General features: G+C 43.3%; 93 protein-coding genes. 50 read left to right on the forward strand and 43 right to left on the reverse strand.

What is annotated here, in order from left to right:
• Nucleotides 1–54: 54 nt before the first annotated feature.
• Nucleotides 55–2,304 carry an acyl-CoA dehydrogenase gene (locus tag ACFI6J_RS09140; protein ID WP_014950257.1) on the reverse strand — a complete coding sequence of 750 codons (2,250 nt, stop codon included), beginning with the start codon at nucleotides 2,302–2,304 and terminating at the stop codon, nucleotides 55–57.
• A 409-nt stretch (nucleotides 2,305–2,713) separates the two neighbouring features.
• Here ACFI6J_RS09140 and ACFI6J_RS09145 point away from each other — a divergent pair, with 409 nt between their 5' ends.
• The 4 genes from ACFI6J_RS09145 to ACFI6J_RS09160 all read left to right on the forward strand — a co-directional run bounded on the left by ACFI6J_RS09145 (nucleotide 2,714) and on the right by ACFI6J_RS09160 (nucleotide 5,523).
• Nucleotides 2,714–3,268 carry an outer membrane protein gene (locus ACFI6J_RS09145; RefSeq protein ID WP_014979895.1) on the forward strand — a complete coding sequence of 185 codons (555 nt, stop codon included), beginning with the start codon at nucleotides 2,714–2,716 and terminating at the stop codon, nucleotides 3,266–3,268.
• A 105-nt stretch (nucleotides 3,269–3,373) separates the two neighbouring features.
• On the forward strand, nucleotides 3,374–3,631 hold the full coding sequence (locus ACFI6J_RS09150) for a DUF3081 domain-containing protein (RefSeq protein WP_014950255.1): 258 nt from the start codon (nucleotides 3,374–3,376) through the stop codon (nucleotides 3,629–3,631).
• Nucleotides 3,632–3,816: 185 nt separating this feature from the next.
• Nucleotides 3,817–4,752 carry an LpxL/LpxP family Kdo(2)-lipid IV(A) lauroyl/palmitoleoyl acyltransferase gene (lpxL, locus tag ACFI6J_RS09155; protein ID WP_014950254.1) on the forward strand — a complete coding sequence of 312 codons (936 nt, stop codon included), beginning with the start codon at nucleotides 3,817–3,819 and terminating at the stop codon, nucleotides 4,750–4,752.
• 153 nt (nucleotides 4,753–4,905) lie between these two features.
• Nucleotides 4,906–5,523, forward strand: coding sequence for a TcpQ domain-containing protein (locus tag ACFI6J_RS09160; protein ID WP_462586047.1), 618 nt, complete (start codon nucleotides 4,906–4,908; stop codon nucleotides 5,521–5,523).
• Between the two features lie 10 nt (nucleotides 5,524–5,533).
• Here the strand turns inward: ACFI6J_RS09160 and glnE are convergent, their stop codons facing one another.
• The gene (gene glnE / locus ACFI6J_RS09165; protein WP_462586048.1) at nucleotides 5,534–8,467 is read right to left on the reverse strand and encodes a bifunctional [glutamate--ammonia ligase]-adenylyl-L-tyrosine phosphorylase/[glutamate--ammonia-ligase] adenylyltransferase; all 2,934 of its coding nucleotides are present in this window, start codon (nucleotides 8,465–8,467) and stop codon (nucleotides 5,534–5,536) included.
• A gap of 313 nt (nucleotides 8,468–8,780) precedes the next feature.
• On the opposite strand from glnE, the gene ACFI6J_RS09170 reads away from it, so the two are divergent.
• The gene (locus tag ACFI6J_RS09170) at nucleotides 8,781–9,686 is read left to right on the forward strand and encodes a DUF350 domain-containing protein (RefSeq protein WP_061486281.1); all 906 of its coding nucleotides are present in this window, start codon (nucleotides 8,781–8,783) and stop codon (nucleotides 9,684–9,686) included.
• 45 nt (nucleotides 9,687–9,731) lie between these two features.
• Here the strand turns inward: ACFI6J_RS09170 and ACFI6J_RS09175 are convergent, their stop codons facing one another.
• Entirely contained in the window at nucleotides 9,732–10,079 is a 348-nt protein-coding gene (locus ACFI6J_RS09175) for a GIY-YIG nuclease family protein (protein WP_061486279.1), read from the reverse strand.
• Between the two features lie 238 nt (nucleotides 10,080–10,317).
• On the opposite strand from ACFI6J_RS09175, the gene ACFI6J_RS09180 reads away from it, so the two are divergent.
• Complete coding sequence (locus ACFI6J_RS09180; protein ID WP_462586051.1) at nucleotides 10,318–11,382, forward strand: XrtA/PEP-CTERM system-associated ATPase; 1,065 nt, start codon at nucleotides 10,318–10,320, stop codon at nucleotides 11,380–11,382.
• A 138-nt stretch (nucleotides 11,383–11,520) separates the two neighbouring features.
• On the opposite strand, the gene ACFI6J_RS09185 is transcribed toward ACFI6J_RS09180, so the two are convergent.
• Genes ACFI6J_RS09185 through ACFI6J_RS09200 form a run of 4 tightly spaced genes read right to left on the reverse strand, consistent with a single transcriptional unit; the run spans nucleotide 11,521 to nucleotide 16,348 of the window.
• Entirely contained in the window at nucleotides 11,521–13,197 is a 1,677-nt protein-coding gene (locus tag ACFI6J_RS09185; protein ID WP_462586053.1) for a porin family protein, read from the reverse strand.
• Entirely contained in the window at nucleotides 13,166–14,116 is a 951-nt protein-coding gene (locus tag ACFI6J_RS09190; RefSeq protein ID WP_069944661.1) for an XrtA-associated tyrosine autokinase, read from the reverse strand. Before ACFI6J_RS09190 ends, ACFI6J_RS09185 begins: the two co-directional genes overlap by 32 nt.
• Nucleotides 14,116–15,684 (reverse strand): XrtA system polysaccharide chain length determinant, encoded by a 1,569-nt coding sequence (locus ACFI6J_RS09195; protein WP_283625559.1) that lies wholly within the window; start codon nucleotides 15,682–15,684, stop codon nucleotides 14,116–14,118. Before ACFI6J_RS09195 ends, ACFI6J_RS09190 begins: the two co-directional genes overlap by 1 nt.
• A 31-nt stretch (nucleotides 15,685–15,715) precedes the next feature.
• Nucleotides 15,716–16,348, reverse strand: coding sequence for an XrtA/PEP-CTERM system exopolysaccharide export protein (locus ACFI6J_RS09200; RefSeq protein ID WP_014977096.1), 633 nt, complete (start codon nucleotides 16,346–16,348; stop codon nucleotides 15,716–15,718).
• A gap of 149 nt (nucleotides 16,349–16,497) precedes the next feature.
• On the opposite strand from ACFI6J_RS09200, the gene ACFI6J_RS09205 reads away from it, so the two are divergent.
• The 8 genes from ACFI6J_RS09205 to ACFI6J_RS09240 all read left to right on the forward strand — a co-directional run bounded on the left by ACFI6J_RS09205 (nucleotide 16,498) and on the right by ACFI6J_RS09240 (nucleotide 26,600).
• On the forward strand, nucleotides 16,498–17,910 hold the full coding sequence (locus ACFI6J_RS09205) for a TIGR03013 family XrtA/PEP-CTERM system glycosyltransferase (RefSeq protein WP_462586054.1): 1,413 nt from the start codon (nucleotides 16,498–16,500) through the stop codon (nucleotides 17,908–17,910).
• Between the two features lie 2 nt (nucleotides 17,911–17,912).
• Nucleotides 17,913–18,752: an XrtA system polysaccharide deacetylase gene (locus ACFI6J_RS09210; protein WP_462586056.1), complete on the forward strand. Its 840-nt coding sequence runs from the start codon at nucleotides 17,913–17,915 to the stop codon at nucleotides 18,750–18,752.
• Between the two features lie 37 nt (nucleotides 18,753–18,789).
• The gene (gene xrtA / locus ACFI6J_RS09215; protein WP_348667577.1) at nucleotides 18,790–20,310 is read left to right on the forward strand and encodes an exosortase A; all 1,521 of its coding nucleotides are present in this window, start codon (nucleotides 18,790–18,792) and stop codon (nucleotides 20,308–20,310) included.
• A 136-nt stretch (nucleotides 20,311–20,446) separates the two neighbouring features.
• Nucleotides 20,447–21,712 (forward strand): putative O-glycosylation ligase, exosortase A system-associated, encoded by a 1,266-nt coding sequence (locus ACFI6J_RS09220; RefSeq protein WP_462586058.1) that lies wholly within the window; start codon nucleotides 20,447–20,449, stop codon nucleotides 21,710–21,712.
• Entirely contained in the window at nucleotides 21,713–22,774 is a 1,062-nt protein-coding gene (locus ACFI6J_RS09225) for an acyltransferase family protein (protein WP_348667581.1), read from the forward strand. It abuts the gene before it with no gap.
• A complete protein-coding gene (locus ACFI6J_RS09230) occupies nucleotides 22,775–23,965 on the forward strand; it encodes a glycosyltransferase family 4 protein (RefSeq protein WP_348667583.1) in 1,191 nt (396 codons plus the stop codon).
• A gap of 23 nt (nucleotides 23,966–23,988) precedes the next feature.
• Nucleotides 23,989–25,053 (forward strand): polysaccharide pyruvyl transferase family protein, encoded by a 1,065-nt coding sequence (locus ACFI6J_RS09235; RefSeq protein WP_416022386.1) that lies wholly within the window; start codon nucleotides 23,989–23,991, stop codon nucleotides 25,051–25,053.
• Between the two features lie 98 nt (nucleotides 25,054–25,151).
• Complete coding sequence (locus ACFI6J_RS09240) at nucleotides 25,152–26,600, forward strand: oligosaccharide flippase family protein (protein WP_348667585.1); 1,449 nt, start codon at nucleotides 25,152–25,154, stop codon at nucleotides 26,598–26,600.
• Nucleotides 26,601–26,706: 106 nt separating this feature from the next.
• Here ACFI6J_RS09240 and ACFI6J_RS09245 read toward each other — a convergent pair whose 3' ends face one another.
• The 12 genes from ACFI6J_RS09245 to ACFI6J_RS09300 all read right to left on the reverse strand — a co-directional run bounded on the left by ACFI6J_RS09245 (nucleotide 26,707) and on the right by ACFI6J_RS09300 (nucleotide 41,978).
• A complete protein-coding gene (locus ACFI6J_RS09245; protein WP_348667587.1) occupies nucleotides 26,707–27,630 on the reverse strand; it encodes a polysaccharide pyruvyl transferase family protein in 924 nt (307 codons plus the stop codon).
• Nucleotides 27,627–28,949 (reverse strand): glycosyltransferase, encoded by a 1,323-nt coding sequence (locus ACFI6J_RS09250; protein ID WP_416022383.1) that lies wholly within the window; start codon nucleotides 28,947–28,949, stop codon nucleotides 27,627–27,629. Before ACFI6J_RS09250 ends, ACFI6J_RS09245 begins: the two co-directional genes overlap by 4 nt.
• Nucleotides 28,950–28,951: 2 nt before the next feature.
• Nucleotides 28,952–29,851: a glycosyltransferase family 2 protein gene (locus tag ACFI6J_RS09255; protein ID WP_435786754.1), complete on the reverse strand. Its 900-nt coding sequence runs from the start codon at nucleotides 29,849–29,851 to the stop codon at nucleotides 28,952–28,954.
• On the reverse strand, nucleotides 29,838–31,160 hold the full coding sequence (locus ACFI6J_RS09260) for a hypothetical protein (protein WP_371342549.1): 1,323 nt from the start codon (nucleotides 31,158–31,160) through the stop codon (nucleotides 29,838–29,840). Before ACFI6J_RS09260 ends, ACFI6J_RS09255 begins: the two co-directional genes overlap by 14 nt.
• A 71-nt stretch (nucleotides 31,161–31,231) precedes the next feature.
• Nucleotides 31,232–32,341, reverse strand: coding sequence for a glycosyltransferase family 4 protein (locus ACFI6J_RS09265; protein WP_275444200.1), 1,110 nt, complete (start codon nucleotides 32,339–32,341; stop codon nucleotides 31,232–31,234).
• Nucleotides 32,338–33,402 (reverse strand): acyltransferase family protein, encoded by a 1,065-nt coding sequence (locus tag ACFI6J_RS09270; protein WP_239300763.1) that lies wholly within the window; start codon nucleotides 33,400–33,402, stop codon nucleotides 32,338–32,340. The genes ACFI6J_RS09265 and ACFI6J_RS09270 overlap by 4 nt, the downstream gene beginning before the upstream one ends.
• Nucleotides 33,392–35,272: an asparagine synthase (glutamine-hydrolyzing) gene (gene asnB, locus ACFI6J_RS09275; RefSeq protein ID WP_371342551.1), complete on the reverse strand. Its 1,881-nt coding sequence runs from the start codon at nucleotides 35,270–35,272 to the stop codon at nucleotides 33,392–33,394. The genes ACFI6J_RS09270 and asnB overlap by 11 nt, the downstream gene beginning before the upstream one ends.
• 12 nt (nucleotides 35,273–35,284) lie before the next feature.
• Nucleotides 35,285–36,358 carry a GNAT family N-acetyltransferase gene (locus ACFI6J_RS09280; RefSeq protein WP_283626615.1) on the reverse strand — a complete coding sequence of 358 codons (1,074 nt, stop codon included), beginning with the start codon at nucleotides 36,356–36,358 and terminating at the stop codon, nucleotides 35,285–35,287.
• The gene (locus ACFI6J_RS09285) at nucleotides 36,358–37,374 is read right to left on the reverse strand and encodes a polysaccharide deacetylase family protein (protein WP_283626614.1); all 1,017 of its coding nucleotides are present in this window, start codon (nucleotides 37,372–37,374) and stop codon (nucleotides 36,358–36,360) included. The genes ACFI6J_RS09280 and ACFI6J_RS09285 overlap by 1 nt, the downstream gene beginning before the upstream one ends.
• Nucleotides 37,367–38,476 carry a glycosyltransferase gene (locus tag ACFI6J_RS09290; RefSeq protein WP_020743977.1) on the reverse strand — a complete coding sequence of 370 codons (1,110 nt, stop codon included), beginning with the start codon at nucleotides 38,474–38,476 and terminating at the stop codon, nucleotides 37,367–37,369. The genes ACFI6J_RS09285 and ACFI6J_RS09290 overlap by 8 nt, the downstream gene beginning before the upstream one ends.
• A 2-nt stretch (nucleotides 38,477–38,478) precedes the next feature.
• A complete protein-coding gene (locus tag ACFI6J_RS09295; RefSeq protein ID WP_348667605.1) occupies nucleotides 38,479–39,444 on the reverse strand; it encodes a glycosyltransferase family 2 protein in 966 nt (321 codons plus the stop codon).
• Nucleotides 39,441–41,978 carry a hypothetical protein gene (locus ACFI6J_RS09300; RefSeq protein ID WP_348670501.1) on the reverse strand — a complete coding sequence of 846 codons (2,538 nt, stop codon included), beginning with the start codon at nucleotides 41,976–41,978 and terminating at the stop codon, nucleotides 39,441–39,443. The genes ACFI6J_RS09295 and ACFI6J_RS09300 overlap by 4 nt, the downstream gene beginning before the upstream one ends.
• A 188-nt stretch (nucleotides 41,979–42,166) precedes the next feature.
• Between ACFI6J_RS09300 and ACFI6J_RS09305 the strand changes: the two genes are divergently transcribed.
• On the forward strand, nucleotides 42,167–43,378 hold the full coding sequence (locus ACFI6J_RS09305; protein ID WP_348670502.1) for a TIGR03087 family PEP-CTERM/XrtA system glycosyltransferase: 1,212 nt from the start codon (nucleotides 42,167–42,169) through the stop codon (nucleotides 43,376–43,378).
• Entirely contained in the window at nucleotides 43,375–43,959 is a 585-nt protein-coding gene (locus tag ACFI6J_RS09310; protein ID WP_156078639.1) for an acyltransferase, read from the forward strand. Before ACFI6J_RS09305 ends, ACFI6J_RS09310 begins: the two co-directional genes overlap by 4 nt.
• Here ACFI6J_RS09310 and ACFI6J_RS09315 read toward each other — a convergent pair.
• The 6 genes from ACFI6J_RS09315 to ACFI6J_RS09340 all read right to left on the reverse strand — a co-directional run bounded on the left by ACFI6J_RS09315 (nucleotide 43,910) and on the right by ACFI6J_RS09340 (nucleotide 52,387).
• Nucleotides 43,910–45,022, reverse strand: coding sequence for a GNAT family N-acetyltransferase (locus tag ACFI6J_RS09315; protein ID WP_348670503.1), 1,113 nt, complete (start codon nucleotides 45,020–45,022; stop codon nucleotides 43,910–43,912). The two genes, ACFI6J_RS09310 and ACFI6J_RS09315, sit on opposite strands and share 50 nt — an antisense overlap.
• 3 nt (nucleotides 45,023–45,025) lie before the next feature.
• Nucleotides 45,026–47,713 carry a tetratricopeptide repeat protein gene (locus ACFI6J_RS09320; protein ID WP_348667611.1) on the reverse strand — a complete coding sequence of 896 codons (2,688 nt, stop codon included), beginning with the start codon at nucleotides 47,711–47,713 and terminating at the stop codon, nucleotides 45,026–45,028.
• A 129-nt stretch (nucleotides 47,714–47,842) separates the two neighbouring features.
• Nucleotides 47,843–48,805 (reverse strand): PEP-CTERM sorting domain-containing protein, encoded by a 963-nt coding sequence (locus ACFI6J_RS09325; protein ID WP_014979861.1) that lies wholly within the window; start codon nucleotides 48,803–48,805, stop codon nucleotides 47,843–47,845.
• Nucleotides 48,806–48,904: 99 nt separating this feature from the next.
• Nucleotides 48,905–50,626, reverse strand: coding sequence for an FAD-binding protein (locus ACFI6J_RS09330; RefSeq protein ID WP_014979860.1), 1,722 nt, complete (start codon nucleotides 50,624–50,626; stop codon nucleotides 48,905–48,907).
• 105 nt (nucleotides 50,627–50,731) lie between these two features.
• The gene (locus tag ACFI6J_RS09335; protein ID WP_069944637.1) at nucleotides 50,732–51,571 is read right to left on the reverse strand and encodes a PEP-CTERM/exosortase system-associated acyltransferase; all 840 of its coding nucleotides are present in this window, start codon (nucleotides 51,569–51,571) and stop codon (nucleotides 50,732–50,734) included.
• 63 nt (nucleotides 51,572–51,634) lie between these two features.
• Entirely contained in the window at nucleotides 51,635–52,387 is a 753-nt protein-coding gene (locus ACFI6J_RS09340; RefSeq protein ID WP_041449860.1) for a YdcF family protein, read from the reverse strand.
• 62 nt (nucleotides 52,388–52,449) lie between these two features.
• On the opposite strand from ACFI6J_RS09340, the gene ACFI6J_RS09345 reads away from it, so the two are divergent.
• On the forward strand, nucleotides 52,450–53,220 hold the full coding sequence (locus ACFI6J_RS09345) for a S1 family peptidase (protein WP_014979857.1): 771 nt from the start codon (nucleotides 52,450–52,452) through the stop codon (nucleotides 53,218–53,220).
• 241 nt (nucleotides 53,221–53,461) lie between these two features.
• The gene (locus ACFI6J_RS09350; RefSeq protein WP_014979856.1) at nucleotides 53,462–54,478 is read left to right on the forward strand and encodes an NAD-dependent epimerase; all 1,017 of its coding nucleotides are present in this window, start codon (nucleotides 53,462–53,464) and stop codon (nucleotides 54,476–54,478) included.
• A gap of 33 nt (nucleotides 54,479–54,511) precedes the next feature.
• Here ACFI6J_RS09350 and ACFI6J_RS09355 read toward each other — a convergent pair whose 3' ends face one another.
• The 4 genes from ACFI6J_RS09355 to ACFI6J_RS09370 form a co-directional block, all read right to left on the reverse strand.
• Nucleotides 54,512–55,396 carry a patatin-like phospholipase family protein gene (locus ACFI6J_RS09355; RefSeq protein ID WP_014979855.1) on the reverse strand — a complete coding sequence of 295 codons (885 nt, stop codon included), beginning with the start codon at nucleotides 55,394–55,396 and terminating at the stop codon, nucleotides 54,512–54,514.
• Between the two features lie 397 nt (nucleotides 55,397–55,793).
• Nucleotides 55,794–57,989, reverse strand: coding sequence for a malate synthase G (locus ACFI6J_RS09360; protein ID WP_462586064.1), 2,196 nt, complete (start codon nucleotides 57,987–57,989; stop codon nucleotides 55,794–55,796).
• A 98-nt stretch (nucleotides 57,990–58,087) separates the two neighbouring features.
• Nucleotides 58,088–59,032 carry a LysR family transcriptional regulator gene (locus ACFI6J_RS09365; protein ID WP_462586065.1) on the reverse strand — a complete coding sequence of 315 codons (945 nt, stop codon included), beginning with the start codon at nucleotides 59,030–59,032 and terminating at the stop codon, nucleotides 58,088–58,090.
• A gap of 282 nt (nucleotides 59,033–59,314) precedes the next feature.
• Nucleotides 59,315–60,910, reverse strand: coding sequence for an isocitrate lyase (locus tag ACFI6J_RS09370; RefSeq protein ID WP_110289249.1), 1,596 nt, complete (start codon nucleotides 60,908–60,910; stop codon nucleotides 59,315–59,317).
• A gap of 437 nt (nucleotides 60,911–61,347) precedes the next feature.
• On the opposite strand from ACFI6J_RS09370, the gene ACFI6J_RS09375 reads away from it, so the two are divergent.
• The 3 genes from ACFI6J_RS09375 to glsB all read left to right on the forward strand — a co-directional run bounded on the left by ACFI6J_RS09375 (nucleotide 61,348) and on the right by glsB (nucleotide 65,030).
• Complete coding sequence (locus ACFI6J_RS09375; RefSeq protein WP_239239245.1) at nucleotides 61,348–62,307, forward strand: chemotaxis protein CheV; 960 nt, start codon at nucleotides 61,348–61,350, stop codon at nucleotides 62,305–62,307.
• A gap of 233 nt (nucleotides 62,308–62,540) precedes the next feature.
• Nucleotides 62,541–64,019: an alkaline phosphatase gene (locus tag ACFI6J_RS09380; protein ID WP_462586066.1), complete on the forward strand. Its 1,479-nt coding sequence runs from the start codon at nucleotides 62,541–62,543 to the stop codon at nucleotides 64,017–64,019.
• A 102-nt stretch (nucleotides 64,020–64,121) separates the two neighbouring features.
• Nucleotides 64,122–65,030 (forward strand): glutaminase B, encoded by a 909-nt coding sequence (gene glsB, locus ACFI6J_RS09385; RefSeq protein WP_014979849.1) that lies wholly within the window; start codon nucleotides 64,122–64,124, stop codon nucleotides 65,028–65,030.
• A 40-nt stretch (nucleotides 65,031–65,070) separates the two neighbouring features.
• Here the strand turns inward: glsB and ACFI6J_RS09390 are convergent, their stop codons facing one another.
• From ACFI6J_RS09390 to ACFI6J_RS09445, 12 genes are all read right to left on the reverse strand, one after another.
• Nucleotides 65,071–66,561: a lipocalin-like domain-containing protein gene (locus ACFI6J_RS09390; protein ID WP_416022362.1), complete on the reverse strand. Its 1,491-nt coding sequence runs from the start codon at nucleotides 66,559–66,561 to the stop codon at nucleotides 65,071–65,073.
• Complete coding sequence (locus ACFI6J_RS09395; protein ID WP_462586067.1) at nucleotides 66,558–69,497, reverse strand: FtsX-like permease family protein; 2,940 nt, start codon at nucleotides 69,495–69,497, stop codon at nucleotides 66,558–66,560. The genes ACFI6J_RS09390 and ACFI6J_RS09395 overlap by 4 nt, the downstream gene beginning before the upstream one ends.
• 71 nt (nucleotides 69,498–69,568) lie before the next feature.
• The gene (locus ACFI6J_RS09400) at nucleotides 69,569–70,291 is read right to left on the reverse strand and encodes an ABC transporter ATP-binding protein (RefSeq protein WP_283617530.1); all 723 of its coding nucleotides are present in this window, start codon (nucleotides 70,289–70,291) and stop codon (nucleotides 69,569–69,571) included.
• A gap of 363 nt (nucleotides 70,292–70,654) precedes the next feature.
• Nucleotides 70,655–71,356, reverse strand: coding sequence for a VC0807 family protein (locus tag ACFI6J_RS09405; protein WP_014950200.1), 702 nt, complete (start codon nucleotides 71,354–71,356; stop codon nucleotides 70,655–70,657).
• A gap of 46 nt (nucleotides 71,357–71,402) precedes the next feature.
• Nucleotides 71,403–71,942, reverse strand: coding sequence for a rhomboid family intramembrane serine protease (locus tag ACFI6J_RS09410; protein WP_014950199.1), 540 nt, complete (start codon nucleotides 71,940–71,942; stop codon nucleotides 71,403–71,405).
• A 19-nt stretch (nucleotides 71,943–71,961) separates the two neighbouring features.
• Nucleotides 71,962–73,128 (reverse strand): glutathionylspermidine synthase family protein, encoded by a 1,167-nt coding sequence (locus tag ACFI6J_RS09415; RefSeq protein ID WP_252118801.1) that lies wholly within the window; start codon nucleotides 73,126–73,128, stop codon nucleotides 71,962–71,964.
• A 2-nt stretch (nucleotides 73,129–73,130) separates the two neighbouring features.
• Nucleotides 73,131–73,799: a DUF1190 family protein gene (locus ACFI6J_RS09420; RefSeq protein WP_014977050.1), complete on the reverse strand. Its 669-nt coding sequence runs from the start codon at nucleotides 73,797–73,799 to the stop codon at nucleotides 73,131–73,133.
• A 10-nt stretch (nucleotides 73,800–73,809) separates the two neighbouring features.
• On the reverse strand, nucleotides 73,810–74,226 hold the full coding sequence (locus ACFI6J_RS09425) for a DUF350 domain-containing protein (RefSeq protein WP_014950196.1): 417 nt from the start codon (nucleotides 74,224–74,226) through the stop codon (nucleotides 73,810–73,812).
• 16 nt (nucleotides 74,227–74,242) lie between these two features.
• Entirely contained in the window at nucleotides 74,243–74,887 is a 645-nt protein-coding gene (locus tag ACFI6J_RS09430; RefSeq protein WP_014979843.1) for a YjfK family protein, read from the reverse strand.
• An 11-nt stretch (nucleotides 74,888–74,898) separates the two neighbouring features.
• Nucleotides 74,899–75,954, reverse strand: a complete 1,056-nt coding sequence (locus tag ACFI6J_RS09435) for a potassium channel family protein (protein ID WP_170826512.1) — start codon at nucleotides 75,952–75,954, stop codon at nucleotides 74,899–74,901.
• A gap of 148 nt (nucleotides 75,955–76,102) precedes the next feature.
• Nucleotides 76,103–76,783, reverse strand: coding sequence for a PspA/IM30 family protein (locus ACFI6J_RS09440; RefSeq protein WP_014950193.1), 681 nt, complete (start codon nucleotides 76,781–76,783; stop codon nucleotides 76,103–76,105).
• 23 nt (nucleotides 76,784–76,806) lie between these two features.
• The gene (locus tag ACFI6J_RS09445; protein WP_014950192.1) at nucleotides 76,807–77,196 is read right to left on the reverse strand and encodes a DUF2170 family protein; all 390 of its coding nucleotides are present in this window, start codon (nucleotides 77,194–77,196) and stop codon (nucleotides 76,807–76,809) included.
• Between the two features lie 268 nt (nucleotides 77,197–77,464).
• Here ACFI6J_RS09445 and ACFI6J_RS09450 point away from each other — a divergent pair, with 268 nt between their 5' ends.
• The 6 genes from ACFI6J_RS09450 to secF all read left to right on the forward strand — a co-directional run bounded on the left by ACFI6J_RS09450 (nucleotide 77,465) and on the right by secF (nucleotide 83,718).
• Nucleotides 77,465–77,740, forward strand: a complete 276-nt coding sequence (locus tag ACFI6J_RS09450; RefSeq protein WP_014950191.1) for a DUF6471 domain-containing protein — start codon at nucleotides 77,465–77,467, stop codon at nucleotides 77,738–77,740.
• A 434-nt stretch (nucleotides 77,741–78,174) separates the two neighbouring features.
• A complete protein-coding gene (gene queA / locus ACFI6J_RS09455; protein ID WP_049588006.1) occupies nucleotides 78,175–79,221 on the forward strand; it encodes a tRNA preQ1(34) S-adenosylmethionine ribosyltransferase-isomerase QueA in 1,047 nt (348 codons plus the stop codon).
• A 173-nt stretch (nucleotides 79,222–79,394) separates the two neighbouring features.
• Nucleotides 79,395–80,507 (forward strand): tRNA guanosine(34) transglycosylase Tgt, encoded by a 1,113-nt coding sequence (gene tgt / locus ACFI6J_RS09460; RefSeq protein ID WP_458726497.1) that lies wholly within the window; start codon nucleotides 79,395–79,397, stop codon nucleotides 80,505–80,507.
• A gap of 24 nt (nucleotides 80,508–80,531) precedes the next feature.
• Complete coding sequence (yajC, locus tag ACFI6J_RS09465; RefSeq protein ID WP_014999069.1) at nucleotides 80,532–80,867, forward strand: preprotein translocase subunit YajC; 336 nt, start codon at nucleotides 80,532–80,534, stop codon at nucleotides 80,865–80,867.
• A gap of 55 nt (nucleotides 80,868–80,922) precedes the next feature.
• Nucleotides 80,923–82,767: a protein translocase subunit SecD gene (gene secD, locus ACFI6J_RS09470; RefSeq protein WP_014950187.1), complete on the forward strand. Its 1,845-nt coding sequence runs from the start codon at nucleotides 80,923–80,925 to the stop codon at nucleotides 82,765–82,767.
• A gap of 9 nt (nucleotides 82,768–82,776) precedes the next feature.
• Entirely contained in the window at nucleotides 82,777–83,718 is a 942-nt protein-coding gene (gene secF, locus ACFI6J_RS09475) for a protein translocase subunit SecF (protein WP_014977044.1), read from the forward strand.
• Nucleotides 83,719–83,792: 74 nt separating this feature from the next.
• Here secF and ACFI6J_RS09480 read toward each other — a convergent pair whose 3' ends face one another.
• Nucleotides 83,793–84,689, reverse strand: coding sequence for a LytR/AlgR family response regulator transcription factor (locus tag ACFI6J_RS09480; protein WP_338851876.1), 897 nt, complete (start codon nucleotides 84,687–84,689; stop codon nucleotides 83,793–83,795).
• A gap of 109 nt (nucleotides 84,690–84,798) precedes the next feature.
• Here ACFI6J_RS09480 and ACFI6J_RS09485 point away from each other — a divergent pair, with 109 nt between their 5' ends.
• On the forward strand, nucleotides 84,799–85,050 hold the full coding sequence (locus ACFI6J_RS09485) for a hypothetical protein (protein ID WP_348670531.1): 252 nt from the start codon (nucleotides 84,799–84,801) through the stop codon (nucleotides 85,048–85,050).
• 6 nt (nucleotides 85,051–85,056) lie between these two features.
• A complete protein-coding gene (locus tag ACFI6J_RS09490) occupies nucleotides 85,057–86,112 on the forward strand; it encodes an acyltransferase family protein (protein ID WP_348670530.1) in 1,056 nt (351 codons plus the stop codon).
• A gap of 189 nt (nucleotides 86,113–86,301) precedes the next feature.
• Here ACFI6J_RS09490 and suhB read toward each other — a convergent pair whose 3' ends face one another.
• A complete protein-coding gene (suhB, locus tag ACFI6J_RS09495) occupies nucleotides 86,302–87,078 on the reverse strand; it encodes an inositol-1-monophosphatase (RefSeq protein ID WP_014950183.1) in 777 nt (258 codons plus the stop codon).
• 255 nt (nucleotides 87,079–87,333) lie between these two features.
• Between suhB and trmJ the strand changes: the two genes are divergently transcribed.
• From trmJ to bamB, 21 genes are all read left to right on the forward strand, one after another.
• On the forward strand, nucleotides 87,334–88,098 hold the full coding sequence (gene trmJ / locus ACFI6J_RS09500) for a tRNA (cytosine(32)/uridine(32)-2'-O)-methyltransferase TrmJ (protein WP_348670529.1): 765 nt from the start codon (nucleotides 87,334–87,336) through the stop codon (nucleotides 88,096–88,098).
• Nucleotides 88,099–88,103: 5 nt separating this feature from the next.
• Nucleotides 88,104–88,928, forward strand: coding sequence for a serine O-acetyltransferase (gene cysE, locus ACFI6J_RS09505; protein WP_014950181.1), 825 nt, complete (start codon nucleotides 88,104–88,106; stop codon nucleotides 88,926–88,928).
• A gap of 168 nt (nucleotides 88,929–89,096) precedes the next feature.
• Nucleotides 89,097–90,551: a flavin-containing monooxygenase gene (locus ACFI6J_RS09510; RefSeq protein ID WP_348670528.1), complete on the forward strand. Its 1,455-nt coding sequence runs from the start codon at nucleotides 89,097–89,099 to the stop codon at nucleotides 90,549–90,551.
• Nucleotides 90,552–90,600: 49 nt separating this feature from the next.
• Nucleotides 90,601–91,512 (forward strand): alpha/beta fold hydrolase, encoded by a 912-nt coding sequence (locus ACFI6J_RS09515; RefSeq protein WP_069944619.1) that lies wholly within the window; start codon nucleotides 90,601–90,603, stop codon nucleotides 91,510–91,512.
• Between the two features lie 257 nt (nucleotides 91,513–91,769).
• Nucleotides 91,770–92,255, forward strand: a complete 486-nt coding sequence (iscR, locus tag ACFI6J_RS09520) for a Fe-S cluster assembly transcriptional regulator IscR (RefSeq protein ID WP_014950178.1) — start codon at nucleotides 91,770–91,772, stop codon at nucleotides 92,253–92,255.
• An 18-nt stretch (nucleotides 92,256–92,273) separates the two neighbouring features.
• The gene (locus ACFI6J_RS09525; protein ID WP_061486181.1) at nucleotides 92,274–93,440 is read left to right on the forward strand and encodes an IscS subfamily cysteine desulfurase; all 1,167 of its coding nucleotides are present in this window, start codon (nucleotides 92,274–92,276) and stop codon (nucleotides 93,438–93,440) included.
• A gap of 394 nt (nucleotides 93,441–93,834) precedes the next feature.
• Nucleotides 93,835–95,271 (forward strand): Fe-S cluster assembly protein SufB, encoded by a 1,437-nt coding sequence (sufB, locus tag ACFI6J_RS09530; RefSeq protein WP_014977038.1) that lies wholly within the window; start codon nucleotides 93,835–93,837, stop codon nucleotides 95,269–95,271.
• Between the two features lie 3 nt (nucleotides 95,272–95,274).
• Nucleotides 95,275–96,036 carry a Fe-S cluster assembly ATPase SufC gene (sufC, locus tag ACFI6J_RS09535; RefSeq protein WP_014977037.1) on the forward strand — a complete coding sequence of 254 codons (762 nt, stop codon included), beginning with the start codon at nucleotides 95,275–95,277 and terminating at the stop codon, nucleotides 96,034–96,036.
• Nucleotides 96,033–97,289 carry a Fe-S cluster assembly protein SufD gene (gene sufD, locus ACFI6J_RS09540; RefSeq protein ID WP_014977036.1) on the forward strand — a complete coding sequence of 419 codons (1,257 nt, stop codon included), beginning with the start codon at nucleotides 96,033–96,035 and terminating at the stop codon, nucleotides 97,287–97,289. Before sufC ends, sufD begins: the two co-directional genes overlap by 4 nt.
• Nucleotides 97,286–98,503, forward strand: a complete 1,218-nt coding sequence (locus tag ACFI6J_RS09545) for an aminotransferase class V-fold PLP-dependent enzyme (protein WP_416022345.1) — start codon at nucleotides 97,286–97,288, stop codon at nucleotides 98,501–98,503. The genes sufD and ACFI6J_RS09545 overlap by 4 nt, the downstream gene beginning before the upstream one ends.
• 9 nt (nucleotides 98,504–98,512) lie before the next feature.
• A complete protein-coding gene (locus ACFI6J_RS09550) occupies nucleotides 98,513–98,869 on the forward strand; it encodes a HesB/IscA family protein (RefSeq protein WP_014977034.1) in 357 nt (118 codons plus the stop codon).
• Between the two features lie 50 nt (nucleotides 98,870–98,919).
• Nucleotides 98,920–99,453 carry a putative Fe-S cluster assembly protein SufT gene (sufT, locus tag ACFI6J_RS09555; RefSeq protein WP_014977033.1) on the forward strand — a complete coding sequence of 178 codons (534 nt, stop codon included), beginning with the start codon at nucleotides 98,920–98,922 and terminating at the stop codon, nucleotides 99,451–99,453.
• 59 nt (nucleotides 99,454–99,512) lie between these two features.
• Entirely contained in the window at nucleotides 99,513–99,923 is a 411-nt protein-coding gene (locus ACFI6J_RS09560; protein WP_014950170.1) for a SufE family protein, read from the forward strand.
• A 271-nt stretch (nucleotides 99,924–100,194) separates the two neighbouring features.
• The gene (ndk, locus tag ACFI6J_RS09565) at nucleotides 100,195–100,626 is read left to right on the forward strand and encodes a nucleoside-diphosphate kinase (RefSeq protein ID WP_012519000.1); all 432 of its coding nucleotides are present in this window, start codon (nucleotides 100,195–100,197) and stop codon (nucleotides 100,624–100,626) included.
• Nucleotides 100,627–101,136: 510 nt separating this feature from the next.
• A complete protein-coding gene (rlmN, locus tag ACFI6J_RS09570) occupies nucleotides 101,137–102,255 on the forward strand; it encodes a dual-specificity RNA methyltransferase RlmN (RefSeq protein WP_014977032.1) in 1,119 nt (372 codons plus the stop codon).
• A gap of 24 nt (nucleotides 102,256–102,279) precedes the next feature.
• Nucleotides 102,280–103,470 (forward strand): type IV pilus biogenesis/stability protein PilW, encoded by a 1,191-nt coding sequence (gene pilW, locus ACFI6J_RS09575; protein ID WP_348667897.1) that lies wholly within the window; start codon nucleotides 102,280–102,282, stop codon nucleotides 103,468–103,470.
• A 6-nt stretch (nucleotides 103,471–103,476) separates the two neighbouring features.
• A complete protein-coding gene (locus ACFI6J_RS09580) occupies nucleotides 103,477–104,514 on the forward strand; it encodes a RodZ domain-containing protein (protein WP_278345745.1) in 1,038 nt (345 codons plus the stop codon).
• An 8-nt stretch (nucleotides 104,515–104,522) separates the two neighbouring features.
• Nucleotides 104,523–105,641 carry a flavodoxin-dependent (E)-4-hydroxy-3-methylbut-2-enyl-diphosphate synthase gene (ispG, locus tag ACFI6J_RS09585; RefSeq protein ID WP_014950167.1) on the forward strand — a complete coding sequence of 373 codons (1,119 nt, stop codon included), beginning with the start codon at nucleotides 104,523–104,525 and terminating at the stop codon, nucleotides 105,639–105,641.
• 82 nt (nucleotides 105,642–105,723) lie between these two features.
• The gene (hisS, locus tag ACFI6J_RS09590) at nucleotides 105,724–107,007 is read left to right on the forward strand and encodes a histidine--tRNA ligase (RefSeq protein WP_014979825.1); all 1,284 of its coding nucleotides are present in this window, start codon (nucleotides 105,724–105,726) and stop codon (nucleotides 107,005–107,007) included.
• Nucleotides 107,008–107,019: 12 nt separating this feature from the next.
• Entirely contained in the window at nucleotides 107,020–107,640 is a 621-nt protein-coding gene (locus ACFI6J_RS09595) for a YfgM family protein (protein ID WP_014950165.1), read from the forward strand.
• Between the two features lie 44 nt (nucleotides 107,641–107,684).
• A complete protein-coding gene (bamB, locus tag ACFI6J_RS09600) occupies nucleotides 107,685–108,944 on the forward strand; it encodes an outer membrane protein assembly factor BamB (protein WP_416022338.1) in 1,260 nt (419 codons plus the stop codon).
• The last annotated feature ends 48 nt before the right edge of the window (nucleotides 108,945–108,992 follow it).

The following is a 108,992-nucleotide window of genomic DNA, read 5'->3' on the forward strand; positions in this document are numbered from 1 at the left end:
AGCCCCATCTCAAGGATGGGGCTTCGTTAATCAAGTTACTGCAATTATGACAGTTTACGCAGCGTTTTGACCGCCATCGATTGCTTTAAGCGTTTGAGACGCTGGAACAAGTTCCATATCGAACGTGTATTCGTCTACACGAACTGCTAGCTTGCGCTTTTCGTTATAGTCGTGAAGCTTAGCGGCTTCATCAGCCGTTACTACGCCTTTTTCTTGAAGCTTGTTGAGTGCATGTTCAAAAGAAATGAACGGCACTACAGGCTCTTTGCGAAGTGCTTTTTGCACTTTGCCAAGAAGGTGCGCTACCGCGTGCTTCGCTTTGAACGCTTGCTCGTTGATGTCGTTGCCATCTCCAGGCGTAACGCGAACAAGGTGAGTAAGCTGCTCTTTCACGCTGTTATCTTGCATCGACGCGATAGAAAGCTCACGCACTAGGTCATCGCTGATACCCGCAACACTGTTGGTGTAGGTATTTGTAAGAAGACGCATTAGACCACGTGTCGCCGTGTTCGGGAAATTGTTGATAAAGTTAACAATTGCCTGATCCGCTTGTTGTAAAGACCACTGCATTGCGTATTCGAAATACGGTAGCGCAAGTTTTCTGTCTTCAATGCGCTGCTCGTAGAAACGAATTGCCGCCATTGCACCGTATAGGTAGCTCATTACGTCACCTAGACGTGCTGATAAAAGCTCAGCTTTCTTAAGGTCACCGCCTAGTACTGCAAGTGACAAGTCAGCAAGTGGAGCTAGCTTTGCAGAGATGCTGTTAACACGCTTCTCATACTTGCGAACTTCTGGTAATGCAGATTCGCTCTCGCGTAGGAAAGGAAGGTAGCCCTTACCTAGGCTGCGGAATGCATTTTTAACGCTGAAGCCAACCGTCTTACGAAGTACTTTGTTGAACTCTGCATCCGCTGAACTTTCGTTGCTGTGGATTAGGTCAACCATGTCTTTCAAGTACGGGTGGCAACGCATTGCACCTTGACCGAAGATCATTAGGTTTCGTGTAAGAATGTTTGCACCTTCTACCGTAATCGCGATAGGAAGCGCAGCATAGCCGCCCGCTAACGTATTCTGAGGTCCGCGTTGAATCGCTTTACCTGCCTGGATGTCCATAGCAGAGTTCATCACATCACGACCTAGTTCAGTCATGTGATACTTAGCAATAGCGGTGACTACTGATGGCTTCACGCCTAAGCCTAGACCTTCAGTTGTTAACACACGCATCGCCTCAAGTAAGAACGTCTTACCCGCGATGTCTGCCATTTTCTCTTGAATACCTTCAAAGCGACCAATTGGAAGACCAAACTGCTCACGTACGAATGAATACTCAACCGTGCCTTTAAATGCAGATTGTGCAGTCGCTACGCCCATTGCTGGAAGTGAAATACCACGACCTGCACCTAGACAGCTAACTAGCATCTGCCAACCACGACCAATGTTCTTTTGACCACCAATGATGAAGTCCATAGGAATGAACACATCTTGACCACGAGTAGTACCGTTGTAGAAGCGCACACCCATTGGGTCGTGACGGTTACCTAGTTCAACACCTGGGTGAGACTTAGGTAGAAGAGCACAAGTAATGCCAAGCTCTAGTTTGTCGCCAAGTAGTTGGTCTGGATCGAACACTTTAAACGCAAGACCTAGTACGGTAGCAATTGGTGCAAGTGTAATGTAGCGCTTGTCCCAGCTTACGCGTAAACCAAGCACTTCTTCACCGTTGAATTCGCCTTTAGTCACGATAGCCGCGTCAGGAATAGCACCTGCGTCAGAACCTGCTTCAGGGCTGGTAAGCGCGAAGCACGGAATATCGCGACCGTCTGCTAGACGAGGTAGCCAGTAATCTTGCTGCTCGGTTGTACCGTAGTGCATAAGAAGCTCGCCTGGACCTAATGAGTTAGGGACCATTACGGTTACTGCAATTGCACCGCTTTTCGCTGCGATAGTGGCAACGATAGTAGAGTTTGCATACGGGCTGAACTCAAGACCACCAAATTTCTTTGGAATGATCATCGAGAAGAAACGGTTCTTACCTAGGAAGTCTAAAACGTCCTGAGGAATGTGCTTGCCGTTGCCTAATTCAAAATCATCGATCATGTTCAGCAACTCGGTTACTGGACCGTCCATGAATGCTTGTTCTTCTGCGCTCAGTTTTGCCTGAGGGATATCGCGTAGCGCCTGCATGTCAGGCTTACCCTGATAAATAGAAGATTCAATCCACACGTCGCCTGCATCTAAGGCTTCTTGCTCTGTGATTGAAATTGGGGGTAATACTTTCTTTAAGCTAGTTCTGATACTCATAATAACTCATCCGCTCATCTGACCAGTTGTTTAGGTTAATACTACACCTAATTTAAAAAAGATCAAATTTTGTAAAAATTATCAAATAATCATGTGGTTATATAAACTGTCTGCGTATTTTTTATACGAAAGTGTGATGCAAGGGATTAACATTGCTGATATTTAATGGTCAAAAAACGCTCTGGTTGTTGTGTCACCTTGATGTAGAACCACTATACCTGCGGTAACACGCCGCGATTACGAACATTTTACCTCTCGCTGTGTGGGAAATTATCTATGCGGACTGGTATAAAACCGCTTGTTCGTGTAGCTATCAGTTAACTGTATTCATCTAAACTCTGTTTGTTCGTTTTAATCAGAGGCATTGTCTTTTATAGTGAGCGTTCTTTAACATGGAGAAGTAATTAAAATGCGCCGTCTTTCATCATTTTTCGCTAAGTTCCTTATTGGAAGTGCAGCTATAACAAGCTTGGGTTTTTCTGGACTAGCATCAGCCAACGGATATGCAGTGGCAAATATTGGCTTTGGCAACGTAGATACTGAAATAGATAATGAGTCTGATATTAGCTATTCAGCTGCTTTAGGCTATCAATTTCACCGTCAGTGGTATGTAGAAGGTGGCTATATCTCTTTTATTGATACAGATAACGACGAACAATCAATCTCATCTAAAGGCCCTTATTTGGCGTTACTAGGTAAAGCGAGTAGCCAGAAAGGTGAGCTGTATTATAAATTAGGCGTGGCAAGCGTTGACATTGAGCACGCGTCGATAGATAGCTCTACCTGTGGCCCAGAAGCCGCTGTGTGTGGATACGATGACACAATTATCGCAGGATTAGCTGGGTTAGGCTTCGATTACTACTTAGGCTTACAGTCGATGGTACGCGTGGAATACACCTACTTTGGTGGCAAAGATGATTTTTCTGCGCATATTGTAAATTTAGGTTTTCGCTACAACTTTTAGGTTGTAGTTATTAACTCGCATAGTCGTTTTAAATATAGGCCCTAGATAAATCCAAAAATCGTTTGATTGTGTAAAAATAGATAAATTCTCAACAATGGATTTACAATGAAAAACGAATTAGACAGCAAGTTCTTACTTCAGGTTTTCGACAAGATCCGCCAGCATGGCGCGAAAGAAGATGAACAGTATAAGCTTAATGGGATCACTGCGTTTACAGATCACGATGGCTATACGCTTTACATTGAAGACGTTAATGTGAAGCTGCAGTTCGGCTTTCACAATCAATACCATTTTGACTATGACTCAAAAGAACAATATGAATCGTTTGAGAAAAAGTTGAAGCAAATCGATAAAGAATATTAGTGACCTGATTTCAGTTTGTATTGATAACAAGCAATATGTTTCTTAAGCAGAGAAAGCAAGTATGGGCTCTCTCTGCTTAAGCGCTTCTATTTATCGCAAGGGCACTGTGGGCTGTCTGTCTCAATTAGCCCCACCAAAAACCTTCTGCTACAATGCCGCCCACTTCGGTTCAAAGGATACAGACATTGGCGGCGGCAATTAAAGCTCCTAAATTTAAACTAGCATTTTTAGGCCCTAAGTTTTGGCCTGTATGGTTAGGTGTTTTCGTTCTTTATACGATTACATGGTTGCCTTTACCCGTGATACGCGCTATCGGTGGCGGTACCGGTAAACTTATCGCATTAATTGTTCCTAAACGGGCAAAAGTCGCAAAGCGTAACTTGACGCTCTGGAACCCTACACTTTCCGCCAGTGAAGTAGAGGCGCTTTACAAAGAAAATGTGCGGCGTACAGGCATGGCGCTATTTGAAACTGCTATGGGATGGTGGTGGCCTAGCTGGCGCGTAAAACGAGCCATTGAGATTGAAGGCACTGAGCATGTTGAAGCGGCCCTTGCAAATGGCAAAGGTGTCTTTGGTATGGCACTTCACAATATGAATCTGGAATTTGCCTGTAGAGGTATTGGCTTCTTCCGTCCAAGCATCGCGTTTTATCGCAAACACAACAACCCTCTCGTTGATTACCTTCAGTATCATGGGCGAAACCGCTCGAACAAATACATGATTGATAAGCGCAACGCAAAAGCCTTACTTGCTGCACTTGACGATAAAGAACTTTGTTTGTATTTGCCCGACCAGGATTATGGCCCGAAACAAAGTATCTTTGTGCCATTTGGTGGGGTGAAAGATACCGCGACAACTACAGCAACGCTGATGTTTATTCGACGTAGTCACTCTGAGCCAATGATCATCACGTCGCAATACACCAAACGCGGTTACAAAATTAAAATCTATCCACCGCTTTCTCAGTTAGGCGATATGGAAGACGCTGAAGCACTAACATTACTGAATCAACATGTAGACGCTGCGGTTAAAGAACAGCCAGAAAGCTATTTGTGGATGCACAAGCGATTTAAAACCAGACCGGAAGGTAACCCTGAATCGCTGTATAAATCACTATAGCTGAGTATGAATAAACACCTAGCGATGAAAATTAGATAAATAGAATAATAGGCTTTCCGTTCGAAGGTAGACTAAAATAGAAGAATTATGCTTAAGTTCATACACATAGCATAAGCTGATTTTCGATTAAAAGTGGCTACACATTGGTAAGGTATGGGACAGACAAGTTATTCAAGTTCATCGTTTTGGGCAAAGCAAATTGGCATAGCAGCAGTGCTCGTGATCATTGCTGGCGTACTCATTTACATGCTTCAAACACAGGACCAAGAGCCTGTTCCGCAAGGGCAAGCGGAAGAAAAGTCTGTATCACGTGGGTTAAGTGAGTTCTATCGAGACTTCCGTATGTCTGCTACTGACCCAGCAGAAGATGAGCAGGGAGACTTTGTACTGGATATTGCGGGCGTTGACACTAATTTAGACAACAAGCTTGCACAAATGTCTAGCCAAACACGTCCGGTTGAAAAGAATTGGACCGGCGAACATAAATACCGCACGTTCCAGGAAGGGAACACACTGCGCGAAGCTATTTCGCAATACGCTCAAGCTGAAGGCATGCAGGTGATATGGAACCTGGAGCAAGACTTTGTTATTAAGCACCAGTTTCAATTGGACAACACGGTTGCAGGATCGCTTGCTAAAATTGCCAGTGCCATAGACAGTAGTTTTGAAGGGCAAGTAAAAGCATATTTATGTGCAGAGCAACGCTCGCTGGTGGTGACTGCTCAAGAAACAGAATTTCTCACCACCAACTGTCGTTTGGTTAGAGGTTAAGCTTCATCGCCTAGCCGCTACACGTGCCAAATAGTGCATTCCAGTGAATGGTTACTTGTTCTCGTATGGCATCTAGTTCTTCGCTCCGATCTGCGTACTTGGTATCAGCTAACGTTAAATGGTGGTATTGCTCTCGCAGCTTTAAATACGCCTTTTGCAGTTTGTGCGCAGTGGCGACATCAATAATGTTGCTCTTAGCTGCGGCGTCAAAAATGCGAAGATTGTCAGGATATTCTGTCATGGCAGCCTGTGACTTTGCATTAGCGAGTACAAGATATTGAGCCATGAACTCAATATCGGTAATACCACCTACACACTGCTTTAAGTCTACCTTGTCGTTGGCCTTTGAAAGCAAGTGCTCCCGCATTTTTAAACGCATTTTGCACACATCGTCAGCCAACGTTTTAGCGTTTCTAGATCGAGTTAGTATGGAATTTCTTACCTGCGTGAAGTCATTCAAAAGACGTGGGTCTCCGCAGATGGCTCTTGCACGAACCAGCGCTTGATGTTCCCAAGTCCATGCTTCTTCGGTCTGGTATTTCTCGAAACCATCGATATGGCAACATAACAATCCCGCATTGCCAGAAGGGCGTAGACGCAAGTCGGTTTCGTATAATTGTCCAAACAACGTCTTCGTATTGAGAAGATGCATGATGCGCTGCGCTAACTTAATGTAAAACTGTTGTGCTTCAATAGACTTCTTACCGTCTGTACTTATTCCGCGAGGGGCATTGTGCAAAAACACTAAATCTAAGTCTGAGCCGTAACCTAATTCATACCCGCCTAGTTTTCCATAGCCGATAACGGCAAATCCTTTGTCAGTTCCCTCTAGGTGTGCTGGAACGCCATAGCGCTGTTGCATTTGCATCCAGGCAGCATCTACTACGTTCTCCAATATCACTTCAGCTAGTACCGTAAGCTTATCGCTCACGTTGTTTATAGGTAGTGATTCACTGATGTCGCTGGCGGCTATGCGAAGCTGTTGGCAAAGTTTGAATTGCCTCCATCCATCCATAAGCATTTCAACATCGTCTTGTTCAATACGAAGCATGATTTCACGCAGTTCCAGCTGATATTCCTGCTTGCTGGTATGGATATCGGTATTTTGCTGACCGAGGTATAACGGCGTGAGTAGTTCGTCTAGTAGTAACGGGAAGCGCTTAATTTCTTGAGCAATCCAGTCGCTTCGTTCACATAGCCTTACTAACTGTTTTAGTACATCCGGATTTTCAAGTAGTAAGTCAAGGTAAGTGGTTCGGCCTGTAATCGCTTCTATAACACCGAGTAAACGGTCGAGTACCTGAGGGATGTAGTTTGGATGTTGGTTGATGAGCACATACAAAATTTCGGGAAGCAATTTATTTAACGTGTCTTCACCTTTTTGGCCTATGCGATAATTGCGTTGCTTATCCTTGAAGGCGACAAGAATAGAATATATGCCTTTAATATCGCTGGCAGACAGGTATTCGCCAAAGGTTTCAGTAAACTCATCCTCTTGCAATGCAAGACGCCACGCATCTTGGCAGGCAGTGAAAAGCTGGTCTTCTTCTGAGTGCGTGTCATGAGACTCTTCTACTAACTCGTTGAAATGGGCATGAATACGCGCCATTACAGTATCTAAATGCACTAAAAATTCACTGTAAGAATCAAAACCCATGACTTCAATAAGCGCAGCTTGTTGCCAAGGTAACTCAGGAAGAGTCTGGGTCTGGCGATCTTGTGCTTGTTGAAGCGTGTGTTCTACTTTTCTTAGGAATAGATAGTCACTTTTTAGCTGTTGCGTTACGTCGCGTTCGACTATATCGAGTTCAGTTAATGCATCTAACGTGCGAAGTAATGACTTACTTTGTAATGCTGGCTCTCGTCCTCCGTGAATCAGCTGAAAACTTTGGGCAAAAAACTCCACTTCACGAATGCCACCTGCGCCGAGTTTTATATTGTTACTCAGTCTGCGTCTGCGTATTTCTGTGGCGATCAGCTTTTTCATGTTACGAAGGGCATCTAATGTGGTGAAGTCTAAGTAACGACGGAAAGTAAATGGGTGTAAAATGCTCTTTAACCATTTCACATCTTGCGAATTATCATCGTTAATCACCCGCGCTTTTACCATGGCAAAGCGCTCCCAGTGTCGACCTTGGTCTTGATAATAATCTTCAAGTGCCGCGAAATGCATCACAAGGGGGCCAGAATCGCCGAAGGGGCGTAAACGCATGTCAACGCGGTAGACTTGACCGTCATTAGTCACTTTGTTCAATGCTTGGATTAGTTTTTGCGCGAGTTTGGTAAAAAACTGCTGATGCTCAACGCTTTTTCGACCACCTTGGGTTTCGCCTTTTTCCGGGTACGTAAAAATTAAATCGATATCAGAAGAAAAGTTGAGTTCCTTTCCTCCTAATTTCCCCATACCCAAGATATACATGTGCATGTCTTGGTTATGGCTTTGTGGTTTTCCATAGCGCGCTGCTAAATGTTGATAAAGCCAGTGGTACGCACCGTTAATAAGTACATCAGCTAATGCTGAAACCTGCATAAGTGATATTTCGATGGGTTGCTTGTTCAAAACGTCGAGGAAAGTAATCCGCGCCATCTCTTTATTTCTAAATTCCCTCAACACTTGCAGTAAGTCATCTTCGCTAGCAACGGTGTGCAATTCATTGTCTAGGTTTGCGAGATAGTCAGATGACATGGTATTGCCAAGAGATTGAAGCGTTTCACTTTTCTCAAGGGGTTGATAATGCTCAACGATGCGAGAAACAAATGAAGGATTTTGAATCAATGTCTCAGCCAAGAAAGAGGAGCGCGTGAAGGAGAGCATTAGTTTTTCACAATGAGCCTCAATTACGGCTCTGTCACTTTCGCTAATTGCTGGCGCTGTTAACAACTGCTGCCAAAATTTTTCGGCAAGTTTTACGTTTGTCATGCTATTTTCGTTGTCTGTTGGCATAATGCTCGCGTCTTATGAGATATCGCTCGTGTTTTACGGTTGAATACTCACAATTGCATTGCAAGTACTCAAAACAAGGTCTGCTAAGTGCGCTAACGTGCAGCTCTGCATTCAATGTGGTTAAGTGCCTGCTAACCCAGGGTGTGATCTACAGGTCATTTAGCCCTAACTAAAATAAATCTGAACAAGTTCGATGTCATCGTTGTACAAGTTTGTATTAGATGAACGCTATTCAATTAGCCATCACTGATTTTTCGAAACTACATCAAAAACTAATCAGAAGAACTTTGTGTGTTCAAGGAGCAAAGATAACGTGGAAGCCTTAGTAAAACTAGTACCTCTAACGCAAGAACTGCTGATATATCTCGCTATGGATGTCGCAATTGCGTTAGTACTGCTAATGATTATGAAGTGGCTGACAGGCGCATTTAGGAAATACTCGGTAACAGAAGAACTGGGTGTTAAAGATAATTTCGCATTTGGGATAAGCATTGCGGGAGGCATGCTGTCGTTGTGCATAGTATTGAGCTCGGTTGTTGGCCGTCATATTGGCGTGGGTTATAAAGAAGCGGCGATTGGAATGGTAACTTTCGGCATTGTGGGCATTATATTGGTGAAGTTCGGACGCTTCGCTCACGATAAGTTAGTACTTAATAAAGTTGATACGCATGCGATGATTGCCGAAAGGAGTGTGAGTGTGGCGCTGGTTGATGCGGCTAGTTTGGTGGCAAGCGCAATTGTTTTACGCAATATTATGGTGTGGGTTGATGGCAGCGACATGAACGCAATCATTGCTATTGTGACCGGCTTTACCGTGGTTCTGACCATGTTGCTTGTTATGACGCGTATTTTAGAGTTTAGATATGCTAGAGATAATCAAAACGACTCATTTCAAGGGGCGCTAGAGAAGGGGCAGTTAGCACTCGCTATCGAGCACACTGGTAATTTACTTGGAACTGCTATGATTGTGTCGGCAGCGAAGAATTTACTCATTTATAACCCATCAGGCTACGTGAGCAATATAACAGGTTGGCTGGTTGTTAGTGTTGGCCTAGCAATCGCACTTCATATTTTGGTACTAGCGAGCAAAAAAATTATTTTATTTGGCATGAATTTCCGGCAGGAAGTCGACCAACAGCATAACGTTGGTGTAGCTGCACTTGGGTTTACCCTTAGCATAGGAAACGCCATGATCATTAACGGTGTCTTAGGCGGGTAGGGGAATACTCTTTTCTGGATAACGAACCTAACTCAACCCAATGTCTTAATCTTCAAATTGGGTTTTCATACACATTAGCTCATTGAGTTGCCCTTTACGAATAATCCCGTTTTTTTGAGGGCGGCTCATTCTCTTTACCTCATATTCAAGCTTTGAGGCATGTGACTTGTCAGTCATTTCGAATATGGCTTTAAAGGTCAGTGGTGCCTTACCTTTTAAGGCCTTGGCGCCCCCTTTTAACTCTCCTCGGTGTTGCGCTATGCGGCGCTTGGGGTTAGTGGTAATTCCTGTGTAGAGTTGGCCAAGCTTATTTTCAACTAAGTAGAGATACCACGTAGCTTTTGTTCTTCCCTGGTGGGTATTGCCTTCGTTGGCTGGTATACTTTGTGCCAATGTAATTCAATGTATAGAAATTTCTCGTAGCTTTATATTAGCAGAATTAACTAGTGCTTGTTGACCTTTGCTGTACAACATAGATCAACCAGCCCTTAGGACTCGGCGTGAATATATTACTTCGATAATCGCGCGATGTTGGTTACCATATATACGAGAATAAGCGCGCTGTTTCGAATTCACGTGTTCGCACTCATGTTTTCGAACTCACATTTTTAATGGAAAAACGGTAAATTGCATGTACGAAAGTTATTATGGACTTAACTCGAAACCGTTTCAGTTAACCCCAGATCCAGAATTTTTCTTCGCAAGTAAATGGCACAAACGCGCCATGTCTTATCTACAGTATGGACTTTCTCAAGCTGAAGGGTTCATTGTTATTACCGGCGGAATTGGAACCGGGAAAACTACCGTAGCAAACAGCTTGCTTGAAGAAATTGAAGACGACATTGCGGCAGCTCAAATAGTTACGCCAAAGCTGTCGCCAGACGAACTGGTAAAAATGGTCGCGTCTAAATTTGATATCCCCACGGAAGGTCGCTCAAAAGCCGATATTTTAAAAGCGCTTGAAATTTTCTTATACGATCTAAACAAAGCGGGTCGCCGCGCCTTACTATTGGTTGATGAAGCGCAAAACCTTCCGTTAGAGACCATTGAAGAATTAAGAATGCTGAGTAACTTTCAGCTGAACGGCAAACCGTTGATTCAAAGCTTTTTGCTGGGGCAAGAAGAACTGCAGCCTATTTTACGCGCACCGAATATGGAGCAGTTTAGGCAACGTATTGTAGCGTCTTGCCATCTCGCTCCGCTTTCATTGGAAGAGTGCAAAGAATACATTGAGTACCGATTGCACCACGCGGGATGGAACGGCTCACAGTTATTCAGTGAAGAGGCGTTTGAACGAATTCACATGTTCTCTCGGGGCATTCCTCGAAAAATTAATACCCTTATGGACAGGGTAATGCTTTATGGCTTTTTAGAAGAACTAGAGAGCTTGGACGCGGACGCGGTAAACGAAGTAATTGAAGAAGTGAAAGCCGAAATGTTTGAGCCTGACAAAACGGGCGCAGAAGTGACGGAGCATATGGGCTTTGCTGACCACCCTGAAAGCCAAACTATCATGACACCTAAAGGCAATGTTATTCGCGACACCAAATACTACTTGGATATGTTAGCTGAATTAGTTGATGCTTTAGATGACGCCATTTCACAAAAAGTGAAAATGACGCAATACGTCGATAAGCTTATGAAAAAGAAGTTCAAAACGTATGTTCGACTTAAGAGTGATGATAAGAAAGAGTGATACTTTCTTTGTAGCCACCATCATTTGATAAACAAAAAAAGCGCCTTTTTACTAACGTAAAATCGGGCGCTTTTTTTTGAGTTTAGTTGACTAGTACTGCCTACAAACTACAACCGGTAGATTGAAAAATTCAGTGAATTAGTCATAGGTGTAGGTAATAGATGCGCTTAAGCGTCTGTCGGTATAGTTGTTACCAAACTGAGATATGCCTGTATTCAAATCTCCCTCTTGCTTGAGGTACCTTGCATCAATACTTGCTTTTAACCGGCGACCGAACTCTCTTTCTAAACCAATGGATGCATTCCAGTTGTCGCTTTCGCCTCTGAATACGTCTTCTGCACCCTGACCTGTGATATTGGCGTAGTTAATACTGCTAGTTATGTTGGTATAGCTACCAATTTTATAGGCTACGTTTGTACCGAAAGAGTAGGTGCGTCTTAGTCTATCTTCGTCTAAGTAATCATCTTCGGCATATCGCCAAGAAAAAGCGAGGGTAATTCTAGAAAAGTCATAACCTGCTTGAAAATTTGCACTTTTTCGCAGAATGATGTTGTCATCAAACTCTAGATTTTGTGAAGTAAGCTGCACCAATTGCTCTCCCGCGGAGGGTGTATAACTTAAGCTATTGGGCTGAAAACAGTCAGCAATGGATGTCGATGAAGCTGGGCAAACAAATACGCCTAAGTTCTCTGGATCAGCTAACAAGCGAGAAGTGTTTGTAACGTCTTCTGAATAGCTGAATGAGGTGCGTAAGTATTTGGAGTTGTATCCAATACTCGCTGATGCCGATTCACCATAAAAACGACGCCCGTAAGTAGCAGCAACCCGTGTACGAGTGCTCAGTGCCCATTGCATATCAACACCTACGAATGTTTCACCATCGTCTTCTTCTAGATCGGAATCGCTCTTATTGGCCGTTAATGATATATAGCGATTCTCAGCTTGACGGTAAGTTAATCCCACCCCATAAGAATTAAACTCTCTTACTAAACTGTTCGTGTCATCTCTGTCTGAAATTTGGTTAGCTTCGTGCCTTGCAGTTAAACGAATGGCCCAGTCGCCATAAATTCGAGTATCTATATAACCGTCACCAGTTCTCGATTCAAAGTCACCATTGTTTGCTTGACCTCGCTCAGTATTCTGATAAGTGCCCGTTACTGACCAAATGAAATACTCGGCTTCATCACCGTTTATTAACTTGCCGCTCAGTTGATAACTATCATTATCGAGAGCATTGCTGTTAGTTAAAGACCGTTCTGAAGCTGTATCTGAGTAGGAGGCTGTGCCTTGTCCTCTTACCCAGTCGCCTTGGTCAAGTGTCAGCGTTGATGAGAGTCTGTTGGAGCGTGTTTTTGCCAAGCTGTCAGAATTAGCAATAAAATCTGTTACCAGAAAATTTGAAGCATTAGTATTCTGATAGCTCAATGCCCCAGCGGCTTGAAAAGATAATAAATTTTCAAGAGGTTCCCACTGAGCAGAATAGCTGTACTCTGCGTAATCTTGGCGCTGGCTAGCATCGTCGTTATCGCGTTCCAGATGGGTGTATGTACCGGACCATAACCCTTGAAATGTTCTTGTTTGATAAGTAGCGTTTACTTTTGGTGCCACAGTCACTGTTGTAAGTGAACGGTTTCCATTTTCCTCAGTATCGACACTTTGGTAGATGGTTTCGGCTGTGGCAACAGCATTCACGTCAAGCTTTGCAAAAGCAGGTAGACTTGTTGCGACGGCTGCAGCAACAAGTGTCGGCTTTATTATTCTTCTTTTAGGCATTGTATCGCGCCTATTCGCTGCGCTCTGAGTAATAATACCCATAATATCCGCTTCCATCGGTGTCGTTATGTACAGACTTGTTCACTACAAATCCTATGGCCATCTCTGGGTTCAATCGCTCCACAGACATTTTAATATCGCCTATCTTCGCTTTGCCCTCTTCTACGACAACAACCGCTTGGCCAGCGAAATTAGCGAGAATAGCACTCTCGTTTATACCAATGAGAGGAGGCGTATCAAAAATAACTATTCGATCTGGGTATCTATTTGCAAATTCATTAACAGTGTCATGCATTTTCTGGCTTGCTAGCAGTTCGGTAGACAAATGGTGCGATTTTCCAGCAGGAATAATTTTCAGCTTATCGATGTTGGTTGGGTACAGCACATCTGAAATATCGTCAACGTCCCCGGTCAAGTATTCCATTAGCCCTTTACGACGCTCTAACCCTAAAGTGTTTAATACATTAGGCTTAAGTACGTCGGCGTCCACAAGAAGTACGGTTTTATCCTGCTCCGATGCGATACTCATCGCCAGGTTGGTTGCAGTGAATGTCTTCCCTTCAGAAGGGCGACTACTGGTAACCATAATAATGTTCGGGTTGTGAAGGGTTTTCGCTAGTGAACCAAAAGCATTTGCTAAAAGCTTACGCTTTATTTCTCGGTACTCTTCATTAATTTGTTTTCTCTCACCGTTAAGCGAAATATGTCCGTTCTTATCAAGTCGCACGAAATCAATAACAAACTCGTCAAGTGGAGTTTTTTTATTGATAAATTCCTTTTCTTCAGCAATTACGGTTTCAACAGGAAGCTCTGCGGGTGCAGGTTTGTCAATTGATACCTTCGACTCTTCAGGCGCGTTTGAATGACTAGCGTCTTCAATTTTTTCTGTAGACGAAGTCTTATGACTTGCTGCTTTCGCCTCTTTTTGTTTTTGAAGTGCCTTCTCAATTGTATTTTTCATTAAAGAAGCCCTCCAAACAAATCTATATTCATAATTTCAGCGGCGACCAAGGCGCCGTACATTGCCAAAATAGTACCACTGGAAAGCAGAAACACTAAAAGACGGTTTCTGTTTGTTTTATTTATTTGCTCAATGTTCAAGTGGGTTACAGTACCCCATATAGGATAATCTGACACATTGAGTAACTGCTTAGGCCTAATCAAAATAGGATTAAGTTGGCTTATAAGAAATGCGATGCCAATTCCTGTACCGAAACCCAAAATTAACACTGCAGTGTAAAAAATTAGCCTGTTGGGGCCTGAAGGGCGCTTGGGAAGAAGCGGGGGCTCTATAATTCTGAATTGAAGGTCTTCTGCTGACACATCAGCTCTTCGAGATAAGTCTGCTGATTCTTTTCGTGACAAAAGTTCTTCATATTTTCGTTTTGTAACATCGTAATCTCTATTCAATGCAGAGGATTCTGCTTCAATCTGAGGAATCAGGTCTACTTTACTTTCGAGTTCTGCAATTTTTCTTTGCAAATCACTATCTTTAACACGAAGGGATGCAATTTGGCTCTCTAGACGGCTGGCTTCGAGCTTAATCTCTCGGTTCAGTTCCGTTAAAGGTTGAGTATTATTACTTTCATCAGCGTTTAGGAAGGCATCTATCTCTTTTTGTCTAGACTTCTCAAGACTTTCTAATAAAGCTCGTGATTCAACGACGTCAGGGTGAAGATCTGTAAATCGAAGAGATAGTCTATCTAGTTCTTCCTCTAGCGCTTTTATTCTTTCGTCATATCGTGTCTGTAAAACTGAGTCATTCTGATTGGTAACACTAAAACTGTCAGCTCGTTTTACATTGCCGATTTGATTTTTAAGTGAATCAACTTGTTGCTGAGTTTGCCTTATCTGCAATCGAGTAGCTTCAAGTTCATTATTTAAAGTCTGTAGGTTTGAATAATATGTCCCCGCTAGCGGGAGAATATCATTATATTGTCTCTTAAAATTAGCCAGGCGCTGTTCCGATTCTGAGAGTCTCGATTCATACTCCGCAATTTGTTCATCTAAAAACCTACCAGCGGTGTCTGTATCCTTCCTGTTATTACCCAGTGCGCCTTCGACAAATAAGTCTAGCGTTTCTTGAACCACACGTTGAGCTGTGTTGGGAGATTGGTTGGAATACGTTATATTGTAAATATTATCTCTACCAGTTTTATTCAGCTGTATACTACTGGATAACCTGTTAACCAAGTCATCAAACTCATCTTCATTTTGCGTCGTTATATCAAGGTCACTTTCTCGAGCAATTTTCTCTACATTACTTCTACTGAGTAATGTTTTGGCCATCATTTGAATCTCTTGGTCAGGATTAGTCTGAATTGCTAATCCTTTCAGTAATGGCTGTAAAACCGAGCGAGTATCTACGAACACTTGGGCTTTTGAAGAGTAGACATCGGGAAGGCTGGCAACATATAAAAAGCCAATAGGGCAGATAAGCCATGAAAAAATAATCACGTAACGCTTTTTAATCCAAACTCCCTTGATGTAATCAAGAATTTGGATTAGCGTTTGTTGTAAGTCCTGCATTTTATTATGTGTTCCGTTTACTGCTTTACAACTAGAACCAAGCTTCTGGAATAATTACAATATCACCAGGTAGCATATCTACATTTTTTGAGATATCACCATCTCTAATCAAATCGTCAATGTTTATTTCGAACGTTTTTTGTTTTCCGGCGATTACTCGAACCAGTTTCGCGTTATTTCCGTCTGCAAATTCCGTTAAACCACCTACGGCTATCATTAAATCCAGTAACGTCATGTGCTCGGAGTAACTTACCGCACTTGGATTTGTGGCTTCACCAATCACGCGAACCTGTTCACTCAAAGGTCCAGTGAAGTTGTTCACACTTACCGTCACTCTCGGGTTGTTTATGTAGGTAGAAAGCTGTTCTTCTATTTCCCTTGCAAGCATTGTTGGCGTTCTACCAGCCACATCAATATCTTCCACTAGAGAAGTGGTCACCTTTCCGTCCGGTCGAACAATAAAATTGCCAGAAACCTCTGGGTTTCTCCAAACAAAAATAGTTAGGGAATCACCTGGGCCAATTAAATATTGGTAATCATTAACATTGGTAGTTAGTGAAGGTCGGGTAGTTGCTTCAGGCAGAGTGCCAGTGTTACTGCAACCATTAAGACCGATAAGTAAAAGTGGAGCACAGCACGTTATTAGTTTTTTAAAGCGGAACATAAGAGATCATCCTACACTCATTATGGTTAATTTATGGCTTTTGCCGTTTACCCTACGGTAAATGTCACTATAATGCCAATAACAATTGTAGTCTATTGGAATAAATCCCTTTATGATGGGAAAAACGCCGCAGTTTTAGGGGGCCAGGGGTGGCAGTAAACAAGCGCAATCAAAATAAACGCTCAAATATACTAGTAATAACAGAAGCGTTGCTCATTGCTTACATGGGCTATATTTCTCACTTTATCCTTACGCAAATTGGAATGTCGCCGAATGTGGCGGTGGAAAAACTGATAATCAACGTAGGAATGCTTACAGTTTCAATATTGTTGTGTTCGTTATCCGTTGGGTTGTATGAAGCGAAGTTAAGAGAAACTTTCCGGGGTATCATCCGTCGCATATTCGTAAGCGTGGGACTGAGTTATTTTTTAGTCGAAGTGCTAAGTCGAGCATTTTTTGATGACTTGGTTATGGATTCTTATTTCCTGCCGGCATCAGTTTGTTCAATTATTATAACCTTAGTTGTTTTCAGGTATTTCACAAACCGTCTTGGCTTGTTAGGCCTAGGGAAAGTGCGCATATTAGTCCTTGGGGCAGGGGAGAGAGCTTCAATTATTGAAAAGCGTATGCGCAGAGATGTGGATAGAATTGGGTTTGAGCTTGTAGGGTTCATCCCCATTCCAGGAGACAATCGCGAAGACGGAATTCGAAAAGAGAAGATTATTCATCTTAAGGTAGACGAGAGTTTTCAGCAGTTCATTACAGATAATGAAATAGAAGAAATAGTTATTGCTTGCGACCAACGTCGTGGAACGCTTCCTGTAGAAGTGCTTTTTGACTGCAGGCTGAGAGGGATTGAAGTTACCGAGCTTTTAGATTTCATGGAGCGAGAAACAGGGCAAATAGTGGTAAACCTGATGTACCCGAGTTGGGTCATTTATTCTAATGGATTCCAAAGCCAGAATTATTTGCGAGACGCGCTAGATTACACCCTCAACGCGTTCCTAGCGTTCATCATATTCCTCTTTGTTTGGCCAATTATGCTGATTACCGCGTTCATTATTTATTGCGATGATGGCAGACGTACAGGTGTGTCCGTTTTCTATAAGCAAGAGCGAGTGGGGTTAAACGGAAAGCTTTTCAAAATAATTAAATTCAGAAGTATGCGACCTGATGCCGAAAAAGATGGCGCTAAATGGGCAAGCAAGAATGATGATCGCGTTACTCGTATTGGCCACTTTATTAGAAAGTACCGCGTAGACGAATTACCACAGCTTTTGAATGTGTTTAGAGGTGAAATGGCATTTATCGGACCTCGCCCAGAAAGACCGCAATTTGTAGAGCAGCTTGTACGTGAAGTGCCCTATTACAATCAGCGTCATAACGTTAAACCAGGTTTAGCTGGCTGGGCACAGCTTAATTACCCTTATGGCGCCAGCGTTGAAGATTCAATGGAAAAGCTGAAGTTCGATCTTTATTACGTAAAACACCAAAGTTTGCTGTTAGATATTTTGATACTCATCCGTACGGTTGAAATTGTACTGTTTGGCAAAGGGCGATAATCATGAAGCTAGATAATCGACTTAATGCCATGACAGTAGATGTGGAAGACTACTTTCAAGTTTCTGCCTTTGAAGGCGTAGTAGACAAAAGCGACTGGGACTCTATAGGCTTGAGAGTGGGAGATAATACCCATCGCCTTCTAGATTTGTTTGCTGAAAATGACGTTAAATCGACATTTTTTACGTTAGGCTGGGTGGCGCAGCGCTGCCCAGATGTTATCAAACGGATAGTAAGTGAAGGTCACGAGCTAGCGAGTCATGGACTAGCGCATCAGCGCGCTACAACGATGACCGAGCAAGAGCTTTTCAATGATATTAAGCAAAGTAAAGATATTCTTGAAGATATAGGCGGTGTGGCGTTAAAAGGCTATAGAGCGCCGAGTTTTTCTATCAATGACTCGAACACGTGGGCGTACGATATTTTAAAGGAGCTCGGCTTTGTTTATTCTTCTAGTACTTATCCAATCAACCACGATCTCTATGGTGTACCAGATTGGCCTCGCTTTAAATACAAACGTGAGAATGGTCTGATAGAGATTCCAATACCAACAGTTCGCAAGAAAGGAACAAATATTGGGATTGGTGGTGGCGGTTATTTTCGTCTTTATCCTTATTGGTTATCTAAACGCCGTATCTCTGAGTTCATGCAATCTGAAAGTGCGCCATATAGTTTCTATTTTCATCCCTGGGAAATAGACGCGGATCAACCAAAATTTAGTTCTGCACCTTGGAAGTCTAAAGCTCGTCACTACATCAACTTGTCAAGAATGGAAGGCAAAGTAGAAAAGCTACTTAAAGACTTTAACTGGGTAACAATGCAGCAAGCTTACGAGATAAAATAAACGAACCGCGTTTTAAAAAAAGAGCAAGGATAAACTCATGAGTAACAGTGAAGCTCTCGATGCCAGCGTTGACGGAAGGGATATGTCTTTCAAAGTGAATAAAACGTTTTATTTTAGCTGCTTTGTACTACTGTCTTTGTGGGTTGTTTTTTGTTGGAAAGGCCTCTCCACTGTTATTCAAATTTGGTACGTGAATGAAATCTTCAACCATGGCTTTTTTATTGTACCTGGAGCTTTCTACCTTATTTATTTAAAGCGACGAGTACTTTTTACACAGCCAATAAAGCCAGCTCCATTAGCATTTATATTCATAATTCCTACACTTTTCCTTTATGTGATCGGTATTGTTGGCGATGTTCAACTTTTTTTACATGCAGCTACCTTTGCATTGTTACCTTTACTCATGTGGCTGATGCTTGGGACTCAGGCGGCGAGAACAATTCTATTCCCACTTATTTTTATGTTGTTTAGTGTTCCTGTAGGAGAGCAACTCGTACCTTATCTTCAAGAAATTGCTGCAGACGGAGCCGTAGCGCTACTGCGCTTAACAGGTGTTCCACTATTTCGAAGCGGTTTATATATAGAAATTCCTCAAGGGCGGTTCTTAGTAGCGGAAGCATGCTCTGGCGTAAGCTTTTTTATCGCAAGCTTTGTAATAGGTAGCTTATACGCTTACTTGAACTTGGTGACTAAAACACGAAGAGCTTTATTTGTAGCGACCTCTTTAATCTTTCCTATATTAGCGAATATCGTTCGAGTTTATGGCATTATTTTAATAGCTTACTGGACTGATATGGAGCATGCAGCAGGAGCTGACCATCTTATATACGGTTGGTTTTTCTTTGCTTTTGTAATCGTATGCCTCTTAGGCATAGGTGAACTTATGAGAGAGGAAAAAACACAATTAGAAGAAGGTCTACCTCCTATGAATGAGAAAGTGCGAGTTTCTCTATTCGTTGTTATTACATGTTGTGCACTAATAATTGTTTTCTTTGGCCTGTACAACCTTATACAAGTGCAAAACAAAGATAGTGAACATGTCATGGTCAATTTATCAGCATTGTCGGATGACTCTTGTAATCAGTTTGGTAAGTTTGCGGTATTAAACAATCCTACATTTGAGAAACAAGTAGCATTAAAGCATAGCAATTGTAATTCAAGTATCTTAGTTGCTTATTTCAATGAAGAGAATAGTGAGCTTGCGAGCTACTTGAATCGTGACTTCGATCCTTCAAAGTATTCGTTAGAAGAATCGTTTAGTCTTCCTTTAAAGCAATACAGTGTTTCTGTATCGAATGTTGTGAGCCCTTCTGGAGAAAAGCTGACAATCTACAAATGGTATGTAGTTGATTCGAGAGTTTATTCAACTCAGGAAAGATTAAAGCTTCAACAAATTATAAACAAATTGCTTTTCAGGCCACATAGGGGAGAAATTTGGTTGTTTGCAACGGCAAACTCAGACAGTTTTGCTGCGAAAAAACTCCCAAGCCTCATAGAGTACTCGGTTAAACGTAAACTTACAAAACAGCGGAATTCGGAGCTTGTATCATGGGAGTAGACAGCCTTTCAACACTGATTCATTTCTTTGTAATGATGATGATAATAGTTTTTTATATGAAGCTTGAAAAAAAAAGTAGTACTACAAAGACAAGTAAAAACGAAAATAAAGAAAAAAAATAATAAGAGACTAGTTGATGGTTACAGATATTTTCATGAGCTTAATTTTATTAGCTCTGATGTTTTATTCTTTTACTCGGCCGCATGTAGCCGCCTGTTTGGCAGTGTGGATAAACCTTGTTAAACCTCAGAACACTTCTTTTGCCTTCTTGGCCGGGCAGCCACTTTCTTTAATTACTACGGCATTATTCTTTTTAGTTTTAATTTTTAATTTCAATAAGCTGCGTGTTCCCAAAAGTAAATCATATCACTTTATTATGATAGGTTTTATGGTTTGGGTAACGGTAGCTTCATTTCTCGGTGAATATCAAAACGTCGTCTGGATTAAGTACGACTTTGTAATAAAAACACTTATTTTTGCTTACTTTATTCCTTTTACTTTAACTAAAAGAACTCATGTAGAGATGTTTCTTTGGATCTGTGTTGCTTCTTTTGGGTTATTCCTTTTCATGGCTGGGATAAAAACCTTATTAGGGGGGGGAGGTTACGGGGTTTCACTTATCGGAATCGGTGGGTTTATGTATTCAGAAGGCTCTACACTGGCAACGCTAGCAGTGTGCCTAATACCTTTGTTTGTTGCTTTAAAGTCATCCTCAAAAATTGCACAGTCATGGAGTGCTTTTCGCTGGCTAACTTTAGCTTATTCTGCTCTATCTTTACTCACGGTTGTTGGAACTCAAGCTAGAACGGGGCTAGTAGCGTTAGCTGCGTATATAGGATTACTTCTGAAAAAGCACAAGATAAACTTTAAAGTGTTTCTGGCTATATGTATGATTCCTTTGCTTATTTATGCAATTGCGCCCAAGTCTTGGTTTCATCGCATGTCGTCTATTGAAGACGCTACTACATCTGAAAAGTCAGCGATAGGTCGAATTGTAGTGTGGAGATGGACATTGGACTATGTTTCTGAAAGGCCTCTTTTTGGAGGAGGCTTTTACAGCTACAACGCGAATGCTGGTATTTTACACCACTATCAGCAAGGGGATGAAGTAGAAATAAAGCAGCAAGGGGGCAAAGCATTCCATAATATATTCTTTGAAGTGCTTGGCGAGACCGGTTACGGGGGTCTATTTCTATTTCTGTCAATTTTATTGCATACAATTTTGCTCAACAGAAGGACTATTAAGCGGTTGGGTGGAGAAGTTGGGGTCATTGGCGGTGCATTAAGCCATTCTTTAATTATTTATTGTGTCGGTGGTCTCTTCATTGGCGTAGCGTTTTATCCATGGATCTATTATCTATATGGAGTCTCTCTAGCTCTAAGTACAGTAGAAGAGTCGTAAATGAATTACCTAACTTCAATAAGAGGAATCGCTGCATTCTTTGTCGTTCTCTATCATATAAAGCATTGGTTGGTAGCTTACAATGTTCCGCAGTTTATTAGTATATTCTTTGAAAAGGGCTACTTAGCGGTAGATTTCTTTTTTCTACTGAGTGGTTTCATTATTTCTTTCAACTATATGAAACACTTTTTGGGTGATGACAGTTGGCAGGCTAAAAAAGTCTTTATAATTAAACGAATAGCTAGAATTTATCCGCTACACGTTTTTGTTCTTTTGATCTATCTTAGCATTCCTCTTGCATTATATTTAACAGGTAGGGCATTACCCGAAGGGGCATTTACCGCTGAAAGCTTCTTCATCAAACTGATGCTTTTAGATCTGTGGATTATAAGCACCGATTTTTGGTCAATGTGGAATACACCGTCATGGACAATCAGCGGAGAGTTTTTTGCTTATTTGGCTTTTGCATTTACTGCTGGTTTTATTGCAAAGTTCCGACGCTACGCAGTTATTGCCTTATTAGTTTCGCTAAGCATCACAGCTGTTGCCTACACGGTAATTGGAGCTCGCTCATTGGGCGACAATATAGGCGACCTAGGCCTCCTTCGTTGCGTTTCTGGTTTCTTCAACGGAATGTGCCTTTATATCATCTATAACAGATTGAAAGATAAAGAGATGTCTTTTGGAAACTGGCTTTTTTGTATCTCCTTCTTGTTTTTCTATGGATTAATTCTTACTACTACCGCCAATCATTTTTACGCGCCTGGGTTATTCTTTTGTATGCTTTTAGGACTTCTTTTGTCTAAAGGGCCAATTCACAGGCTGCTTGAGCTTAAACCTTTTATATGGCTTGGTGACATATCTTACTCCGTCTATTTAAGTCATACCTTTTTACTCAATTGGTTTGTCATGCTATCTATGGAAGACAGTCAAAATGCATCCATTTTTAATATTTTCGCTTATATCGCAATAGTGCTAATTTTTTCTACAATGTGTTATCGGCTTGTTGAAGTCCCTGGGCGTCGTTTGATTTCACGAAAATTTGCTACTAAGGGTACTTAAATGGGTGAAAGACTAAAACCAGTAAATACTTCTATGCGATACAGAATCGGAGTTGATGCTCGATTTGTTTTACGCCCACTAAGGGGTATGCCTCAATATGTATATATGCTTTGCCAGTGCTTGCCGAAGGTGATGCCAAATGTCGATTTTTACTTTTTCATTAATCGGCAGTTTGAATACAATGATGAGATTTCACACTACGAACAACGTTTAAATCGTTTTTCTAAATTTCCGAACGTAACTTTAGTTAATATCGACGCTGAGACAGAGATGCTTTGGGAGCAGTGGTTGTTACCCACGCAACTAAAAAAATACAAAATCAACCTTCTTCACATGCCAGGTAATAGAGTTTGTTTGCTGTCTCGCGTTAAACAAATAACCACAACTCATGATTTAATGGAGTGGCATTCTCTTAATATTTTTCGATACTATAAAGGCCGAACTTTAAAAGAGAATTTTTATTTTATAAGACAGAAGGCGTATTTGTGGGCAGTGTATAGGTTAGGTTTAGTTTTTTCTGACCATATTTTGACCATATCAAATTATTCGAAGGGCGATATCACGAGTACTTTTCCTACATTAAAGGGCAAAGTTTCTTATGTTTACCATGGTATTCCTAAAGGCTTCGAGCCACCTGCGAATCCAGTTTTGAAGAAAGGCGTTCTCATGCTTGGCGGCGACAGTCATCAGAAGAATCCAGAGAACATGTTAAAAGCATGGGCGCAGTTACCTAAAGAGTTGAAGAAAGCACATCCTCTCACTATTTTAGGGTTTGTTGGAGGGGAAGACTCTATCATTTCCAAAACCATTCGAGCATTGGGAATTGAAAATGACATTGTTATAAAAGGCTGGGTTACCGAAGACGAGCTTATTCAAGCAATGCAAACTTCAAAGGTGTTTATTTTTGCATCGCGCGAAGAAGGCTTTGGGTTTCCTCTTGTTCAATCAATGGCTTCTGGAACACCAGTAGTAACTTCTGAAGCTGACGTGCTCATAGAGATTGGACAGGATGCGGTTTGTAGTGCAAAAGCTGAAGACTTTTTAGCGCTGAGTTGTGCAGTTCAAAGCCTCCTCACAGACGAACAGCTCTACAATAAAAAAGTACAAAAAGGCTTAATGATTTCTTCCAAGTTTACTTGGGAGCATACCGCCGAACATATTGCGTCTACATATTTGACATTATTGAAATGAATGTAAAAAAAGGAATGTATTTCTTGTTTTCCAAGTTGGTGGAACCTTTGCGATGGCGTTTTGAACTGTATTTTGCTGAAAAATTTGATCTTTATGGATCACTTTCATTTTATCTAAAGCAAAAGTTCTCAAGGAAAAAGAATTTAAAAACTGCGTCTGTCGCTTATATTTATGCAAACAAAAGAAACGTTGGGGACTATATTTCCCATCTTGGTTTAAAAGAAATAGTGGGTAAAGACGGCCCCGACCTCTTTTGTTCTCCTGTATGGTTAAAAGAGTTTAAAGCGCACATTGACCACTTAAAACAGCATAACCCAAATGTGCTGCTGGTAATTGGCGGAGGAGGCCTTTTACAGCCAGTCTTTGAACCTTTTTGGCACGTTGTACTACAAAGTGGCTTGCGTTTCACCGCGCATGGTATTGGCATTAATAAGATGTCTGGAAGAGGGGAAATGAAAGGTGATTTATTTCCTAAAATCGCGAAAGGCGCCGACCATTTAGGCGTGAGAGATGAATATACCTTCAACTTTTTAGAGCAATTTGCACCCAACAAACTAGTTCTTACCGCTTGCCCCTCAATAAACTATCTGGTTCCACGTTACTGGCAATCACAAGCACCTTCTTCAAACGTTCTTTTGCATCTAATCCATCCGTCAGATGTAAGGTTGGCAGGCGCTGACCTAGATACAATATCAAAAAATCTGATGGCTGTAGCTGAAGCTTTGGGGTTGGAATACCAAGAGCATACTAATATGGATTCTTCTCATGTTCGAATGTTGAAAAAGGTAAGTAATGCTCGCGTTATAGTGAGTAGTCGTCTGCACGGCTGTATAATGGGTTTCGGTATGGGAATTCCTTTCTTGCCGTTACTGTGCGATGACAAAATGAAGGCGTTTTTGACATCACACACGGAAGTTGACGGGGTTGATGTTACGCAAGCAGAAGACGCATCTGTTTTGAAGCATAGAGTTGAGTCGCTTCTAGCTGAATGTAGCAGCGACCGAAGTAAGCTTGATGTGAAGCTTGCTGAAAATGCAGAAGCGGGTAGTTACATAAATAGCCTAGCGTCAAAAATCGCCAAAGATTAATCATAAATGCAACAAAGCAGCAAGCCATCGTGTTAATGCAAAAATAATTCGTGGAATTGCGAGCTTTGTTTGAATTCAGCAAATAAGGATTTAAAAGTTTGGACTTAGCAAGAAAAGTGGCCAGCAGTACGTCGCTGATCCTTATTGTTCGATTATTCCAACGCGGCATAGGTATTATTAGCCTGCTGATTCTTGCGCGTTTATTAACGCCCCAAGATTTTGGCGTAGTTGCAATAGCTACAATGCTTGTCTTTCTTTTCGATACATTGTCTGAGGGAGGCACTCAGCAATATATTATTCAGAAGAAGACCCTGGATGATAGCGATATTGTAACGGCATGGACGATTTCAATATTGTCTAAACTCGCGCTGTTTGTTGTGCTGCTTGTACTTACGCCTGTACTGGCCAACTTTTTGAACGCACCAGAAGCTGAATCTGCGATACGCGCTATGGCACTTGTGTTACCAATTTCTGCCTTTGCCAGCCCCCAACTCTTTATGCATAGAAGAGATTTGGAATACGGCATCATTTCTAAAATACTCTTGATTGAGAGAGTTGTGAGTTTCTTAGTTACAGTGGTACTGGCTTTTATTTTAGAGAACTATTGGGCCATGATAATAGGCGTGCTGGCAGCATACACCAGCAAAACACTGCTCTCTCATTGGTATGCGCCTTACCCTCTGAAGTTTTCATTAAGCCGCATAAAAGAGCAAATGAGTTTTTCACTGTGGATGCTCATGCGTTCTATTTTGGGGTACGTGCGCGCCGAGTTCGACGTGATTTTCATTAGTAAAATGTACGGTGCAGATCAGCTTGGTGGTTTTAGCTTAATGAGAAACCTTTCATTCTTACCAAGTAGAGAAATAATCGCTCCTGTATCTAATGTATTCCTAGCAAGCTTTTCTGAAATAAAAAGAAGGGGCGATCCAATTGGAGAGCACATTGTGGTAGTGCTTACCATATTGCTATGTGCAATATTTCCCGTTATCGGTTATCTACACGTTTTTAATCAAGAACTTGTTTCGCTGTTTTTAGGGCTGCAGTGGCTGCCCTTTGCGCACTTATTACCACTATTGGCCATGTTTACGATTACATTTGCTGTATCCACTTTTGTTCAGCAAGGGCTCATTGCAAATGGCGATGTAAAGCTTTTATCTGTTTATGAAATGGTAACACTGAGCTTGTTATTAGGCTTAATTGCATTTTTCTTCTCAGGCAGTATGGAAGAATTTATTATCACAAGGCTAGTATTCTCTTTCGTTGTGCTAGGCATCTTGTTGGTGTTTAGTTCATTACGGTTTGGGCTACCTTTATTCAGCTTACTGTTTATGTGTACGCTGTTGGCCACGGCGTGTTTAGTTTCTGTCTTATTAGCACAAATGTTGAATGGGCAGGGTATACTCTACCTTGTATTAGGGAGTGCGTTGTACTTTGGAGTTTATCTTGCTGCGTGTTTATTTTTTCTATTTTTGTTTAAAAAGCACAAGGTGCTCGAAGAAGTTATCTCCTTACTCTTGCGCTTTATTCGCTCTAGGCGGGCAAGTTGATTTAATGAAGAGTTATTTAGTTGTTAAATCGAATGAGTTGCAGCGTTCCTATTGCTGAGCATACTTAAAGTATGGTCAGCAATAGATAGCTTAATGAATATTGCGCTTATTCTTTCCACACTACGTTTGCGTATTTTCCTTTAAGTGAATACTCGTAAATAGCGCGTATTTTAAAGTAGTTATTACCGTATAGATTTACTTTTTTACCTAACTTAGCCGCCGCAATGGCTACGTGCAGCCTGTTGGTGTTCACCGTTTCAAAGGCGTTAATGTGAGATAAAAAACGAAATGTAGACAGCTTGGCGAGCTTAGGTTCGCATGAACTCAACTCATACAGTGCCGATACGTCAACGTTGTCTGAGGGAATGGGAATGTCAGTTTTTTCAACGTCTATTCTAAATGCATTGAGTTCACCGCTTTGAGGTTTGCTCGGGTAGGGATGACCAAACAGTAATTTTAAAGTGTAGGCAAGGTAGTGCTTCAGCGATATACCAAAATCTTCATTTTTAAAGAGGGCGCGGCGCTTCAATTCTGAACCAACACTACCCAACGCCGATTGGCTGGCAGGTTTTGATAGCATCTTTTCCACATCTGCGCTTAACACCATGTCATCGTGAAGGTATACGTTGGCTCTTGTTACCATTTTGCTAGCAAATTCATAAGAAACTCGTTCTCGACAAAAGAGATGAACGGTTTCAGGAAGCGATTGCAATAACTCTTCTGCACCAAAAAGCGTGTGAGGTAACAATATAAAGGCTTTCACGCGAGAAGCGTATTTTTTGATGTAGTAACCAACACGGCTATTTTCACCACCAAAATTGCCGCCTCCACCATAAACAAGAATATCATTGTCTGAAATATCTTTTTCTGACTGGCAGCATTTGTACTCTATATTGTTTCTTTCAAAAAATTGATACGTTGCACATGCGATAAGTGAGTCACCTGCATTGCCAGGATTGGGAAGGTAGTTTACCTTTCCACCAAGCTGTTGGATTAACACTACCAACTCATCATCTTTCTCTTTATTCATTTTAGTTTCTTTTCAATCCAGCTATAACAATCGTCAAATGCATCCTGCTCTTCATAAAGATAATGCATGCCATGTAAGTCATTCACTTTTACTGCGAGGTTTGAGTGCCATTTTACGTCGCTATTTTGTTCTATTTCGTAGTCTCTTATCACGTCTTGCATCATTTGAGTGGCTACGTCGCAATTCCTGTTGTTTAAAATATACTCTCTTGAAGAGAAGGTTCCCTCATTGTTTAATAAACTCAATACCTTAATTTCAAGATCTTGCTCGTTTGCAAAGTAACCTGTTTGTGCATTTATAAAATCGTATTTTTCACCGTAATTATGGTTTTCTCTCATTATTACCGGTGTATCACACAGCATTCCTTCAATAATCGCCCTGTTGTTACCCTCAAACTTTGACCACAAGACGTTTATTTTTGCCCGCTTATATAATTCAGCGACTTCTTGAGGTGTTATCCATTCGTAAATCTTTACATTGTCAGCAAGCCCCATTTCATCTGCATACGAAAGGATATCAGATTGTGATATGTCACCAGGGTATCCGACTAACACAATCTTGAAGTCGGGCTTTCTTGACACTACGCCCTTCAAAGCTTGGAAAAGTGCTCTGTGACGCTTGTACTTCGCCCATGCAGCCACAACAATTAAATCAATGTCTCTTTCCTCATCTTTAAGGGGGGGAGCGAAATTCTTATAATTTATAAACCAGCTTGGGCCGACCTTAATTGGAATAAGATTTGAATTGAGTGCTTTAACGAAGTTGTAGTCTCTTTCTTCATAGGTTTGAATGAAAATTGGAAACTTTAGCTGCGTGTAAATAAGAATATTCGACTCGCAAAACCCTGCCCAACTAGGCTCTAGAATGAGATGATAATTTTCTAAAATTTCTTCTGCTTTGAAAAAGCGTAGGAACAAAGGGAAGTAGTAACTATAGTTAATAATAATTACGCCTTTCTCAGACCCATTTGGCTTTTTCAGTACGGTGATAATTCCATTTAGCATCTTTTCAGGTTCGGTAAAGAATTCCGCCGTATTTGATAGAGGCTCAACGGCATTAATAAATGCGTCCTGTATTTCGTTTTCATATTGCTTACCGTCAACGAAATACCGTTTAGCGTACTCTACACCTAGTGAGTAACTGCCAGACCACCCCGTTCTGAAAACTGCTGAAACCAGAGCGAACGCCTTACTTCTAGAACCAAGTTTCCATAGTGCAAATGCACATAACCTTACACACGCAACAAGTAGCCCTTTTTTGCTGTTGTGATCGAACTTAATAAATTCTATTAATCGATCCTTACTATGTCCCAACTTCATATTTATCGCTTCTTTTGGGTGATTAAGTTAACAAAAGTTCGCAATATGCGCTTAACGCTCATAGCATTCCCTTTGCATAGAAAAAGATTTAACGAACATTGCAAAGAGAAAAGGTGATCGTTTTTCTCTTCAGCGATATAAGAAAAAATAAGATAAGCACGGCATTTAGCTTCTTTTCTTAATGTGCTGTTTCTCAATTCTTCGTCGTTGAAGGTTTCATCAAGAATTTCGAGATGTACAGGTAATAATGAGCGTGCATTGCGAGACGTAGATTGTGGTTGTACCCTATAATCTAAAAGCACTTCGTTACATAGAACGATTGGATGCTCTTTAGCAATTTGAAGCCATAGTTTCCAGTCTTCCAGCGCCACTAAAGACTCATCAAACCCACAAAAGCTTTTAAAAATATCCGACTTAATTAAAAGTGATGAAGTAGTGATAAAATTTTCGACAGCTAAATGCGCGAATATATTTTCGTCATAAAGGTGGCTGTAAGTAGAGCGGTAAACCGTTTTGTCCTCGTATCCCAGACCTACATATTGCGAGTCGCAGTGCGACCATACCGCGTCTCCAATTGTATCTAATTGGCGTTCAAGCTTGTTTGCATACCATACGTCGTCCGAGTCACAAAATGCGATAAAATCGCCCGTAGACTTCGAAATAGCATTGTTGCGGGCCGCAGAAACACCTTGATTTTTTTGTCTCATAGCAATTATGCGGTCGTCACGTTCTGACCATGCATTTATAATGGTCCACGTCTCATCTGTGGAACCATCGTCAATCACTATAAGCTCAATATTTCGGTGAGTTTGATTCAGCACACTGCTTATTGATTCTTCTACGTAGTGAGAAGAATTATAAGCAGGCATAATGACACTCACTTTTTGATTATTTTGTTTCATTTTTTAGTGTGGATACTTTACGTTTATAGGTAAGAAACAAAGGTGGTCTAGCATATTTTCCAAGCGTGTCGCCTTTTGTTAAGGAAATAAATAGCCTTCCTTGCTCAGCATCATAGTCGGCTCCACCTATTGCCAATCCTTTGTACCTTGCGGGCAAAGGAAACTTGCCGTGTTCGTAAGGTTGAAGATTGTAGGGCATTGTTAAATTAAGCTTGGCTTTCAGTAAATCTACCACGTCCCATGCCCAATAAAAACTATAGTAATCAGATGCATCGTATGGGCATGGACCTCCGCATTTATGTCCATTGTTTTGCTCGATTTTATAGCCAATACCACTTTCGTGACCAGCTGATTTACCCAGTGTCAAATAAGTGCGTGTACCAGGGATAATGAAACCAAAAGAGGCCCCCGAAGACAGTGTCCACATTTTGTTTAACCCGTCTTCATTAATACTTAAGGGTTTAAATTCCGGTTGATATTCATATACGCTGTGGTCGTAAAGTGGGTTTTTCATGGAAAAGTCGAGCAGGGCCTGTGTTTGAACAAACCCTGACGGACCGTAAATAACATCTTTTCTGGGGTTAAAGGCAAATGCCGTCGGGCCAATAGACAACCTAGAGGATATCGCTGCGTTAGATTGTGAGCCCGTGATGTGCGAAGCGTCAAAAAGGTCGGTTAAATTAGACGGAATTTCGCTTAACCAGCCAGCTGCATGAGCTGCGCCTTGTAATTGGTAAGGGCCGTACATTTTGCTCTCAGCAAGGTTATTTGCATTCCATATCATAATGCTCGTATCAGTTTCCGTGGCCGTTGCATCATACCAGTTGATGTAGTTGACCATTAACGCATTATCAATTTGCTTAATGCCAGTAATGCGAAAGTAACCCCCAATACCTGTTGAAACTCTTGGGTTATTTATTAGCGGAATAAAGTTCTGCAGAACAGTTTCGCCTTTCACAAAATCCCTCAAGTCTTCTGACTTTGTTATTGGAGGGATAAGGAATTCACCAATGCCTCCTAATCTTGGGTTGCTAGCCACAAACATCGATTTTTTAGATGTACTAAGACTGAAAATACCCAATGAAAAATCGACAGTTGAATTCTCCGCTTTGCCAGCGCGTTTGGTCGACAGCCGGAAACCGCCTTCGTATTCCCATGCCGAAATGTCAAGTTTAGGAGAATGAATTAATTCGTACGCTTGGTTTACTTGCGTGCATGTTAACAATGCTTTTTTCTGGTTTAGCCCCAGATATTGCGATACTTCTTGTCGTTTATCGTCACATTGCTCACTGGCAGAAGCTTTAGTCACAGAGGTTGAACCAAAAACACTAACCACAATTAGCAGGAGGAGTTGAGTCGAATGTTTTGTCAAACACATAGTTATCTTCCTGTTATTTCCCGATAAAGGTGAGCGTATTGTGCCACCATATTCGTCGCATTAAACTTTTCGCAAAATACCCTATAGCCATTGGCCCCCATTTCTTTGAGAGACATGGGGGATGAGCAAAGTGTATTGATAGCGCTAGTGAATGCCTTCTGATTTGCGTTTTCTGTAACCAGGCCAGTTTGTTGATGCTCAACAATCTCGGAATTTCCACCTGCATCGGTAACAATACAAGGCTTAGACAATGACATAGCTTCAAGCAGCGTCATGGATGTGCCTTCACTCAACGAAGAAAGTAGAAAAATATCCATAATGGCAAGATGGTGGCTTGGATCTTTTATATAACCAGTAAAGCGCACATGGTCTTCAATTCCTTCTTTTTGCACAAGTGCTTCAAGTGTTGGTCGCATTTCACCGTCTCCAACAAGTACAAGAATTAAATTTTGATTTTCTTTCAAAGCTGCTGAAAATGCTTTTATCATCATTTCTTGATTTTTAATCGGGTCAAAACGCGCTATCGTGCCAAGGACAATACTCTCTTCTGGAATGGCTAATTCGCTTTTTGTAATGGCCTTTATTGTATTATCGACTTGAAGTGATTTAATGCCGTTATAAATAACGTCTATTCGTGCTTTAGGAATAAACTCATATTCTTCGAGCGCGTCTTTGGTGGCGTGCGAGATTGCAGTTGCCTTTTTAGTTGCTCTCATTAGAACTGGGTTTACAAGCTGGCGTTTCCAGCTCGTTGAATCAGGGTAAAATCTGCCGTGTTCTGTGAAAATAACTTTGGCTTTAGTGAACAATGAGGCAAGCGTGCCGTAAACCCAAGGAGTATACTGATGGCAATGCACGACGTCGATGTCATAGTGCTCGATATGCCGTTTTAACGATTTAATAAGCGAAGTGTCAAAGCCAGGTTGACGATGAGCGGTAGAGATATCCGTGCCAGCTTTTCTCAGCTCTTCTCCCCAAGGTCCTAAAGGCTCTTCAATACAGAATATCGACATCGCAATGGAACGATCAGAATTGCCGTCAATAATATTCTTTATTACCATTTCAGTGCCGCCAATACGCATGTCATAGGTAACGTGTAGAACTTTAATCATATACCTTCCATCTTCATCTTTTGAGTTCTATCGTTGTGCGCACGGGACTGCGAAAACGAAAACTTAGAGCGAGACTTCATAAAAGGCAACTCTACGAAGCGATACAGACACTCAGACAACAGCAGAGTAATAAACAACGCCGCTACGTAGTAGATTGAAAAAGCAGTGTTGTTAAGGTCGAGTTTATTTAATACTGCAAGTGCGTCAACGTGCAATAAGTACATGGCATAAGAACGTGTAGATATGTGCATGACAGCGCGCGACGCTATACCTGTTGGATTGAAGTTGGTTTGCTCGCCCCAGACAATCCAAATCCCAAACATGAATGCAAGCCCCAAGCTGCTAGGGTCACCGATTTCCCACTCACGATTGTACCTGGCGATATAGAAAAACGCGTAGGCTGCAATTGAAGCAATAAAAAAAACGTTAATTTTTTTCTGTGCTTCACCCCAAACATGCTGCCTGTAGTGCTTCAAATAAGCTAGTAATACACCCATCGCACAACAATCTAACCTAACGTGAGTTTCGGTATGAGAGGAGTAAAGTTCGAGGTAACGAAAAATAGAAGGGCAAACTAATAACGTTAATAAGACGAAAACTTGATACTTTTTGTCGAGAGCTAATGTAAGTACGAACAATGGGGCAATAAATAAGTAAAATTGCTCTTCCACGGATAAAGACCAACTTACATAGAAAACACTAAGATCACCAAGGTAGTTTTGCAAAAAGAACAGATGAGGCCAGGGAAAAGAGAAATCTTCTTTTGTTAAGTAAAGCTGTAAAATAGTGACAAGTAGCACAGCATAATAAGCTGGCATAGTTCGCATCCACCGCCTGATCCAAAAGCGCGGTACATCAATATCACCAAATTTTTTCTTTTCCAGCAATAATTGGTTGCCTATTAGCCAGCCTGACAACACAAAGAAAAGGTCCACGCCAGTTCCTCCGAATTGAAACGGCGCCAAAATGGCAGGTGCACCAAAAGCTAAAATGCTGTGTGCGGTAAACACTAACATAATGGCGAGAGCTCTAAAGCAATCCAATGAAAAATTACGCTGCATATTTTGCAAACCACATTTGATACATCAACATACTCCACAGCACTATGCCGTGATCGGCTTTGCGTGTTTGATGCTCGTGCCAAAGTTTGTTTATTACACGGCTATCAAATACGTCATTTAGTCCACACTGAGCACGAAGAAGTCGAGATTCAGATAGCTCTTTTAGCTCTCCTCTAAACCACTCATCTAATGGCGTGCTGAAGCCCATTTTCTTTCTATACAGCAGTGAATCGGGGATAAAAGGCTTAAAGACTTCTTTAAGTAAGTATTTTTTCTCACCGTCGCGATATTTCTGTGAAGAGGGTAGGGTAGCGGCGAACTCTGCAACTTGGTAATCCAGAATCGGCGCCCTTACTTCTAACGAATTTGCCATACTCATGCGATCAACTTTCACAAGGATATCGCCTGTCATGTAGGTCTTGATGTCGGTGTAAAGAATTTTGCTTAAATGATCCGGACCGTCGGCTTTGTTATACATGTCTAAGGTATATTGACTAGGATGGTAATCGGCGAGCTGCTGTGCAACCTCAGGCTTAACTAAGCTTTGCCACATTTCATCTGTCATCATGCTGTTAGTGATATAAAAGCCCATCGCCGGTTCGTGAGACAAGCTCGTAAGCAACGACTTGGCTTTTTTTCCGACCGTGCCAGGCACTTTTCCTGCCAATTTCGCTAAATGTGGAAAAACGGATTTTCGTACCGATTCGGGGAATTTGCTTCTTAGCTTGTTTTCGACATCGTCAATCGAGTACTTTTCGTAGCCAGCGAACATCTCATCGCCGCCGTCTCCCGCGAGCGCAACGGTTACAGCCTTTCTTGCCAGTTCCGAAACGAAGAAGGTCGGCACTAACGAGGGGTCAGCAAAAGGTTCATCAAAAAAGCTCACGATATGTTCTAGTCTGTCGCTAACGTTTTGGTGAACGGTAAATTCATGGTGCTCTGTTTCGTATTTTTCAGCTATTTCACGAGCGAAATCCGCTTCGTTAAATGCTTTATCATCAAATCCTATGGTACAGGTTTTTACTGGAGTTTCGCTGGCTTGTGCCATCATAGCGACAACACCCGAGCTATCCACACCGCCGCTTAAGAAAGCGCCAAGCGGAACATCACTGATCATTCTTTGTTTAGTGACTTTTTCAAGTAAGGTCTTTAACTGCGCTTTATTGGCATCTTCACTGGCACTTGTGGTGTTTTTAAAGCTCAAATCCCAATATTCATGAATGCTGAAACCGTCTTTATTAAGAATTAAATAATGAGCAGGTGGTAACTTGTGAATGTGCTTAAAAATACTCTTTGGGTCGGGAACGTATTGATACGCAAAGAAGTCATATACGGCGTCTAAGCGAATTTCCCTTGGAATGTTCTTCAACGCCAATATAGCTTTAATCTCAGAGCCAAACGCAAATCGACCATTATCATTAAAATAGTAAAGGGGTTTTTTACCTAATCGATCTCGTGCAATAAACAGTTCTTGCTTGTTTTTGTCCCACAGAGCAAAGGCAAACATTCCGTTTAGTTTATCTAAACACTTGGTTCCTTCGCGTGCATATAGCTCTAAAATAACTTCGGTATCTGTATGGCTTTTAAATGTAACACCGTCGTTTTCAAGCTCGGCTCGCAATTCAAGGAAGTTGTAGATCTCGCCATTAAAAACAATAACCAAGTCACCCTCTTTCGAGTACATGGGCTGATTGCCTGCTTCTGAGAGATCAAGAATACTCAGCCGCCTATGACAAAGGCCGATATGTTCATCGATATACATGCCGCTGGCATCTGGGCCTCTGTGATGAATAGCCTTGTGCATAGCTTCTAATGAAGTTTCACCGCCTTCGTTGAAATTAAAAAGGCTAAATCCTGCAATGCCACACATGAATGGTTATCCCTACAAACTGATATAAGGCCGAAGAATTGACCCAGTTACAATGGTAAATTTTAAGGGAAGTTCACGCCAAATGTTTTCGGCTATTTCTCTTACCCTGCTTGAGCCTGACTTAGCGTCGCTTTTAGCGTCTATCAACTCATTATTTTTATCAAAACTCTGCCAGTTAAGCAGTTGAGGTTCTGCGCCCCATTGTTTTTTAAATTTATATGTGCCTTCTTCAAAGGTTGAGCGGCCAAAGTCAAAAACTTTCACGCCATTGTCGGCGCAATGGGAAAGCAAAGACCAATACAACAACATATTAGGAGCAAGGCGATTGAAGTCACGAAGTGTTGAGGCCCATGGAATAGAAGCGTTGTCACCCGATTTTATGATAACGCCACCACCAATAGGCTGGCCATCGTGATAAACCACGCTAATTAAACTACTTTGACCGTAACTTTTTATAATTGCCTTAAACCATTTTTCGGCATGAACAGGAGAGCCGAGATCTCTCATGTTTTGAGCATATACGTTGTAGAAATCACTTACTAGGACGTTCGATGTGCCTAACTCAAAGGTAAGCCCATTTTTTTCCGCCTTCCTTATTTGGCTGCGTAATTTAGATTTGAAACTTGATAACAGTATTTCACTTGACTCAGGCAGTGGCAAAAGCATACGTACTTTTTTGTTCTCAAACTGGATTTTGTCTAAAGGTAATTGTTCTATACCTCTAATTTCCAATTTTTTTCCTGTTACGTTTCGTATCTGCGCAACAAGAAGCGCACGCATGTCATTTAACACCTTGTCGTTGTCGGCTAAGCCATAGCCTACATCGCAATAAGGTAAAGAACATATTTGCTTGCCCAGCAAAGGTATATTCATTAAAACAGCAGGGAAAACACCAACAACTTGCCCCGTATTAGCACATGTGGCAATAACGCCAAGCATTGAATGACCGTAAGCGGCCTTTACCGCTTCAAGCCACGCAAACTTGTGATAAGCGGAAGCATTTTTGTGTCGTGATACATAGGCATCCCACAAAGGTTTGTCGCTGGCTGACGCTATTCGTAACTTTGTATTTTGTTGTGCCGTCATTAATTTTGCTCACCTTTAATAACACCGCTTGAAGCGCTGCGGTTACTTAAATGCACCTTGGCTTCTGAGATAGTACAAAATTTAACATTGGCATTTTTCGCTAAGTGTTGCGTAACAACCTCAATGCGCTGGCATATTGTTTCAAATGCATTTGGCCCGTCTAAAAGGCCCGTTGCTCCGTCGATTAAACTAGAGCTGTGTAAGTACATATGAATAATGGGTTGTTTTTTCTGAATACTTTGATCGACTAACGCAAGCATGTCTTCGATTTCGGTAAGCTCTGGACTCAAATAAATCTTTCTTAAAAGTTTACTGTGCCAAAGCAGACCGACAGATTTAACCCAATTAAAGGGCGGTTTAGATAGTCGATTGTGAATGCGTTCACCAAGAGAGAAGTTTTGAATATTAAACCCTGCGGTAACAGGGATCTCAAGCAGTTGACGCTGCTCTCCAGGAGCCAATGCGTTGTCAAACGAAGGCCAATAAGGCGATTCTGGTGCACCTAGGCAGCTAAAATAGTCGTTCCTGTAAAAAGGATAAACGCTTGAATCTACTACATAGCCTCTTGATGCAAGTAATCTAAGCATTTTGGCACTTACGCCCCATCGCCCGCTTCTAAAGGACTGTGGGCGAACGCCTATTTCGTCGTGTAAAAGGGCGTTTAGTGCATCGAGTTTTTGCTCTACTTGCTCTAAAGGAAGGTTTATTACGTGAGATTCCGCTTCGGTTGTCTTACCGAAATAGGGAGGGTTACACCAAGGGTGTAGATGTGCTCCAATTTCCGCGCTGTTAGACTTAGCAAAGGTTCGCAGAGTTTGACTGCCAACATTATTGCTTGCAACGGCGTAATCAACAAAATACGTAGGACGGATACCAAGACTTTCACAGAAAGTTTGAAATGCAGGAAGCTTTTCAACGTTTTCAACTGAACAGTTATGCTGCGGAAACTCTTCGTCCCACTGCCATTCTTCTTCAGTATCAATAGTTAAAACAAATAACACGTCCTGTTTATGCATTTACACTCTCTTTCAGGATTCCTTCGAATAATTCAAGGTATTCATCAGCCATTCTCTTAGCAGAGAAATTGGCTTCTACAAACGACTTTGAGTTTTGAGCTAGTGAGGTGGCGAGTGCTTTGTCATCTAGCAGTCTCTCCCAATCTTTCTCAAGCTGCTTGCTGTTGTGAAGAGGAGCCAATAAACCAGACTCGTTGTGTGTTATTAGCTGGTCGATACCCGCAATGTCATAAGCAGACACCGGAATTTCCATGGCGCATGCTTCCATTAAGCAGCGAGGGATGCCTTCAAGCGTCGACGTCATTACGAACAAGTCAAAGTCGCGCAGCAGCTGTAGCCTGTCATTTCTAAAGCCTAAAAAATGAATGTCGCTGGCACTAGCCAGTGTTTTTGAATACGCCTCTAAGCTGGGGCGGTCTTCGCCGTCACCCAGCAGTACTAATTCAATATCTTGACGCTTTTTATATAAAGACTCGAAGCAGTCTAAAATGGCTTTTATATTTTTCCGGCTGATCATTTGGCCCACAAAGCCAATGGTCTTCTTTTCTTTTGGCTTGTCTGTTTTTGTTTGTCTAACGGCTTCTACTTCAGACAAGTCTACGCCATTTTGGATATACTCAAGCTTGTCAGGCGATATATTAAACTTCTCCACATCACTCATTAGTTGCTTAGAAAGTGGAACAACTTTGTCGGCAAAGCGCATCGACTGACACCCTAACCAAATAAAGAGACGGAGTTTCAAGTCGGCAGCATTTTCAAAGCCGTGGGGTGTTACAACACACGGAATACCTGCTTTTCTAGCCGCCATTACGCCCAAAATATCTGACTTATAGCCGTGAGTGTGGATAATATCGATATCTTGTTCTTGAATTAAATCCGCCAATTTCGAAACGGCACGCAGGTCAAAACGACCCTGCATAGGAATGTGGTGAGTTTTTCCTATCGCTTTGAACTGTTTTACTAGCTCTAGCTCTTCTGTACCCGGCTCTAAGGTAACAACAAGTTCACTCGAAACACTATCTGGCAAATGCTTTGATAACGCTAACACCCATCTTTCTGCACCGTAAAAACCGGTTGAACAAATAAACTGTAAAACTTTCATTGTTATTTATGCGAGCTGGTACTAACAGCGCCGCGTACTCCTATTAATGTTCCAAGTGCTCTAGCCGGAAAATAAAGCAGATAAAAAAGTGAGCAATGCCACCAAGTTACTTGCTGCTTAACAAGCCTTTTTAGTCGCCACGTGTACGCTGTAAAAGGCAGAAAAGCGCCTACTAACATAACTATAGCGACAATAGGTTGCGAGAATATTATCGCGAGAAAAGCCAGTAAAAGACCACCTGTAAATGCAAAAGGAACAACAAAACTTGGCCATTCTCTCAGCGGAATGCGCCTTCCTTTTAAAGATGCAATATTGGACTGGCCGCGCCATATTTCTTTTTTATACATCGGTGCGTAAGCTTTGTCTTCGCCAATGTGAATATACTGGGTTTGTGAGGTGTAAAACAACTCACCTAATTTATTAACCTTATCGGTAAAGAAATAATCTTCACAAGTAAGAAGGTGTTCAGGAAACTTACCTGCTGCCTCAAACGTTTCCTTTAAAAGAAATAAGTTGCGGCCAGGTAGAAAACTGACAGGCACATCAAGTTCAGCATTGCTTAACGCCGTTCTTATTCTCTCTAAAGGCGGCGCGTTAGGGCTGTTCACCTGCATGGCGCTAACTAGAGCCGTATTGTCTCGCGTTTTGAGAGTATCAATCATCACGTCTAGCCAATTCGAAGCAAGTGCAACATCTGCGTCTAAAAATGCCAAGTATTCACCTGTCGCCAAGCCGGCACCCAGATTCCTAGAATGTGAAATTGTGTTATTTTCTTCGTTATATAAAACTCGCAAATTTACTGTTTCGATAAATGCGCTGAGCGTATTTGAAATTTCTTTATTCTGACTTACCAAAACAACTTCGTATTGTTCTTTCGGAGTTGTTAGGCCCGCAATACTTGTAAGTGTTTCAATGAGCATGTCTTCACGCCCCTTATGCGGAATGATAAAAGACGTATTGATGCTCATGGTTTACCTAACCATTTTTGAAGTTGTGGAAAACGTTTCACTAGCTGTTTTCTCTCTCTTGACGGAGATAAATCAATAAGGTTGGACAAAAGAAAACTCAATGAATTGGATTTCTCTGTTAAAACCTGACCTTTTTGTGTAGAAGTCGATGAAAGAGGGCGGGCAGCCTGCTTAAAACCAGAGTAATGACCGTTTTGCATCATTAAACAAAGTACGCGCGTGGTACTCGTTTCAGCACTCGTACTAAGGCGTTGATAAATTGTATCAGATAGTTGCTCGGCTTTTTGCTCAGCAAGTGTACGTTGGGCTTCAATTAAATAGTTAGATGCAAAATGCAGTACGCATAGTTTTCTTAGGTCTTGCCCACTCCACGTTTGATTCGGAAACTCAAGAATGTCAGGCTTGTCCAGATAAGCATATTCGTTCACTGCCATCCAATTGGCATAGTGAGTAAGTGAGTCTACTGCGTATTGATAGCTCGAGTCACATTCACAGCGCTGTTCTTTAAGTGATATAAATCGGCAAACTGCTTGTAGGAATACAGTATAAAACCACGTTGCTTCGACATTATCCAATTGCAACTGGTCGAAGTCATCGGTGGGGGAGACCGTATTCGCTATAATATAGGACGCTGCTTCAATGTCACTATCACAACCTTGTAGTTCGTATCTATCTAACCTTGCTTGCAGGTAGTTACCCGTACCTCTGTCTAGAGGATACTTTCCTGTTTTTACATTTTTAACACCAGGAATATCGCTATTTTTAAACGCAAGCAGGGCGCCTACAAACGTACCGTCGCCTTCATAATAATTGGTTACCCATTGCGTTATGGATAATGCGGCGTCTCGAGACGGTGTGTAGCCAGTAAGCAAATGATGCAAAGTGAGACCATTGGTATAACAATGTTGCCCACCCGGACCGCCGCCTCCAGCATGATCATCGTAAACACCAGACGGCTGGTGTTTAGAGTACGTTCTATGAGAAGCGGTATATGCTTGAACATAATGGTCGGTATGCCAAAACAATCCGCCGCTATACTCGGGCTTATCGTCACGGGTGTGATAAACATCAATATCTGCAACGTGCTTGGCAAGATCATCGGCTAGTTCAAACCAACGAGGATCGCCGCTTAACAACCACTGCATCAGCATTCCAAATATAGGGTCGTATTGATTGTTGTAATGTGACACGAAAAAGGGCTCGTCAGGTGCGAGTGCCTTTTCGTGATCCGCATACAACTCACCAAAATGTCGCCAGCCAAATTCGTCGATATCGAGCCGCTTTTGATAAAAAGAAGACGAACCTTCAATGCCATTTCTTATAAGTGAGTCAAACTCGCATGATTTAGAAGGGAGAAAAGGCAAAACAGATGCGTTTTTTAACCAAGCGCTATCAATGACTACCTGCAGCGATTGTATCTCAAAAGGTGCGATCGAGATGCATCGTGTTTTTTGTTCACCAGGCTGAAGTTCAGTACATTCACTATGCCTTGAACCTAACAAGCTAACGCTTAAACTGTCTGCTGTTAAGTGTGCTGAAGAAGGAAAATTTTGCCAAAACTTATCAACATGAATACTAAAAGTGCTACCGATGTTTGAAATCTTAATTTGCGGTTTTGCTTGGTCACCTGAAAGCAATAAGTGCTCTGGTTGGTAAAGTTTAAAACCGCGAAACGGAAGCGAGTTAACGTTGTCTTGATTTACATGAACTGGACTTTGCCAGTTTTCAAAACCACTGGAAGCCTGATGAAGTGTCAGCTCTTCATGTTCAGATGAACTAAAGACATCAGAATTTAGCGTCAGCGTAGGCTGCAGCGATTTACCTTTGAACGAGATACAGCATTCTTTTAAATAAATACTGTTTGGGTCTCCCAAGTCCCACTTCCCATTTGGGTGTGACGCAGCGCTTGGGTTTCGCATTGTTAAATGAGCACAAACCGTTCCGGTTCTAAGGAAGATTGACGCCTCTGTTTCAACAATCAGCTTTTTATCGCTGCCAAGCCTAATCTCGTATTTTTGTTCAACGGTTAATGCGCTGTATTCGTTGTTATTGCAATGAAGAGCATAAGAGAATGCAATAGGGGTTATCGATTGAGGATTAATATCAACAATATCGAAAGAGCTGGATAAGTGCTTGTCGGTTACAAACTGAAAAGGCTTGGCTTTGTTAATTGTGAATGTTTTGCCACTGCCCAGAGACAGTGAAAGCGCCTCATCGTTATTGTTTACAGGTGAGACAAGCTTGTTCAATGGTGAGTCGCTCACCACCGCTTCTAGCGTCAGAACTATTTCATCGCTTACCGAATGGCGCTGTAAATCAATCAAACCTTCACATAACAACCACTTTATTGAACCATCTGGCCATAGCTGCGAGGTTTTGATAAAAGCATCAGTTAGTAGTATTCCGTTTGCGGCAAGCCGAAATTGAGTGACGGCGGGCCACATTCCCTTAGGGCAGGGCAACCCTGTTTTAAAATGTCCGCACGTCTCTTTGGCTAAAGAGGCAATCTGGATAGTTCCAACCGTTTGTGTCATTACTGCTTTCTTTATTTCTTCCGTGAGCAATGTTCTTGATGAACATATGCATAATGACTCTAGTATGCCAATGGAATTGCCACTTGTGTAGCCTTCATCACTAATTTGTTACTTTGACCTTATATTTGCTTCGAAGTAGTATGATAATAGGACAAATAAAAATACTAAAGATAGCTTGGAAGGCGCTGATGTCGAAAGTTTGCGTGTTGTCGCAACGAGTACCCTATCCCCCAAATAAGGGCGAAAAACTTAGAACATATCATCAAATTGAATTTCTAAATCGCTTAGGGTACGAAGTCGAAGTTTTTTCTCTCATAGAAACTGCAGAAGATAAAAAAAATGCCGAAGCGTTAGCCAAGCATCTTGGAATTTCGGTTAACTCTTACCAGTTAGGTAGCAAATTCACGCGTTATGCTTCGGCCTTACTGCAAGGTTTGCCCATAAGTGTTGGAGCGTTTTACTCAAAAACACTTCAACATGTTATTGATGAAAAGCTGAAAGAGGGTGAGGATGCGCTGCTGTTAACCGCGTCGAGTTTAAGCTATTACATCTTCAACTCGCCTTATTACAACACTACCCATTGTCGCTTGTTTATGGACTTTATGGACGTTGATTCAGATAAGTGGGCGCAATACGCAGATTCTTCTTCATTCTTAATGCGCTGCGTATATCAGCGTGAAAGCAAGGGTATAAAAAAGCTTGAGGCTAAAACAAACCAACGGTTTGATGAGTGTTTTTTGATTGCAAAGGAAGAGGCGCAGCTATTTAATTCTTCAGTAGACTCATCGAAAGCGATAACAGTGCTTGGAAACGGATTAGACTTCGATGCGTTTTATCCAGCGAAAACGCAGCCTTGCGCGACGACAATAAGCACTGCGCCGCATTTCTTGTTCACGGGCGTGATGGACTACAAGCCTAATGTAGACGCGGTACTTTGGTTTGTTAAAAATTGCTGGCCACTCATTCGTGAAAAAGCGCCGGATGCAAAATTTACCGTGGGTGGTATGAACCCTGTTGAAGAAATAAAAGCGTTGTCAGACCGCGATGGCATAGATGTCACGGGCTTTGTCGATGATATATTGCCTTATTTTCACCAAGCTCATGCGTTTGTTGCGCCATTTAGGTTGGCAAGGGGCGTGCAGAACAAAGTCCTTCAAGCGGCAGCATGTAAACTACCGATAATAACCACGTCTATGGGAGCTGAAGGGATCTCGTTTGCCAATGCTGACAACATGTGGATAGTAGATGATGTAGACAGCTTTGTAGCTGCATGCGTTGAGAGTATTGAAAACTTAGAGCTATCACAACATAAAGCACAATGTAGCTATCAAGCAATAGTTAGCGAATATAGCTGGGAACAACAACTGAGCCCGTTGAAAATGGCAATGGCACGAATATGAAGTCAATAGTTAAGAAGAGTTTTTTTGCCCTTTGTGCACTTGTAATGTTTCCTTTCACGCTTATGTATTTAATGCTGTCTATTGTGGTAAACAAAGACTCGCTGCTTTCCTCTTTTAGCCAGTTGCTATCGCTTATACCCGGTAAACTAGGGTGTTATTTACGTTCGGGCTTTTATCGGTTTGTCATGACCTCGTGTGCGCCAAACGTTCTCATCGGTTTCGCCACGTTGTTTTCACAACAAGATACTGAGATTGACGAGGGGGTGTACATAGGTCCGCAATGTAACATTGGTAAATGCGCTATTGGGAAAAATACTTTGCTGGGAAGCGGTGTGCACATTATGAGTGGCAAAGGACAACACAATTTTTCTGACCCAGAAAAGCCGATTAAAGATCAGGGCGGCGTTTTCACCAAAGTCTCTGTAGGAGAGAACTGTTGGTTGGGCAACGGTGCACTGGTTATGGCCAATATTGGCAGAGGAAGTGTGGTAGCAGCAGGTTCTGTAGTTATTGATGATGTGCCTGCGGGGGTTATAGTAGGTGGGAACCCTGCGAAGGTCTTGCGTGCTTTGCGAGAGTAACTGCTGCATTTGCCAAATAATTTCTCAATCGTGTGAGAACACCTTTGAATGTCATCGTTGGAATTTGTAACGAGTGAAATACAACAGTGTCATTGGACAAAGTTTGTTTGTATTGACTTGCTCCTCCCATAAAATCGTACCAACTTAACCCTTGTTGTGCATAATACTCCATTAAAGCAAGATGCAGAATATAACCAGGCTTAATATGCTTAGATGCAAACTCAAGGTTTACTCCAGAGCAGTAAAAAAAGACCGCGTCTTTTTGTACGAAGTTGAGTGTATACCCTAGCAAAGCATCTCCTGCTGTAACTTTTGCTATTTCACAAAGCTTGCCATTACTTATCAAAAAGTTCTTAAGCGTGCCTTTGAAGACCTTATTTTCAAATCCGCTCCCAAAGGTAGAGTCTCCCCACCGCTTTATGTGAAGTATTTCTAATTGCTCTAGAAATAAGAGTTTTTGTTCTAAACATTCAGCAATTGTCACTTTAATTGGACCAAAGCGAAGATGTACTTCTTTTATACTCCTTCTTAACTTGCTTCTACTATTAGCTGAAAGGCGAGAGATTAGCTGCTCTATAGTAAGTTCTGGTGAAAGAGAACGACGAAAACCATATGAAATATGAGCGTCAATGCGTAAGTCGTTCAAGTATTTTTTGGGAAAAAGAAATTCACATGTCATTGAAACATTAAGAATATCGAAATTTTGGCTTTTTAGTTCTTTTAAGAGTAAATCAAAGAAACGGTTTTGATTTTCAGGTAAGCCAAGTGACGTGTTGTACTCTATCCACACTTGGTCGTTATCAGGACAACCAGTTTGGTTTATATGGGCTAACTTAAAAGTCAGCCCATATTTCTTTTTAAAGCTCTCACCGATTAACGCAAAGTGACTCACAGTACTTTGTTCGTAGAGCAAAAACATATGAACCGGAAATGTCTTTTGGGAAAACCATGCTTTGAGAAAACCCTCACTCAAAAACGGCGAAAAGTTATCACAGTTTACTTCATGTAAGACAGTGGAGAGTTGCTCCCAAGTTACATTTGTTAGCCATTGTGTTTCTTCCATGTACTAATTTTTTACGTCTTTTGAAATACGCTCGTACAAAGATAAATCTTCTTCAGTCAAACTCGACTTTTCGACAGTCGCTAAAGCTTTCTGAGCTTGGGTTTGTTCGTCAAGATGCATGTGTGCGTTTGCTAACAAAAGCGCATTAGCGTTAGAACTAACATTATTTGAAAACGGGGTTATCTCATCATAACGCTCTGAAGAAGTTAAAATGCGAAACAACGTATCTAAATAGTCTTGGTTTGATGCATTTAATTCAACGACTCGCTTTGCAATTTCAAAAGCTTTGTCGTTTTTACCGTCAAGGTAAAGGACCCATGCATAGTTATTTAATACATCAGTGTTACCACTTGTTTTACTAATGATGTCTTCAAAAATAGCTATCGACTGAGCGTTGTCATGTCCTATTAATGACTCAGCTAATAGTGCTTTTATTGATAGGTCGTTAGGATGTTGCTCAAGGTGCGCTTTAAGAACCCCATAGTCGACATTGCCACGCCTTATGTTTAGCGCATGAAGTAATTTAAGCGTATGAGAATTGCTTGACTCGTTATAAGCTCTTGTGAGTAATGATGTCGCTTCATCCAAGTTATTTTGCTTAATAGCGTAGGTACCGTTTAGGTAATCTAACAGCTCTGATGGAGCGTTCGACTTTTTCTCAATCTGTCCGATTTTATACTTCGCTTTAGATAAGTTCCCTTGATGAATATAAAGGGAAACTAGCTTTGCATCTAACGCAAGGCTTTCTTTTGGTCGGTCAAGAGAGTGCGGGACTTGTTCTAGTACTGAGATCGCTTCTTTTAATTGGCCTGTGTTCTCAAGGTATGTTGCAAATGCAATATTTGGGCGTGTGCTGTCAGGGAACTGTTTATTCCATGCCTTGACTATATCTCTTGCTTGATTGGCGTTATTCGAACTGCTCGCTAGGTAGAACTGTAATTCCCAGTATTGATTGATTAGTTTTGCCTTTTCGGCATCTGTAGTGTTTAGAGTTCTTTGAGCAAGCTCATTTGCGCCTTGAGTAGCGAAAATACCCGCCTTCATCAATTTAAAAAGAACATTGTCGTCAAATTCTGAAATAGCTTTATCAATATAGGTATGTAATTTCGATTCGTATTCTTTATTTTTAGAAAGCTTTTGGAAAGCAAGGTATAACTTTAGCACAACGACATCGTTGAGATTATTTTCTAGTATTTTATCAAGAGAATTCAGTGCACTCTCATAGTCTTTGTTCTTCGCAGCAGACTGAGCCATGAACATGTGAGCAGCTCTATTTGTAGGCAAAAGCTCCAAAGAGTCTTGATAAACTAACGCTGCGCTATCTCTGTCACCTTTAGCAATAAGGATGGCTGCTTTATAGTTCATGACTTTTACTTTGTCAGTTGTTCTTTCCAGCCACTTGTTTACATATTTTAGCGCTTCGTCAAATTGAGCCTTGTTCATCATCATCGCAACTTGAATGAGATTATAAGTGCTATCTGAAGTGTCGCCTGGTTTACTTAGTGTTTCAGAACTCCCTTCACGTGCTAACTCGATAAGTCCGCTAAGCACCCTTGCTCTAGGCGATTCGCTTTGAGCGAGCTTTGATTGTAGCGTAGTCCACTCTCTGGCATGGCTTTCTGTGCCTATAAGTTGTCCAATGGTAGACACATCCAGCTCTGAGAAGCTTTCTTGAGTTGCTAGAGTTTCTAGTGCATCGTCGGTAATGCCCAGTTTGATTTTGGTAGCAACAAGCATGGTATTTGCCAATTCGTTGTTTGGTGCCATATTTGTTGCTTTTTCAAAGCTACTTAATGCTGATTCATAATTTTGAGAATTGAACTCTAAAAGCCCTTTCGTTAACGAAACAGAAGGCATATCTATTCCGTAGGTATCAGCTAAAGATATGGCGCTATATGCTTCATCATGTTTATTTTCGCTTAATAAAATTAAACTATTAAGGTAATTAGCCATTGGGTTTTTAGAAAATCTCGCAAGAACAGGGGTTACAAGTTCTTTCGCTTTTTTAAAGTCATTATTAACTAGCAAAGCTTGAGCTAATGGCAAATTGATGTTCAATACGTTAGGGTTATTTTTCTTATACGCACTATAAACTGTTATCATACCGTCAATATTATTCGACCGCCTTAATAGATCGCCCATCACAAGCAGTTCAATATCGGATGTGGAATTGTCAATTAGTGGTGAAACATCTAAGCTTGTAAGAGTGTTGCTATTAAATGCTTCAAAGACGCTAAATACGGCCGTGTCGCCTTCTATTCTTTCTAAATCTATAGAGTTTGATAGTGCGACGCTAGACCACGCTTCTGCCAACATACAATCGCGACAAGTACTGTTTTTATCTATAAGTCTTTGGAAACTGCTATCAAAACTAAGGATAGCTATTTGTGCGTTTAAGCTCTCAGCTTTGCTCTGTTCGGATGGGGTTAGCGCTTCAATATCTACTTTTTCGAGTTGCTGTTTGGCACCAATTATGTTGCCATTTAGTAAGTAAACTTCTGTAAGCAATAGTCTGAGTTCAGATGTTGGCTCCTCACTCATCGCTTGTTTAATTAATACTTCAGCCTCTTTTGATTGCCCATTCTCAAGTGCAACTTTGGTTTCTTGAATGTAATCTTGGTGAGCCTTTGGTGTGCATCCAATACAAGTTAATAGAGCGAGAGCAGCAAATTGAATATTTTTTTTTAGCATTTTAAAACTTCTAACGTCCGTGAGTTTACCTTGATAAAGGTATCGTGCTTTTTAATAAGTGACAAGAAGTATTAAGATAGTATAAAAAAAAGCCGGATTAAAATCCGGCTTTTCTTATAAAGACAATGATTACTTTTGCTTTCTACGGCGAGCTGTTAAGCCCAAGCCCAGCAAGCCGAATGCAGCCATCGCTAGCGTAGTAGGAGCAGGTACAAGCGTGGTCTGAACCGTTGATGATTGAGTAATGGTCAACTGATAAGTACCAGCACTAACGTTTGCCCAGCCTGATGTGAAAGTCTCGCCGTTACCTGAACGAACAAGTAAGTCGCCTAAACCAGGTTGATCAATTGCGATATCGTTAAATGTCACGCCTGATGGGCCATCTGTAAGAGACACTGTATCTCCAGTGACAAGGTTCGCAAGTTGAATTCCAAATGTCGCTTTAGCTGTAGCTGTAGCCGCTCTTAAACTATCATTAGCGATATCCGGCGAGATAAATGCATCAACTAAGTAATCCATCAAAGCACTAAATCGCACATTAATATCTGTCAACGCATCGAGTGTAAATTGCGTAAGGATATCGTTTGCGATGTTACTATTGGCACCCGCGCTTTCATCGTTACCAGCAGCAATGCCCGCATCCGCATATGTAAAACCGCTAGCACCAGAACCTAGCGCACTGCCTGAAACTTGAGCGTCAGCCACTGAATAGTAAAAAGCGTCACTCGCAACTAAATTGCCACCATCAACAGACTGACCATTGTTGGTAAGACCTAAAACTCCGCAAGAAGAACCTAGGCAGAGTAAGTCTGCATCAGAATCAGCTGTGGCAGAGGATTTTGAATCTAAGTCTGAATCTGAAGCGCCATTGTTATCAGCGAACGTGCTTGTTGACCTTGTGCCACCCGGAAGGATAGAAATAAAGTCAAGAGGGTTAACTGGATCAGGTACCAAGTCGCCGTCAGTATCGATTTGAACAAGAAGATCATTTAATTCTAAATAAGCTGTTGCTGATACTCCAGCTGTTGCATTCGAAGCTGTAACAAGAGCTCCCGCAATCGCTGCATATTTGATAGTTGTTGCAAATTTCATTTTCCACGCTCCGTTGTTTTGAACAGTAGGTCTGTTATACGTGTTAACATAAGCATGCAACGTGCCATTTTTTAAGCGATTGATTTTATAGGTTTTATTTCATTCGCGTTTACGTGTTGTAAAATTTTTAGACACTAATTGATATTTTGAAGGAGAGATGACATTACAAGGATCAAAATAAGATTTAAGTTCAGGGAGCTCAAAAGGTAGCGGTAGATGCTGTCGATTGAGAAAGTGATTGGAAAGCGTAGACATTCTATACTGAAGGAAGCCCATGGAAGCACACTTAAGCATTATTTCTTGATAGCAAGCTAAAGCTTGTTCTTCCTCCTTCTCTTTTTGTCTATCCCATGAAAGAGATAATACACACTCCATTGTTCTTTCATTTATAAGGGTTACTGAGATTGGACTTTCTAAACTATACTTCTTACATGTTTCACTCATGATAGAAGTAATTAATTTAAAATCTTTGCTCGATATTTCAGAGCAGGGCGCGCCCCATAGCAAACCTACTTTGTCTTGACTTGGATTGGGCACGTTATCTGTTAACTTTTGAAGGTTTCTCCAATAAATGGTTCGAAGAAATTCATTGCTAGGAGTCCCTTGTTTTATTTTACATAATTCTATTAGGCTCTTTCTCAGAGCAAGTTTAGCGCCTATTTTTCTGGCTATACCACTATTACTGGAAACTAGTTTTTTAACTAAAGCTCTATTATATTTAGGAGTAATAGACAGCGTTTTCTTAATAAAGCTGAGCTTTTCTTTGTCAATGAATAAAGGTTTTACACCTAGTTTTTTCATCGCGGTCTTAAGATCTTTAATATGCGCTTTGACTTGGTTTTTGGTTCCGTACATCCCTCCTGAAAGCGTCCAATCATCTAAACCGAATTTGCGGATCAACTTGTTTAACTCTTCGTAATCATACGATTTAATTAGATTTGGAAATTCTACAGCAAGTAATTGGAGTGTCTTCATGTTGTTTCCAATGTGTGCAGCACTGTGTATGGTGTTTTGTTTTCTCAGGATTGCACAAGTATCAATCATTTGATCAATATCTTCTTCTTTGAATGGTATGAAGTAAGCAACGAAACAATCAGGTTTTTTCAAAAGCTTAATTGTAAGGTTTGTTACAATTGAGACATTATTTTGAATCACGAGACCTGTCAGGTCAGGGCCGATGCTATAGGTTCTGGTTGCTATTTTCCCGTCAATTTCAAATGATGTACCATCGGTTGATGTCACAAAATGTGTAGGTGCTTCTTCTTTATTGTTGGGAGTGATAATTTCTGCATGCAGAATATTCTTAGCGTGCTCAGCGAGTGGAGTATGACCAAAACCCCGTTCAAGATAGTTTCCGATGACGCTTGCAAATTTTGGCGCTCCAGTAGTGTCATGTATATGGATATCACCGTTTTTTATTAAAAATTCACTAATGGCTTCTTGTGATACTCCTGGTTCTACTGTTATGTGTCCACTTGATTTCTTGTAGTAACTTATTCTTTTAAACTCACTTAAATCCAAGGCAATACAATTTGAAGCGTAGGGCTCTTTACCTCCATAACCTAAGTTGGCGCCTCTACTGTAGGGGTGAACAGCAAATCCATTGCATTTTGCAAGTTCTATTATCTTAATTATTTCCATATATCGCAAAGAGCCATCGGATTCGGAAGGGTATGGTTTAACGACCAATATAGCTGAATTTTTTTCTGGATACGTGATGTACGCATCGTTAGTGTCGACAAATAATATCTGTGATGACCGAAAGCCAGAAGTTAGTAGAAGGTTTTTCAGCTGCTCAAACCCAAAGTCTAATGTTCTCATAAATAGTTCCTAACGCGCCTGAAAAATATCGCAAGACTGGAATGCAATGTATTTGGTAAAGAGCACCAGGCTCGGCAAAAGTAATTAGAGTGTTTAGACGCTTCTCTAGTCTCGAGGATACTTCTCAACTTGATGCTGTATGTTTTTCAACATTATTTTAAAGCTAGGCCTTAAATTAGCGTAGAGCAGCGATGGATTGATATAATAGGGTGCACGCCTACCATGATAGTCAATAACGGGACCAACCTGCTCAAACTGAATGCCCACAAACCTCATACTTCGGGCAAGACGTGGTTCCATCATAACATACGTATGTTTGATATTATTGTGCATAACTAAAGCAGCAGCAGAGAAGTAAAGCCCGATTGCGATAAAGGGGAAACACCTTAATTCATTTTCAGAGTACGTATGTTCATTAATTACACCTGTCGCAGCACCAGAAAACCGGTCCATCTGACGCTTCCGAAACTCAAGTGGAACTGCGAGTCGAGATATCTCGCAAATGTCTTTCCGTGCAAAGTTACGTGGGTTCAGAGTTTCATGAGTAATTGAATTAATGCAGTATTTCTCAATAGGGAGAAGTTGGTTTTCTATCTGGGGTCTAACCAAACGTACTGTCCCAGCATAGTGACCTGAGCCTTTATGTCTTATTAAACAAGGGCTCGAGAATTTATCGAATTCGTCAGTTTCAAGACAATTGTTTTTGAGTGGTTCAAACTCGAGCTCTTCACAATAAACTTTATGTCTAATATTAAAGCTCTCAGTACGTGTATTTTCGGACTGCGCAACTACTGGCTCTAAGAACTCGGAAAAGTGTTTTGAGATAAACTTGGCTTCTTGGAGTTTTTCCAACCCCCCAAGAGCCTTTCCCAATTTACTGTCCCGGCCGACAATTGACTTCACGCGTCCTATTATTGTTTTATTAGCCACTAAACTTTGGTCCACACAAAAAACGTCCTTCAAAACAGTCTAGCAAATCTTTTCGATAATTTGCCTAATCCTTTTATACTATTTTTCCAAAACATGGTATTTCACTATTGCCAAGTATTCGTATATCGCTCTTCTAGTGCGCTCTAATGCTAGAATTGAAGGAAGTGAAAGAAAAGGATTTAATTCTCCAGAGCTTTGAAAATCAACTTGAAAAATCTCTGAGCTTATATCAGCGTTTTTTAGTATCTGAGCTAATCGATATTGGTGAGTGGCGCTTGTTATGGTTACTAGAGTTATGTGGCCAAATCTAGTTTTTAATGCTTCAACCTCTGATAGTGAGTCGGTACCTTCAGGTATTGAAATCACTTTATCAGGCGTTACCCCTAATGTTTCAAGAAATTGCTTTGCTTTTTCTGAATATTTAACATCTTTATCAGCAAGGAAGCTTCCCCCCGTAACTATAATCGGGATTTTCAATTCATCAGAAAAAATCTTAGCTTGAATCAACCGTTGGATTGAACACTCGTGCCAACGCGAAACTTCTGGTAGATCGTATTGCGTTTGATAATAGCATGCAGGAACAAATATAGCGTCACTTCTAGTTAAATCGGATGAATGATAGCGTTTGCTGTTGTACTCTAACGGATAAAGTAAAACGTTTGCCACCCATGGTTGAGAGCAAACCATCAACACAAGTACACCCATTAACAAAATTTTCTTCCCAGTGTTCAAATAATTTGCCCGTTTGAAAGCATATGACATAAGTATTAGCAATACGCTGATAGTTAGGGGGGATATCAAAAGCAGAATTATTTGTTTTAAAAAATCCATTGTTATCTTACGGTGTACCTTGGTTAAAGTTATTAAGCTAACGCTCAACTGGGAAAAAATACATGAAAACTTTAATTATTTGGATTTTAGTGCTGTTGGGATTACTGACTCAGAGTGTAGCAGCAGATAATGATGTAACCTCTTTTACTTCTATTGTGAAATCAGTCTCCAAAGGAACTGTTGCCGTAGCTGTCGATGCGCCAATTAAGCACAGTGCACCAAGGGTATTAGGGACGGGGTTTATTGTAGCAAACGGTTTTTTCGCAATTACAAATTATCACGTGGTATCTGAAGATTTAGACCCCACAATAGTTGAAAGTTACGTAGTCCTAAGTGGCGAAGGTACAGTAGTAAAAAAAATTAAAGCAGAAGTCTTAAAGATTGATCCTAAGCATGATTTAGCATTGTTAAAGTTGGACTCCCCCTTACCTGCATTGAAACTTGGAGATGATGAATTGTTAGAACCTGGGTCAGAAATCGCGTTAACGGGCTTCCCAATTGGCGCTATTTTGGGTTTATATCCTGCTACACACAGAGGGTATATTTCTGCAATAACGCCAGACGCAATCCCAGCGTTAAATAGCAACCAATTAACTAATACCATGATGGCACGCTTAAAGAACGTAAGCCTAATTTATCAACTGGATGCAATTGCTTATCCAGGCAACAGTGGCAGTCCCTTGTATGACCCTCGAACAGGAGAGGTAATTGGTGTAATAAACAAAGTTCTAGTAAAAGATACAAAAGAAAGTGCACTTGCTTCACCAACTGGTATTTCATATGCAGTACCTATTCGGTTTGTAACCACCCTGTTGAGGGGAGCAACAAATTAACTCTAGAACAGTAATTAGATATTTTATGGTGCATTATTTGCTAACTGTTTTTTATTTTCTTAATTCAAACTATAAAAACTTTGCCGACCAAGAGCTGAGCTTTATGTAGCATAGTTAACTGACAAGGCTAGTTTTATAGAAGTAGGTTGTATAAGACTTCTGTCGCTCGTTTGAACTAGAATAAAGCACGAGCGTATCAGTGATACTTTAATTTAAAATACGAAATCCAAGGGATTAATAAATGAAAATCTTAGTCACCGGAGCAGCTGGTTTCATTGGTGCAGCTGTATCGCAATACCTTATCAATCGTGGTGACCAAGTTGTCGGGATTGACAACATTAACGATTATTACGATGTGAATTTAAAGCATGCTCGTCTAGACGAGATTAAATCATCTACTGCTGCTGATTTATTTTCATTTATCGAGATGGGGGTAGAAGAGCGCGACAAAATGGCTGCGCTTTTCGAAGAACACAAGTTCGATAGGGTAGTCCATTTAGCTGCCCAAGCCGGCGTGCGTTATTCTCTTGAAAATCCTAACGCTTACGTCGACTCAAATATTGTTGGCTTTGTGAATATTCTAGAAGGGTGTCGCCATAATAACGTCGAGCATTTGGTGTACGCGTCATCTAGCTCGGTCTACGGTGCGAATGAGACTATGCCGTTTTCAGAACAGCATAACGTAGATCATCAAGTTAGCCTGTATGCCGCTTCTAAAAAAGCGAACGAGTTAATGGCGCATACTTACAGCCATTTGTATAACTTGCCTACCACTGGGCTACGCTTTTTCACTGTTTACGGCCCTTGGGGGCGTCCAGACATGGCGCTATTCAAGTTCACCAAAGCTATTTTGGAAGGGAAAACAATTCAGGTATACAACTTCGGAAACCACCGTCGTGATTTCACCTATATAGACGATATTGTTGAAGGCGTAATTCGATCATTGGATAATGTGGCTAAACCTAACGAGAACTGGGACGGTAGCAATCCAGACCCAAGCACAAGTAAAGCACCATATAAGGTATATAACATTGGCGCGCAAACGCCCGTACACCTTTTGAAGTTTATTGAAACCCTCGAAAGTGCATTGGGTATTGAGGCGAAGAAAGAACTTCTTCCTATGCAGCCAGGCGATGTGCCTGACACCTATGCTGATGTGTCGTCGCTCGTTGAAGATACTGGATACCAGCCATCTACCGATGTTGAAACAGGCGTAAAAGCGTTTGTCGACTGGTATCGCGACTTTTATAAAGTGTAAGCGCTTGCGACTTATAATTACTTTCTGAAACCGTTAAAGTGCACTGCTTCTCATAAATTCCGCACACTTTTTGGGCAAGAACTCTTTCGTGGTTGCATAACCGAGCTCAAAAAGTGTGTTCTTAATTTCAGGTGTAAGCGAAAAATCTACCGCGGAAATCTCCCCGGTATTCACCACCACCGTATTGTGCCAATACTTCGCATTGACGTACTCCCTGGATATTGCCGTCATAAACGTGCGAATAAGCATGCTGATGTATTGGGGCAGTTGAAGTAAGTTCTTTTTAATGGCCTTGCGTTTTTGTTCGGTGCTTTGCAGTCTGAAGCATACTGATGGCGTGCCATCGCCTCGCCAATCTTCAAACAGCGCATCTTCAGACAATATAGCGCCGTCTACTAGCAGGTGCTCTTTAAAGGGTTTGAACGAGAAGATGAGCGGTATCGACATAGAGTACCGCACTGCTTCTGACACTTTCATATCTGGAGAGGTTTGCTTGTTGAACAAAACTGGTCCGCCGCCGTTTACGTCGGTAGCGAGAATATGCAGGTTGAGTGGGAGGTCGGCAAACACTGCGCCTTCCAACTGTTCGTCAATCCATCGTTGAAATACGTCGCCAGAAGAAAGTCCGCCTTCCCGGAGTAATCTAACGAGTGAAAATTCAGTGAATTGCTTGAAATCAGTAACCAGTGCGAGTTCTCGCATTTGCTCCACAGTGTAACCTTTGGCATAAAGCGAAGCGATAATCGAGCCACCCGATACACCCACTAAGGTGTCGAAGCCTACGTTCATGTCCTGCAGCGCTTTAATGATGCCGATATGGGCGCTCAATCTTGTTCCTCCACCTGAAAAGATGGGCACAATTTGCGTGACGTTCGCCTGTAATAAATTATTCGGTATTGCTGCCGAGGCTATCTGCATGTGCATACTCCAAACTAAGGAGGCTTTGCGCTAAGTGTTTAGTTCCAACGGAATAACAAACGCTGCGCCCCACACCATAAAAGCGTAGTTTACTCATGCATTATCAGCAAAGTATCAAGGGGGAGATAAGCGATATCTTTAGTCTAAAGTGTTGCCATATCACTACACAGTTCGCTTTTGAGTGTGTTTGCGAAGTGATTTCACGTGTCGCGACAATAAATGCAAACGCATTAGTAATACGCCAGCAATAAATAAAAAGGCTCACTGCTGTTTACTAACAGAGTGAGCCTTATTCAAATGCGTCTGATGAGGCTTGAAACTAGCTAGCTGATTCTTTGGTATTTTACCGTATGGAATATAGCTTTTAGTTTCCAATTCTTAGCCCTCATATTTTGTGCTAGCTCGCCGCAAGTTTTGCCTTCATTTCGCGGCGACGGGCGTGCAGTAAGGGTTCTGTGTAACCGCTAGGCTGCTCTTTACCTTTGAAGATTAGATCGCTTGCGGCTAAGAAGCCAATTGAGCTGTCTAAATCAGGTGCCATCGGGATATATTCAGGGTCGCCGGCATTTTGCTCATCTACCAGAGTCGCCATACGAGTCAAAGACTCTTTTACTTGATCGACACTTACAATACCGTGCTCAAGCCAGTTAGCGATGTGCTGAGATGAAATACGTAACGTCGCGCGGTCTTCCATCAAGCCTACATTGTTGATGTCAGGAACTTTCGAGCAGCCTACGCCTTGGTGAACCCAGCGTACAACGTAGCCCAAGATACCTTGAACGTTGTTATCAATCTCACGTTTTATGCTTTCACGTGTTAGCGTAGAAGCGTCCTCCAAAAGTGGAATGGTCAAAATATCGGCAAGACCATCGAAGTTTTGATCTAACGACTTTTGAACGTCAAATACATTTACATCGTGATAATGAAGCGCATGTAGTGTCGCAGCAGTAGGAGAGGGTACCCAGGCAGTATTCGCGCCGGCCTTCGGGTGGCCGATTTTAGTACTCATCATATTTTGCATTTCATCAGGTATAGGCCACATGCCTTTACCGATTTGTGCTCTGCCTGAAAGGCCACAACGAAGGCCTACGGCAACGTTGGCAGTTTCATAAGCCTTGATCCACGCCATTGATTTAAGCGCGGCTTTTTCTGCGAAAGGCCCTGCAAGCATTGAGGTATGAATTTCATCACCAGTTCTGTCTAAGAAACCCGTGTTAATGAACACAACGCGTGAAGTAGCCTCGGCAATACATGCTTGTAAATTGATACTTGTGCGGCGTTCTTCATCCATTATGCCCATTTTAAGGGTGTTAGCTGGAACATCGATAATCGCTTCGATAGCGCCAAACAATGCGTTAGAGAATGCAACTTCTTCTGGCCCGTGCATTTTAGGTTTAACAATATAAATACTGCCTTCGCGGCTGTTTTTAAATTTGCTGTTTCCTAAAAGATCATGCTTTGCGATAAGTGAAGTGACTAAACCGTCCATGATCCCCTCTGGCACTTCTTCGCCGTCAAAGAGCATAGCATTGTTAGTCATAAGGTGGCCCACGTTTCTAACAAACATAAGGCTTCGACCAGAAAGTACTAGTTCGCCATCTTTTAGCTCGTCTTGTGAAGCGTGTTTAGACGGCTGGTAGCTTCTATCGTCATGCATAGCGCGAACAAGCTGCTTGCCGCCCTTTGTCATTTCAATGCTTAGAGAGCCTTTCATTAAGCCTAACCAGTTGCTATACACCAAGGTTTTGTCTTCAGCGTCAACAGCAGCAACGGAATCTTCGCAGTCCATAATGGTGGTTAATGCAGCTTCAACCAGTACGTCTTTTACGTTTGCGGCATCGCTCTCGCCAATAGGGTGAGTCGGGTCTAGTTGAATTTCAAAATGCAGACCGTTGTGTGCAAATAGCAGGCTTGACGGTGCGCTAATGTCACCTTGGTATCCTTGCCATTGCTCTGTGTTTGCTAAGGTGGTTTCATCGCCGTCGATAAGAGTGATCGCCAATTTACCCGATTCAATCTTATACTCAGTAACGTCAGCGTGGCTGCCTTTCGCAAGGGGGATCATGCTATCTAGATAGTCTTTCGCTTTCGCAACTACTTTGGCGCCGCGTACGGGGTTGTAGCTTTTTCCCGCTTCTGCTCCACCTTCATTGCTGATGACATCAGTGCCGTATAGTGCGTCGTAAAGGCTTCCCCAACGGGCATTTACCGCGTTAAGTGCATAGCGAGCGTTATTGATTGGCACGACTAGCTGAGGGCCTGCCATTGTTGCTATTTCGGCGTCTACATTTTGTGTTTGTGCACTTACTTGTGACGGCTGCTCAACAAGGTAACCAATGCTTTTTAGGAAGTCGGTATATTCGTTTCCGTTTACTGGGTTACCAGCTTTATGATAATCGTCGATAGCGCGCTGAAGCTGTTCTCGCTTTTCTAATAGTGCGCGATTTTGAGGAATGAATTTTTCGAAGAGGGTTTCTGCACCTTGCCAAAAGGTGTCTTTATCTACGCCTGTGCCAGGAAGTGCCTGTTCATTAATAAAGTTATCGAGTTGTTCGGCAACCTGTAATCGGCCTCTAGTAATATATCCTTGCATAACTACCTCTATACATTTGTCTGTTCACCCAGTGTAGTGTGTATAGAGATAGTTTTTTAATTTATGGTTTGTATTTCTGCCATATATTTTGTGAATGTTTAACCCGCATTCATTTCGCTAGCTACATCGCTGATTAAGCGGCGCAACCAAATGTGACCTGCGTCGTGGTGAAGTAGGGCACTCCACGCCATTTTTAGCGCAATAGGTGGTATGTCGAAAGGCGGCTCTTTAATCACCACATCAGGGTCGTGTTTGAATAAACGTGCCGCTTTGCTTGGTAAGGTAGCAATGAGTTTTTGCTTTTTCGCAATCTGAAGCGCTGCATGGTAATGACGAGTAAATACGCGAATAGCACGCTGTTTGCCAATTTTTGTAAGCTCTGCGTCAACCCAACCCAATTTTTGTACTTCATTTGGATCAATACCTACACCCACGCCAAACCCAGTTTTACTTACCCAAATATGCTGGGCACTCAAATAGCCTTCTAGGTTGCATCTTTCTACTAGCGGATGGTCGGAACTCATTACGCAGCTAAAGGTGTCATACCAGATAACTTTTTGGTGAAACGACAAAGGCAATTCATCGAAGCGGTTAATTGCCATGTCCACTTTACCTTGCTCGACATCGTGAAACGTCACGTCACTCGGCGTAATAAGGTCAAGCGTAATATTGGGCGCTAAATCCGCCAGTCTTCCAACAAGTTCAAGTAACAAGGTACTCTCTGCATAGTCACTGGTCATAATGCGGAAGGTTCGGTCGCTGGTTAACGGATCGAAATCAGTCTCGGGTTGAATAGAGCTTTCCAATCGACTAAGCACATCGCGAATAATGGGTTGTAGTTCAAGCGCGCGCTTAGTGGGGGTCATCCCATCGCTGGTACGAACTAAAAGTGGATCTTTAAATAGATCGCGAAGGCGCTTCAGGCCGTTACTCATTGCTGGCTGAGTAATGCTTAGCTGGTTTGCAGCTTTCGTTACACTTCCTTCGCGCAACAGCACATCTAAATAAACCAATAAATTCAGGTCGACCTTCGCTATATTCATTATTCTAATGCTCTTTTTAAACCTAATTAAACATAGCTATTATAAAGCTTTTTTATTTCAATGTCAGATAAGCGTTTAGTCTTAAATTGGCCGCCGTTATACCTATAAGGTATTGAAATATAGTTGGTATATTGTTTTTTTATGAAATTTAGAAAAATATGGCTTTTTTTGTTTTATGCAAAAAGCATAAGTGAAGTGAATGACGCGCACAAAAAAGGGCACCCGAAGGTGCCCTGTAGGAAAGGTTGGGATGCTTTCCGTTTAACTCATTGCCTGTTTACGTTATACGTCAAACTGGTTCATGGTGTTATCTTCACCAGACGCTTTAAGTGCACCTTCACCAGAGAAGTACTCTTTGTGTGTATCACCTAGGTCAGAACCTGCCATCGCTTGGTGCTTAACGCACGCTAGACCTTGGCGAATTTCTTGACGCTGAACACCGCGAACATAAGCAAGCATACCTTCTTCACCGAAGTAACCTTTTGCAAGGTTGTCAGTAGACAGCGCTGCAGTGTGGTAAGTCGGTAGCGTGATAAGGTGGTGGAAGATACCCGCTTCGCGTGCTGCGTCAGCCTGGAAGCTCTTAATCTTCTCGTCCGCTGCTGCTGCAAGTTCGCTGTCATCATAGTCAGCAGACATAAGTTTCGCGCGGTCGTAGCCAGATACGTCTTTGCCTTCTTCTGTCCAAGCATCAAACACTTGCTGACGGAAGTTAAGCGTCCAGTTGAATGATGGAGAGTTGTTATAAACCAGCTTTGCGTTTGGTACTTGTTCGCGAATAGCGTTAACCATTTCAGCAATTTGGCCAACGTGAGGTTTTTCAGTTTCAATCCAAAGCAAGTCAGCGCCGTGCTTAAGTGACGTTACGCAGTCAAGTACTACACGGTCAAAACCTGTGTTGTCTTTAAAGCGGAACAAGCCGTTTGGTAGGCGCTCAGGTTTAACCAGCTTGCCACCTTGTTTAAGCACCAAATCACCTTCAGTTAGGTCTTCAACACCCGCAACTTCGGTAGTTTTAAGGAACGCATTGTACTGAGCAGCTAAGTCGCCTTCTGATGTAGATACTGGGATCTTCTGAGTAAGACCAGCACCTAGTGAGTCAGTACGTGCAACAATTACACCTTCATCAACACCTAGTTCAAGGAATGCATAGCGTACTGCATTGATTTTCGCTAGGAAGTCTTCGTGTGGCACGGTTACTTTACCGTCTTGGTGACCACATTGCTTCGCGTCCGATACTTGGTTCTCAATTTGGATACAGCATGCACCTGCTTCAATCATTTGCTTTGCAAGTAGGTAGGTTGCTTCTTCGTTACCAAAGCCCGCATCGATATCTGCGATAATTGGAACTACGTGAGTTTCGTAATTGTCGATTTCAGCTTGAATCGCAGCTACATCACCACCGTTTTTCTTCGCGTCGTCTAGCTTGTGGAAAAGGTCGCCTAATTCACGCGCATCTGCTTGGCGAAGGAAAGTATAAAGTTCTTCGATAAGCGCAGACACTGATGTTTTTTCATGCATTGATTGGTCAGGAAGAGGACCAAATTCAGAGCGAAGTGCTGCTACCATCCAGCCTGAAAGGTAAAGGTAGCTTTTGTTAGTTGTGCCTTGATGCTTTTTAACTGAAAGCATTTTTTGTTGGCCTACGAAGCCATGCCAGCAGCCTAGTGACTGTGTGTACTGAGACGAATCTGCGTCGTATTCAGCCATGTCTTTGCGCATAATGCTTGCAGTGTAGCGAGCAATGTCTAAACCTGTTTTAAAACGGTTTTGAACCTTCATGCGTGCAGCGAATTCTGGGTTGATACCTTCCCAAGTTCCGTTTTGTGCTGCCTTTAATGTGGCGAAGTTATCAATGTCTTGTTGATATTGCGACATGAGCGTCTCTCCCGACTATAATTAAAATACTTAACGTTGTTTATGTTTACGCTGTAGGGCGTTCCCGTTGATTCCATTTCATCCTAGTGCCGGATTTGGAATAATAGAAATATATATTTTGCATTGCGGTCATTTATTTTGTGAATGACTGGCGCCGAGAGAAGTCTAGATACTGTAAATCTTTGACACCTATGTTTGATGGTTTTAAGGCAATGGGGCAGCAGTGGGGTAAGAAGTGGTCGGTAATAAATAACTTACGTAGGTTGCAAATGCTTGCTGGTGTTGACTATTTCGTCTGTCTATTAGCTAAAAGGGTAATAGCTTTGCCGGTGTGAGCAAGGTAAATTTAGGCGTAAAGCTTCACGCTAAATAATCTTGTCCGATACGAGGGCGCTTTTGTTTTAGCTTGTTGATATATAATATGAAAAGTGGGTGTTATGAGTAGTAGTGTATTGTCGTCAGTTGACCAAAGAACCAAGCTTGTTGGCGAAAACAGGCTTGAGCTTTTGATGTTTCAACTGGGAACGCGACACATTTTTGCCATGAACGTCTTTAAAATTAAAGAAGTTATAAACGTACCCAAGCTCAATATAATGCCGGGTTCACATCACAACCTGAAAGGCGTGATGAACTACCGAGGAAGCTCCATTCCAATTATAGACTTGCGTCAGGCAATCAAAATGCGCGGTGCAGCTACGCAAGCAACAGCGAAGAATGTCATTATCACTGAATATAACAGAAGCGTGCAGGGCTTCATTATTGGTGAAGTGAAAAACATAGTGAATACATCGTGGGGAACCATTCAACCACCCCCTAGCGGCATTGGAAAATCCAATTATTTAACCGCCATAACTCAGGTGAATGTTGAGGGTAAACAAGAGCTGGTAGAAATCATCGATGTTGAAAAAGTACTCGCGGAAATCATCGATTACGACACATCTATCTCTGAAGAAGTGCTAGATAAAGACATTGTTAACCACTTCTTAGGCAAGAAAGTGTTGATAGTAGATGACTCAAGCACAGCAAGAAAACAGATTAAAGATACGTTAGAGCAGCTAGGTATAACAATCATCGAACGTAAAAACGGCGCTGAAGCGTTAGCGCTGCTGACGAAGTGGGCCGATGAGGGGAAGAATCCAACCGACGAAATTTTGCTAATGTTTACCGACGCAGAAATGCCAGAAATGGACGGCTATCGGCTTACTTCCGAAGTGCGTAACGATCCTCGTATGAGCAATTTATTTATAGCACTCAACACATCATTAAGCGGAAGCTTCAACGACGCCATGGTAGAAAAAGTTGGATGCAACAGGTTTATCTCCAAATTCCAGCCCGACATGCTCGTTGACGTGGCACAACAGCGCATGCGCGAATACCTCTCATCACAAAATAAGTAGTCGCTTCCTTCTTAAAAGTTGCTAATTTAATGAGATGACCATCTGGTCATCTCATGCTTGCGTTATTTTGTCCAAAAGCTTTGAGCATCTTGCCAGCCTGCTTTACACTATTGCATCTTATCGCTTTGCTAACACCATTATGATCACCAAAGAATCATTCGCGATAGTGTCGTTATTGTTGTATCTGCGGGTATCCAGGCCAGTAGGTACCTTACTTACTCAGGGAAGTTTAAATGATTAAACAATTTGTTCGCACATCACTACTAAGTTGTGCGTCTATTGCTGTTCTTGCGGGTTGTGGTATCACTGAATCTATGACCGAATCAGCAAGTGCAACCGGTACGCAAACTAAAGGTGTACCGAAAAATATAATAATGGTTGTAGCCGACGGTATGGGGCCTGCCTATACCACGGCTTATCGTAATTATGTAGATGACCCGTCAACACCGAAAATCGAATCGGTTGTGTTTGACGATATTTTAGTGGGCAATGCTTCCACGTATCCTGCGCAAGTATCTGGTTACGTTACTGATTCAGCCGCTGCTGCAACCGCTCTTGCTACTGGCGTTAAGTCATACAACGGTGCAATTGGTGTTGATGTAAATAAACAACCAGTAAACTCTGTTATGTACCATGCTAAGAGTAAAGGCATGCGTACTGGTTTGGCAGTAACGTCTCAAATTGTTCATGCGACACCTGCGTCATACATTGCGCATAACGAAAGCCGTAAGAACTACAACGAAATAGCTGAAGATTTCTTTGATGTTCGCGTGGACGGTAAGTTTGTCGCTGACGTGATGCTAGGCGGTGGAACGTCTTACTTTGAACGCGATGACAGAGATATTTTGGCGCAGTTTATTGATGCTGGCTACGAATATGCCGATTCATATAACCGTCTGGCTTCAGTGCCTGCGGGAAGTAATGTTCTCGGTCTGTTTGCTCCAGTAGCGCTGCCTGCGGTATTAGATGACAAGCGCAAAAATCGTCTTGAGTACCTAACTCAACATGCTATTAAACACTTAGAAAACGACAATGGGTTCTTTCTTCTCGTTGAAGCAAGCCAAGTAGATTGGGCTGGTCACGCAAACGATATCGCGTCTGCCATGGCTGAGATGCACGATTTAGCGCAAACCATGGAATATTTGCGAGATTATGTAAAAGCACACCCTGACACTCTTGTTATCTTGACGGCGGATCACAGCACAGGTGGCTTAACCATTGGCGCAAACGGCGACTACCGCTGGAGCCCTGAACATCTTAAGTCTATGTCAGCCTCGGTAATGACAATTGCTTTAGAGATGGCAAATGAAGAGAACCCTGGCGAATTTGTGGCGCAGAAGCTTGGCTTGTCGTTGAATGAAGAAGAGCTTGCCACGCTAGATAGCGTATCAAATCAAGATGATGAAACTCGCTTCATGGCAGTAAAAACCTTCTTAGACACCAAAACAAACACGGGGTGGACAACAGGCGGTCACACTGGTGTAGATGTTGAAGTATTTGCTTTTGGTGCTGGTTATCAATCGCTTATGGGGCAAATTGATAACACGGATATTGCAAAAACAATCTTCAGTTTTATCGATAAAAAACAGCCAGTAATAATCGATTCCGATTCAAATAAAGTATCAGAAAAGGTATCGACCAACATTGAGCTTACGTCAGACGAAGATGATGATGGCTTGTGTGACTTTAAGGAAGATTGGCGCTGCAACTAATCGCTACATTGTTTGTATAGAAATTAAAGCGCCAGCGTTTTTATAACAAGGCGCTTTATTTTTATCTGTGGTAAACAGGAAAGGGGAACTATGAAAAACGAAATGCTGGCACTACTTCAAGATATCTATGATGAAGTTGAACCCATGTTGGGCATGGGAAAAGTTGCCGACTACATCCCTGCGTTGGCCACGGTTAATCCACGGCAATTTGGCATTTCAATTTGCGATACAAACGGTCAAATAACGTCGATAGGCGATGCGAGCGTTCCTTTTTCTATTCAAAGTATCTCAAAAGTCTTTAATCTTGTTTTAGCTATCAATCACTATGGTGAAACCATGTGGGAGCGAGTTGGATGCGAGCCATCCGGTCTGCCGTTTAATTCTCTTGTACAGTTGGAATATGAAAACGGTGTTCCCCGCAACCCCTTCATTAATGCCGGTGCGCTGGTGGTTAGTGATATGGTGCAATCTCGGTTTGCTTCCCCTTATATTGCCATGCGAGATTTCGTAAGACGCTTAAGCTGTAACGGCGATATCGTGGTAAACAAGGTGGTGGCGGAGTCTGAATACGAGCATCGTTCTCGCAATGCAGCAATGGCATATTTGATGAAAGCCTACGGAAATTTTGAAAACGAAGTGGAAGATGTGCTTCGTAATTATTTTCACAACTGTGCGCTAGAAATGAGTTGTGAGGACTTGGCGCGCTCAACGAGCTTTCTTGCTAACGCAGGTTTTTCTACTTGCGCAAATGAAAAGGTGCTAACGCCTTATCAAACCAAACAAGTGAACGCGCTTCTGGCGACTAGTGGTATGTATGACGAAGCTGGGAGCTTTGCTTTTAAAGTAGGCTTGCCGGGTAAAAGTGGCGTAGGTGGAGGGATAGTGGCTGTTGTACCAGGACGCTTTTCAATATGCGTATTTTCGCCAGCGCTTAATAGCGTGGGTAATTCTCAGCTAGGTGTGGCGGCTTTGACATCGCTAAGTGAACGCATCAATTGGTCTATTTATTAGGGGCTATTACGCTTCGCTGTATATCAAAGGTCAACAGGCCTTAGTAGCCTGTCAATTCCATAAAGCCGCTCCCTGAATGGGAGCCTTTTATATCCACTCGCCCTTCATAATAGGGAAATAAGCTGTTATTCCATTGGCTTTCCTTGAACGGGCGAATGGATAGGTCGATATCTTTTTCTGGTATTTGAATGCGCCAAGCGGTGGGAACAGAGCGAGCTGACTCTCCCTCGTTGATTGTTTCATAGGCCGTTGGCGTAATTGATACGTTGGCTTGGTCGATAGTTTCTTTCGTGCCATTTTCCGCTATATAGCTAGCCGTTGTGAATATTTCGCTGTGTTTGCTTTTGCTATTTTTCATGTTTTCATTCATGGCGTGCATGCGAAACGCCATCAATTTACTTCCATCGTCTAAATGCAGCGAAAACCAATCCCATCCCATGGCTTCACTGTTGGCTAGGTGGCTCGTCCATTCGTGATCAAACCAGCCTTTACCCGCAACTTTTACGCTATTGCCCTCTATGTTTAACGTACCTTCCGCGTTAATGAACGGCTGGCTGTAATAGTAGGAGCGAAGGCGTTCGTCTTGTGTTTTTTTACTGTAGCCGTTATCACCCTGTTTGATGAAAGGCCCAGAGGTGTTTAGGTTAAGCGCTATTTTGACGGCGCTAACGCTTGGCGCGTCATTTAATTCTGATAAGCTGTCTGCAGCGGTAGCGGGGATTTTTTCACGTGTTTTAAGCGGATGAAGCGTGCTGCTTTGCCCGAAAGAGAAAGTTAATACGGACGGGAACATGGCTTTACTTTCTGCACCTGTTTGGACCTCCGCCTGTGCCGCTTTCCAAACCCAATCGTCAATAACTGTCGTAAAGGGTTGTTGATTCACATAGACATTACCTACACCACCGCTTGCAAATCGTTCTTCGAAATAATGCTGTTCAGCGGTGTGCAGCGAAGCATGTCCCATCCACTGCTGGCCATTGGTCCAGTTTCTCGCGATATGGCTATTAGCGTTAGTATGGAGGTTATCTTCAGAGATATGACTAGTACTACTTTCGGCGCTACTTTTGTAATTACTTTTGGCATTACTTTCGGCGCTACCTTCAGCACTCTTTTTAGCATTAGCATTAGCATTAGCATTAGCATTAGCATTAGCATTAGCATTAGCCTTAGTGCTTTGAGGGGCGTCTAGCCCAGTATTGAAACGAAAAAGCGTATATTGAAGGCCGAACTCTTGCCCGTCTTCAGCGCTTAACACAAACGTGAGGTACCACCACTCTAACTGAAAATCGGGATGACTCATGTGATCGCGCGGTAATGCAACAGTATAGCCCCGCTTTACTGGCGTAAAGGCGTCACTCGACTGCATGTTTCCAAAAAAGCCGTTTGGCGTGGAGGTTCCCAGAGTTTCGCTTTCATCTTTTGGGTTTTCAGTACATGCACTCAACGTGAAACAAACAGCTACAAGTACTAAAAAGATGTTGGCTTTAAATCGCAAAAACGTGGTGTTGGCACTACCTAAATGTTTTTTCATAGCTGAACTTCCTGCCTTAAATCAATTTTCGGCTTAAGTTTTCCTAAAGGTAACAACAGCACCAGTGAAACGATAAGCAGTGATAACCCGACGCTAGAGAGAATAACCTGTATATTAAGAGAAAGTGGGTAAACCCAGTTAAACGCATGCCGGTTTACTTGTTGAATAAAGACATTGGCCAAGTACACGCCAAAAGGAATGGCGAGCAAGGCTGAGATAAAACAAAGCAGCAGATATTGCGCAAACAGAGATGCTTTTACTTTAAGCTGACTAACGCCAAGGGCACGCAATACAGATAACTGCGCTGCGCTGCCTATGGTTAGCACCGTCAGCGAAACAGCGAAGGCGACGCCCGCCACCAATAGGGTGGTAATGTTAAGGCCGTCGGTTAATACAAAGGTACGATCAAAGGTCTGCATAGAGGTATCTAACAGCGCTTGTCGGGTATAAAGGGCAATTTCGCGGTGTTCCCCTAACTGTGATTTTAGCTGCTGTTCGAGGATGTCCTTTCCAAAGGTGCTTTGTTTGTTGTCGCCTATCACGTTAGTCTCAATAGGCGGCGCTGGGTAAATAGCCACTACACCGGAAAAAAGTTGATCCCTGATAAGGACATCGTTTCGATTAAATGAGGGAAGAGGCACTAATATTTGCCCGTTCAGGTTACCGTAGTCGGGATAAATACCCAGTACTTTCCATTGAGGCGTCGCTGCAAATACGTTTGAGTTCGACGAACTGCTTTGTGAGCCTTGTGTTGGGTCAGTAGTTTTATCTTGTGGCGAGCTATACGCCTCGTTAGATGTATTAATCGCCGAAGAACTTGAATTCGCAGTTTTACGAATGCGAATATTTTCTACATCTAGCGTGTGTCCTAACTTAGCGTTAAGGGTAAATGCTAATTGCTGATTGATGAATACCCCTTTTCCTTCTGTAAACTCACGCCATACTGTGTTGAGGTCGTTGTTTATTACACCATCGAGGACAAGCGCCTTTTTACCATTTTGGTGAACGGGGTAGCTACTGATAGAAACGTAAGTGGGCGGGCTATTACTGACTTCACGTGTTTCTTTATGTATCTCTTTATGTGTCTCTTCTTGAGCATATGAGCCAATGACAGCTCCCTCTGCCTTAAGTAAAGGAGTTAAAACAAGCGGTGGTAACGATTTGGTAGATAACGTTTCAATACGTCTAAGTGGCGCGTCGGTGTACAGATAGAAAGGCGCGTAAAGCCTTTGGGTTAACCATTGTTCAGTGGCGTCTCTAAAGCTGTCCGTCATGGTATTCATACCAATATTTGCGGTAAGCGCGATAAAGAATGCACAAACGGCAAGACGGGTTTTACTAGACAGTAAATGCATATTAGCAATGACGTAGTGGAACACGGGCCACTGTTTTGGTACAAATCTAGTCAGCAGCCTAGACAAAATGGGTAACCAAAGAAGTACTAGTGCGCAGCTGGTAAGAAGTAACAATGCAACAAAGAAAAGTGCTGAAGCAGTAGAAGATACGAACTTCTCAGCGATAAATAACAGTAGTAGGGCACATAATGAGATAAGACCTACGGCAAATTGGCCTAACGCGTTTTCTTTTTTGGCAGGCGCTACGGTTAGGGCATTTGAAAGCTTAATGATAGAAACTAACGAAAAAACAACCAGCGATATAAAGGTCGTTGTTAATGCGAAGCCGAAGGTGACAAGCAGATTAACGTCTGGGTTAACAAATACGGCGTTAAACAATGACGTAAATGTACCGTTTATCACAGGTGACAACCATGACGCCGCTTGAAAACCGATGAGCATGCCAATTGGAATACTTATTACGCAGTAAACAAGCAACTCGGTGAATAGGGCAACGCTTAAAATTCGCTGAGATATGCCCAGCTGACGTAAACGAATGATATTGGGTAGCCGCGTGCGGTACATCAAGTTTAGCGCGTTAAGTACTATAAAAAGCGCCACAACGCCCATCAGTCCACTCATCGCCCAAAGATTTAGTCTAAAACTATCTGGCAACGAACCGGTGTCATTGTCTGTATTATTAGAGGTTTGCTTTACAGGTATTCCAAGTAGGGTTTCTATTTGGGTTAAATGCTGCTGTGATAGCGGTGAAAGTGCAATAAACCCGGAAAGTGGGACGTAAGCTTTCTGTTGCTTTACTTGTTGCTCTTGCGCGCGTTCAGTATTGTCTGGAACAACAGGCTTAACAGGTTCATCATTCTCAATCGTTACCCCGGCTCTGTAAAACTCATCGATGGAAATCAAAATTGTATCTTGCGGGGCAAAGCTGCTCACATACGCGCTAACCGTTGCAGGCCAATAGGGGCTAAGCGCGGATTTTCTATCGGTATCATTGAGCGTGTCGTGACAGGCTAGTTTTGCGTTCGTTAAGGGGTGAAAAAGCCCATTTACAGCGAAGTCGCCCCCAGAATTTGAGCGTAATACGCGACCCGCTGGCGTCTGCTGGTTTTCCATTTCACTAAATTTCTTCGCATTTTGCGATAAATAGGAAAGTGAAACAGCGCTATCGTTTAGGGCAGGCGCCTCAAAACCTCTCGTTCTAAATGCACTTCCTAGAAGAGGCTGAGTATCAACACCAAGTAATTTGAGAGTTGTTGCTGTGGGCTCGCTGCCATTGCACGATAGGGTGATGTCTCTTTCAGCTATCGCAACAAGCTGGGTAAAACCCTGCTTGCGAAGCGTGGCATAATCGCTTTGTGTAAAGCGAGCTCTACTGTCTGCTGGAGTGATGATACTGCCCAAGGTAAGCCCTTGCTTCGACTGTAATAGGTCACCTTGTGTGGCGCCTTCGTTTATAAGCAAAACGGTAACCAAGCCAGCATTGGCCAGTATAATTGCGGCCATAATGAGCAAAGGCTCCCACGGCCTGTGCCTTGCCATTGCAAGTAAGCTAGAGAGCGCTAACAGTAGAGTGCGTAGCACGTTATCTTCCTACTTGCTGTTTTCGGTGGGTTTTTCACAGGGCGCATATCGCTAACATTTTTCACCCGTAATTAGCTTGCTGCTACTGGTGAAGATAAGGTCTGTTCTTTAGTTTTATATTTCACACTCTCTAATACCCCTTTATGTAGTCGCAAAGCGGCGTCTGCTTTTACTGCGACGTCTTGGCTATGAGTTACCACAACAAGAGAAGTATTGGCCTCTTTACAAGTTTTAAAGAGTAAGTCAGACACGGTTTCGCTAGTGGTTTCGTCTAAATTGCCGGTGGGTTCGTCGGCCAAAATAAGCGAGGGGCGATGTACAAGTGCTCTAGCAATGGCACAGCGCTGCTGTTCACCGCCAGATAACTGACTTAGCGGCTTTTGCGCTAGGGGTAATATCCCAAGCTGCTCCATTAACGCTAATTGGTAGTCGTTATCTACATTACCTTTTAGCCTTGCAGTAAAGGCAATGTTGTCCCACGCATTAAAGCAGTCGAATAGATTGAAGCTTTGAAACACAATACCTAAATGCTGTTTGCGAAAATTATCAATATCCTTCGCTTTAAATGTATTATCGAGTTTGCTATTGCCAGCAATCGACAATCCATTTACCGAAATATCTCCACCGTCGGGCGTCTCAAACCCAGCAATAAGCGACAGCAAGGTAGATTTACCGCAGCCAGAAGCCCCCTGAATACTCACCGATTCACCTGTCTTTACGGTAAGGTTAAGGTTGTTGATGAGCGGAGCCCCTGTCTGTGAAAAAGATTTCTTTAAGTCTTTTATTGTCAGCATAATTCGCAGTTTCGTATTGAACCGTTTTAGTGTGAACATGAAGGAGCGAGAATGCATGCAATATGCAATATGCAATATTCAGCGCTAATGGCGTAATGCTAGAGGCGCAATGCGCGCTTTAAATTAGCGCCAACATGTTCTAATAGAGTGGGTTATTTTTATCATTGAGAGTATACGTAATACTCACGCTTTTTGGTTAAAAGCGGTGTAGGAATTTGATGGGCCAATACCGTTGGGCGGCTCAGGATATTGCTTTGATGGCTTAGGATAGTAGATATGTAACAGCCTTGGTTGTGGGTAATGATCTATGCGGACTGGTGTTAAATACAAAAAGGGGCGTTAAGCCCCTTATCGATTATCTTTTTACTGATTAATAAAGTTATCGAGTTCTTCGCCAGTAATTTTTTTGATTTGAGCAAACAAATACCAGAGCGCTGCAATAAGCAAAATCATGCTCGGGATCACAATAACTGGGTAGCTAAGCGCAGTCATTCGGCCAAGTTCTTCAGTGTATGCCGTAGTGCCCGGCTCACTGACCAATATCATTTTTGCCAAGATATAATTTAGTGCAGAAGAGAGGAAAAACGAACTCGCTACGATGTAAGAGCTAACCGCGACTTTCTTTTTAAACTCGCTCTGTTTTCCTTTCGCATCAAGAACTTGGTTTAGGTGTGGCCAGTTTATGATTTGGTCGTTCAAAATTAGCATTTTGACCAAGGGTTTATTGGAGTATTGGGTTACCAGTACAGCAATACCGATAATGCCTGGGATAGCGGCTTCTTTTATCGCAATATACTCGGCAGGCAGTTTAAGTAAGCTAAACCCGCCGGTAAGTAGTACGCTGATAATGCCTAAAATAGAAAAGCCGTTGACCTTTCCCGACTCTTTTAAATCCCATAGGCCATAACCAATAGGAAAGCTGAGTGCCGCCACAATGCTCCACGCAGGGCCTAGGTAATCTTCCGAACTTGCATAGCTCATTAGCACCACAGGAATAACAATGTTAAACGCGAGGTTGCCGAAAAAGCCTTGGTTTTTTTGTGTAGGTTCTTGTACTGCTGACATATCTAATTACAACGTCTTATCTTGAGGCTAATTATACGTAAACTAATTAGCGTGCCCAGTGCCATGCGGCAAATAAGCCACCAATAAAGCCAAACAGATGATATTCAAAGGAAATAAATTTAGATGTGGGAAGCACACCAACCAGCATTCCTCCGTATAGCGCTGCAACTACTAGTGAAATAAGCAAATACCGCACTTTGTTACTTCTAAACCCTGCTAGCACGAGGAAGCCGAAGTAGCCATATACCATGCCGCTCGCGCCAATATGCGTAGCGCTTCTACCGAACAGCCACACGCCCAAACCACCTATAAGCAGTGCGCTTAGCGTAGCGATAAGAAACGTGCGTTTTCCCCACTGCATAGTAAGCCACATGAACAGCAAAAGAGGCACCAAGTTAGCCATCAAATGCGTGGGTGTACCATGAAGGAAAGGGGCTGTGAATATATATGGCAAGGTTGACAGTGTGCGAGGCACTACACCAAACTGATTAAGTGCATTGCCGGTGAGTAAGTTTGCTACTTCTATGACTATTAACAATGCACCTAGCGTCAGCAGAACGCGAATTTGGAAAGAAAGCGGCTTCATCGAACGCCCCTAAAGTAGATTACAAAATAATATGAGGAAGGTAGCGAGAGAGATCTTGGGTAATAGCAGATGCATCTTCTCTTACTGAAATACCTGCTGGCATGTCATCTACCAACCAACTACCTATGAGTGTATGGTTACCTTCAAAAACGGGTAAAGGTTCAAATGCTTGAACAATATAGCCTTCTTCGCCGTAAGGACCATCGCTAAGCTTATTCTCAATTCCACCTTCAATGATAGAAACATTCGCGCCTTCCCTAGAAAACAGAGGCTTTTTAATCCACTTTCCTGATAGTGTGTTTGTGTTTTTTTCATCTGAAAAATAAGCGGGAAGCAGGTTAGGGTGGCCTTCAAATTTCTTCCAAAGCTGAGGAAGCAAGGCTTTATTGGAAATTATCGATTTCCATGGGGGCTCTATCCAATTAACTTGGGCATCTTCTAACACATCGCCAAACTCTTCGCGCAGCATAAACTCCCAAGGATAAAGCTTGAAGCAGTCGGTAATTGGCGCGTCTTGAAGATCGGTAAAAACGCCCGTGTCCGCCAACCCAATGTCTTCAATAAAAACGAAGTCAGCTAAAAGCCCGGCCTCTGTAGCGCAGTCTTGTAGGTACTGCACTGTTCCGCGGTCTTCTACGGTATCTTTACAACACGCCATGTGCAGTTGATTAATGTTGTAGTGCAATGCTATTTCGCGAAAGCGATGAACTAATTTTTCTTGCAAGCTATTGAACTGATCAGCGTGCAGGGCTAGTTTGCCGGCATCCACATTTTGTGAAAGCCACAGCCATTGCCAGAACCCAGATTCATACAAGCTGGTGGGCGTATCTGCATTGTTTTCTAGCAGCTTAGCTGGCCCTTTGCCACTGTAGACAAGGTCAAGGCGTGAATACAAACTGGGGGCTCTTTCCTGCCAGCTGTTTCTTACTAAGTCCCAATGTTGCTCTGGGATCCGAAAACGAGTAAGTAATTCCTCACTATTAACCACATCTTCGGTCACTGCCAAGCACATTTGATGTAGCTCGGCTGTGGGGTCTTCAATGTCGTTTTCAATTTGCGCTAGCGTGAATTGGTAGTAGGCACTTTCATCCCAATACGGCTCGCCATACATGGTGTGGAAATGAAAACCAAACTCGTTAGCCAACTGCTGCCAGCCTTTGCGAGGCTGGCAAGGCATTCTAAACATAGTTATCCGCCCCAGCCGCCTTTACGGCTGCTGCTACCCCAAGACGATTTTGCACGAACGCTGCTACCAAACCCGCCTCGTTTCATTGTACGGTTCACGGTAGGCTTAGGCTTATAAACGTCTTTGTTTACGCGATATTTTCTTTTGCGAATGTCGCCGTCGAATACATAGCCGTCTGCCGTTATCCAGCGTGAACGAAACGGTGAATTATATGAATAGGAAGTATATAAGGGCTGTGAGTAATAGCGATTTGGCGATAGTAGAGAGCTCACCATGTAGCCTGCCATGAACGGCATGAAAAAGCTGCCGCTACTATTATTCACATATTGGCACTGGTTAGGGCCAAATTCATGTTCGCAGTCGTACTCAGAGCTAAAGCGCGGACTGGTGCGCATGGCCTCGTCGACAGCTGTCTGGTAGGCAGCTTCACAACGCTCTACTGCATCAGGAAAATCCTGTTTACAGTCTTCTAGTGAGGTGTAAATGGTGGCGTCTTCTTTTTCGCCGCCACAACCACTTAAAATAACGCTGGCCACACCCAATGCTAAAGGCTTCACGCTAAAACCTTTGCGCATGCGACCAAGGTCAATATGTTTGGTGCGTTTTAATGCGGGCTTTTCACCTTGCACGCTATCAACAACATCAAGCTGAGTGTTTCGTTTATCAGTCATCGCTGCCCCCTTAATAGGTCATGCAAGCGGCATTGAGTAAGCCTACGGCAATAGACATGCTGGCAAGCATAACACCCGCAGAAACTTCGTTATTGTTTATGCGCTCAGCGATTTTCGGCATAAAGCTAAAACGCAAAATGGCAAACGCTAGGGATTGTGCAATCACAGCAACAAGCGCCCAAATAGCAAAATCTACTACAGCAACCGAGTTTGAAGCTGCGCTGCCAAGGGCGATAGCAAAACCGATTATAGCACCACCAAAACCGATGGCAGCGGCAACGTTTTTCTCTTCTTTTACCAGCTTCCATTCATCGTGAGGTGTGACCAATGCGTACACCAATTTGAAGATAAACAAAAAAACAATCGACAAGCCGAAGTAAAGCGCAAAGTTATCAAGGCCAGCCAAAGATTGCATGATCGTATCCATAGTTATTCCCTTTTTATTAACCGTTTATAGTGATATCTGCAGGTTCAACATCAAACCCCGTTGAAATCACCAAACATCTATCTAAATTATTACCTACTTGCTTTTCTTCACCCACAACAAGCAGGGTTTCAACTCTATCGTTACTGATTGGGCGTTCATACAGCATCATAAACTGATCAGTGGTACTCACATCACCATCTTCTTCATAGGTAGTTTCAGTGACGGCAACAGGCGGTGACTCATCGCCCACTGCCCCCCACACGCGGGTATAGACCTTACCGTCAAGCTCATAGGTGGGCTGGCTGATAACGTTTTTCAAGCATTCGTTCCACTGAGCAGTATTACCAATGGTTTTCGTTTCATAAAAGTGCCACAGCTTAACATCGGTAATGTGATTCTCAGACAAGCCGCCGTCGGTGACCACCTGTAAAAATCCATCGTCGTCGGTGTAAAAGCGAAGCAGAGTGCCACCTGTATCTAAGGGCGCTTCACCTACCGCTTGAATTAATTGAGAACGGGCTGCGCCTTCAATAGTGAGCTCCGGTTCTAATAGCGAAAGTTTCAAGTTATCTAACTCGAAAGAGCCACCTAAATAAAGCCCCATTATTTCTGGCGACTTAGGTTTTTTAGGTTCTGATTTTTTAAATAGTTTACTAAACATGTTTACGCCTCTTAATCAGCGTCTAGAGAAGACCAGTTAATTGCATTAATGCGGCGCTCAGCAATATAAAACAAGGTGTCTCCCGGGTTTAACGTAACGTCCAACGGTGGGTTTACCACCATTTCTTTCACAAGACCATTTGGCGCATAACCAATAAAGATGGCATCGTGTTTACGTTTCAAGTTAATAAATAACTTAGCAACAGAAATGGCGTGGCTACTTTCTGGTATTTTTACTGAAAATTGCGCTTGGCCCTCTTCAATACTCAGCAAGTCGTGATGAAGCATACTAGAACCAGGATCAAAAGCGGCTTTAACTAACATTTCTATTGCCACGCTGGGTGTACACTCCACTTTAGGACAGTGATCCTGAAGTAAGCTGACTAGGCTATCATCATCAAAATAGGCCACCTGATGTGCATCAGGATTACGCTTAGTACAATACAGCGCGGTAGTCATGGTGACATCGTCTTGTGGGTTATCGATAAGAATAGTTCGGGCGGTGGACACGCAGGCGCGATCCATATCTTCGTCTTTGTTAAACGAATCTACCTTCACGAACTCAATCACGCCAGGCATGGGGTTAGTGATATCGGCCTTCACACACAGCACAATATCAGGGCGCTCTGGCATGGCATCGCGTTCTTGAAGTATTAAATCAAGCAGTAGCATAGTACGCTGCTCATTCCACCCAATTACTAAGATATGTTCATCTAGCATCAAGCTATTCATACCCAACAATCCTTTCTTCCACGTTAATGAAACCCAAGCTGCAATCCGGCCAATTACCATGGCGAAGATACTCAAACCAAGCGGTATGACGTAAAGCGCTACAACCAGTTTTCCCGCTGGCGTGACGGGAGATAAATCACCATAGCCCACTGTAGAGGCGGTGACCGCCAGCCAGTAAATAAAGTCGGCGTTGGTAATTAAATCGTGCTCGTCTGCAGCGTAAAGTAGCCAATAGCTTGTTACTGCGTAAAAGGCGGTGGCACCGACAATAGTGTACCAGCGTGATTCTGCAAAATATTGCAGCATGATTTTTCGCAGTTTTATCCATGGAGACATAAAAGAAACAGCCCTTGTTATGCGTGCCCTTACTCTGCCTTGAAGTACTTGATTTGTCTAGGTTAGCGCTTTACTTAACGGTAATTTACGCAGGAAATTATTGTAACAAGAATTAAAAATGGGAGCGCGTAGCTCCCATTTTTCTAACTTACTTGCCTAGAATTCGCGCTAGCTCGTCATCGGCCGAGGTTTTACCACCTTTAATGCCCGCTTCGGCTAGACGTTTTTCTAGATCGCTGCTCGATTCATTATTTGCTAACTCTTCTGCAGCTTGTAGTTCAGCATTGCGCATCTTTTGCTTATCTTGAATACGTGACAGTGACTCTGTCGCCGTTTTCATTTTGCTATTCGCACCCATGTGGCGTGAAGAAACCGCTACTTGCGCCTTCTGAACGCTTTCAGTGGCTTTTACCATATCCACTTGCTGCTCTAAGCGACGTAAATTCGCTTTCGCCTGTTGGATATTTTGTGCCAGCTGCTTTTCTGACTGCTGGAACTGATCAAGATATGTTTGTTCTTGGTCTCGTTCTTCTTTAAGTTCAGACACCTTTTGCGCACAGTCTAGCGCGAGTTGGCGGTCGCTATCGATGGCTTTGCGCGCGTGAGCTTCGTATTCCGCAATTGACGAATTGAAGCTATCCACTTTTTGCTGAGAAAGTTTACACTTTGCCAAGATTTGGGTACGTGCATGGTCTGACTTACGCAATTCTTCTTTGGCTTCTCTAATTTCTTGTTCCAGAATTCGAATAGCCTGACTGTCTACGACAGATTGAGCAGCTTCGGTTGCACCACCTTTTACTGCAGTTACTAATTTTTTCCACACTGACATTCGCTTCTCCTTAGAAGTAAATTTTAGTTAAGGTGTGTTTCGTAGGCATCTAAGAAAGATGCAACATTCTGAAACAGGGTTTCCACTTCAATAACGATACTTTCGGCTTTTGACTGGGCACTTAGCGCACCAAAGGCAGTGTAGTACTCTTCACCACCAATGTTTGAAATGCCTACCGTGGTCAAAGGGAACACCATATGAGTAGACAATATTTCATGATCTAGCGCTGGCTTATCTTTTACTTCCGACGCTGCAAACAAAAGACTCTCTACTAAGATCTGCTCTCCGCTGATAGCAAGCCAGGCATCTATGCCGTCTTGATTAGCAATAAGTAAGCAGTTTTCCTCACGTGTTACCACAAAGTCATCATGCTCTTTAAATAAGGCTTCGATGCTTTCCAGTTCCCAGCTCATACCTTTCTCCTTTAATTATTGAAGCGATAGTTGTGAAAATGAATGTCGTGTAAGTGGTGTGTTATACAACTGCACTTTATTAAAAACAGATACTTTGCTGTATTAACCACCGAAGTTACTGTAACGACTATTTTCATCTTCGCCAATATCTAGACTTGCAGTGTAGACCTGTTGTGCCATAATCGTCAACATTAAATGCATGCTATAAGTGTAAAAAAGTGTGTTTTTGTAAAATATATATCACATTTGTGTGGTTTTGGGAGGCTGTGTGAACACTGGAAATACGCAAGGTGCTAAAAATGCGTGGCGGCAAACGGTAGCAAGAGTCGTGAAATCTGAGATGTCTGTGCGCGGCGTAAAATATCAAGCGTTAAGCCAAAGGCTGGAAGAGATTGGCGTGGAGCAAAGCGCAGATAACCTTAGAAATAAAGTAAATAAAGGTATTATGGGCGCCGATTTACTTCTGCAGATTTTGTACGTGTTGAAGGCGCGTCCATTAGATGCGGCGCTTTTAGAGGAAATCTTAACTGATCTTCAGCAATAAACAGCGTAAAATACCGCCGTTTATAAGATATCGATATTCAACTAACCTGTCGCGCAGAGGAATCGAAGCTTCGCAATAACGTTGCGATGAGTGAAGGTAGGCAGGGAAAATAAGCAGATAAAAAAATACCCAGCAAGTGCTGGGTACGAATGATAAGGAATGTTTATGGGAGAACATCATCACTATCTGCAGGTATCTTAACCGTTTAAGGAGTTAAGTGCTATTTAATAAATTGAATTGTACGTATATTGTTCAATATAAAGTTATTTTATAATATACGTTAACTTTTAATTTGTTGATAATTAACATTTTATGTTTTTATTTTGACTTTGGCTTAATCTGTAGATCTATTTTTATTAGCCTTTAGTTGCAACTTAAATAGCACTTAATATTCTACTTTTGTCTAACTTTTATGCCGTAATTTAGTCGTATTTATGAAACTATCAGATTTTAGCTTCGAGCTACCCGAAAAACTTATCGCCAAATACCCAACTCAGCAACGTACAGCGAGTCGCTTGTTACATTTAGATGGGAAGACTGGCAATGTAGCGCACACGATGTTCGCTGACATGCTGAAATTTGTAGAGCCGGGTGACCTCTTGGTGTTCAACAATACGCGAGTTATTCCTGCACGTTTACTGGGCAAAAAGGAAACGGGTGGTCAGGTTGAGGTGCTGATCGAGCGCATCACATCAGACAATACAGCGTTAGCGCATGTTCGCGCGAGCAAGGCGCCTAAGCCTGGATCTAAGCTGATTCTTGAAGAAAAAGTGAATGTTACGGTGACAGGGCGAGACGATGCGCTATTTATTTTACAGTTTGACCACGATGAGACCGTATTAACGCTGCTGGAAGCCCATGGCCACATGCCGCTACCTCCTTACATCGACCGTCCCGATGAAAGTTCAGACAAAGAGCGCTATCAAACCGTTTACAATCAAAAGCCGGGCGCGGTTGCGGCGCCTACTGCAGGGCTACACTTTGACGATGCAATACTGGCTGCGTTAAAAGAAAAAGGCGTGAATTTGGCCTTTGTAACGTTGCACGTTGGCGCGGGTACATTCCAGCCTGTGCGCGTTGATAATATTCAAGAGCACAAAATGCACGCAGAGTTCGCCGAAGTACCACAAGACGTTGTTGACGCTGTTCTAACCACAAAGGCCAACGGTAAACGTGTTATTGCAGTGGGTACCACGTCAGTACGCTCCTTGGAGTCAGCGGCAAAGGCAAGTGCAGAGCGCGGTGACGAGGAAGTTATTGCGCCATTTAACGAAGATACTGAGATTTTTATCTACCCTGGTTTTGAGTTTAAAGTGGTAGACGCAATGTTCACCAATTTTCACCTTCCAGAGTCCACGCTAATGATGTTAATTAGCGCGTTTGCTGGCAAAGAGAATGTCATGAAGGCGTATCAAGAAGCGATAGAGAAAGAATATCGATTCTTTAGCTACGGTGATTCTATGTTTATTGAACGCGCCTAAGCACAATTGCCCAAGGACATTAGGCGTTTAAATCGGTGTTTTGCAGGCCTTTCTAGCTTAGTTACAGATAAACATAGATACGGGGCATGATCTCAGCCGAATTACTGGTATAATCGCCGCCAATTTATTTTTATACCCAGCGCAAAAGCGCACCAAAGTGGGAATGCTTTCACATGCAATTTGAGTTGTTAAAAACCAAAGGCCGAGCACGACGCGGTCGTTTGGTGTTTGAACGCGGTGTTGTTGAAACCCCGGCGTTCATGCCCGTAGGTACATACGGTACTGTTAAGGGAATGACCCCTGAAGAATTAAAAGACAGCGGTGCACACATCTGTCTTGGAAACACGTTTCACCTGATGCTTCGTCCTGGTACAGGCATTATTCGCCAGCATGGCGACCTACATGACTTCATGAATTGGGACAAGCCAATCCTTACGGATTCGGGTGGCTTCCAAGTGTTTAGCTTGGGTGATTTGCGTAAAATTACCGAAGAAGGTGTAACATTCCGCTCTCCGATAAACGGCGAAAAGATCTTACTTACGCCTGAAAAATCGATGGAAGTTCAGCGCGATTTGGGCTCTGACATCGTGATGATTTTTGATGAGTGCACGCCGTACCCCGCTACTGAACAAGAAGCGCGCGTTTCAATGGAAATGTCGCTACGTTGGGCCAAACGTAGTAAAGAAGCCCATGGCGATAACCCAGCGGCACTGTTTGGTATCATTCAAGGCGGTATGTACGAAGGTCTGCGCGACGTTTCACTTGCTGGCCTTGAAGCTATTGGCTTTGACGGTTACGCCATTGGTGGTCTTTCAGTAGGTGAGCCGAAAGAAGATATGATCCGCATTATCGATCATACCGCGCCTAAAATTCCGGAAGATAAACCTCGCTATTTAATGGGCGTGGGTAAACCTGAAGATTTGGTAGAGTCTGTGCGTCGCGGTATCGATATGTTTGACTGTGTAATGCCCACGCGTAACGCCCGAAACGGTCACCTGTTTGTGACTGAAGGCGTAGTGAAGATTCGCAATGCGAAACACAGAAACGACACCTCGCCATTAGATGAGAATTGTGATTGCTACACTTGTAAAAACTATTCTCGCTCTTATCTACATCATTTGGACAAGTGTAACGAAATCTTGGGTGCGCGCTTAAACACCATCCATAACCTTCGCTACTATCAGCGCGTGATGCAGGGTCTTCGCGATGCGATTGACGCAGGTACGCTTGATGAGTTTGTACAAGAATTTTATGAACAAAAAGGGTTGCCGGTTCCGGCACTATAACAACGATAATATTTGGGGAATTTTATGAGCCTATTTATCTCTAACGCTTACGCACAGTCTGCTGGTGCGCCGCAAGGTGGCGGCATGGAAATGATCATCATGCTAGCTGTATTTGGTTTAATCTTTTACTTCTTGCTTTACCGTCCACAGGCTAAGCGTGTAAAAGAGCATAAAAACCTAGTTTCGTCACTTAGCAAAGGCGATGAAGTGTTAACACAAGGTGGTTTGGTAGGAAAAATCACTAAAGTGTCAGAAGAAAAAGACTTCATTGAAGTTGCACTTAACGATTCAAACAACATCGTTGTTCAGAAGTCTTCAGTAACTGCTGTGCTGCCTAAAGGCACGATGAAGTCACTGTAAGTAACAAAAGCCGGGGCCGGGACGCTTCCCGGTACTGGCACGAAAGGATTATCCAGTGCTAAACAAAAACTCTATTTGGAAAGTACTGAGTGCACTCATTGTGGTTGCAATGTGTGCACTTTATGCGCTTCCTAACATTTACGGTGAAGATCACGCCGTACAAATCTCAGCAGGCCGTGACGCTGTGGTAACTGACGCCACTGTGGAACAAGTAAAAGCCGCGCTAAGTGAAAAGAATATCTCTCCAAAACGTGTTGAATTTGAGAACGAACAAATATTAGTTCGCGTTTCGGATTCTGACACCCAGCTTGTAACGCGCGAAACGCTTGAAAAGGCGCTTGGTGATGACTACTACGTGGCTATGAACCTTGCCCCTGACACGCCAGAATGGCTTGAAGGCCTAGGTGGCGCGCCAATGAAGCTAGGTCTTGACCTTCGCGGTGGTGTTCACTTCTTGATGGAAGTGGATATGACCGAAGTGATTGCTAAGTCGCTAGAAGACGCAGAGGGTGGTTTCCGTACTTCGCTGCGTGAAGAGGGCATTCGTTATCGCGGTGTAAAACAGGTTGACGATCATATCGACATTACGTTCCGTGATGAAGATGCGCTAGACAAGGCAGAGTTCTTTTTGCGCAACCAAAGTCGCGACCTAACCTTTAACCAGGTGGACGACTTAACACTTCGCGCTATTTTTGCTGAAAGCAAGCTTCAGGAAATTCGCGACAACGCGGTTAAGCAAAACATTACCATTATTCGTAATCGTGTAAACCAACTTGGTGTGGCTGAGCCGCTTGTACAAAAGCAAGGTGCTGATCGCATCGTTGTGCAGCTTCCAGGTATTCAAGACACCGCCCGTGCGAAAGAGATTCTTAATGCCACAGCAACACTAGAATTTCGCATGGTAGATCAGAAGAACGATATCCGTGATGCATTGAACGGCCGCGTTCCTCCTGGCTCTCAAGTGATTGAAGATCAGCAAGGCATTCCTCAGCTACTTGAAAAGCGTATTATGCTTACCGGTAGCCATATTATTGATGCGAATAGCGGTGTTGATGAGTACGGACTTCCGAACGTAAACATCTCGCTTGATTCTGAAGGCGGTAATAAGATGTCTCGCTCAACCCGTGGCAATATTGGTAAACCAATGGCTACGGTGTTTATCGAATACAAGTCGACTGGCGAACGTAACAAAGACGGCAAGCTAGTGTTTGAAAAACACGAGCAAGTGATCTCGGTTGCGACTATTCGTGCGCAGCTGGGTAGCAAGTTCCAAATCACAGGTCTTGATTCACCGAAAGAAGCCCGTGACTTAGCGTTGCTACTTCGCGCAGGTGCACTGATTGCGCCAATTCAAATTGTTGAAGAGCGTACGGTTGGACCAAGCTTGGGTAAAGAAAACATTGAGCTGGGCATGCAGGCTATTATGTATGGTCTGGCAGCGGTACTTGTTTTCATGTTGATTTACTACAAAGCGTTTGGTGTGGTAGCTAACATCGCTCTGATTACAAACCTAGTTATGATTGTAGGCATTATGTCGATGATCCCTGGTGCAACGCTTACGCTACCGGGTATGGCAGGTATTGTACTGACCGTTGGTATGGCGGTAGATGCAAACGTTCTTATCTTTGAGCGTATACGAGAAGAGATACGTGACGGCCGCAGCCCACAGCATGCCATTCATCAGGGTTACGACAGTGCTTTTTCTACCATTCTAGATGCTAACATTACCACCTTCATTGCAGGCTTAATCCTGTTTGCCGTGGGCACAGGCCCAATTAAAGGCTTCTCGATTACACTGATGATTGGTATAGCAACCTCGATGTTTACCGCAATCCTAGTTACGCGCGTTATTGTTAACGCAGTATGGGGCGGTCGACGCGTAGAGAAATTGGCGATTTAAGGAAGTAACATGCAATTATTAAAACTATCCGATACCGTCAATTTTATGCGCCTTCGCATTCCTGCGATGGTGTTATCAACGGTACTCATTTTAGGTTCGTTCGTGTCGCTAGGCGTTAATAGCCTTAACTGGGGGCTAGACTTCACTGGCGGTACGCTAATTGAAGTTGGCTATGAGGACGCTGCTAACTTAGAAGGCATTCGCGCCCAGCTAAACGAAGCGAATTTTGAAGATGCCATAGTACAAAACTTTGGCAGCAGCCAAGATGTACTTATCCGCATTGCTCCTCGTGATGGCGTTAAAGCCGTGACTATTGGTGAACAGGTACTAGCTGCCTTGCGCGCTGACGGTACTGAGGTTGATATGCGTCGTATCGAGTTCGTAGGTCCTAACGTAGGTGAAGAGCTTACCGAACAGGGCGGCCTTGCGATGCTAGTCGCACTCTTGTGTATCCTAGTTTATGTCGCGATGCGATTTGAATGGCGATTCGCTCTAGGGTCAGTGTCGGCACTAGCTCACGACGTTATACTTACGCTGGGTTTGTTTTCAGTACTTCAAATCGAGTTTGACCTTACGGTACTTGCAGCGGTACTAGCGGTAATTGGTTATTCACTTAACGATACCATCGTTGTGTGTGACCGTATTCGTGAGAACTTCCGCAAAATTCGTAAAGGTGAGCCTGTTGAGATTATCAACATCTCGCTAACGCAAACCCTAAACCGTACTATCATCACATCATTAACCACGGTGTTGGTATTGGTTGCACTATTCTACAAGGGTGGGGCGCTTATTCACGGATTTGCAACCGCCTTGTTATTCGGTGTAGTGGTTGGTACTTACTCATCGGTGTATATCGCAAGTTCAGTGGCACTTGCATTGGGTATTAGTAAAGAAGACCTAATGCCACCACAAGTGGAAAAGGAAGGCGCAGATTTAGATCCTATGCCTTAGTTTTACACGCTTGAAACGTACAAAAACCGCATCTACGATGCGGTTTTTTTACGCTTTATCAAAAGTGGAATTTACTATTGATTGGGGGCTAATGCTTGTTTCAGATCATCTTTATATCGCCTGGAAAGCGCTACTGATTGACCGTTATTGAGCATTATTGTTCCATCCCCTGTTTCTTCATAACTTATAGACACAATGGCAGGTATTCGCACTGCGTGCGACCGGTGCACTCGCATAAAGCCTTGATGTGCTCCTTCTTCACAAAACCGGCCAAGGGTATAACGCAAGGGGTAAACGCCCACGTGAGTATGAAGGTTAATGTAGTTTCCTGAGGCTTCTACTCGCTGTATGTCGGTGACTTGAACCAAAAACTCCTTATTGAGCTTTTTCACCAATAAATAGTCAGGTAAGGTGCTGGCCACGTTGTCATTCGTTATCTGTGATGTGTCGCGTGTAATAGGTGATGCTTCACCAATTAAGCGTTGATAGCCAAACCGTGCAATATAGTAAAAAGTAATCAGAGTAATATAGCCCCATACATCCTTTCGATATTCGTAGATGAACTCATTGAGCCATATCCCAAAGTCATAATTGCGTTCAGAGAATAAATAGACGAGCTTTCGAAATGCTACCATTAATGATACATGGGCTACCGAAAATAAACTGGCGAAGGCAAAATGCCACCCAAGCCATGTCGCCCCCACTTTTACCTTCTGATCGAGTGTACGTATAGCGATAATTAATGGGATGACGAGCAAAGCGGTGCTCAAAGCACTCGAGTATTCCCAAACGTACGGCTCCCAAAGTGCTACGCTGTTATTGTCACTTCGAGAAAATTCAGTCCAACTAGACGCAGCATTGATTGAATTGTTTATAAACAAATAGGCTGTAAGCAAAACAAATGCAGCGTATTTATGTTTTGATTCAGAATCCCTAAGAAACTGACTCCATTTTTCATCCCAGTTATTCACCGTTTAACCCTTTTTCCCTTAATTCTCGTCACTTAGGCGTTTGCTGTTGGAGGTCTATCACATTAGATGCAACACATTAGTTAAGCACTATTGAATAGGAGTGAGGACATTGACGCAAGCATATGTTGATCAGGAAGCAAGGTTTGTTAATACAACTTCAAAGGGGGAGGCGAGAGAGACGGCCGTGGTCGAGAGTCCTGTCACTCAGCGTTATTTCGAGTTGGATGCGCTGCGTGTCATCGCATTTGGTGTACTCATTTTTTATCACATCGGAATGTATTACGTTTTAGAGTGGGGCTGGCATATAAAAAGCGACGTGCAATTTCCACTACTACAAGACGTGATGATATTGACCAACTAATGGCGTATGTCTTTATTATTTTTGATCTCTGCCATGGTATTTACCGTCGTGCTGCGCCGCGCTTATGACCAAGCGACTTCTCGCTGGCGTGTATCACTTTCACTACTGGGGAAGAGGGCGTTGCGGATATTAATTCCTCTTGTTTTCGGTATGTTTGTTATCGTCGCGCCACAAGTTTATGTAGAGTGGACAGTCAGCGGAGCACTAGCCATGCCGTTTAGCGAGTTCTACGTTGCTTACATTAATCCAAATACTGACTTGTTTATCGACAAACAATCGGTAATTGGCTTACTGACGTGGAATCACCTTTGGTTTTTACCTTACCTTTTTGTGTATAGCGCTTTCATATTGCTGTTTTTCCCGCTTATCAGATTTGTGGAAGTAAGGGCGTTGAGAGTACTCGATAGTTTGGCGCTGTTTAGCGTGTTAGTGGTTACGATCATGACTGCCATATGGCTGGAGCTACGAGTAGCTTATCCCACGTCTCACGACTTGCTTAATGATTGGTATAGTCATGCAAAGTACTTTTTTGTGATGCTGGTAGGTATTGTGGTCGCGCTTAGACCCGCATTGTATGCTGCAATTATGAGGTCCCGTTACGTAAGCTTAACCATTGCGATAGTACTTTACAGCGTCATAATTTTAGATCGGCACGACTTGCTAGGCCCTACAGGGCAGTTGATGGAGTCGTCGCCAGGGTTTCGTGTTTTGGTTGGTGTAATCGTTGTACTTAATCACTGGGCATGGTTGGCAGCAATATTGGGGTTCGGTCGAAAATATTTGTCTAACCCGAGTAAGGTGGTGAGCTATTTGAACAAAGGCGTGTTGCCTTACTATATGGTGCATCAAACGATAATTGTGGTGGCGGCGTTCTTTTTGAGCTCCCGTGTATCGTCGACACTCGGAGAATTTATTTTAATAACGCTAATAACCGTTGTGGGGTGCGCACTGACATACGAAGTCGCCAAGCGCTTTTTAATACTTAGGTTTTTATTTGGCCTAAAGTTAAACACCAGTCCGCATAGCTCATTAGCCACTCAGCGAGAGGTAAAGTGTGCGTAATCGCGGTGTGTTACCGCAGGTATAACGAAACCAATAAGTGAGAAAAAGAAAAAGGCGCTATGTCACGTCATTCGTGTCATAGCGCCTTTACTGTTTAACTGTGCTTGGTTTATCGGCTCAGTTTATGTGCTTACGAGCGATTTATTTAAGCTGCTTCTTACTTAAGGTGCTTCTTACTTAAGATGCTTCTTATTTAAGGTGCTTAACTAGGCCTTGAACAACCTTCACGCTACCAGCAACAATTTCGCCTTTGTGAAGCGGGTCGTTTCCGCCTTTAAAGTCTGTTACCAATCCGCCAGCTTCACGAACAATAAGCTCACCTGCTGCGATATCCCAAGATTTAATGCCGCGCTCCCAGTAACCGTCGTGGCGGCCAGCTGCAACGTAAGCAAGGTCTAGCGCTGCACTACCTGCGCGGCGAATGTCGCCGACTTCGTGGAAAATTTTGTTAAGGCTTAGTGCATACTCGCCAAATTGAGACTTGTTCTTAAACGGCAAGCCAGTAGCAATAATGGTTTCAGAAAGGTCACGAGGCTTAGAAGCACGAATACGATAACCGTTAAGCTGCGCGCCTTGACCACGGCTCGCGGTGAATAGTTCGCTGCGAATTGGGTCGAAAACAACAGCTTGATCTAAGCGACCTTTGTGAAGAAGTGCAATTGAAACGGCAAAGTGAGGAATGCCTTTTACAAAGTTAGTGGTGCCATCTAGTGGATCGATGATCCACTGATAATCAGTTTCTGTGCCCAAAACTTCACCCGATTCTTCACCTAGGAAGCAATGGTTCGGGTAAGACTGCTGAATTTTGGCAATAATTGCTTGTTCTGCTTCTTTATCAACTTGAGTAACGAAGTCGTTTAAGCCTTTTGACTCTGTTGCTACCTCATTATGTTTTTCAAAACCACGAACAATAACTGTTCCAGCCGCACGCGCAGCGCGCACCGCAATATTCAGCATAGGATGCATAGATAAACCACCAATTGTAAAAGACCAATGAAACAAACTAACTGTACAAAAAATAGCTAGTTGTTTTCGAAAACGGGCGGAGTCTACCAGAATCTATGCGCGATGCAAATGAATTCCCAGCACAATTGCGTGAATAGCCATCTATACTGCCGCTGTGTTAAACTTCACCCTATTAAGGTCTGTAAGATAGTACGCCAAAAGCGCGTATTATCGAATTAAAGACGCTATCCAAATAAGTACGTAGGTATTACACGCATGCTCGAGAATATTCGCATTATTTTAGTTAACACGTCTCACACGGGAAACATCGGCTCGACAGCAAGAGCTATGAAAACCATGGGGCTGAGCAGCTTATATCTTGTCGACCCAGTAAATGAGCCAGACGGCCAAGCCAGTGCATTGGCGGCAGGGGCTGGTGATGTGCTTGCTAACGCGAAAATTGTAAGCACGCTGGAAGAGGCAGTTAAAGACTGTGGCTTGGTAGTAGGGACGTCTGCACGCTCTCGCACTCATTCATGGCCTATGTTAGGCCCGCGCGACTGTGGCGAAAAGCTGGTCCAAGAAGTAGAAAAGTACCCGGTAGCCTTGGTGTTTGGGCGTGAGAACAGTGGTTTAACTAATGAAGAGCTGCAGCAGTGTCACTTCCATATGTGTATTCCAGCCAACCCTGAATACAGCTCACTTAATTTAGCAGCAGCAGTGCAAACCCTTTGTTATGAAATTCGCATGGCCTATCTAAATCGCGAAACATATCCAAGTGTTGAGGAAGAATATCCACTGAATGACGATTTAGAGCGTTTTTATACGCATTTGGAAACCACGCTGGAAGGCACGTCGTTCATTCGCAAAAGTCACCCAGGTGTGGTTATGACTAAGCTACGCCGCTTGTTTAACCGAGCACGCCCTGAGTCTCAAGAGCTTAATATATTACGCGGTATATTGGCGTCTATCGATAAATCGGTGAAGAATGCTAACTCAGGCGATTCGGACTCTGCACCAGCGATAGAAGAAAAAGAGTAAACACTATGTTCGCCCGTATCAAAGATGATATTCAAGGTGTTTTTCATCGCGACCCAGCGGCCAGAAACACTTTTGAAGTGCTAACCAACTATCCTGGCCTCCATGCGGTGTGGCTACATCGTATTAGCCACAAATTGTGGAAGGCTGAATGGAAATGGTTGGCACGCAGTTTATCAACCTTTAGCCGCTGGCTTACGGGGATTGAAATTCATCCTGGTGCCACGTTAGGACGACGGGTATTTATCGACCACGGTATGGGTGTGGTCATTGGTGAAACAGCAGAAATTGGCGATGATGTCACCCTTTACCACGGCGTTACTCTTGGAGGCACTAGCTGGAGAGCAGGTAAGCGCCACCCAACCCTTAAAAAAGGCGCTGTAGTTGGGGCTGGTGCCAAAGTGTTGGGGCCTATTATTATAGGTGAAAACGCTAAAGTAGGGTCTAACTCTGTGGTCGTAAAAGATATTCCTGATGGCGCTACGGCAGTGGGGATCCCCGGGCGTATCATTATCTCGAAGCAAAAAGAGATGAATGCGTCGGTAAACCCCGAGCGAGATAAAATTGCCCAGAAATATGGTTTTGATGCCTATGCTGTCGCGCCAGATAACCCTGATCCTGTGGCCAATGCGATGGGCATAATGCTAGAGCACATGCACCAAATGGACACCAAAGTGGAAGAGATGTGCAAGGTCATTCAGTCACTAGGTGGCGATGTGTGTACCGATAATTTACACAATATTAGCGCTGAAGATTTCGCAGAAACGGGTTTCGACCTAACGGAAACCCAAGAGCGAGAGAAGGCTCATTCTTCTTTCGACCCCGCTATTTAACTCTAATTCCGCAAACTATTTTCGGGTGCTAAGGCGGAGAACCTTCACCCTTATATAGTAAAAATTCACAAAAGCTTGTTTTTACAAAACATTAACAAGCACATTGACTCATGCATAACTCCAACATACATTGAGATGAAAGGTTGATCATCACTTTTCAGGGACGTTATGCAAGAAACAGCGCCATTACTCGACGTACTAATTGTTGGAGCCGGAATTTCGGGTATCGGCTGCGCCTACCATATTCAAAAAAAATGTCCTGACCTTTCATATTCTATTATAGAAGCCCGCAGTGATTTGGGCGGCACATGGGATTTATTCAAATACCCGGGAATACGCTCAGATTCTGATTTATTCACCTTTGGCTACGAATTCAAACCTTGGAAAGAGAAAAAGGCCATTGCTGATGGTCGTTCAATAAAGGCTTACGTAGAAGAAACCGCGGCTGAAAACGGTATTAAAGAGCACATACGTTTTTTAACTCGTGTGGTAGATATAGATTGGCAAAGCGGTAAACACTATTGGCGGGTTACGTTAAAGTCAGAAGAGAGTGGGCAGCATGAGCACATTGCCGCCAGATGGATATTTAACGCTTCGGGTTATTATCGATACGATAAAGGTTATGCACCACATTTCAAAGGGCAATCACAATTTAACGGTCAGATTGTACATCCACAGCACTGGCCTGAAGATCTGGAATACGAAAACAAACGCGTAGTGGTAATCGGAAGCGGTGCAACGGCGGTAACGCTGGTTCCCGCACTAGCGAAAAGCGCATCGCACGTGACTATGCTGCAAAGAACGCCATCCTACGTATTGCCTGTTCCTGTAGATGACCCAATCGCAAAACAATTACGCGCGTGGTTTAGCGAGGATACAGCGTTTAAAGCTGCGCGTTGGTTTAACATAGCGAAACAGCGTTGGGTGTACGCATTTTGTCAGCGCTTTCCGCATCGTGCGCGCAAAATAATACGCAGTCTTAATGCAAAAATGTTACCAGAAGGGTATCCAGTAGATATACACTTTAACCCACCTTACAATCCTTGGGAGCAGCGACTGTGTGCAGTTCCGGGTGGAGATTTATTCGAGTCAATTTCGAAAGGTAAGACGTCGGTTGCAACAGATACTATAGAAACGTTTACTGAAACGGGCATTAAACTTGATTCGGGCCAGCATATTGAAGCAGATATTATAGTAACAGCCACTGGATTAAACCTTCTGCCTCTAGGAGGGATAGTGCCAAAAATTGATGGTGAAGCTGTTTCGCTTCCAGAATGTGTTACGTATAAAGGTATGTTACTCAGTGGCGTGCCTAATTTTGCTATCGCGGTGGGTTATACAGCTTCATCGTGGACACTAAAAATTGGCCTTCTATGTGAACATTTCACGCGATTGCTCAATCATATGGAAGAGCACGGCTTTACACAGTGTACACCTATAGCAGACCCAAATATGGAAACACAACCGTTGCTAAACTTTGGCGCTGGCTACATCCAACGCTCTTTAGAACAATTGCCACGTCAAGGCACGCAGTTTCCTTGGTCTATGTCGTTCAATTATGCACAAGACGTGAAGATTTTTCGGAAAGGTCGTGTAGACGATCCAGCGCTTAAGTTTGAATAGAAATTTTAATAGACGCACACTTACTTTTATTAAATCACGAGAGCTTTAAATGAGTTTAGCCCAGCATCATGAGCAATACGTAACGCTTAAAAGCGGTGATAGGTTTTGCTATGCCGAACATGGTGTCGGAAATACCGACACCATTGTACTCATTGTGGGTTTAGGTCTTCAGTTGGTTTATTGGCCAAACGCGCTTATTGAGCGTTTAGTTTCTAGTGGATTTCGCGTTATTTGCTTTGACAATCGTGATGCAGGAAGGTCAGTACGCAGCGACACACCGCATCCCAGCCTATTACAGCAGTTAAGAGGAAGGTCGCCGAAAGGTGCATATGGACTTGAACGGATGGCTGAAGATACTGCACAGTTGTTAGAGGCGCTAAATATATCAAGCGCACATATCGCAGGAATGTCTATGGGAGGGATGATTGCACAGACTCTTGCAAGTCTGCATCCTGAAAAAGTGATATCTATGACGTCTATTTTCTCGACGACAGGGAATCGCCGCGTAGGGCAACCCTCTTATTCAACGCTATGGCGAATGGCAAGAGCTAAAGCGCCAATGAACGAAAAAGACGCAGTAAAAAACTATCAGGCAATGATGACGCATATTGGCGATGTAGCTGCAAACGGAGCCGTAAATCAATGGCATCAGTACGCGCGTTTGGCATGGCAGCGAAATGGTGGCAAAAGTGATGCAAAAGCGATGTTCCGGCAAATCGGTGCTATTATGAAATCTGGGGACCGAACGCCAATGCTTCAAAATGTCAAAGCCCCAACATTAGTGATACACGGAGATGTTGATCACATGGTGCATCCCAGTGGCGGTGTTGCGACAGCCAGGGCTATATCAGGTGCTAAACATCAAATATTGCGCGGGTTGCGCCATCAAATTGATACCGTTCAATCACATCGGATAGCAGACAGTATTCTTGCTCATATTCACTTAAATGCAAACAAATAGCGCTTATGGTCGACGTTATCATTCATTTGCAGAATAAACGATTTCTTAGCATTTAGCGTAGAAGTAACCACGCAAATTTGGCACCTACTAGCGTCTATTAGTGCTTATTTGGATCGGGCTAAAATGAAACGAAAGCCTTGATGTACAAAAGCGATTACTCGAATCAATAATACCTGACTATTTTACTAGGTCTTATACTTGACCATTTTAGTCGGGTATGTGAAAATTCCCGCACTATAAAACGGCGGGAGAATCCAATGAAACTCACTTCGAAAGGGCGCTATGCGGTTACCGCAATGCTTGATGTCGCTTTGCATTCAAAGCGTGGTCCAGTGCCTCTTGCCGACATTTCAGAACGACAAGAAATTTCTTTATCTTACCTTGAACAGCTTTTTTCTCGATTGCGTAAAGAGCAATTAGTAGACAGTGTTCGCGGGCCTGGCGGCGGCTATTTGTTAGGCCGTGAAGCAAGCAAAATTGCGATAGGCGAAGTCATTCGCGCCGTCGACGAGTCCATTGATGCGACACGTTGCCAAGGACAAGCAGACTGTCAAGGCGGCGATCGCTGCCTAACGCACAGCTTGTGGCAAGACCTAAGTGATCGCATTGCGGCGTTTTTGAATTCAATTACGTTGGGCGAGTTAATGGCAAAGCGTGATGTGCAAGAGGTAGCCGACCGTCAAGACGGTAATGCATCACTTCGTCATATCACCAAAGATATCGAAGTTAGTATTCAACTTTAAATTGGTATTGAGTAACGCATGGCTTTATCAACACCCATTTATTTAGATTACGCAGCAACAACACCGGTAGACCCGAATGTGGCCGAGGCAATGGCAAAATGCCTAACGCTGGATGGCAACTTTGGTAACCCAGCTTCTCGTAGCTATCGCTTCGGCTGGATGGCAGAAGAAGCGGTTGATGTTGCTAGAAATCAAATCAGCGACGCGCTTAATTGCGACCCTAGAGAAATTGTTTTTACTTCGGGGGCCACTGAATCGAACAATCTTGCTATAAAAGGCGTCGCCCAAGGTTATGCCAATAAACGCAAACATATCATTACCGTTAACACCGAACATAAAGCGGTGTTGGATACCTGTGAGTTCTTACAAAGCCAAGGCTTTGAGGTTACCTATCTTGAAGTATTGCCAAACGGTTTAATTGATTTAAATGATCTCAAAAACGCGTTGCGCGACGACACTATTTTGGTGTCGGTGATGCATGTGAACAATGAACTTGGTGTTATCCAAGACATTCAAGCTATTGGCCAGCTTTGTCGTGACAAAGGCATTCTTTTTCATGTGGATGGTGCGCAAAGTGTGGGCAAAATTGCCATTGATTTAGGCGAGCTTCCTATAGATTTGCTGTCTATATCGGCGCACAAGATATACGGCCCGAAAGGTATGGGGGCACTATATGTGCGTCGCCGTCCCAAAATTAATCTGGTGGCACAAATTCATGGCGGGGGCCACGAGCGCGGCATGCGGTCGGGTACATTAGCCACCCACCAAATTGTTGGAATGGGTGAAGCCATCGCGCTAGCTTCTTCAAAAATAGAAGAGGATAGTGCGCGCATATTAGCGCTGCGTGAATCGCTGTGGCAGGGCCTTCAACAGCTCGACGATATCTATTTAAATGGGCACGCAACACAGCGTATCCCGGGTATTTTAAATGTGAGCTTTGCGGGTGTAGACGGTGAAAGCTTGATGATGGGTTTAAATGATATTGCTGTATCTTCAGGGTCGGCGTGTACATCAGCGAGTCTAGAGCCCTCGTATGTGCTGAAAGCGATTGGCCGCAGCAACGAATTGGCGCATGCAGGAATTAGATTCAGCGTGGGGCGTTTTACGACCCAAGAAGACATCGATTACGTAATACAAAAAGTAGTGGATGTAACCACAAGACTACGCCAAGCGGTTTCAGCATAAACGCCTATACCGTCGTTGAGCGCGGTTTTTTGTAGTAGGCAAAGCGTAGTTAGTGTTAGCGCATTCTTTTTTATTTTAGTGAATGTGGAAGAAAATTAATGCGCGTTTGAAGGAAATGGACCTTTAAGAAGCGTTTAAAACGCGTAAGTGGCCATAAATTAATGGCTGAATATTTGAGTGAAATAGTCGGGTATTATATACTACGGCACCAAAATTTTAGGCTGTCCGCAATGTAACTGGCAGTTTTGGCAACTCTTTTGGGCGTAAACCCAAATAAATGACGTTGTTGAAGTTGAAAGTCGATATAAATTACCAAGACCGTGGGGTGATTTATTTGCCAGTTAAATAGAAAGGTTAGTGGCAGCAAATGCAGGCAAACAAGTGAGATCCCAACATGAGTGAACAGATCGAACAGGCGTTAGAAAGAAAGTACGATGCGGGTTTCTATTCAGAAATCGAATCGGAAACGTTTGAAAGCGGCCTGGACGAGTCGGTTATCCGCCGCATATCAGCAATGAAAAACGAGCCTGAATGGATGCTTGAATGGCGTTTGAAGTCTTATCATGCATGGCTAAAAATGGAAGAGCCTGATTGGGCGCATGTCGACTATCCGAAAATCGATTATCAGGCCATTTCTTATTACTCGGCACCAAAGAGTATGAAAGATAAGCCTAAGTCGCTAGATGAAGTTGACCCTGAGCTACTTCGCACCTATGAAAAGCTGGGCATTCCTCTACACGAGCAGGAAATGCTGGCAGGCGTTGCGGTAGATGCGGTATTCGACTCGGTATCGGTTGTAACTACGTTCCGCGATAAGCTTGAAGAAGCGGGAGTGATCTTTTGCCCAATTTCTGAGGCAGTACAGAAGTACCCAGACCTTGTAAAGAAATACATCGGTTCGGTAGTGCCGCGCACAGATAACTATTTTGCTGCGCTTAATAGCGCTGTATTTACTGACGGTTCATTTGTTTATATTCCAAAAGGCACACGTTGCCCAATGGAGCTTTCTACTTATTTCCGTATTAACGAAATGAACACCGGTCAGTTCGAGCGTACCTTGATTGTTGCTGATGAAGGCAGCTATGTAAGCTACCTTGAAGGTTGTACCGCACCGCAGCGCGATGAAAACCAGCTGCATGCGGCAGTGGTTGAGCTAGTGGCAATGGACGATGCGCAAATTAAATACTCAACGGTACAGAACTGGTACCCGGGTGACGAGAACGGTAAAGGCGGTATCTACAACTTCGTGACAAAACGTGGTGTAGCGCATACCAATGCGAAAATCTCGTGGACGCAGGTTGAAACGGGCTCTGCCGTTACGTGGAAGTACCCAAGCTGTGTACTTAAAGGCGATAACAGTGTAGGTGAATTCTACTCAGTAGCGCTAACGCGCGGTCGCCAGCAGGCTGATACCGGTACTAAGATGATCCACGTGGGTAAAAATACCAAGTCGACCATTATCTCTAAAGGTATCTCAGCGGGTAACAGTAACAACGCCTATCGCGGGCTGGTTCAAATGGGCCCTCGCGCAGACGGAGCACGTAACTTCACCGAGTGTGACTCGCTACTTATCGGTGACAAATGTGGCGCGCACACATTCCCGTATATCGAAAGCCGCAACCCTTCAGCCATTGTTGAGCACGAAGCAACTACATCGAAGGTGAGCGACGAACAATTATTCCTGTGTCAGCAACGTGGCTTAGACACAGAAAAGGCCGTTTCTATGATTGTTAACGGTTTCTGTAAAGAAGTATTCAAAGAGCTGCCAATGGAATTTGCCGTAGAAGCCGGCAAGCTGCTCGAAATTAGTCTTGAAGGTTCAGTGGGGTAATCAATGCTTAGTATCAAGAATTTACATGCCAGCGTGGAAGAGAAAAACATCATTAAAGGTCTTAACCTTGAAGTTAAACCTGGTGAAGTACACGCTATCATGGGCCCCAACGGAGCCGGTAAAAGTACACTAGGCTACGTCCTATCTGGTCGTGATGGTTACGAAGTAAGCGAAGGCGAAGCCACGCTTAACGGTAAAGATCTACTAGAGCTTGAAGTAGAAGAGCGTGCCCGCGAAGGCCTTTTCCTTGCGTTTCAATACCCAGTTGAGATTCCTGGCGTAAGCAATATGGAATTCATGAAAGAGTCAGTTAACGCTATGCGCGAACAGCGCGGCGAAGCGCCATTAACTGCTGCTGAGTTTCTAAAGAAAGCAAAAGAAGCGTGTAAGCAAGTACAGCTTCCATTGGATTTCTTGAAGCGCGGTGTGAACGAAGGTTTCTCTGGCGGTGAGAAGAAGCGTAACGAAATCATGCAAATGATTTTGCTAGAGCCAACGCTTTGTATTCTTGATGAATCAGATTCTGGCCTTGACGTTGACGCGCTACAGGTTGTTGCCGACGGCGTTAACAGCCAGCGCGACGGTGAGCGTAGCTTCATCGTTGTTACCCACTACCAGCGTCTTTTAGACTACATCAAGCCTGACTTTGTTCACATTCTTGCCGACGGCAAAATTGTGAAAAGCGGTGACGCGTCACTAGCGCTAGAAGTAGAGAAGAGCGGATACGCGTTCCTAGGTAAAGCGTACGAGGAGGCTGAAGCATGAGTCAATGGCTAGAACAGGTCATTGATGCGGCGCAAATCTCCGATTACTTAGCGCCCGTGCGTCAGCAGGCCTTAGAAAAGTTAAAAGCTGATGGTTGGCCAGCCCGTAGAAACGAAAGCTGGCGCTTTACACCGTTAACGCCTGTAGAAAAGCGTGATGCAAAACAAGCGGTTCAGGCAGACAGTTTGCCGGTACCCGCTATCGATAACCTAAATGCTATCGACCTTGTATTTGTAGACGGTGTATTGGTTACGCAGGTTAACACGCTAGATGTGCCAGCCGGTATGAGTATTACCTCACTGAACAGTGATGATGCGGCTACCCAGCAAGCTATTAGCAGTGTGTATGGTCAAGTTAAACCAACTCGTCATATGTTTGGTCTAGTCAACGACGCGCTGTGCCAACACGGTATATTTATTAATGTTGAAGCAGGCGCGAAGATTGACACGCCAGTGCGCATTGTGAACATGGCGTCGCAAAATGTTGATGCTCATACCCGTGTGGTGGTGAAGGTCGGTGAAGGCGCAAGTGCTACTGTTATCGAGCAAGGTTTTGGCGATACGGAAAGTTTAACCACTGCGTTTGCTGAATATGACCTGGCTGATGATGCACATCTAGAGCACTATCGTTTTGCCATGTTTACTGGCAAAGCTAAGCAATTAGGCGGTAGCCACTTTAAGCTACATAACCGCACCACGCTTAACAGCACCATGGTGGGCTATGGCAGTGAGCTTTCCCGTTTAGATGTAGACATTCATCACGCCGGCGAATTTGCCGATGCGAAAATGAACGCCATTTATCTTCTGGCGGAAGGCGAGTTATTTGACCTTCACTCTACTATTGAGCACGCCATGCCTAATGGTACGACAGAAGAAAACGCGCGCGGAATTGTAGGCGATAAAGCACGTGCCGTGTTTAATGGTCGCATTCATATCCATCGTGACGCGCAAAAAACATTGGCTGAACTTAATAACCGCAACTTGTTGCTATCTCGCCGTGGTGTAATCAACACCAAGCCTGAGCTTGAAATTTATGCTGATGACGTAAAATGTGCGCACGGTGCAACGGTTGCTGAAATTGAAGAAGAAGCCTTGTATTACATGCTTACCCGCGGCGTTTCTCGCAGTAAAGCACTGGTAATGCTCAACTTTGGCTTCATTCAAGAGCTTATAAACGACGTGCCTAATGCGGCAGTCCGTGAATGGCTAGCACCAATTTTAAGTGAGCGCTTCGCCCAAATGGAGGTGAAATGAGCTTAGACGTTGCAGCACTTCGTGCCCAGTTTCCTATTTTATCTAAAACGGTAGACGGCAAGCCGCTGGTATACCTAGATAACGCGGCAACAACGCAAAAACCTCAGGCCGTTATCGACGCTTTAGTCGATTTTTATACGGGGACGAATGCAAACGTGCACCGCGGTGCGCACCATTTATCGGATGAAGCCACGCGCCGCTACGAAAATGCACGTACCAGCGTCGCAAAGTTTATTAACGCGAATGCGCGTGAAGAAGTCATTTGGACGTCAGGCACCACAGAAGCCATCAATATAGTCGCCAATGGTCTTAGACAGCTTCTAAGCGAAGGTGACGAAGTGATGGTGACTGAGCTTGAGCACCACGCAAACTTGGTGACTTGGCAGCAAGCGTGTCGCCGCTCTGGTGCAACGCTCAATGTGGTGCCTATTTTTGACAGCGGAGAGTTAGACGTAGACGCTTTCGATAGACTGCTGTCTGAAAACACTAAGCTGGTGGCGTTTCCTCACGTATCGAATGCATTAGGAACGGTTAACCCAATTAAACTGCTGACTGAAAAAGCGAAAGCGGTTGGTGCATGGGTGCTGGTTGATGGTGCTCAAGGCATTGCTCACGGCGGTGTTGACGTACAAGACATTGGCTGCGATTTTTACGCATTTTCAGGCCACAAGCTATTTGGTCCAACGGGCATTGGCTGTTTGTGGGGTAAAAAAGAGGTGCTAGAAACCTGGCCTGTTTGGCAGGTGGGCGGCGAGATGATTAAAGACGTGACCTACCATGAAGCCACATGGGGTGCATTGCCAAATCGTTTAGAAGCCGGTACGCCAAACATCGCAGGTGCCATTGGTATGGGCGCTGCAGTAGATTGGTTTAGTGCCCTTGATGTCAATGCTTTGCATGAACATGAACAAAAGCTGCTTGCCTATGCTACCGAGCAGGCCGAAGCGTTTGACGGTATGCGGATAATCGGTACGGCACCTAACAAGGTAGGCGTGCTGAGCTTTCTGCTGGAAGGCGCGCACCCGGCGGACGTGGGCTTCATTCTTGATAGACAAGGCGTTGCAATTCGTACCGGTGATAACTGTGCACAGCCGCTAATGAAGCGCCTTGGTATACCGGGTACTGCCCGTGCGTCGTTCTCAATTTACAATACGCTTGAAGAAGTAGACAGCCTATTTGCTGCGCTTAAAAAAGCAAAAATGATGTTGGCCTAAGGAGGCATTATGAGTGTGGAAACTTTCGTACCTAGTACAAAACTCGTTTCGCTAACTGACAGTGCCGTTAAGCATTTCGAAAGTAAGCTTAAAGACAAGCCAGGTCAGTTAATTCGTTTATCGACAAAAGTAAGCGGCTGTACAGGTTACGCCTATGTGCTTGATTTCGCAGATAGTGCGCAAGCCGATGACGAAATTGTTGAAATTTCGCCAGTACTTAACGTAGCCGTGGCTGCAGATGCCACCGACCTACTGCGTAATACTGAAATTGATTACGTTACAGAAGGTGTGAACGGCGTCATTAAATACAACAACCCGAACGTGGTTGATGAGTGCGGATGCGGTGAAAGCTTTAACGTTGGCTAAGTGCCACGTCAAAGGCCATCAGTGGTAGAACAAAGAGTACTAAGTAGCTTATGAAGCAAAAAATGGTGACCACCGAGCGCGACTGTAAAGCGCGCTTGGTTCCAGCGGGCAATCCTACCGTGATCCCTGAAGGCGAGTTTGTGAATATCACCCAAGAGCTCGGTGGTAACTATACGGTAACGTGGCGTGGCAACATGTACCGCATCGATGGTACTGATGCAGGTGCTATTGGCCGAAAAGCGATGACATTGAGCTTTGACGCGCCAGAAGATGGCAATATTAGCGAACAGCAAGTGTGGGACGCTTTAGAAACTATCTTTGACCCTGAGATCCCTATCAATCTCGTATCCCTTGGTCTTATCTACAAAGTGGAAATTGATCAAGATACTAGCAGCGTCAATATTGATATGACCCTGACCGCACCAGGCTGCGGCATGGGCCCAGTATTGGTTGGCGACGTTGAATACCGCGTTGCCATGGTTCCCCATGTTAAAAACGTCAACGTAGAGCTTGTATTCGACCCTGCATGGTCCCGTGATATGATGAGTGAAGAAGCACAGCTTGAAGCAGGCCTGTTCTTCTAATCATCCACACAGTGAAATTTAATCACACAATTTTTCAAACAAATTAAGCGGAAATAGCAATGCAACTACCTAGCAGTGACGAAATTATTGATGATTTAGCGTTCTTCGACGATTGGGAACAGCGTTATCAGTACATCATTGATTTAGGGAAATCTATTCCGGGCTTGCCTGAAGATGCTAAAACACCCGAGCGTTTGGTCAAAGGGTGTCAGAGCAGCGTTTGGCTGGTGGAGTCTTACGACGGCAATAAAATCAACTTTGACGTAGACAGCGATGCAGTTATCGTTCAAGGGCTGCTTGCGTTAGTACTTGCCGCTTATAATGACAAAACGCCAACAGATATTTTGGCGTTTGATATCGACGGCTATTTTGAAGCACTAGACCTAGAGCGTCATATAACGCCAACCCGCGGCAATGGCTTACGCGCCATTGTGGGTAAAATTCAAGAATTAGCAAAAGCCAACGCTTAACTTTTTAAGCGTTGGTTTCTTTAAGCCGTTTTAGGGTTTCATAGTAAAGGCAGTGGGGCAGGTGAGTCCTCGATAATTAGTTCTGTGCAAAATAATCTGTACGCTGTCATCATATTGTCATCGCCAACAGGCTAACCTTTCTCTACATTTGCGCATAAAAACAGTACTTTATATCTGATTTGATAAAGGCTCTGGTCAAGCTGCTATTTATTGCCTATAATTCGCGGCCAAAATTTTAAAGATACACACACTATTTGTTTGGAGAGAGAACATGGCTCTTGAGCGTACTTTTTCGATTATCAAGCCTGATGCGGTAGCTAAAAACGTAATCGGTGCAATTTACAACCGTTTCGAATCTGCAGGTCTTCGCATCGTGGCATCTAAGATGATCCACATGAGCAAAGAGCAAGCAGAAGGCTTTTATGCAGAACACAAAGAGCGTCCTTTCTTCGGCGCACTTGTAGACTTCATGACGTCTGGTCCTGTTATGGTTCAAGTACTAGAAGGCGAAAACGCAGTTCTAGCTAACCGTGAAATCATGGGCGCAACTAACCCAGCTGATGCAGCTGCAGGTACACTGCGTTCAGACTACGCTGCGTCAATCGACGAAAACGCAGTTCACGGTTCTGACGCACCTGAGTCAGCAGCACGTGAAATTGCTTACTTCTTCTCTGAAGAAGAAATCTGCCCACGTACTCGCTAAGATTACGTAGGTAGAATTAACGGGGCTATAAGCCCCGTTTTTTGTTTCTGAGCGTCTGAGCACGCTTTATGCTGCTTTGCTCGGCGCTCATTTAGGCAAGCTAAACCACGCTTCTCGCGCATTGCCTAAAGCGCGCTCAGTCACTCAGAAGAAAGATACACGCTTTGTGCCGCTTTGCTCGGCGCTCATTTAGGCAAGCTAAACCACGCTTCTCGCGCATTGCCTAAAGCGCGCTCAGTCACTCAGAAGAAAGATTCACGCTTTATGCTGCTTTGCTCGGCGCTCATTTAGACGAGCTAAACCACGCTTCTCGCGCATTGCCAAACTTAACGTTTCTCTGCGTTAAATCGGCTTTTTCTCAAATCTCATCTGTGGTAAAATCCGCGCAAATTTTAATCAGCGCTTTTCTTTTTCTTAAATGTCGTTCAAGACATAGTCGAATCGCTGGTTTTTACACCGTATTCAGTAGTAAGAGGGGCATCCCTCGAAGGTAAAAGGGTCATCTTATTCATGGCAAAAACTAACTTATTAAACTTAAATCGCGAAGGCTTGCGCAATTTCTTCAAAGAAATGGGCGAGAAACCGTTTCGTGCCGATCAGGTGATGAAATGGATTTACCAGCACGGTATCAGCGATTTCGAGGAAATGAGTAACCTCAATAAAAACCTTCGCGCGATGCTCATTGAAAATTGCGAAATTAAAGCGCCTGAAATTGCATACTTTCAAGAAGCGAGCGACGGCACTATTAAGTTTGCACTTACCCTTGAAGGTGGTCAGGAAGTTGAATCTGTTTGGATCCCAGAAACTGACCGTGCAACGCTTTGCGTGTCATCACAGGTAGGTTGCGCGCTAGAGTGTACTTTCTGTTCAACCGCGCAGCAGGGGTTTAACCGTAACCTAAGTGTAAGTGAAATTATTGGTCAGGTATGGCGTGTAGCTACTTTCCTTGGTCTTTCAAAAGACTCAAGCAAACGCCCTATCACTAACGTAGTAATGATGGGTATGGGTGAGCCACTGCTTAACCTTAAAAACGTTGTACCAGCAATGGATATTATGCTGGACGATTTCGGTTTCGGCCTGTCTAAACGCCGCGTTACGCTAAGTACATCGGGCGTGGTTCCAGCGCTAGATATGTTGGGTGACCAAATAGACGTAGCTTTAGCTATTTCATTACACGCACCCACCGATGAGTTGCGCAACGAAATCGTGCCTATCAATAAGAAGTACAATATCGAAGCCTTCTTAGCGGGCGTACGTCGTTATCTGGCCAAATCTAAAGCGAACCAAGGCCGTGTAACGGTAGAATACGTTATGCTTTCAAACATCAATGACAGCACTGAACAAGCGCACCAGTTGGCAAAGGTATTGAAAGACACACCTAGTAAAATAAACTTAATACCATTTAACCCTTACCCAGGTTCGCCTTATACATGTTCAAGCAATTCGCGTATTGATAGATTCGCAAAAGTGCTTATGGAATATGGGTTTACAACCGTTGTGCGTAAAACGCGAGGTGATGATATAGACGCAGCATGCGGTCAATTAGTGGGTGATGTGGTAGACAGAACGAAAAGAATGTTAAAAAAACAGGTGAAGGGCGAAGCAATTTCAGTAAAAATGGCCCAATAATCATTAAGATATTAGGGTAAGACTATGGTTGCGGGATTGCGAACGTCACTTAAAATTGGCTTTTTAAGCGCGATTATTTTCACTTCTGGCTGTGTCAGTAATAGCCAGTCAGGGTTGTATGGCGGTAACTTCGATCACGAAGAAGCCGCCAAAACACGCATGTCCCTTGGTCTTACCTACCTTCAAAATAACAACTACACGCAGGCAAAAAAGAACCTCGACAAAGCGCTTGAGTTTAATCCACGCTCTGCAGACGTTCAGTTTGCGATGGCATATTACTATCAGCTGGTGGGGGATAACCTTCGAGCGGAAGAGTACTATGAAACTGCTATCGACCTAGCGCCTAACAATGGCGATATTGCCAACAGTTATGGCGCGTTTAAGTGCCAAAACGGCGAATACGAAAAAGCCAAAGCGTATTTCTTTGATGCTATAAATAACAGGCTTTACGCTAACGCAGCGCAAACCTACGAGAACTTGGCATTGTGCGCGCAAAGTCAAGGTAAGCTAGATGAAGCGATCGGCTATTTTCAAGACGCATTAAAACATCAGCCTGCTAGGGGCAAAAGCCTGTTCTTACTCAGTGAACTTTACACGGTTTCAGAACAGTGGGAACTTGCTGAATCTACGTTACGAAAATACGAACGTGTTGCCAAAGTTACGCCTGATTCATTGTGGTTAGCTTATGAAATAGCCAAAGGGAAAGGGGACTTAGAGACTGCAAAGGGTTATGGCGAAATGATGATGTCATTGTTCCCTGAAAGTGAGCTTACTAAACGTTACTTAGTGCAACGTGAAAGTATGCAAAACAGAGTGGTTAAAACTGTCAAATCTACACAGCCAAACGATTCTGAAACACAAATAAGCGAAAACCAAGCAAATACCGATGGGCTTGCACAAACATCATCAAATGATAAAGAAAATGAAAAGAGCGTCGCCCAAGACAACGACGCTCAGCGTCAATCTCAGAGCAATAACACCGACAACGCTCCTACAGCCACAGCTAACACACCAGAAAAAGCACAAAATACTGAATTATCTGTGCAAAGTGATAAATTCCATGTAGTAAAAGAAGGTGAAAACTTATATCGTATTTCTTTATTGCACAATATCAAAATGGCAACACTGCAAGAGTGGAATAACCTTGAAAATACTGGCGCTATTATTGCTGGTCAGACGCTTTGGTTAGTACCACCGAGTATGCAGGAGGAATAAGGTTTAATGGTGTCGGAAGAAAAAGCGAATCAAGAAGTTACTTCGCAACAACAAGAAAACACGCCAAGTCCAGGGGCAATGCTAAAAGCGCGCCGTGAAACGCTAGGTTTGTCTCAACAAGATATTGCTGATAAATTATTTTTGAAAGCTAAACAAATCAATGATTTAGAAAATGATGTCATTGATGAAAAGTCTTCGGTGACTTTTACAAAAGGATACGTGAGAAATTATGCCAAGCAATTAGGCATGAATTCTCAAGAAGTTATAGAGGCATTCGAACGCTTCCACAATCAAACATCTGTACCGTCTTCAGAGAAATTACAGAGCTTTTCAAAGCGTGTCGCAAAACAGACACACGATGACAGGTGGATGATGGTAACTTATGTTATTTTACTTCTTATCATTGCCGCCGTTGTCGTTTGGTGGTATCAACAGCCTAGTGACGACACGGTAGCTGAACTGCCACTTAGTGAGGCTGTTAAGCGAGAAGCCGCTAATACGCCTGTCCCATCGGCGGGCACAGATACTGACAGTGTAACTACTGACGCCTCGCCCTCGCAGGGTGATACGGCTGGAAACAATCAGCTAGACACGGGCGTGAGCAATAGTACAAGCTCAGAAACCAGCGGTGCGTTCAGCGACCAAGATAGTGGTTTTAACCAAGACGGTAGCTTGAATGATGGTGCAATCTCAGCACCCGATACAGAGGTAAATGATAGCAATAACCTAACCGCTCTGGTTAACTCTGCGAGTAGTAACGAACCCCAACCCAACCTTAATGTGAATAGTCAGTCTGATGCAGCGCCAATTGCTATGGTTTTCACTTTCGACGATGACTGTTGGGTTAATATAAAAGACGCGTCTGGAGAAGCTATTGCCTATGGGGTAAAGCTAAAAGGACGAGTTATGGAAATTCAAGGCGTTCCTCCTGTTGAAGTTACGCTCGGTGCACCGGATAATGTGCGCATATCAGTTAACGGCGAGTCTGTTGATATTTCTTCATACCAAAACGGTAAAACAGCTCGCTTCACACTTCCTTTATAGGTAATTAGATGTTTGCAGAAAGCCCTATTAAGCGCAGAAAGTCTACGCGTATTAATGTAGGTAACGTCCCCATTGGTGATGGCGCTCCCATTGCTGTTCAATCTATGACGAATACGCGGACCACTGATGTGGCAGCGACCGTCGATCAAATAAACCGTATTGTTGCAGTGGGTGGGGAGATCGTTCGAGTATCTGTGCCCACGATGGAAGCGGCTGAAGCATTTAAAGAAATTAAAAAGCAGGTGAGTGTGCCACTCGTTGCAGACATTCATTTCGACTACCGTATCGCACTTAAGGTTGCTGAATACGGCGTAGATTGTCTGCGTATTAACCCAGGTAATATAGGTAATATGGAGCGTGTGCGCTCTGTGGTCGATTGTGCAAAAGACAAAAATATTCCTATTCGCATTGGTGTGAACGGTGGCTCGTTAGAAAAAGACTTACAAGAGAAGTACGGTGAGCCAACGCCAGAAGCGCTGGTTGAATCCGCAATGCGTCATGTGGATATTCTCGACAAACTTAACTTTGATCAATTCAAAGTCAGCGTTAAAGCGTCAGATGTTTTCTTAGCTGTTGGCGCCTATCGTTTATTGGCACAAAAAATAGACCAGCCGCTTCACTTAGGTATTACCGAAGCAGGTGGTCAGCGCGCCGGCGCCGTGAAGAGTGCAGTTGGCTTAGGTATGCTATTGGCTGAAGGTATTGGTGATACGTTGCGCGTATCGTTAGCCGCTGATCCGGTGGAAGAAATCAAGGTAGGCTTTGATATTCTGAAGTCACTGCGTATTCGCTCGCGCGGTATAAACTTTATTGCTTGCCCGAGTTGTTCACGACAAGAATTCGATGTAATCGGCACAGTGAATGCTCTTGAGCAGCGATTGGAAGATATTCTTACGCCAATGGATGTCTCTATCATCGGTTGCGTGGTTAACGGCCCAGGCGAAGCAGAAGTGTCTGATTTGGGCCTCACTGGCGCACGTAACATGAGCGGCCTATATGAAGACGGTAAGCGCGTTAAAGAACGTCTTCCTAACGACGATCTAGTGGATAAGCTTGAAGCTAAGATTCGCGCCAAAGCATCGCGTATGAGTGAACAAAATAAAATTCAGGTCTCGGTTAAAGACTGAGACATTTTTTGTTCATTGTTGTTTATTCCCAAAGCCCCTATAATGCGGGGCTTTTCACTATTTAGCAGTATGAGAATTTCACGTGGCTAAGACTATTCAGGCAATTCGAGGCATGAATGACTGCCTACCGGAGATTTCCGGTACATGGCAGAAGGTAGAATCTGTACTTCGTCAGGTTGTGGCGAGTTATGGTTACCAGGAAATACGTACTCCCATCGTTGAAAGCACCGACTTGTTCAAGCGCTCTATCGGTGAAGTTACCGATATCGTTGAAAAAGAAATGTATACCTTCGAAGATAGAAATGGCGACAGCTTAACGCTACGTCCAGAAGGTACGGCAAGTTGCGTGCGCGCAGGAAACGAGCACGGCTTATTGTACAACCAGCAGCAACGCCTGTGGTACATGGGGCCAATGTTCCGTCATGAACGTCCACAAAAAGGGCGTTATCGCCAGTTCCATCAGTTCGGTGTAGAGACCTACGGTATGGACGGCCCTGACATCGACTTAGAAGTGATTCTTCTTAGTGCACGCTTTTGGAAAGCTTTTGGTATTGAGCAGCACGTAAAACTTCAAATCAATACCTTAGGTTCAAATGAAGCGCGTGCTGCATATCGCGATACGCTGGTTGATTTCTTAAAACAGCGTGCAGACCAGCTCGACGAAGATTCACTGCGACGACTTGAAACGAATCCACTTCGCGTACTCGATTCAAAGAACCCTGATGTTCAAGCTGCTATTGCCGATGCGCCAGCGCTAATCGATCATCTTGATGAAGAATCTAAAGTACATTTTGAAACCTTGTGTTCGCGCTTAACGCAAGCAGGTATTGAGTTTGAAATTAATCCTCGACTAGTGCGCGGATTAGATTACTACAACCGTACTGTGTTTGAGTGGGTGACAGATAGCTTGGGAGCCCAAGGTACAGTGTGTGCTGGAGGCCGTTACGATGGCTTGGTAGAGCAACTCGGGGGCAAAGCAACGCCTGCGGTTGGTTTTGCTATGGGTATTGAACGTTTGGTACTGTTGCTGACCACGTTAACCGAAGAAGGTCAGGACTCAAGTTTCGCAGACGTTTACGTAACGGCGATGGGCGAAGAGGCACAGTCATACGCTATTGAGGTAGCAGAGCATCTTCGAAATACGCTTCCTAATACACGCATAATGATGCACTGTGGCGGCGGCAATTTTAAAAAACAACTAAAGCGTGCAGATAAAACAGGCGCACGTTTAGCGCTGCTTTTAGGCAATGACGAAATGCAGTCTCGCGAAGTAGGTGTTAAACCACTGCGCGATGGTCAAGAACAAGTTACAGTCAGCTTCGATACCTTATCTGATAAGGTTGCAGAGATGCTGAGCGCAAAATAAAAAGAGGACATCATGGAACAGTTCGCAACAGAAGAACAACAAGTAGAAGCGATTAAACGTTTTTGGAAAGAGCACGGTACTGCAATTATTGTCGGTGCAGCGCTTGGTCTAGGTGGCCTTTGGGGCTGGAGAGCGTATTCAGAGGCGCAAATTGAAACTAAAGAAGCGGCATCGGTTGCCTATCAAAATGCCGTAGAGACTTTTGGTACCGAAGGCAGTGACGCAAAAGTTAAAGCTTTTATCGAAGAGAACAAAGACAGTGGTTATGCAAGCATCGCTAGTCTTCTTGCTGCTAAGCAAGCGGTAGATGCCGGTGATTTAGACGCTGCAGCTTCTCACCTAAATAGCGTAGTAACCTTTGCCGAAAATGACGAATTGAAAGTACTTGCCTCACTTCGTTTGTCGCGTGTGCAAATTGAAATGAACCAGCTGGACGCGGCGTTGTCTACGCTTAGCAATGTAACAAACGACGCATTTGCAGCAGAAGTTTCTGAATTAAAAGGCGATGTGTATCAAAAACAAGGCAAGTTTGATGATGCTCGCTTAGCTTATTCAAATGCGTTAGAAAAAAATGCCAACAATCCGCTTTTACAAATGAAGTTAGATAACCTATCGGTATCTGCTGCGCAATAAGCGAAAGCCTTAGGGCTGGTATAAATAATAAAGAGGTACGCAATTTGTTTCACAACACGTGTGGCCGTAAAGGTCGATTTGCTCGCACGATAGGTATGGCACTCGCGGTGTCTATCACAATGTCTGGCTGCTCAACTATTTCAGACTGGTTTGCAGATGACGAAGAATTAGAGATTCGTCGTTTAAAGCCTATTGAGGCTAAATTCACACCTAAATTAGTGTGGGATCGCGATATTGGTGATGGCGTTAATCATTACTTCTCTCGTCTTCGCCCTGTTTATGCCTATGACAAGCTTTATGCTGCCGATCGCCATGGCGCCGTTGTCGCGATGGACCCTGAGTCGGGTAAAGTGTTGTGGGAGAAAGATTTCGCACAGTTTCGCTCTGAGGGCATGCTAAGCTCAGTCACTAATTTGTGGCGTAGCGGTGAGACTGCACGTATTGGTGGTATCGCCGTAGCAGACAGACACGTATTCATTGGTACAGAAAACGGCTATGTAGCTGCAATGGATGCGGAAACCGGAGAGATGGTTTGGGATGCGTCTGTCCCCGGTGAGATTTTAGCGGCTCCGGCTGCTGATGAAGGCATCTTAGTGGTTAACACGGGTGCTGGTAGCTTATTTGGTTTCAATACCCGCACTGGTGAACAGTTGTGGAGACACGAAGGTGATACTCCTCCGCTAACACTACGTGGTATTTCTGGCCCAATCGCATCTAACGGTGGTGCTATCATCGGCACACCTACAGGTAAAATTCAGGTTAATCTTATCGAAACAGGTGTACTTGCGTGGGAAACGGTAATTGCAACGCCTTCTGGTGCAACAGAGTTAGAGCGTATTGTTGATATCGACACAACGCCTGTTTTATTTGGCGGCACGGTTTACACGGTTTCTTACAACGGAACATTAGCTGCTGTAGAGTTACGTTCAGGTCGTGTAATTTGGAAACGTGAATATGCATCGTTTCGCAATTTGAATATCGACGGCAATAAAATTTTTGTTGTAGACAACAACTCTAATGTTTACGCCCTTGATAGACGAAACGGCGTAGAGCTTTGGTCTCAAGGTTCACTTAAGCATCGTTCATTAACGGCTGCTACTCCAGTAGGCGACCATGTGGTTGTTGGTGATAACTGGGGCTTTCTACACTGGATTGAACAAGAAACAGGTGAAGTTGTTGCACGCCTAGATGTTGGCGGCGATGACGAAGATGATTCAATCTATGCTGCGCCGTTGAAGGTTGATGATAAGATTATAGCGGTAACACGAAATGGCGTAATAGCGTCGGTGCAAGTTCCAAAGTAACAGGAACGTTTCGCTAAAATTTAAACAGAAAAGGCGCTTAAAGCGCCT

This window comes from Alteromonas sp. G4i13, from assembly GCF_054960505.1.

Bases quoted from the DNA above. Each gene is read 5' to 3' on its own strand.
- ACFI6J_RS09140 (WP_014950257.1), bottom strand. From the start codon at position 2,304: ATGAGTATCAGAACTAGCTTAAAGAAAGTATTACCCCCAATTTCAATC.
- ACFI6J_RS09145 (WP_014979895.1), top strand. From the start codon at position 2,714: ATGCGCCGTCTTTCATCATTTTTCGCTAAGTTCCTTATTGGAAGTGCA.
- ACFI6J_RS09150 (WP_014950255.1), top strand. From the start codon at position 3,374: ATGAAAAACGAATTAGACAGCAAGTTCTTACTTCAGGTTTTCGACAAG.
- ACFI6J_RS09160 (WP_462586047.1), top strand. From the start codon at position 4,906: ATGGGACAGACAAGTTATTCAAGTTCATCGTTTTGGGCAAAGCAAATT.
- glnE (WP_462586048.1), bottom strand. From the start codon at position 8,467: ATGCCAACAGACAACGAAAATAGCATGACAAACGTAAAACTTGCCGAA.
- ACFI6J_RS09180 (WP_462586051.1), top strand. From the start codon at position 10,318: ATGTACGAAAGTTATTATGGACTTAACTCGAAACCGTTTCAGTTAACC.
- ACFI6J_RS09185 (WP_462586053.1), bottom strand. From the start codon at position 13,197: ATGGGTATTATTACTCAGAGCGCAGCGAATAGGCGCGATACAATGCCT.
- ACFI6J_RS09190 (WP_069944661.1), bottom strand. From the start codon at position 14,116: ATGAAAAATACAATTGAGAAGGCACTTCAAAAACAAAAAGAGGCGAAA.
- ACFI6J_RS09195 (WP_283625559.1), bottom strand. From the start codon at position 15,684: ATGCAGGACTTACAACAAACGCTAATCCAAATTCTTGATTACATCAAG.
- ACFI6J_RS09200 (WP_014977096.1), bottom strand. From the start codon at position 16,348: ATGTTCCGCTTTAAAAAACTAATAACGTGCTGTGCTCCACTTTTACTT.
- ACFI6J_RS09210 (WP_462586056.1), top strand. From the start codon at position 17,913: ATGAAGCTAGATAATCGACTTAATGCCATGACAGTAGATGTGGAAGAC.
- xrtA (WP_348667577.1), top strand. From the start codon at position 18,790: ATGAGTAACAGTGAAGCTCTCGATGCCAGCGTTGACGGAAGGGATATG.
- ACFI6J_RS09220 (WP_462586058.1), top strand. From the start codon at position 20,447: ATGGTTACAGATATTTTCATGAGCTTAATTTTATTAGCTCTGATGTTT.
- ACFI6J_RS09225 (WP_348667581.1), top strand. From the start codon at position 21,713: ATGAATTACCTAACTTCAATAAGAGGAATCGCTGCATTCTTTGTCGTT.
- ACFI6J_RS09230 (WP_348667583.1), top strand. From the start codon at position 22,775: ATGGGTGAAAGACTAAAACCAGTAAATACTTCTATGCGATACAGAATC.
- ACFI6J_RS09245 (WP_348667587.1), bottom strand. From the start codon at position 27,630: ATGAATAAAGAGAAAGATGATGAGTTGGTAGTGTTAATCCAACAGCTT.
- ACFI6J_RS09250 (WP_416022383.1), bottom strand. From the start codon at position 28,949: ATGAAGTTGGGACATAGTAAGGATCGATTAATAGAATTTATTAAGTTC.
- ACFI6J_RS09255 (WP_435786754.1), bottom strand. From the start codon at position 29,851: ATGAAACAAAATAATCAAAAAGTGAGTGTCATTATGCCTGCTTATAAT.
- ACFI6J_RS09265 (WP_275444200.1), bottom strand. From the start codon at position 32,341: ATGATTAAAGTTCTACACGTTACCTATGACATGCGTATTGGCGGCACT.
- ACFI6J_RS09270 (WP_239300763.1), bottom strand. From the start codon at position 33,402: ATGCAGCGTAATTTTTCATTGGATTGCTTTAGAGCTCTCGCCATTATG.
- asnB (WP_371342551.1), bottom strand. From the start codon at position 35,272: ATGTGTGGCATTGCAGGATTTAGCCTTTTTAATTTCAACGAAGGCGGT.
- ACFI6J_RS09280 (WP_283626615.1), bottom strand. From the start codon at position 36,358: ATGACGGCACAACAAAATACAAAGTTACGAATAGCGTCAGCCAGCGAC.
- ACFI6J_RS09285 (WP_283626614.1), bottom strand. From the start codon at position 37,374: ATGCATAAACAGGACGTGTTATTTGTTTTAACTATTGATACTGAAGAA.
- ACFI6J_RS09290 (WP_020743977.1), bottom strand. From the start codon at position 38,476: ATGAAAGTTTTACAGTTTATTTGTTCAACCGGTTTTTACGGTGCAGAA.
- ACFI6J_RS09295 (WP_348667605.1), bottom strand. From the start codon at position 39,444: ATGAGCATCAATACGTCTTTTATCATTCCGCATAAGGGGCGTGAAGAC.
- ACFI6J_RS09300 (WP_348670501.1), bottom strand. From the start codon at position 41,978: ATGACACAAACGGTTGGAACTATCCAGATTGCCTCTTTAGCCAAAGAG.
- ACFI6J_RS09305 (WP_348670502.1), top strand. From the start codon at position 42,167: ATGTCGAAAGTTTGCGTGTTGTCGCAACGAGTACCCTATCCCCCAAAT.
- ACFI6J_RS09310 (WP_156078639.1), top strand. From the start codon at position 43,375: ATGAAGTCAATAGTTAAGAAGAGTTTTTTTGCCCTTTGTGCACTTGTA.
- ACFI6J_RS09315 (WP_348670503.1), bottom strand. From the start codon at position 45,022: ATGGAAGAAACACAATGGCTAACAAATGTAACTTGGGAGCAACTCTCC.
- ACFI6J_RS09320 (WP_348667611.1), bottom strand. From the start codon at position 47,713: ATGCTAAAAAAAAATATTCAATTTGCTGCTCTCGCTCTATTAACTTGT.
- ACFI6J_RS09325 (WP_014979861.1), bottom strand. From the start codon at position 48,805: ATGAAATTTGCAACAACTATCAAATATGCAGCGATTGCGGGAGCTCTT.
- ACFI6J_RS09330 (WP_014979860.1), bottom strand. From the start codon at position 50,626: ATGAGAACATTAGACTTTGGGTTTGAGCAGCTGAAAAACCTTCTACTA.
- ACFI6J_RS09340 (WP_041449860.1), bottom strand. From the start codon at position 52,387: ATGGATTTTTTAAAACAAATAATTCTGCTTTTGATATCCCCCCTAACT.
- ACFI6J_RS09345 (WP_014979857.1), top strand. From the start codon at position 52,450: ATGAAAACTTTAATTATTTGGATTTTAGTGCTGTTGGGATTACTGACT.
- ACFI6J_RS09350 (WP_014979856.1), top strand. From the start codon at position 53,462: ATGAAAATCTTAGTCACCGGAGCAGCTGGTTTCATTGGTGCAGCTGTA.
- ACFI6J_RS09355 (WP_014979855.1), bottom strand. From the start codon at position 55,396: ATGCAGATAGCCTCGGCAGCAATACCGAATAATTTATTACAGGCGAAC.
- ACFI6J_RS09360 (WP_462586064.1), bottom strand. From the start codon at position 57,989: ATGCAAGGATATATTACTAGAGGCCGATTACAGGTTGCCGAACAACTC.
- ACFI6J_RS09365 (WP_462586065.1), bottom strand. From the start codon at position 59,032: ATGAATATAGCGAAGGTCGACCTGAATTTATTGGTTTATTTAGATGTG.
- ACFI6J_RS09370 (WP_110289249.1), bottom strand. From the start codon at position 60,910: ATGTCGCAATATCAACAAGACATTGATAACTTCGCCACATTAAAGGCA.
- ACFI6J_RS09375 (WP_239239245.1), top strand. From the start codon at position 61,348: ATGAGTAGTAGTGTATTGTCGTCAGTTGACCAAAGAACCAAGCTTGTT.
- ACFI6J_RS09380 (WP_462586066.1), top strand. From the start codon at position 62,541: ATGATTAAACAATTTGTTCGCACATCACTACTAAGTTGTGCGTCTATT.
- glsB (WP_014979849.1), top strand. From the start codon at position 64,122: ATGCTGGCACTACTTCAAGATATCTATGATGAAGTTGAACCCATGTTG.
- ACFI6J_RS09390 (WP_416022362.1), bottom strand. From the start codon at position 66,561: ATGAAAAAACATTTAGGTAGTGCCAACACCACGTTTTTGCGATTTAAA.
- ACFI6J_RS09400 (WP_283617530.1), bottom strand. From the start codon at position 70,291: ATGCTGACAATAAAAGACTTAAAGAAATCTTTTTCACAGACAGGGGCT.
- ACFI6J_RS09405 (WP_014950200.1), bottom strand. From the start codon at position 71,356: ATGTCAGCAGTACAAGAACCTACACAAAAAAACCAAGGCTTTTTCGGC.
- ACFI6J_RS09410 (WP_014950199.1), bottom strand. From the start codon at position 71,942: ATGAAGCCGCTTTCTTTCCAAATTCGCGTTCTGCTGACGCTAGGTGCA.
- ACFI6J_RS09415 (WP_252118801.1), bottom strand. From the start codon at position 73,128: ATGTTTAGAATGCCTTGCCAGCCTCGCAAAGGCTGGCAGCAGTTGGCT.
- ACFI6J_RS09420 (WP_014977050.1), bottom strand. From the start codon at position 73,799: ATGACTGATAAACGAAACACTCAGCTTGATGTTGTTGATAGCGTGCAA.
- ACFI6J_RS09425 (WP_014950196.1), bottom strand. From the start codon at position 74,226: ATGGATACGATCATGCAATCTTTGGCTGGCCTTGATAACTTTGCGCTT.
- ACFI6J_RS09430 (WP_014979843.1), bottom strand. From the start codon at position 74,887: ATGTTTAGTAAACTATTTAAAAAATCAGAACCTAAAAAACCTAAGTCG.
- ACFI6J_RS09435 (WP_170826512.1), bottom strand. From the start codon at position 75,954: ATGTCTCCATGGATAAAACTGCGAAAAATCATGCTGCAATATTTTGCA.
- ACFI6J_RS09440 (WP_014950193.1), bottom strand. From the start codon at position 76,783: ATGTCAGTGTGGAAAAAATTAGTAACTGCAGTAAAAGGTGGTGCAACC.
- ACFI6J_RS09445 (WP_014950192.1), bottom strand. From the start codon at position 77,196: ATGAGCTGGGAACTGGAAAGCATCGAAGCCTTATTTAAAGAGCATGAT.
- queA (WP_049588006.1), top strand. From the start codon at position 78,175: ATGAAACTATCAGATTTTAGCTTCGAGCTACCCGAAAAACTTATCGCC.
- tgt (WP_458726497.1), top strand. From the start codon at position 79,395: ATGCAATTTGAGTTGTTAAAAACCAAAGGCCGAGCACGACGCGGTCGT.
- yajC (WP_014999069.1), top strand. From the start codon at position 80,532: ATGAGCCTATTTATCTCTAACGCTTACGCACAGTCTGCTGGTGCGCCG.
- secF (WP_014977044.1), top strand. From the start codon at position 82,777: ATGCAATTATTAAAACTATCCGATACCGTCAATTTTATGCGCCTTCGC.
- ACFI6J_RS09490 (WP_348670530.1), top strand. From the start codon at position 85,057: ATGTCTTTATTATTTTTGATCTCTGCCATGGTATTTACCGTCGTGCTG.
- suhB (WP_014950183.1), bottom strand. From the start codon at position 87,078: ATGCATCCTATGCTGAATATTGCGGTGCGCGCTGCGCGTGCGGCTGGA.
- trmJ (WP_348670529.1), top strand. From the start codon at position 87,334: ATGCTCGAGAATATTCGCATTATTTTAGTTAACACGTCTCACACGGGA.
- cysE (WP_014950181.1), top strand. From the start codon at position 88,104: ATGTTCGCCCGTATCAAAGATGATATTCAAGGTGTTTTTCATCGCGAC.
- ACFI6J_RS09510 (WP_348670528.1), top strand. From the start codon at position 89,097: ATGCAAGAAACAGCGCCATTACTCGACGTACTAATTGTTGGAGCCGGA.
- ACFI6J_RS09515 (WP_069944619.1), top strand. From the start codon at position 90,601: ATGAGTTTAGCCCAGCATCATGAGCAATACGTAACGCTTAAAAGCGGT.
- iscR (WP_014950178.1), top strand. From the start codon at position 91,770: ATGAAACTCACTTCGAAAGGGCGCTATGCGGTTACCGCAATGCTTGAT.
- ACFI6J_RS09525 (WP_061486181.1), top strand. From the start codon at position 92,274: ATGGCTTTATCAACACCCATTTATTTAGATTACGCAGCAACAACACCG.
- sufB (WP_014977038.1), top strand. From the start codon at position 93,835: ATGAGTGAACAGATCGAACAGGCGTTAGAAAGAAAGTACGATGCGGGT.
- sufC (WP_014977037.1), top strand. From the start codon at position 95,275: ATGCTTAGTATCAAGAATTTACATGCCAGCGTGGAAGAGAAAAACATC.
- sufD (WP_014977036.1), top strand. From the start codon at position 96,033: ATGAGTCAATGGCTAGAACAGGTCATTGATGCGGCGCAAATCTCCGAT.
- ACFI6J_RS09545 (WP_416022345.1), top strand. From the start codon at position 97,286: ATGAGCTTAGACGTTGCAGCACTTCGTGCCCAGTTTCCTATTTTATCT.
- ACFI6J_RS09550 (WP_014977034.1), top strand. From the start codon at position 98,513: ATGAGTGTGGAAACTTTCGTACCTAGTACAAAACTCGTTTCGCTAACT.
- sufT (WP_014977033.1), top strand. From the start codon at position 98,920: ATGAAGCAAAAAATGGTGACCACCGAGCGCGACTGTAAAGCGCGCTTG.
- ACFI6J_RS09560 (WP_014950170.1), top strand. From the start codon at position 99,513: ATGCAACTACCTAGCAGTGACGAAATTATTGATGATTTAGCGTTCTTC.
- ndk (WP_012519000.1), top strand. From the start codon at position 100,195: ATGGCTCTTGAGCGTACTTTTTCGATTATCAAGCCTGATGCGGTAGCT.
- rlmN (WP_014977032.1), top strand. From the start codon at position 101,137: ATGGCAAAAACTAACTTATTAAACTTAAATCGCGAAGGCTTGCGCAAT.
- pilW (WP_348667897.1), top strand. From the start codon at position 102,280: ATGGTTGCGGGATTGCGAACGTCACTTAAAATTGGCTTTTTAAGCGCG.
- ACFI6J_RS09580 (WP_278345745.1), top strand. From the start codon at position 103,477: ATGGTGTCGGAAGAAAAAGCGAATCAAGAAGTTACTTCGCAACAACAA.
- ispG (WP_014950167.1), top strand. From the start codon at position 104,523: ATGTTTGCAGAAAGCCCTATTAAGCGCAGAAAGTCTACGCGTATTAAT.
- ACFI6J_RS09595 (WP_014950165.1), top strand. From the start codon at position 107,020: ATGGAACAGTTCGCAACAGAAGAACAACAAGTAGAAGCGATTAAACGT.